Source organism: Serratia sp. TSA_105.2, assembly GCF_052692115.1.
This window is the reverse complement of the sequence record NZ_JBQZFT010000001.1, coordinates 912,565-1,022,908: the sequence shown is the minus strand read 5'-3', so window position 1 is coordinate 1,022,908 and position 110,344 is coordinate 912,565. Positions and strand designations below refer to the sequence as shown.

Annotated in this window: 114 protein-coding genes and 1 pseudogene (2 of these 115 running past the window's edge); 50 read left to right on the top strand and 65 right to left on the bottom strand. The window is 60.6% G+C overall.

From position 1 onward, the window contains the following. The 3 genes from pdxR to ACUTSC_RS04690 form a co-directional block, all read left to right on the top strand. A protein-coding gene (gene pdxR / locus ACUTSC_RS04700) for a MocR-like pyridoxine biosynthesis transcription factor PdxR (protein ID WP_197767658.1) crosses the window boundary here: on the top strand, positions 1-1,070 show its 3' portion. Its footprint begins 445 nt before the window's first position; only the last 1,070 of its 1,515 coding nucleotides appear in the window; its start codon lies beyond the left edge, outside the window; it ends in the stop codon at positions 1,068-1,070. A gap of 115 nt (positions 1,071-1,185) precedes the next feature. Further along, positions 1,186-1,638, top strand: coding sequence for a GNAT family N-acetyltransferase (locus ACUTSC_RS04695; protein ID WP_049202749.1), 453 nt, complete (start codon positions 1,186-1,188; stop codon positions 1,636-1,638). A gap of 16 nt (positions 1,639-1,654) precedes the next feature. Further along, entirely contained in the window at positions 1,655-2,359 is a 705-nt protein-coding gene (locus tag ACUTSC_RS04690) for a GNAT family N-acetyltransferase (protein ID WP_197767659.1), read from the top strand. A 51-nt stretch (positions 2,360-2,410) separates the two neighbouring features. Here ACUTSC_RS04690 and purB read toward each other — a convergent pair whose 3' ends face one another. Further along, positions 2,411-3,781, bottom strand: a complete 1,371-nt coding sequence (purB, locus tag ACUTSC_RS04685; RefSeq protein WP_197767660.1) for an adenylosuccinate lyase — start codon at positions 3,779-3,781, stop codon at positions 2,411-2,413. A gap of 22 nt (positions 3,782-3,803) precedes the next feature. Then, positions 3,804-4,430, bottom strand: coding sequence for a high frequency lysogenization protein HflD (hflD, locus tag ACUTSC_RS04680; RefSeq protein ID WP_197767661.1), 627 nt, complete (start codon positions 4,428-4,430; stop codon positions 3,804-3,806). 331 nt (positions 4,431-4,761) lie between these two features. On the opposite strand from hflD, the gene kup reads away from it, so the two are divergent. Next, positions 4,762-6,630 (top strand): low affinity potassium transporter Kup, encoded by a 1,869-nt coding sequence (kup, locus tag ACUTSC_RS04675; protein WP_197767662.1) that lies wholly within the window; start codon positions 4,762-4,764, stop codon positions 6,628-6,630. Positions 6,631-6,681: 51 nt separating this feature from the next. On the opposite strand, the gene mnmA is transcribed toward kup, so the two are convergent. From mnmA to rluE, 4 genes are all read right to left on the bottom strand, one after another. Further along, the gene (gene mnmA / locus ACUTSC_RS04670; RefSeq protein WP_197767663.1) at positions 6,682-7,782 is read right to left on the bottom strand and encodes a tRNA 2-thiouridine(34) synthase MnmA; all 1,101 of its coding nucleotides are present in this window, start codon (positions 7,780-7,782) and stop codon (positions 6,682-6,684) included. A gap of 106 nt (positions 7,783-7,888) precedes the next feature. Beyond that, positions 7,889-8,335, bottom strand: a complete 447-nt coding sequence (locus ACUTSC_RS04665) for an NUDIX domain-containing protein (protein WP_197767664.1) — start codon at positions 8,333-8,335, stop codon at positions 7,889-7,891. A 9-nt stretch (positions 8,336-8,344) separates the two neighbouring features. Continuing rightward, entirely contained in the window at positions 8,345-8,683 is a 339-nt protein-coding gene (locus tag ACUTSC_RS04660) for a lysozyme inhibitor LprI family protein (RefSeq protein WP_197767665.1), read from the bottom strand. A gap of 22 nt (positions 8,684-8,705) precedes the next feature. Continuing rightward, the gene (gene rluE / locus ACUTSC_RS04655) at positions 8,706-9,332 is read right to left on the bottom strand and encodes a 23S rRNA pseudouridine(2457) synthase RluE (protein WP_445653114.1); all 627 of its coding nucleotides are present in this window, start codon (positions 9,330-9,332) and stop codon (positions 8,706-8,708) included. Between the two features lie 131 nt (positions 9,333-9,463). Between rluE and icd the strand changes: the two genes are divergently transcribed. After that, the gene (icd, locus tag ACUTSC_RS04650) at positions 9,464-10,717 is read left to right on the top strand and encodes an NADP-dependent isocitrate dehydrogenase (protein WP_015377612.1); all 1,254 of its coding nucleotides are present in this window, start codon (positions 9,464-9,466) and stop codon (positions 10,715-10,717) included. Positions 10,718-10,801: 84 nt separating this feature from the next. Here icd and uspF read toward each other — a convergent pair whose 3' ends face one another. The 3 genes from uspF to ACUTSC_RS04635 form a co-directional block, all read right to left on the bottom strand. Further along, positions 10,802-11,257: a universal stress protein UspF gene (gene uspF / locus ACUTSC_RS04645; RefSeq protein ID WP_049202743.1), complete on the bottom strand. Its 456-nt coding sequence runs from the start codon at positions 11,255-11,257 to the stop codon at positions 10,802-10,804. A gap of 218 nt (positions 11,258-11,475) precedes the next feature. Next, positions 11,476-11,703, bottom strand: a complete 228-nt coding sequence (locus ACUTSC_RS04640; protein ID WP_038877767.1) for a YgdI/YgdR family lipoprotein — start codon at positions 11,701-11,703, stop codon at positions 11,476-11,478. A 12-nt stretch (positions 11,704-11,715) separates the two neighbouring features. Beyond that, positions 11,716-11,949, bottom strand: a complete 234-nt coding sequence (locus tag ACUTSC_RS04635) for a YgdI/YgdR family lipoprotein (protein ID WP_038877765.1) — start codon at positions 11,947-11,949, stop codon at positions 11,716-11,718. A gap of 237 nt (positions 11,950-12,186) precedes the next feature. Here ACUTSC_RS04635 and tolA point away from each other — a divergent pair, with 237 nt between their 5' ends. Next, on the top strand, positions 12,187-12,753 hold the full coding sequence (gene tolA / locus ACUTSC_RS04630; RefSeq protein ID WP_443006739.1) for a cell envelope integrity protein TolA: 567 nt from the start codon (positions 12,187-12,189) through the stop codon (positions 12,751-12,753). Positions 12,754-12,901: 148 nt separating this feature from the next. Further along, positions 12,902-13,804 (top strand): HNH endonuclease, encoded by a 903-nt coding sequence (locus ACUTSC_RS04625; RefSeq protein ID WP_197767666.1) that lies wholly within the window; start codon positions 12,902-12,904, stop codon positions 13,802-13,804. Between the two features lie 29 nt (positions 13,805-13,833). Here ACUTSC_RS04625 and ACUTSC_RS04620 read toward each other — a convergent pair whose 3' ends face one another. After that, on the bottom strand, positions 13,834-14,124 hold the full coding sequence (locus ACUTSC_RS04620; RefSeq protein ID WP_060440112.1) for a hypothetical protein: 291 nt from the start codon (positions 14,122-14,124) through the stop codon (positions 13,834-13,836). 146 nt (positions 14,125-14,270) lie between these two features. On the opposite strand from ACUTSC_RS04620, the gene ACUTSC_RS04615 reads away from it, so the two are divergent. Further along, complete coding sequence (locus ACUTSC_RS04615; protein WP_197767667.1) at positions 14,271-14,690, top strand: GNAT family N-acetyltransferase; 420 nt, start codon at positions 14,271-14,273, stop codon at positions 14,688-14,690. On the opposite strand, the gene ACUTSC_RS04610 is transcribed toward ACUTSC_RS04615, so the two are convergent. Both ACUTSC_RS04610 and ACUTSC_RS04605 read right to left on the bottom strand, forming a co-directional pair. Continuing rightward, complete coding sequence (locus ACUTSC_RS04610; protein WP_070914886.1) at positions 14,687-14,899, bottom strand: hypothetical protein; 213 nt, start codon at positions 14,897-14,899, stop codon at positions 14,687-14,689. The genes ACUTSC_RS04615 and ACUTSC_RS04610 overlap by 4 nt on opposite strands. Positions 14,900-14,992: 93 nt before the next feature. Then, on the bottom strand, positions 14,993-16,108 hold the full coding sequence (locus ACUTSC_RS04605; RefSeq protein WP_060440110.1) for an AI-2E family transporter: 1,116 nt from the start codon (positions 16,106-16,108) through the stop codon (positions 14,993-14,995). A 294-nt stretch (positions 16,109-16,402) separates the two neighbouring features. On the opposite strand from ACUTSC_RS04605, the gene ACUTSC_RS04600 reads away from it, so the two are divergent. Further along, positions 16,403-16,540 (top strand): hypothetical protein, encoded by a 138-nt coding sequence (locus ACUTSC_RS04600; protein ID WP_162837928.1) that lies wholly within the window; start codon positions 16,403-16,405, stop codon positions 16,538-16,540. Positions 16,541-16,604: 64 nt separating this feature from the next. On the opposite strand, the gene ACUTSC_RS04595 is transcribed toward ACUTSC_RS04600, so the two are convergent. Further along, on the bottom strand, positions 16,605-17,816 hold the full coding sequence (locus ACUTSC_RS04595) for an MFS transporter (RefSeq protein ID WP_197772948.1): 1,212 nt from the start codon (positions 17,814-17,816) through the stop codon (positions 16,605-16,607). A gap of 231 nt (positions 17,817-18,047) precedes the next feature. Here ACUTSC_RS04595 and ACUTSC_RS04590 point away from each other — a divergent pair, with 231 nt between their 5' ends. Together ACUTSC_RS04590 and ACUTSC_RS04585 are read left to right on the top strand one after the other, a co-directional pair. Beyond that, positions 18,048-18,506 (top strand): hypothetical protein, encoded by a 459-nt coding sequence (locus ACUTSC_RS04590; protein ID WP_100396298.1) that lies wholly within the window; start codon positions 18,048-18,050, stop codon positions 18,504-18,506. A gap of 99 nt (positions 18,507-18,605) precedes the next feature. Next, on the top strand, positions 18,606-19,022 hold the full coding sequence (locus ACUTSC_RS04585; RefSeq protein WP_033638236.1) for a DUF2000 domain-containing protein: 417 nt from the start codon (positions 18,606-18,608) through the stop codon (positions 19,020-19,022). A gap of 12 nt (positions 19,023-19,034) precedes the next feature. Here ACUTSC_RS04585 and ACUTSC_RS04580 read toward each other — a convergent pair whose 3' ends face one another. After that, positions 19,035-19,385, bottom strand: a complete 351-nt coding sequence (locus tag ACUTSC_RS04580) for a GFA family protein (RefSeq protein ID WP_197767669.1) — start codon at positions 19,383-19,385, stop codon at positions 19,035-19,037. Positions 19,386-19,526: 141 nt separating this feature from the next. On the opposite strand from ACUTSC_RS04580, the gene ACUTSC_RS04575 reads away from it, so the two are divergent. The 3 genes from ACUTSC_RS04575 (at position 19,527) to ACUTSC_RS04565 (ending at position 21,673) form a co-directional block, all read left to right on the top strand. Then, complete coding sequence (locus ACUTSC_RS04575; protein ID WP_004941260.1) at positions 19,527-19,736, top strand: hypothetical protein; 210 nt, start codon at positions 19,527-19,529, stop codon at positions 19,734-19,736. Positions 19,737-19,889: 153 nt separating this feature from the next. Next, the gene (locus tag ACUTSC_RS04570; protein WP_443003451.1) at positions 19,890-20,960 is read left to right on the top strand and encodes an SMP-30/gluconolactonase/LRE family protein; all 1,071 of its coding nucleotides are present in this window, start codon (positions 19,890-19,892) and stop codon (positions 20,958-20,960) included. 68 nt (positions 20,961-21,028) lie between these two features. Further along, complete coding sequence (locus ACUTSC_RS04565) at positions 21,029-21,673, top strand: Qnr family pentapeptide repeat protein (RefSeq protein ID WP_197767671.1); 645 nt, start codon at positions 21,029-21,031, stop codon at positions 21,671-21,673. Positions 21,674-21,682: 9 nt separating this feature from the next. Here the strand turns inward: ACUTSC_RS04565 and ACUTSC_RS04560 are convergent, their stop codons facing one another. After that, the gene (locus tag ACUTSC_RS04560) at positions 21,683-22,084 is read right to left on the bottom strand and encodes a hypothetical protein (protein ID WP_197767672.1); all 402 of its coding nucleotides are present in this window, start codon (positions 22,082-22,084) and stop codon (positions 21,683-21,685) included. Positions 22,085-22,644: 560 nt separating this feature from the next. On the opposite strand from ACUTSC_RS04560, the gene cspE reads away from it, so the two are divergent. Further along, positions 22,645-22,857, top strand: coding sequence for a transcription antiterminator/RNA stability regulator CspE (gene cspE / locus ACUTSC_RS04555; protein WP_033638238.1), 213 nt, complete (start codon positions 22,645-22,647; stop codon positions 22,855-22,857). Positions 22,858-22,971: 114 nt separating this feature from the next. Beyond that, positions 22,972-23,050 (top strand): annotated as a pseudogene (locus tag ACUTSC_RS04550). 213 nt (positions 23,051-23,263) lie between these two features. Here ACUTSC_RS04550 and ACUTSC_RS04545 read toward each other — a convergent pair. Continuing rightward, positions 23,264-23,941, bottom strand: coding sequence for an isochorismatase family protein (locus ACUTSC_RS04545; protein WP_038877740.1), 678 nt, complete (start codon positions 23,939-23,941; stop codon positions 23,264-23,266). 253 nt (positions 23,942-24,194) lie between these two features. Between ACUTSC_RS04545 and ACUTSC_RS04540 the strand changes: the two genes are divergently transcribed. Then, positions 24,195-24,623 carry a universal stress protein gene (locus tag ACUTSC_RS04540; protein ID WP_033633267.1) on the top strand — a complete coding sequence of 143 codons (429 nt, stop codon included), beginning with the start codon at positions 24,195-24,197 and terminating at the stop codon, positions 24,621-24,623. A gap of 315 nt (positions 24,624-24,938) precedes the next feature. Next, positions 24,939-25,694, top strand: coding sequence for an SDR family NAD(P)-dependent oxidoreductase (locus tag ACUTSC_RS04535; RefSeq protein ID WP_025302549.1), 756 nt, complete (start codon positions 24,939-24,941; stop codon positions 25,692-25,694). A gap of 43 nt (positions 25,695-25,737) precedes the next feature. Here ACUTSC_RS04535 and ACUTSC_RS04530 read toward each other — a convergent pair whose 3' ends face one another. Genes ACUTSC_RS04530 through puuD form a run of 4 tightly spaced genes read right to left on the bottom strand, consistent with a single transcriptional unit; the run spans position 25,738 to position 29,857 of the window. Further along, positions 25,738-27,018, bottom strand: coding sequence for an NAD(P)/FAD-dependent oxidoreductase (locus ACUTSC_RS04530; protein WP_025302550.1), 1,281 nt, complete (start codon positions 27,016-27,018; stop codon positions 25,738-25,740). A gap of 11 nt (positions 27,019-27,029) precedes the next feature. Further along, complete coding sequence (gene puuC / locus ACUTSC_RS04525) at positions 27,030-28,526, bottom strand: aldehyde dehydrogenase PuuC (protein ID WP_197767673.1); 1,497 nt, start codon at positions 28,524-28,526, stop codon at positions 27,030-27,032. Between the two features lie 15 nt (positions 28,527-28,541). After that, on the bottom strand, positions 28,542-29,099 hold the full coding sequence (puuR, locus tag ACUTSC_RS04520; RefSeq protein WP_049288046.1) for an HTH-type transcriptional regulator PuuR: 558 nt from the start codon (positions 29,097-29,099) through the stop codon (positions 28,542-28,544). Then, positions 29,096-29,857 (bottom strand): gamma-glutamyl-gamma-aminobutyrate hydrolase, encoded by a 762-nt coding sequence (gene puuD / locus ACUTSC_RS04515; protein ID WP_197767674.1) that lies wholly within the window; start codon positions 29,855-29,857, stop codon positions 29,096-29,098. The genes puuR and puuD overlap by 4 nt, the downstream gene beginning before the upstream one ends. 219 nt (positions 29,858-30,076) lie before the next feature. On the opposite strand from puuD, the gene ACUTSC_RS04510 reads away from it, so the two are divergent. From ACUTSC_RS04510 to ACUTSC_RS04490, 5 genes are all read left to right on the top strand, one after another. After that, positions 30,077-31,495, top strand: coding sequence for a glutamine synthetase (locus tag ACUTSC_RS04510; RefSeq protein WP_197767675.1), 1,419 nt, complete (start codon positions 30,077-30,079; stop codon positions 31,493-31,495). A gap of 308 nt (positions 31,496-31,803) precedes the next feature. Continuing rightward, positions 31,804-33,174: an APC family permease gene (locus tag ACUTSC_RS04505; RefSeq protein WP_126192369.1), complete on the top strand. Its 1,371-nt coding sequence runs from the start codon at positions 31,804-31,806 to the stop codon at positions 33,172-33,174. A gap of 91 nt (positions 33,175-33,265) precedes the next feature. Beyond that, positions 33,266-34,159 carry an aromatic amino acid DMT transporter YddG gene (yddG, locus tag ACUTSC_RS04500; RefSeq protein WP_126179741.1) on the top strand — a complete coding sequence of 298 codons (894 nt, stop codon included), beginning with the start codon at positions 33,266-33,268 and terminating at the stop codon, positions 34,157-34,159. 73 nt (positions 34,160-34,232) lie between these two features. After that, the gene (locus ACUTSC_RS04495; RefSeq protein ID WP_046898558.1) at positions 34,233-34,505 is read left to right on the top strand and encodes a hypothetical protein; all 273 of its coding nucleotides are present in this window, start codon (positions 34,233-34,235) and stop codon (positions 34,503-34,505) included. A gap of 373 nt (positions 34,506-34,878) precedes the next feature. Next, positions 34,879-35,760 (top strand): nucleoside-specific channel-forming protein Tsx, encoded by an 882-nt coding sequence (locus ACUTSC_RS04490; RefSeq protein ID WP_049272741.1) that lies wholly within the window; start codon positions 34,879-34,881, stop codon positions 35,758-35,760. A 54-nt stretch (positions 35,761-35,814) separates the two neighbouring features. Here ACUTSC_RS04490 and ACUTSC_RS04485 read toward each other — a convergent pair whose 3' ends face one another. Then, on the bottom strand, positions 35,815-35,994 hold the full coding sequence (locus tag ACUTSC_RS04485; RefSeq protein ID WP_025160261.1) for a hypothetical protein: 180 nt from the start codon (positions 35,992-35,994) through the stop codon (positions 35,815-35,817). Between the two features lie 442 nt (positions 35,995-36,436). Between ACUTSC_RS04485 and ACUTSC_RS04480 the strand changes: the two genes are divergently transcribed. Then, positions 36,437-36,910, top strand: coding sequence for an anti-virulence regulator CigR family protein (locus ACUTSC_RS04480; protein ID WP_445653113.1), 474 nt, complete (start codon positions 36,437-36,439; stop codon positions 36,908-36,910). A 114-nt stretch (positions 36,911-37,024) separates the two neighbouring features. After that, positions 37,025-37,555 carry a chorismate mutase gene (locus tag ACUTSC_RS04475; protein WP_197767677.1) on the top strand — a complete coding sequence of 177 codons (531 nt, stop codon included), beginning with the start codon at positions 37,025-37,027 and terminating at the stop codon, positions 37,553-37,555. A gap of 3 nt (positions 37,556-37,558) precedes the next feature. Here the strand turns inward: ACUTSC_RS04475 and ACUTSC_RS04470 are convergent, their stop codons facing one another. The 4 genes from ACUTSC_RS04470 to hutC all read right to left on the bottom strand — a co-directional run bounded on the left by ACUTSC_RS04470 (position 37,559) and on the right by hutC (position 42,276). Next, positions 37,559-39,094 (bottom strand): serine hydrolase, encoded by a 1,536-nt coding sequence (locus tag ACUTSC_RS04470; protein ID WP_197767678.1) that lies wholly within the window; start codon positions 39,092-39,094, stop codon positions 37,559-37,561. Positions 39,095-39,339: 245 nt separating this feature from the next. Beyond that, the gene (gene hutG, locus ACUTSC_RS04465; protein WP_197767679.1) at positions 39,340-40,143 is read right to left on the bottom strand and encodes an N-formylglutamate deformylase; all 804 of its coding nucleotides are present in this window, start codon (positions 40,141-40,143) and stop codon (positions 39,340-39,342) included. Further along, positions 40,140-41,363, bottom strand: a complete 1,224-nt coding sequence (hutI, locus tag ACUTSC_RS04460; RefSeq protein WP_197767680.1) for an imidazolonepropionase — start codon at positions 41,361-41,363, stop codon at positions 40,140-40,142. Before hutI ends, hutG begins: the two co-directional genes overlap by 4 nt. A gap of 157 nt (positions 41,364-41,520) precedes the next feature. Next, positions 41,521-42,276, bottom strand: a complete 756-nt coding sequence (gene hutC, locus ACUTSC_RS04455) for a histidine utilization repressor (protein ID WP_033638258.1) — start codon at positions 42,274-42,276, stop codon at positions 41,521-41,523. Between the two features lie 180 nt (positions 42,277-42,456). Between hutC and ACUTSC_RS04450 the strand changes: the two genes are divergently transcribed. The 3 genes from ACUTSC_RS04450 (at position 42,457) to ACUTSC_RS04440 (ending at position 45,464) form a co-directional block, all read left to right on the top strand. Then, positions 42,457-43,827, top strand: coding sequence for a formimidoylglutamate deiminase (locus ACUTSC_RS04450; protein ID WP_197767681.1), 1,371 nt, complete (start codon positions 42,457-42,459; stop codon positions 43,825-43,827). Beyond that, positions 43,827-44,390 carry a HutD family protein gene (locus ACUTSC_RS04445; protein WP_197767682.1) on the top strand — a complete coding sequence of 188 codons (564 nt, stop codon included), beginning with the start codon at positions 43,827-43,829 and terminating at the stop codon, positions 44,388-44,390. The genes ACUTSC_RS04450 and ACUTSC_RS04445 overlap by 1 nt, the downstream gene beginning before the upstream one ends. Before the next feature lie 72 nt (positions 44,391-44,462). Further along, complete coding sequence (locus tag ACUTSC_RS04440) at positions 44,463-45,464, top strand: substrate-binding domain-containing protein (protein ID WP_197767683.1); 1,002 nt, start codon at positions 44,463-44,465, stop codon at positions 45,462-45,464. Positions 45,465-45,505: 41 nt separating this feature from the next. Here ACUTSC_RS04440 and ACUTSC_RS04435 read toward each other — a convergent pair whose 3' ends face one another. The 5 genes from ACUTSC_RS04435 to ACUTSC_RS04415 form a co-directional block, all read right to left on the bottom strand. Beyond that, positions 45,506-46,948, bottom strand: a complete 1,443-nt coding sequence (locus ACUTSC_RS04435) for a sucrose-6-phosphate hydrolase (RefSeq protein WP_197767684.1) — start codon at positions 46,946-46,948, stop codon at positions 45,506-45,508. Beyond that, a complete protein-coding gene (locus ACUTSC_RS04430) occupies positions 46,945-48,204 on the bottom strand; it encodes an oligosaccharide MFS transporter (RefSeq protein ID WP_197767685.1) in 1,260 nt (419 codons plus the stop codon). Before ACUTSC_RS04430 ends, ACUTSC_RS04435 begins: the two co-directional genes overlap by 4 nt. A gap of 168 nt (positions 48,205-48,372) precedes the next feature. Continuing rightward, positions 48,373-49,677, bottom strand: coding sequence for an MFS transporter (locus ACUTSC_RS04425; protein ID WP_445653112.1), 1,305 nt, complete (start codon positions 49,675-49,677; stop codon positions 48,373-48,375). A gap of 90 nt (positions 49,678-49,767) precedes the next feature. Continuing rightward, positions 49,768-50,154: a GFA family protein gene (locus ACUTSC_RS04420; protein ID WP_197767687.1), complete on the bottom strand. Its 387-nt coding sequence runs from the start codon at positions 50,152-50,154 to the stop codon at positions 49,768-49,770. Positions 50,155-50,237: 83 nt separating this feature from the next. Next, the gene (locus tag ACUTSC_RS04415) at positions 50,238-50,936 is read right to left on the bottom strand and encodes a DAPG hydrolase family protein (protein WP_197750420.1); all 699 of its coding nucleotides are present in this window, start codon (positions 50,934-50,936) and stop codon (positions 50,238-50,240) included. Positions 50,937-51,029: 93 nt separating this feature from the next. Between ACUTSC_RS04415 and ACUTSC_RS04410 the strand changes: the two genes are divergently transcribed. From ACUTSC_RS04410 to ACUTSC_RS04400, 3 genes are all read left to right on the top strand, one after another. Then, positions 51,030-51,695 carry a TetR family transcriptional regulator gene (locus tag ACUTSC_RS04410; protein WP_197767688.1) on the top strand — a complete coding sequence of 222 codons (666 nt, stop codon included), beginning with the start codon at positions 51,030-51,032 and terminating at the stop codon, positions 51,693-51,695. Between the two features lie 60 nt (positions 51,696-51,755). Beyond that, on the top strand, positions 51,756-52,667 hold the full coding sequence (locus ACUTSC_RS04405; RefSeq protein WP_033638269.1) for a LysR family transcriptional regulator: 912 nt from the start codon (positions 51,756-51,758) through the stop codon (positions 52,665-52,667). Between the two features lie 167 nt (positions 52,668-52,834). Beyond that, positions 52,835-53,857: an alcohol dehydrogenase catalytic domain-containing protein gene (locus ACUTSC_RS04400; protein ID WP_033638757.1), complete on the top strand. Its 1,023-nt coding sequence runs from the start codon at positions 52,835-52,837 to the stop codon at positions 53,855-53,857. A gap of 64 nt (positions 53,858-53,921) precedes the next feature. On the opposite strand, the gene pckA is transcribed toward ACUTSC_RS04400, so the two are convergent. Next, positions 53,922-55,541, bottom strand: a complete 1,620-nt coding sequence (gene pckA / locus ACUTSC_RS04395; RefSeq protein ID WP_174137079.1) for a phosphoenolpyruvate carboxykinase (ATP) — start codon at positions 55,539-55,541, stop codon at positions 53,922-53,924. A 432-nt stretch (positions 55,542-55,973) separates the two neighbouring features. Between pckA and ACUTSC_RS04390 the strand changes: the two genes are divergently transcribed. After that, positions 55,974-57,317 carry a 2-hydroxycarboxylate transporter family protein gene (locus ACUTSC_RS04390; protein ID WP_197767689.1) on the top strand — a complete coding sequence of 448 codons (1,344 nt, stop codon included), beginning with the start codon at positions 55,974-55,976 and terminating at the stop codon, positions 57,315-57,317. 332 nt (positions 57,318-57,649) lie between these two features. Then, complete coding sequence (locus ACUTSC_RS04385; RefSeq protein ID WP_197772965.1) at positions 57,650-59,068, top strand: serralysin family metalloprotease; 1,419 nt, start codon at positions 57,650-57,652, stop codon at positions 59,066-59,068. A 146-nt stretch (positions 59,069-59,214) separates the two neighbouring features. Here the strand turns inward: ACUTSC_RS04385 and ACUTSC_RS04380 are convergent, their stop codons facing one another. Next, the gene (locus ACUTSC_RS04380) at positions 59,215-59,424 is read right to left on the bottom strand and encodes a hypothetical protein (protein WP_004931526.1); all 210 of its coding nucleotides are present in this window, start codon (positions 59,422-59,424) and stop codon (positions 59,215-59,217) included. 157 nt (positions 59,425-59,581) lie between these two features. Between ACUTSC_RS04380 and ACUTSC_RS04375 the strand changes: the two genes are divergently transcribed. Next, positions 59,582-59,734, top strand: a complete 153-nt coding sequence (locus ACUTSC_RS04375) for a hypothetical protein (RefSeq protein WP_197767691.1) — start codon at positions 59,582-59,584, stop codon at positions 59,732-59,734. 38 nt (positions 59,735-59,772) lie between these two features. On the opposite strand, the gene yniD is transcribed toward ACUTSC_RS04375, so the two are convergent. After that, on the bottom strand, positions 59,773-59,865 hold the full coding sequence (gene yniD / locus ACUTSC_RS04370) for a small membrane protein YniD (RefSeq protein ID WP_016928013.1): 93 nt from the start codon (positions 59,863-59,865) through the stop codon (positions 59,773-59,775). 335 nt (positions 59,866-60,200) lie between these two features. On the opposite strand from yniD, the gene ACUTSC_RS04365 reads away from it, so the two are divergent. Further along, complete coding sequence (locus tag ACUTSC_RS04365; RefSeq protein ID WP_049295454.1) at positions 60,201-60,593, top strand: ASCH domain-containing protein; 393 nt, start codon at positions 60,201-60,203, stop codon at positions 60,591-60,593. A 4-nt stretch (positions 60,594-60,597) separates the two neighbouring features. Continuing rightward, the gene (locus tag ACUTSC_RS04360) at positions 60,598-61,197 is read left to right on the top strand and encodes a hypothetical protein (RefSeq protein ID WP_197767692.1); all 600 of its coding nucleotides are present in this window, start codon (positions 60,598-60,600) and stop codon (positions 61,195-61,197) included. Positions 61,198-61,252: 55 nt separating this feature from the next. Here the strand turns inward: ACUTSC_RS04360 and ACUTSC_RS04355 are convergent, their stop codons facing one another. From ACUTSC_RS04355 to yebS, 10 genes are all read right to left on the bottom strand, one after another. After that, positions 61,253-61,492 (bottom strand): DUF1480 family protein, encoded by a 240-nt coding sequence (locus ACUTSC_RS04355; protein WP_063989654.1) that lies wholly within the window; start codon positions 61,490-61,492, stop codon positions 61,253-61,255. A 135-nt stretch (positions 61,493-61,627) separates the two neighbouring features. Next, a complete protein-coding gene (locus ACUTSC_RS04350) occupies positions 61,628-62,560 on the bottom strand; it encodes a Csu type fimbrial protein (RefSeq protein WP_063989655.1) in 933 nt (310 codons plus the stop codon). A gap of 20 nt (positions 62,561-62,580) precedes the next feature. Further along, a complete protein-coding gene (locus ACUTSC_RS04345) occupies positions 62,581-65,001 on the bottom strand; it encodes a fimbria/pilus outer membrane usher protein (RefSeq protein ID WP_197767693.1) in 2,421 nt (806 codons plus the stop codon). Positions 65,002-65,068: 67 nt separating this feature from the next. After that, positions 65,069-65,833, bottom strand: coding sequence for a fimbria/pilus periplasmic chaperone (locus tag ACUTSC_RS04340; protein WP_197767694.1), 765 nt, complete (start codon positions 65,831-65,833; stop codon positions 65,069-65,071). Between the two features lie 24 nt (positions 65,834-65,857). Then, positions 65,858-66,406, bottom strand: coding sequence for a spore coat protein U domain-containing protein (locus tag ACUTSC_RS04335; RefSeq protein WP_197767695.1), 549 nt, complete (start codon positions 66,404-66,406; stop codon positions 65,858-65,860). 5 nt (positions 66,407-66,411) lie between these two features. Beyond that, positions 66,412-66,915, bottom strand: coding sequence for a Csu type fimbrial protein (locus ACUTSC_RS04330; RefSeq protein ID WP_025302583.1), 504 nt, complete (start codon positions 66,913-66,915; stop codon positions 66,412-66,414). Between the two features lie 2 nt (positions 66,916-66,917). Then, positions 66,918-67,457, bottom strand: a complete 540-nt coding sequence (locus ACUTSC_RS04325) for a Csu type fimbrial protein (protein ID WP_063989658.1) — start codon at positions 67,455-67,457, stop codon at positions 66,918-66,920. Positions 67,458-67,731: 274 nt separating this feature from the next. Next, positions 67,732-69,168, bottom strand: coding sequence for a 16S rRNA (cytosine(1407)-C(5))-methyltransferase RsmF (gene rsmF, locus ACUTSC_RS04320; RefSeq protein ID WP_197767696.1), 1,437 nt, complete (start codon positions 69,166-69,168; stop codon positions 67,732-67,734). 102 nt (positions 69,169-69,270) lie between these two features. Beyond that, the gene (locus ACUTSC_RS04315; RefSeq protein ID WP_197767697.1) at positions 69,271-71,901 is read right to left on the bottom strand and encodes an MlaD family protein; all 2,631 of its coding nucleotides are present in this window, start codon (positions 71,899-71,901) and stop codon (positions 69,271-69,273) included. Further along, positions 71,870-73,117: a membrane integrity lipid transport subunit YebS gene (gene yebS / locus ACUTSC_RS04310; RefSeq protein WP_063990337.1), complete on the bottom strand. Its 1,248-nt coding sequence runs from the start codon at positions 73,115-73,117 to the stop codon at positions 71,870-71,872. Before yebS ends, ACUTSC_RS04315 begins: the two co-directional genes overlap by 32 nt. 255 nt (positions 73,118-73,372) lie before the next feature. On the opposite strand from yebS, the gene ACUTSC_RS04305 reads away from it, so the two are divergent. The 3 genes from ACUTSC_RS04305 (at position 73,373) to prc (ending at position 76,745) form a co-directional block, all read left to right on the top strand. Continuing rightward, positions 73,373-73,870, top strand: coding sequence for a GAF domain-containing protein (locus tag ACUTSC_RS04305; RefSeq protein WP_019454877.1), 498 nt, complete (start codon positions 73,373-73,375; stop codon positions 73,868-73,870). Between the two features lie 96 nt (positions 73,871-73,966). Next, positions 73,967-74,677 carry an RNA chaperone ProQ gene (gene proQ, locus ACUTSC_RS04300; protein WP_033638287.1) on the top strand — a complete coding sequence of 237 codons (711 nt, stop codon included), beginning with the start codon at positions 73,967-73,969 and terminating at the stop codon, positions 74,675-74,677. 19 nt (positions 74,678-74,696) lie between these two features. Continuing rightward, positions 74,697-76,745: a carboxy terminal-processing peptidase gene (gene prc / locus ACUTSC_RS04295; protein WP_126180030.1), complete on the top strand. Its 2,049-nt coding sequence runs from the start codon at positions 74,697-74,699 to the stop codon at positions 76,743-76,745. A 67-nt stretch (positions 76,746-76,812) separates the two neighbouring features. Here the strand turns inward: prc and ACUTSC_RS04290 are convergent, their stop codons facing one another. From ACUTSC_RS04290 to ACUTSC_RS04265, 6 genes are read right to left on the bottom strand one after another with little or no spacing between them, the layout of a single operon-like run. Beyond that, positions 76,813-77,658, bottom strand: coding sequence for an EamA family transporter (locus ACUTSC_RS04290; protein ID WP_197772967.1), 846 nt, complete (start codon positions 77,656-77,658; stop codon positions 76,813-76,815). Beyond that, positions 77,655-78,962, bottom strand: coding sequence for an opine metallophore biosynthesis dehydrogenase (locus ACUTSC_RS04285; RefSeq protein WP_197772968.1), 1,308 nt, complete (start codon positions 78,960-78,962; stop codon positions 77,655-77,657). Before ACUTSC_RS04285 ends, ACUTSC_RS04290 begins: the two co-directional genes overlap by 4 nt. Further along, a complete protein-coding gene (locus ACUTSC_RS04280; protein ID WP_197767700.1) occupies positions 78,955-79,752 on the bottom strand; it encodes a nicotianamine synthase family protein in 798 nt (265 codons plus the stop codon). Before ACUTSC_RS04280 ends, ACUTSC_RS04285 begins: the two co-directional genes overlap by 8 nt. Continuing rightward, positions 79,740-80,525: an ABC transporter ATP-binding protein gene (locus ACUTSC_RS04275; protein ID WP_087763515.1), complete on the bottom strand. Its 786-nt coding sequence runs from the start codon at positions 80,523-80,525 to the stop codon at positions 79,740-79,742. The genes ACUTSC_RS04280 and ACUTSC_RS04275 overlap by 13 nt, the downstream gene beginning before the upstream one ends. Then, a complete protein-coding gene (locus ACUTSC_RS04270; RefSeq protein ID WP_443003434.1) occupies positions 80,522-81,562 on the bottom strand; it encodes a FecCD family ABC transporter permease in 1,041 nt (346 codons plus the stop codon). Before ACUTSC_RS04270 ends, ACUTSC_RS04275 begins: the two co-directional genes overlap by 4 nt. 2 nt (positions 81,563-81,564) lie before the next feature. Continuing rightward, positions 81,565-82,656 (bottom strand): ABC transporter substrate-binding protein, encoded by a 1,092-nt coding sequence (locus tag ACUTSC_RS04265; protein WP_197767701.1) that lies wholly within the window; start codon positions 82,654-82,656, stop codon positions 81,565-81,567. 370 nt (positions 82,657-83,026) lie between these two features. Between ACUTSC_RS04265 and htpX the strand changes: the two genes are divergently transcribed. After that, the gene (gene htpX / locus ACUTSC_RS04260) at positions 83,027-83,905 is read left to right on the top strand and encodes a protease HtpX (RefSeq protein ID WP_033638291.1); all 879 of its coding nucleotides are present in this window, start codon (positions 83,027-83,029) and stop codon (positions 83,903-83,905) included. Between the two features lie 51 nt (positions 83,906-83,956). Here the strand turns inward: htpX and ACUTSC_RS04255 are convergent, their stop codons facing one another. Next, on the bottom strand, positions 83,957-85,351 hold the full coding sequence (locus tag ACUTSC_RS04255) for an MFS transporter (RefSeq protein WP_197767702.1): 1,395 nt from the start codon (positions 85,349-85,351) through the stop codon (positions 83,957-83,959). 230 nt (positions 85,352-85,581) lie between these two features. Here ACUTSC_RS04255 and kdgR point away from each other — a divergent pair, with 230 nt between their 5' ends. Then, complete coding sequence (gene kdgR / locus ACUTSC_RS04250; RefSeq protein ID WP_197767703.1) at positions 85,582-86,373, top strand: DNA-binding transcriptional regulator KdgR; 792 nt, start codon at positions 85,582-85,584, stop codon at positions 86,371-86,373. Between the two features lie 46 nt (positions 86,374-86,419). On the opposite strand, the gene ACUTSC_RS04245 is transcribed toward kdgR, so the two are convergent. The 5 genes from ACUTSC_RS04245 to phnR form a co-directional block, all read right to left on the bottom strand. Continuing rightward, positions 86,420-87,223, bottom strand: a complete 804-nt coding sequence (locus ACUTSC_RS04245) for an ABC transporter permease subunit (RefSeq protein WP_197767704.1) — start codon at positions 87,221-87,223, stop codon at positions 86,420-86,422. 2 nt (positions 87,224-87,225) lie between these two features. Continuing rightward, positions 87,226-88,089 carry a 2-aminoethylphosphonate ABC transporter permease subunit gene (gene phnU, locus ACUTSC_RS04240; protein ID WP_197772972.1) on the bottom strand — a complete coding sequence of 288 codons (864 nt, stop codon included), beginning with the start codon at positions 88,087-88,089 and terminating at the stop codon, positions 87,226-87,228. Between the two features lies 1 nt (position 88,090). Further along, the gene (phnT, locus tag ACUTSC_RS04235) at positions 88,091-89,215 is read right to left on the bottom strand and encodes a 2-aminoethylphosphonate ABC transport system ATP-binding subunit PhnT (protein WP_443003455.1); all 1,125 of its coding nucleotides are present in this window, start codon (positions 89,213-89,215) and stop codon (positions 88,091-88,093) included. An 8-nt stretch (positions 89,216-89,223) separates the two neighbouring features. Next, positions 89,224-90,234, bottom strand: a complete 1,011-nt coding sequence (locus ACUTSC_RS04230; RefSeq protein WP_197767707.1) for a 2-aminoethylphosphonate ABC transporter substrate-binding protein — start codon at positions 90,232-90,234, stop codon at positions 89,224-89,226. Positions 90,235-90,408: 174 nt separating this feature from the next. Then, positions 90,409-91,128: a phosphonate utilization transcriptional regulator PhnR gene (gene phnR / locus ACUTSC_RS04225; protein ID WP_049198574.1), complete on the bottom strand. Its 720-nt coding sequence runs from the start codon at positions 91,126-91,128 to the stop codon at positions 90,409-90,411. Between the two features lie 155 nt (positions 91,129-91,283). Here phnR and phnW point away from each other — a divergent pair, with 155 nt between their 5' ends. Together phnW and phnX are read left to right on the top strand one after the other, a co-directional pair. Beyond that, complete coding sequence (phnW, locus tag ACUTSC_RS04220) at positions 91,284-92,387, top strand: 2-aminoethylphosphonate--pyruvate transaminase (protein ID WP_197767708.1); 1,104 nt, start codon at positions 91,284-91,286, stop codon at positions 92,385-92,387. 9 nt (positions 92,388-92,396) lie between these two features. After that, on the top strand, positions 92,397-93,206 hold the full coding sequence (gene phnX / locus ACUTSC_RS04215; RefSeq protein ID WP_197767709.1) for a phosphonoacetaldehyde hydrolase: 810 nt from the start codon (positions 92,397-92,399) through the stop codon (positions 93,204-93,206). Between the two features lie 62 nt (positions 93,207-93,268). Here phnX and ACUTSC_RS04210 read toward each other — a convergent pair whose 3' ends face one another. The 4 genes from ACUTSC_RS04210 to ACUTSC_RS04195 all read right to left on the bottom strand — a co-directional run bounded on the left by ACUTSC_RS04210 (position 93,269) and on the right by ACUTSC_RS04195 (position 97,826). Further along, complete coding sequence (locus ACUTSC_RS04210) at positions 93,269-94,660, bottom strand: L-cystine transporter (protein WP_063989670.1); 1,392 nt, start codon at positions 94,658-94,660, stop codon at positions 93,269-93,271. A 181-nt stretch (positions 94,661-94,841) separates the two neighbouring features. After that, the gene (locus ACUTSC_RS04205) at positions 94,842-95,390 is read right to left on the bottom strand and encodes a metal-dependent hydrolase (RefSeq protein WP_004931456.1); all 549 of its coding nucleotides are present in this window, start codon (positions 95,388-95,390) and stop codon (positions 94,842-94,844) included. Between the two features lie 425 nt (positions 95,391-95,815). Beyond that, positions 95,816-96,481 (bottom strand): hexitol phosphatase HxpB, encoded by a 666-nt coding sequence (gene hxpB, locus ACUTSC_RS04200; RefSeq protein ID WP_445653111.1) that lies wholly within the window; start codon positions 96,479-96,481, stop codon positions 95,816-95,818. 64 nt (positions 96,482-96,545) lie between these two features. Continuing rightward, positions 96,546-97,826 (bottom strand): HdeD family acid-resistance protein, encoded by a 1,281-nt coding sequence (locus ACUTSC_RS04195; protein ID WP_445653110.1) that lies wholly within the window; start codon positions 97,824-97,826, stop codon positions 96,546-96,548. Between the two features lie 185 nt (positions 97,827-98,011). Here ACUTSC_RS04195 and ACUTSC_RS04190 point away from each other — a divergent pair, with 185 nt between their 5' ends. After that, positions 98,012-98,572 (top strand): YniB family protein, encoded by a 561-nt coding sequence (locus ACUTSC_RS04190; protein WP_063989672.1) that lies wholly within the window; start codon positions 98,012-98,014, stop codon positions 98,570-98,572. Between the two features lie 35 nt (positions 98,573-98,607). Here the strand turns inward: ACUTSC_RS04190 and ACUTSC_RS04185 are convergent, their stop codons facing one another. The 6 genes from ACUTSC_RS04185 to ghoS all read right to left on the bottom strand — a co-directional run bounded on the left by ACUTSC_RS04185 (position 98,608) and on the right by ghoS (position 103,691). Further along, a complete protein-coding gene (locus ACUTSC_RS04185) occupies positions 98,608-99,477 on the bottom strand; it encodes a fructosamine kinase family protein (protein ID WP_445653109.1) in 870 nt (289 codons plus the stop codon). Between the two features lie 237 nt (positions 99,478-99,714). After that, on the bottom strand, positions 99,715-100,569 hold the full coding sequence (locus ACUTSC_RS04180; RefSeq protein ID WP_197767713.1) for an iron chelate uptake ABC transporter family permease subunit: 855 nt from the start codon (positions 100,567-100,569) through the stop codon (positions 99,715-99,717). Then, positions 100,569-101,429: an iron/manganese ABC transporter permease subunit YfeC gene (gene yfeC / locus ACUTSC_RS04175; protein WP_049198580.1), complete on the bottom strand. Its 861-nt coding sequence runs from the start codon at positions 101,427-101,429 to the stop codon at positions 100,569-100,571. The genes ACUTSC_RS04180 and yfeC overlap by 1 nt, the downstream gene beginning before the upstream one ends. Then, on the bottom strand, positions 101,429-102,319 hold the full coding sequence (locus ACUTSC_RS04170) for a manganese/iron ABC transporter ATP-binding protein (protein ID WP_197767714.1): 891 nt from the start codon (positions 102,317-102,319) through the stop codon (positions 101,429-101,431). Before ACUTSC_RS04170 ends, yfeC begins: the two co-directional genes overlap by 1 nt. Further along, the gene (locus ACUTSC_RS04165; RefSeq protein ID WP_443006742.1) at positions 102,316-103,260 is read right to left on the bottom strand and encodes a metal ABC transporter substrate-binding protein; all 945 of its coding nucleotides are present in this window, start codon (positions 103,258-103,260) and stop codon (positions 102,316-102,318) included. The genes ACUTSC_RS04170 and ACUTSC_RS04165 overlap by 4 nt, the downstream gene beginning before the upstream one ends. Positions 103,261-103,391: 131 nt before the next feature. Further along, positions 103,392-103,691, bottom strand: coding sequence for a type V toxin-antitoxin system endoribonuclease antitoxin GhoS (ghoS, locus tag ACUTSC_RS04160; protein WP_063989677.1), 300 nt, complete (start codon positions 103,689-103,691; stop codon positions 103,392-103,394). Positions 103,692-103,800: 109 nt separating this feature from the next. Between ghoS and ACUTSC_RS04155 the strand changes: the two genes are divergently transcribed. The 6 genes from ACUTSC_RS04155 to ACUTSC_RS04130 all read left to right on the top strand — a co-directional run. Then, the gene (locus ACUTSC_RS04155) at positions 103,801-104,466 is read left to right on the top strand and encodes a transglycosylase SLT domain-containing protein (protein ID WP_197767831.1); all 666 of its coding nucleotides are present in this window, start codon (positions 103,801-103,803) and stop codon (positions 104,464-104,466) included. Positions 104,467-104,779: 313 nt separating this feature from the next. Continuing rightward, positions 104,780-105,505: a gluconate 2-dehydrogenase subunit 3 family protein gene (locus ACUTSC_RS04150; protein ID WP_197767715.1), complete on the top strand. Its 726-nt coding sequence runs from the start codon at positions 104,780-104,782 to the stop codon at positions 105,503-105,505. A gap of 2 nt (positions 105,506-105,507) precedes the next feature. Continuing rightward, entirely contained in the window at positions 105,508-107,289 is a 1,782-nt protein-coding gene (locus ACUTSC_RS04145) for a GMC family oxidoreductase (RefSeq protein ID WP_025302609.1), read from the top strand. A gap of 12 nt (positions 107,290-107,301) precedes the next feature. Next, on the top strand, positions 107,302-108,639 hold the full coding sequence (locus ACUTSC_RS04140) for a c-type cytochrome (RefSeq protein ID WP_043143369.1): 1,338 nt from the start codon (positions 107,302-107,304) through the stop codon (positions 108,637-108,639). A 257-nt stretch (positions 108,640-108,896) separates the two neighbouring features. Next, complete coding sequence (locus tag ACUTSC_RS04135; protein WP_197767716.1) at positions 108,897-110,180, top strand: HAAAP family serine/threonine permease; 1,284 nt, start codon at positions 108,897-108,899, stop codon at positions 110,178-110,180. Between the two features lie 150 nt (positions 110,181-110,330). Beyond that, a protein-coding gene (locus ACUTSC_RS04130) for an ABC transporter substrate-binding protein (RefSeq protein WP_197772977.1) crosses the window boundary here: on the top strand, positions 110,331-110,344 show its 5' portion. The gene runs 1,120 nt beyond the window's last position; the window shows 14 of its 1,134 coding nt (coding positions 1-14); the start codon lies at positions 110,331-110,333; the stop codon falls past the right edge of the window.

Genomic DNA, 110,344 nt, shown 5'->3' with positions numbered 1-110,344 from the left:
CGTTTCCCATCGAGCAATGGCTGCAGCGGGAGAAACAGGCGCTGCGGCGGCACGGCGAGCGGCTGTTGGGGTATGCCGATCCGCAAGGGTTGCCGGAGCTGCGCGCGGAGATCGCGCACTATCTGCAGCGGGAGCGGGGCGTCAAGGCGACGGCGGAGCAGGTGATCGTGGTGACCAGCTCTCAGCAGGCGCTGGCGCTGTGTACCCAGGTGCTGTTCGATCCCGGCGATGCGGTGTTCGTCGAAGAGCCGGGTTACCAGGGGGCGAAAAAGCTGGTGCAGTCGGCGGGGCTGCAGGCGCGGCCGATCGGCATCGACGAGCAGGGGTTGGATGTCGGGCAGCTGATGCAGGCCTCGGGCGGCGGGCGGGGCGTTTATATCACGCCGTCCCATCACTATCCGCTGGGGTATTCGCTGAGCCTCGATCGGCGGCTGGCGCTGTTGCAGTGGGCGCAGCGGCAGCGAGCCTGGATCATCGAAGACGACTACGACGCCGAGTTCAACTACGACCGGCAAACCAAGGCGGCGCTGCAGGGGTTGGACGGCGGCGGGCGCACGCTGTACCTCGGCTCCTTCAGCAAGACGCTGTTTCCGGGGCTGCGCATCGGCTTCATGATCGCGCCGCCGCAGTTGGTGCGGCCATTGGTCGCCGCCAGGCAGCTTCAGGACGGCTACACGTCGGCGCTGGCGCAGATGACGCTGTTCCATTTCCTGCACGAGGGCGGCTACGCCGAGCATCTGCGCAATATGCGCACGCTGTACAAGGCGCGGCTGGACGCGCTGTACGACGCGGTACATCGTCACCTGGCAGCCTGGACGCGCCCGGCGCTGCCGCAGGGCGGGCTGCAGCTGGTTTGCCCGTTGGCGGATGCGGCGATGGAGCGGCGGCTGGTGGCGGCGGCCGCCGAACGGGGGATTCGGCTGTACGGCCTGGCGGACTTCTACACCGGCACGCCGCGGCGCGGGGCGTTGGTGCTCGGCTTCTCGGCCTATACGCCGGATGAGATCGTGCGCTTTATCGCGACGCTGGCGCAGGTGTTCAGCGCGCTGCCGGTGGCAAGCGACGGTTAAAATTGGTCTGCTCTGCGTTTTGAATTGGTCCGTATTGCGCCGCCGCCGCGCGGTGTATTCTGCCGCTATCCGATTATTTCCCTAATGGAAATAATATCTTACTCCGTGAGGCGCTATGAACCTATCCAACCCTGAAGTGACTATCCGCAGAATCAATGGCGACGACAAAGCGCAATGGCTGGCGCTGTGGCAGGGCTATCTCGATTTTTACCGCGCCGACGTGGCGCCGCAGGTGACCGATCGCACCTTCGAACGCCTGGGGCAGGATGAACAGGTGTACGGGCTGGTGGCGGAGGATGCCGAGGGCCGGCTGCTCGGGCTGATGAACCTGGTGTTCCACCCGTCCACCTGGAGCGCGGTCGGCTATTGTTATATCGAAGATCTCTATGTGTCGCCGCAGGCGCGCGGCCACAAGGTGTCGGAAAAGCTGTTCGAACAGGCGTACCGATTGGCAGAGACGCGCGGCAGCGATCGGGTCTACTGGATGACCCAGGAGTACAACGCGCCGGCGCGCTCGCTGTACGACAAAATCGGCAGAAGAAGCTCGTTTATCGTTTATTCCCGTTAATCGCAGGAGGGCGTTTATGGCAATGAATCGTTATGGTCAGCCGATCGGGGAACCGATGCCGGATTGGCAGCCGGCTCGCCGCCCGGGCGGCGCGACGCTCGGCGGGCGTTTCTGTTCGCTGGCGCCGCTCGAGCCGCAGCGGGATTACGCCGCGCTGTTCGAGGCGTTTCAACTGGCGCCGGACGGCCGCGACTGGACCTATCTGTCTATCGAACGGCCCGATACGCCGGCGGCGATGCTGCAACATCTGGAGACGCTGCAGGCCAACCCGGCGCTGGTTAATCTGACGGTGTTCGACGCCGCCAGCGACGCGCCGGTGGGCACGGTGGCGCTGATGCGCATCGACGAGGCCAACGGCGTGCTGGAGATCGGCCACGTCAGCTGGTCGCCGTTGATGAAACAGCGCTCCAGCGCCACCGAAGCCATCGCGCTGCTGCTGCGCTATGCCTTCGACTCGCTGGGTTACCGCCGCTGCGAGTGGAAGTGCGACAGCCATAACGCGCCGTCCCGCCAGGCCGCGCTGCGCTTCGGTTTTCGCTACGAGGGCAATTTCCGCTTTGCGGTGATCGTCAAGGGGCGCAGCCGGGATACCGACTGGTTCGCCATCACCGCCGATCGCTGGCCGGCGGTGCGGCAGGCGCTGGCGCGCTGGCTGAGCGCGGACAACTTTGATGCGCAGGGGCGGCAGATAGCCCGACTGCAGGTGTTGCGCGGCGAATAGCAAAGAAAAAGGCGGCCCGAGGGCCGCCTTGTCGTTGTCAGGCAAAAGCGCTTACTTCAGCTCGTCGACCATGGTGGTGGCACGGCCGATGTAGTTGGCCGGGGTCATCGCCTTCAGACGGATTTTCTCTTCTTCCGGCAGCGCCAGGCCATCGATGAATGCCTGCATGCCGGCGGCGTCCACGCGCTTGCCGCGGGTCAGCTCTTTCAGCTTCTCGTAAGGCTTCTCGATGCCGTAGCGGCGCATCACGGTCTGGATCGGCTCTGCCAGCACTTCCCAGTTGTGATCCAGTTCGTCCAGCAGGTGCGCCTGGTTCACTTCCAGCTTGCTGATGCCTTTCAGGGTGGCCTGATAGGCGATCAGCGCATAACCCAGGCCTACGCCCAGGTTACGCAGCACGGTGGAATCGGTCAGGTCGCGCTGCCAGCGGGACACCGGCAGTTTGCCCGCCAGGTGGCCCAGCACGGCGTTGGCCAGGCCCAGATTGCCTTCGGAGTTTTCGAAGTCGATCGGGTTGACCTTGTGCGGCATGGTGGAAGAACCGATTTCGCCGGCGATGGTCTTCTGCTTGAAGTGGTTCAGGGCGATGTAGCCCCAGATATCGCGGTCGAAGTCGATCAGGATGGTGTTGAAACGCGCAACGCAGTCGAACAGCTCGGCGATGTAGTCATGCGGTTCGATCTGGGTGGTGTACGGGTTCCAGGTGATGCCGAGCGAGGTCACGAATGCCTCGCTGAACGGGTGCCAGTCCACTTCCGGGTAAGCGACGATGTGGGCGTTGTAGTTGCCTACCGCGCCGTTGATTTTACCCATGATCTCCACGCGCTCCAGCTGGCGGTACTGGCGCTCCATGCGGTAAGCCACGTTGGCGAACTCTTTGCCGACGGTCGACGGGGTCGCCGGCTGGCCGTGGGTGCGTGACAGCAGTGGAATATCGCGGTATTCCAGCGCCAGCCCTTTCAGCGCGTCGATGATCTTGCGCCAGTAAGGCAATACCACGTCCTGACGGGCGCTTTGCAGCATCAGCGCGTGCGACAGGTTGTTGATGTCTTCGGAGGTGCAGGCGAAGTGGATGAACTCGGATACCGCGTGCAGCGCAGGCACCGCCGCCACTTTTTCCTTCAGGAAATACTCGACCGCTTTCACGTCGTGGTTGGTGGTGCGCTCGATGGTTTTGATGCGCTGAGCGTCTTCTTCATTGAATTCCGCGACGATTTTGTCGAGGAAAGCGTTTGCGTCGGCGTCAAAAGCGGGAACTTCCTTGATTTCTGCGCAGGCCGCCAGTTTTTGCAGCCAACGTACTTCAACCTGTACGCGGAATTTCAGCAGACCGTATTCGCTGAAAATGGGGCGCAGTGCGCTGACTTTATCACCGTAGCGTCCATCAACGGGGGAAACGGCGGTCAGTGAGGATAATTCCATCGGTAGCAACTCCTGGGATCGGTTAACAATGAGCAACGATATTTTGCGCCTGTTTGAACAGACGATTACGGGAAAACATTAACTGCAGGCGGCTGCCGCCGACCTGTTGCCACAGCACGGCGGCGCGAATGCCGGCCAACAGCGTGGCGCGAACCTTGGCCTGCACCTGCGGGTTCTGCAAGATAGCCGGCGAGCCGGTCACCTGAATGCGCGGCCCGAGCGGGCTGACCACGTCGACGTAAATGCCGGCCAGCGCGCTGATGATGGTGTCCGACTCAAGATCGAAGTGCGCCAGCTGGCGTTCTAGCTGGCTGAGGCGTTCACCGAGCGTGTTCATCGCCTGTTTGTTGGCGTTGAGCTTGCGCTCCAGCACCATCAGGCTGATGGTGTAGCGGGTCAGTTCCGCGCCCGGCCCTTTGTTGTTGGCGTTAAGCACGCCCATCAGGGTTTCGAGGCCGACCATTAAGTTGCGTTCTTCACCGCCGAACACCGCCAGCGTGGAGGGTGGGTCCATCTGCAGCAGGCTTTTCAGCGAGGTCTGAAAGGCTTCGCGGTTGCATTGCCCTTCATGGGCCAGCTGCTGAACCAAACGCGCCGCCTGGCTGATACCCGCCATGGCCAGCGTGATGTCATAATAATTCTTCGCCACGATTACTCCTGTAAACGCTGTGAACGGTACATGGCTTACTGCATAAGGTTGTGTGTATCGCAGGGGTAACGGCGGCGGCCGCGAACGTTAACGAACGGGCGTGGCTGTAACAACGATGACAACGAATGCCGCGGATCATGCCACAAAATCGAGGGTAAACCCAGCGTCTAATACGCCCGTGACGAGGCGGAGGCGCCGTGCGGTGCAGAACTGCGCAAATAGGCGGCGAAAATCGCCGGCGTGGCGACGCGAACTTATTGTTGCGGCGGCAAATAAAGTGCGGCAGCTGCATCTATACTGCCAACGTGAGCCCTCAAATAAAGACCTTAATATGCACGTAAAAAACAAGCAGCCACTGCCGGCGGTGACGCTGGCGGCCATCGGCGTAGTGTACGGCGATATTGGCACCAGCCCGCTGTACACCCTGCGCGAATGCCTGACGGCGGAGGAAGGTATCACCCTGACGCCGGCCTCGATTTACGGCTTTTTGTCGCTGATTTTCTGGCTGCTGACGCTGGTGGTGTCCATTAAATACATTTGTTTCGTGATGCGCGCCGACAACGACGGCGAGGGAGGGATCCTGACGCTGATGTCGCTGGCGATCCGCAAGCTGGATGCGCGCTGGGTGCCGGCGGCGGTACTGATCGGGCTGGTGGGCGGCAGCTTCTTTTACGGCGACGGGGTGATCACCCCGGCCATTTCGGTGCTCTCGGCCATCGAGGGGCTGCAGATTATCGCCCCAGAGCTGGACAGCTTTATCGTACCGCTGTCGCTGTTGGTGCTGACCGCGCTGTTTGCGATCCAAAAACGCGGCACCGGCAGCGTCGGTAAACTGTTCGCCCCGGCGATGGTTATCTGGTTTCTGACGCTCGCGCTGCTGGGTATCGGCGGGATTCTGCATCATCCCGGCGTGCTGCGGGCGCTGAACCCTTACTGGGCGGTGAATTTCTTCTTCGAATACAAGGCAGTGTCGTTTTTTGCGCTGGGCATGGTGGTACTGTCGGTCACCGGCGCCGAAGCGTTGTACGCCGATATGGGCCACTTCGGTAAAAAACCGATCCGTCTGGCGTGGTTTACGCTGGTGGCGCCGGCGCTGGTGCTGAACTATTTCGGCCAGGGGGCGCTGCTGCTGGCCAATCCGGCGGCGATCAACAACCCGTTCTTCCTGCTGGCGCCGACCTGGGCGCTGATCCCGCTGCTGGTGATCGCCACGCTGGCGACGGTGATCGCCTCGCAGGCGGTGATCTCGGGCGTGTTCTCGTTGACGCGGCAGGCGGTGCGGCTGGGCTACCTGCCGCCGATGCGCATCATCTATACCTCCGATCAGGAGTCTGGGCAGATCTACATTCCGGTAGTGAACTGGCTGCTGTTCGCGGCGGTGCTAATCGTGATTATCAGTTTCAAACACTCCAGCAACCTGGCCTCGGCTTACGGCATCGTGGTGACCGGCACCATGCTGCTGTCGTCGATTTTGCTGAGCATCGTGGCGGTCAAAAACTGGGGCTGGCCGCGCGCGCTGGGCGGACTGATGCTGGTTGTCATGCTGTGCATCGACGTACCGCTGTTCGGCGCCAACCTGATCAAGCTGGCGACCGGCGGCTGGCTGCCGGTGGCGCTCGGGCTGACCATTCTGCTGATCATGTTGACCTGGAAGACCGAGCGTTCGCGCCTGATCCGCCGGTTGCGCGATAATCAGGAAGGGCTGAGCGCGCTGATCGAGTCGCTGGAGAAGGCGCCGCCGAAGCGGGTGCCGGGCACCGCGGTGTTTATGGAACGCACGCCGCACGCGGTGCCGCTGGTGTTGTTGCACAACCTGAAGCACAACAAGGTGCTGCATGAACGCGTGGTGCTGCTGACCATCGTCACCACCGACATGCCGTACGTGCACAACGTGCAGCGGGTGGCGATCGAACAGCTGTCGGCGAGCTTTTGGCGGGTGGTGGCGAGCTACGGCTGGCGCGAGACGCCCAACGTGACGGACATCCTTTACCGCTGCGGCCTGGAGGGGATGAGCTTCACCATGAACGAGACCTCGTTCTTCATGTCGCGCGATACGCTGGTGCTGGGCAAGCGGCCCTGGTATCTGCGCGTACGCGGCAAGGTGTTCCAACTGTTGCAGCGCAACGCGCTGCGCGCGCCCGATCTGTTCGAAATCCCGCCAAACCGAGTCATTGAACTGGGTGCGCAGGTGGAATTTTGAATAAAAAAAACGCTGCGATAAACGCAGCGTTTTTCTTGGGCGGCAGGCGAATTACGCCAGGCGCTGTTCGATGATGCCGCCGCCGAGGCAGATTTCGCCCTGGTAGAACACCGCCGACTGGCCTGGGGTGACGGCGGAGACCGGCTCGTCGAAACGCACTTCGATGCGTTCATCGTCGAGCGGGGTCACGGTGCAAGGGATGTCCTGCTGGCGATAGCGGGTCTTCACCGTGCAGTGGAGCGGGCCGCTCAGCGGCAGGCGATCCACCCAGTGCAGCTGCTGCGCGATAAGGCCGACGGACATCAGGCGCGGGTGATCGTGCCCCTGCGCAACCACCAGCACGTTGTTGGCCACGTCTTTATCCACCACGTACCACGGATCTTCGCTGCTGTCTTTCATGCCGCCGATGCCCAGCCCTTTACGCTGGCCCAGGGTGTGATACATCAGGCCCTGGTGTTCGCCGACGGTCTGGCCGTCGACGCTGACGATCGGGCCCGGCTGCGCCGGCAGGTAACGGCCGAGGAAGTCGCGGAACTTGCGCTCGCCGATAAAGCAGATGCCGGTAGAATCTTTCTTCTTGGCGGTGACCAGCTCCAGCTGCTCGGCGATGCGGCGCACCTCCGGTTTTTCAAGCTCGCCGACCGGGAACAGGCTCTGCGCCACCTGCTCGTGGCTCAGGGTGTAGAGGAAGTAGCTCTGATCTTTGTTGCCGTCGACGCCGCGCAGCAGGCGGCTCTTGCCGTCCACGTCCTGGCGGCGCACGTAGTGGCCGGTGGCGATAAAATCGGCCCCCAGATCCTCGGCAGCGAACTCCAGGAAGGCTTTGAATTTGATTTCTTTATTGCACAGGATGTCCGGGTTCGGCGTGCGGCCGGCCTTGTACTCTTCCAGGAACAGCTCAAACACGTTGTCCCAGTATTCTGCCGCAAAGTTCACCGTGTGCAGTTCGATGCCCAGCTTGTCGCAGACCGCTTGCGCGTCGGCCAGATCGGTCGCGGCGGAGCAGTACTCTTCGTCGTCGTCTTCTTCCCAGTTCTTCATGAACAGCCCAGCGACCTGATAGCCCTGTTGCTGTAACAGATAGGCGGTAACGGAAGAGTCGACGCCGCCGGACATACCGACGATTACTTTTTTCTGGCTGTTGTCTGACATGGGGATCTCACGAACTTGAACACGAACCGTGCTGATAAAAACAAGCGCAGGATTTTACCACGTTGGCCGCGCCGGCGCACTGTTCATCTTGTGCTGCCCGGCGCCCTTAAAACGGCCAGGCGAAGCTGCCGACCAGCGACAGCGGGTAGCGCTCCGGCTGCTGGTAGCTGCGAATGCTCTCCGCCACCAGCGCGGAACGCAGGTTGGGCGCCTGCAAAATCTCGTCGGCGCTCAGCCACAGGCAGCGATCGATGTCGTTGTCGTGCGGCTCGGTCGGCAGCGGCTGTTCCAGCTCGATAACGAAGCAAAAACGCAGGAACGGCGTGCGGTCCGGCGCGATCCACTGGTGCAGGCGCAGGAACGCCTGCGGCGTGGCGCGGATGCCGGTCTCTTCCCACAGCTCGCGCTCGGCGGCCTGCACCAGCGTCTCGTCGGCCTCCAGGTGGCCGGCCGGCTGGTTCCACAGCGCTTTGCCGTTGATGGTCTCTTCGACAATTAAAAATTTGTCGGCGGCGTGCACCACGCAGGCCACGGTGACGTGCGGTTTGAACATGCGCTCTCCTTACAGCGGTTTGTCGATGCGCCGGTAGATGTCGTCCAGCTCGGCGATGCGGGTGCGGTAGCTTTGCAGCAGGCAGGTGGTATCGGTGCCGCACTGCTGGCGTTTTGTCAGCCAGTCCTGCTGGCTGTCCTGCATCGCGCCGCGCGCGCCCATGGCGAACAGGCCGCGCAGGAATTGGTACTTGGTGGCCATTTGCACGTCCAGATCGTTCAGCGTGCGGTTGGCGCAGATGGCGCGCTCATCGCGGCTTGCCGCCTTGGTGCAGTCGAAGCTGGCGGCCTGGGCGGCGAGCGGGGCCGCCAGTGCGGTGAACAGCAGCGCGGTCAGTGTGTTCTTCATGGCGCCTCCATCAGTTATCGGTCTACAGGGAATCGATGATTTTCCATTCACCGGGTTGCAGTGAACCCAGCGAAAGATTACCCATACTGTAGCGAATCAGGCGCAGGGTAGGGAACCCGATATGCGCCGTCATGCGACGCACCTGGCGGTTTCGCCCTTCATACAGGGTGATTTTCAGCCAGCGGGTGGGGATGGATTTACGTTCGCGGATCGGCGGGTTGCGCGGCCACAGCCACTGCGGTTCGGCCACCAACTCCACTCCGGCGGGCAGCGTGGGGCCGTCTTTCAGCGTGACGCCGCTGCGCAATGGCGCCAGATCGCTCTCCTGCGGCGCGCCTTCGACCTGCACATAATAGATTTTGCCGGTGCGCTTGCCCGGCTGGGTGAGCTGCGCCTGCAGCCGGCCGTCGTTGGTCAGCACCAGCAGCCCTTCGCTGTCGCGATCCAGGCGCCCAGCGGCGTAAACGTCGGGGAAGGGGATGTACTCTTTCAGCGTGGCGCGGCCGGCTTCGTCGGTGAACTGCGGCAACACGTCGAAGGGCTTGTTGAATAACACAATGCGGCGCGGCCCTTTCGGCGCGGCGGGTTTGGCGGCATTCGGCTTGCTGAATCGTTTAACTTTGTTATTTCTAACAGAGAATTTTTTCATAACAGTTGAGATTACGGATGATAAGCGCATTATAACCGAATCCGTTTCGGATTGGCGCGGACCGAATATTCAAGTAGTATCTACACGCATCTTACAAAGCATTAACAAAATTGCGCTTGAAGGAGAGGTTGATGGAAAGCAAAGTAGTTGTTCCGGCAGAAGGTAAAAAAATCACGGTTGACGCCCAGGGTAAACTGGTTGTTCCTCATAACCCGATCATCCCGTTCATCGAAGGCGACGGCATCGGCGTTGACGTGACTCCTGCCATGATCCACGTGGTTGATGCGGCCGTTAAAAAGGCTTACCACGGCGAACGTAAAATCTCCTGGATGGAAATCTACACCGGCGAAAAATCCACCCACGTTTACGGTAAAGACGTGTGGCTGCCGGACGAAACGCTGGACCTGATCCGCGACTACCGCGTCGCCATCAAAGGCCCCCTGACCACCCCGGTCGGCGGCGGCATTCGTTCTCTGAACGTGGCCCTGCGCCAGCAGCTGGACCTGTACGTGTGCCTGCGCCCGGTGCGTTACTACCAGGGCACCCCAAGCCCGGTGAAACAGCCTGAGCTGACCGACATGGTGATCTTCCGCGAAAACGCCGAAGACATCTACGCCGGCATCGAGTGGAAAGCCGGCTCCGCCGAAGCGGACAAAGTGATCAAATTCCTGCGCGACGAAATGGGCGTGAAGAAAATCCGCTTCCCAGAGCAGTGCGGTATCGGCGTGAAGCCATGCTCCGAAGAAGGGACCAAGCGTCTGGTGCGTGCGGCGATCGAATACGCCATCACCAACGACCGTGACTCTGTGACCCTGGTTCACAAAGGCAACATCATGAAGTTCACCGAAGGTGCCTTCAAGGATTGGGGCTATGAGCTGGCGCGCGAAGAGTTCGGCGGCGAGCTGATCGACGGCGGCCCATGGCTGAAGATCAAAAACCCGAACACCGGCAAAGAGATCGTGGTTAAAGACGTGATCGCCGACGCCTTCCTTCAGCAGATCCTGCTGCGCCCGGCGGAATACGACGTGATCGCCTGTATGAACCTGAACGGCGACTACATCTCTGACGCCCTGGCGGCTCAGGTCGGCGGTATCGGCATCGCACCGGGCGCCAACATCGGCTCCGACTGCGCGCTGTTCGAAGCGACTCACGGCACCGCGCCGAAGTACGCCGGCCAGGACAAGGTGAATCCAGGCTCCATCATCCTGTCCGCAGAGATGATGCTGCGCCACATGGGCTGGTTCGAAGCGGCTGACCTGATTGTTAAGGGCATGGAAGGCGCCATCGCTGCCAAGACCGTGACCTATGACTTCGAACGCCTGATGGAAGGCGCTAAGTTGCTGAAATGTTCAGAGTTTGGCGACGCTATCGTTAAACACATGTAAGGGTGTTTAGCGCTTGAATGAGAACGGGAGCCTTAGGGCTCCCGTTTTTTTATTGTTCAAATGCGAGTGAGATATCGGACAGGCTCAGCGAGCGGCGTTAGCCGATTCACGCACGACCAGCACCGGGCAATTGGCGTGGCGGACGACGGCGGTGGCATTGGAGCCGAGGAGGTAAGTGATCGCAGAAGGGCGGTTGGAACCCATCACGATAATCTCCGCGTTAAGCGCATCAGCGAGTTCCAGGATCTGATCTTTAGGATCGCCGACGGCAACGTGCGTGGTCACTCTATCTTCAGGCACGCTGAATTCTTTTGCCGCTTTTGCCAGCCCCTCGGTCGCTAGCGCAATGGTTTCGTCTTTAGTTTCTATCGCCGCTGTGGCGGCAAAGCCGAAAGCGGCGTAGGTGGCGCGCGACGGGATCACCGCCAGGAAATGGACGTGGGAGTCTTCGAGCCTGGCGAGCGCGTTGACATGCGGGATGACCTGCTGTGTTAATTCCGGCTCGGTAATATCCACGGGAACCAAAATAGTTTTATACATACTCCCTCCTTATCGTTATCAAAAAACTCCACTTTTTGGATTATAGCTGTTTGATGCAGGGAAAGGAGAGATCCGTATGGCAAACCTGAGAGCGTTGTCTGCTGAAATGTCAGGTGTTTATCGGCATTATCGTTAAATGCAGGCAAGTACGCCGGTTTTTTGAGTAGAAAGGGAGCCATTGGCTCCCTTGGTTTTAGCTGGCTAAGGCTATCGGAACCTTAATGAGGGATCTCTGAAACCTCTTTGACTTCCGTTTTGTTGATTTGCTGTTTAACGCCATTGGCGTCGGTATAACCGATCAACCCGGCAGCGGTTTCTTTCGGCTTGCCGTCACTGATGAGCGTTCGACCGTCGTGGGTATGGATGGCGTAGCTGGTGCGTGTGCAGCCTGACAGTGCGGCGATGGCAACCAGGGCGATCGCGGGAAGAACAAGCGTTTTTTTCATTTGTAGCTCCTTTTAGTTATCCAACTCACTCATATTTGCAATCTGGTCTCGATTGATCTGTTCCGTTTTGCCCGTTTCTGCATTTCGATAGGAGACTAACCCGGTATCTTTATCGACCTGAGGCTTGCCGTCGGTGACAATGGTCTTGCCATCCGTTGTTTTGATCGCCTGATTGGAAGCGCAGCCCGCTATGAACATCACCGTAGTCGCAGTAAGAAGCGCGGCAAAGAGTCGTTTACTTTTCATACTTACCATCCTGGTTACTTAAATGAATTTAATAGCAGGAAAGTAAGTATAGGCAGAATCTCCAGGTTGTTAGCGTTGAAACGCTTTTAATGCGATAAAAAATTAAGAATTTCTTAATTTATTGATGGGGTGATTGATCGTTCGGATAACAAAGTTATCAATAGGTCAGGGTTCGCAGACGTACTGCCCGGTGAGTGCGCTATGGCTTCATGTCACCATCGGCCCAAGATACTCCGCATGCCGATGCTTGATACTAACAATGTCTCTGGTGGTTTGGCGTTAATTCTGTATAAGTATTCACCGGGGATTTTTTCGAATACAACGTTGATTCGGCTGATAATCATCCAAAAGGACAAGGATATGAAAATAACGCATTCAGGCTACAAAACCGGCATCGCGATACTATTGGCGGCGATGACCGCGCTGACGTTAACGGGGTGTGCCAAGAGTACTGCCCCCAGCCAAAACGATACGACGAATAAAGAGGTCGATGATCTTTTCGCCAACCTTGGCGACCCAAAGACACCGGCGCCGGGAAAAGAGAAAGAACGCTATATCGCCCAGTTGCAGGCCGCGATTCAAAGCCATTTGAAAGATGCTGAAGCCTACTCAGGCAGAAGTTGTACATTGAGCATCAAGCTGGCGCCGGATGGTCTGCTGATCAGCGTTCGGGTTGATCAAGGGGAACCTGAACTTTGCCAGGCCGCGATCAATGCAATCGTCAATGCGCGTCTGCCTAAACCGCCAACAGCTGCGGTTTACGAAGCGGTCAAAAGCAGCACGTTGGAATTTCGCCCTCAGTAAATAAGCAACGCTGTTTCTGTGCAACGCTATCCCGGTCAAGGCCGGGATTTTTTATTGCCGTCACCCTGCGTTAATGGGTGAAAATCACTAAAGCCATTGATGAATGGTGACGATAACCCTTAAAACCCCTGATTATAAAAGAGTGGCAATGCGTTTTTTCTGGGTCAACATCGGTGGCAGCGTCGCAGAAGTTTTGAAGGGCGAATTCCTGTGGGCGCCGCAATATGGAATAAATAAGACTGGGAACATGTTTAAGCCTGCCGGGTGGGAAACGGTCAAAAAAGTCAAAGAGGGTGACCTGATTTTTTGCCACAAGGGTAGGAAGATTATCGGCGTGGCGACAGCGGTACGCGATGCTTACTCCGCACCGCGGCCTGAGCATCGGGTCGCGGGACCGCGGCATATTGCGGGTACCCAAGTCGATTTGGAACTGACGCGTCTTGAACTACCTATTGATGTTTCCCTTTTTAATCAAGCGTTCATACGCATACACAACCCGACTTGCCTTCCGCGCGTTTTTAATAAGACAGGCGGATGCACCGAAAACTATATGTGCGAGATCCCCGCACCGGCAGCCGCGTTGATCGCCAGTTTTATCTCGGAAAATCTCTCTATCAACTTCCATGCGGATACCGTCGAAATCACCAAAGAGATCGGTGGTGAGCAAGCCACGGTGATTCAGGCGCGGATTGGGCATGGCCCCTATCGCGATAAAATGTTTAAGCGGTGGGGAAACCGGTGCGCCGTCACGGGGATTGCGGAGCCGTCTATTCTCATTGCCTCTCACATCGTTGCCTGGTCGATTGCGACCTCAGAAGAAAAAGTGGATCCGCACAATGGTCTGCCGTTAATCCCCAATCTGGACAAGCTGTTCGATCGCGGCATGATCAGTTTTGCCGATGACGGACGTTTGCTGTATTCACGGACGATGAGCGGTTTGTTAGGCGAGCTAAGGATCGCGTTGGACGCCAACATTAGTGGGTTGTCTGAAAAGAACAGAGCTTACCTGCGGCGGCATCGAACGAGATGGGGTTTTGAAGTAGAGCCCTGATGCAGGTTTGCAAATCAGGGCCGGCGCTCCTACCGATACATCATCGCGCTCACGCGCTCGGCTCGATCTTTAAAACCGTTGCTGCGCATCGTTACCACGTAATAGCGGTAGTGATGTTTCTGTGCGTATTCGCGCACCAGGTCTTCGGCGAACAGACCGCTGAAGGTGACGGTGGTGACGAACGTCAGCCCTTTCACTTCGTAGGTGCTGATCTCTTGCGGGGTGCCGATATACGGCGGCGGGAACACGGTTTTGTGGAACTGGCAGCCCGTCAGCAGCAGGGTACACAGCAGGGCGGCGGAGATTTGCGGTATTCTCATCGGGAAATGCTTTCCTTCCTTGGCGTGTGTTTTAGTAACTCTATAATAGGATTACAAAATTCGGCGGGGATGTAAAAATTATCCCGCTTCGGTTGCCGTTTCGTTGAAGCGGTGTCGCCGCCACCCATAAGCATGAGGGGGTAAACATGCCTGTTCGTCTTGCCACTGAAACCGATGCCGCAGCCCTGATCGCCCTCGACAGCGTTGCCGAATACGAGCCACAGCGCGCGGCGCAGATCCGCGCCTGGTGCGGGCAGGATATCTGTTATCTTGCCGAGGAACAGGGCATGGCGATGGGCTACGGCGTGCTGCACTATCACTTTTTCGGCTGCGGCTTTATCGAGATGCTGATGGTCGGCGAACGCTATCGCCGCCGGGGCGTCGGGATGGCGCTGATTGCGGCGTTGAAATCCCACTGTCGGCACCCGAAGCTGTTCACCTCCACCAATCGCTCCAACCTGGCGATGCAGCGGCTGCTGCTGAACGCCGGGTTTGTCGCCAGCGGTCAGATTGACAATCTCGATGACGGCGACCCGGAGCAGGTCTTTTTCATCCCGCTGCGCTAATACAATCGGACATCGACCGCCTGCTGTTGCAGCCAGGTGCTGACGTAACCATAAGCGGCATAGAAGGCCAGCAGCGCGAAGACCAGCACCGAAAGCGAGGCCAAAAACTTGACGTCGCCGTGCTTCGACAGCTGGTAAGCGCAATAGATAAAGGCTAGCAGGCACAGCAGAGTGAAAGCGATAGCCAGCGTGGCGTAAAAAATAAGCATAACGAAACCCGTTCTTCCTTGTGAGCCGGGCAAGGATACCACAGACAAAAAAAGGGCCCAATTGGGGCCCCTGCGTGATTTGCTGCGGGAGGGTTACTCCGCCGCGTCGGGATGGTTTTTGCCTTCCTCGATAAACGCTTCGTCGATCTCTTCGATGTTTTCCTCGCTGTCGCGGCCGGACAGGATGTTCCAGCAGGCGATGAACAGCGCGGCGATCAAGGGGCCGATGACGAAGCCGTTGATGCCGTAGATCTCCATGCCGCCCAGGGTGGAGATCAGGATCAGGTAGTCCGGCATTTTGGTGTCTTTGCCCACCAGCAGCGGGCGCAGGATGTTGTCCACCAGGCCGATCACCACCACGAAGAACACCACCAGGAAAATGGCTTTCCACAGCATGCCGGTGGCGAAGAAGTAGATCACCGCCGGCACCCAGATGATGGCGGAGCCCACGGCCGGGATGATCGACAGGAACGCCATCAGCGCGCCCCACAGCAGGCTGCCGTCGATGCCGGTAAAGTAAAACGCCAGCCCGCCGAGCGCGCCTTGCACCACGGCGACCACCACCGTGCCCTTGACGGTGGCGCGGGAGACTGCGGCGAACTTCACGAACAGGTGGTGCTTCACGTGCTGGGAGAGCGGCAGCGCTTCGAGCGCCAGGTTCACCAGGTAGGGGCCGTCTTTCAGCAGGAAGAACAGCAGGTAGAGCATCACGCCGAAGCCGACGACGAAGTTGAAAGTGCCCTTGCCGATCAGGAAGACGCTGCCCGCCAGGTATTGCCCGCCCTTGAGCGCCACGTCAGAAAGCTGCTTCTGTATCTCGGCGGCGCTGTTGAGGTTATGCTCCGCCAGGAAGCGCTGCGCCCAACCGGGCAGGTGGCGCATAAAGTCCGCCAGCATGGTCGGCAATTGGCTGTTGTTGGTCTGCAGTTTGGTGTAGATCACGTTGAATTCCATCGCCAGCGACGAGGCGATGATCGCCAACGGCGTGAACACGATCAGGCAGATCAGCGCCACCGTCAGCAGCGACACCACGCCGTTGCGTTCGCCGACGTACTGCTTCAGCTTCTTTTTCACCGGATGGAAAATCACCGCCAGAATAATCGCCCATAGCACCGAGGAGTAGTAAGGCCCCAGCACGTCAAGAAAGGCAGCGGTAACGATAAACAGGATCAGAATAAAGAATCCCTTGGAAATGCCTTTAGACATCATAGTCGTCCCTCAAAAGATGAATTTTCAGCATAGATGAACTGAATGAAAACAACACTATCATCACCTTTGCTTAACCGGTAGGGGATTTTTAGTGGCGTATTCCATAGGGTTATTAAGGGCAAGGCGTGCGCCGCACGGTGAACAGGCGGCGGCGTGAGAAAAGAAAGAGGGCTAAATAATTAACAAAATTTATCGATTGTGTTTCATTTTGTGAGCCGCGCTTGCCGCCTGCGCCAGGCTTTCCTAGTGTTGATGAGGGCGGCCGTTCGCCCGATATCACGAAGGAGTATGCAAATGACTGAACACAAACGACTCGGCGTCATCGAGAAAACGCTACTGATCGCCTTTGCCGGCCTGCTGGTGTATTTCGCGGCCACCGGCGCCTTGTCATTATCGGGCCTTGATCATCACTGGCCATATCCTTCGCGATAGGCAGGCACCTGCACCAGGGAAAATTCAGCACCGCTTATAACAAACAGAACGACCTTTCTGCTTATCACCCCGCATTATGCCGCCGGCTGAGAAAAGCCAGCGCCAACAGCGCCCCCAACAGGGCCGCCGCCAGCACCAGCCAGGCCGGAGCAGCCCAACCGGCCGCGGCCACGATGGCGCTCAGCGCGACCGGGCCGATCACCTGGCCGAGATAGTTCCCCTGCATCACCAGCCCCAGGCTCAGCGGCAGCAGCGTCGGTTCCGGCGTCGCCGCCGGCGTGGCGGCCAGAATGGTGGCGGGCAGCATGCCGGCAATGGCGCAGAACAGGAAACACAAGGGGATCAGCAGGTCGTTGGGCGTCATCGGCAGGAAAATGCCGATGCCGAAGATGCCGATAACCAGGCTGGTGGCCGCGAGCAGGCTCCCGGCCCGCAGACCGCGCGACAGCAAGAGCCCGGCGGCGAGGTTACCGATGATGTTCGCCGCCACCGCCGCCGCGCTGATGCCGCCGGCGGCCGCCAGCGACAGGCCGATGCGTTGCATCAGGAAGATCGGCAGGAAGGTCATCACCGAGAAAAACTGCAGGTTGTAAGTGGTGAACATCAACGCCAGCAACAGCGGCCGGCGCGCCCGCAGCATCGCGCCCAGCGCTTGCCGCAGCTGTAACGGCGGAACGTGCGCCTCGGTGGCACGGCGGGACGTGGTCAGCGGCAGCAGCACGGCGGCCAATAGCGTCAACGCCGCACCGGCCTGCCAACTTTGTTGCCAGTCGGCGAGATGGGGGCCGAAAAACAGTGAAATGGCGATGCCCGCCGGCATGAAGGTGCTCCAGATGCCGAACACCAGGCTGCGCTGCGCCGGGGCGACGATGCGGTTCAGCACCGCCGGCGAGGCGACCACCACGATCACGAAGCCGAGGCCTTCGATAAAGCGGCTGACGATCAATCCGCTGAAGTCGTGCAGCGTGGCGCCGGTGAAGCTGGCGGCGCTGATGATCAGTAACCCTACTGCCAGCAGGCGCCGGTCGCCCCAGCGGCGCACCAACAGCCCGGCGGCGATACCGCCGAACACCCCGACGAAAGGAAAAGCCGAGATGACCCAGCTCAGCACCTCAAGCGAACGGCCGAACTCGGCCTGCAGCGCAGGCAGCGCGATGGTGGCCTTACCCACGTGCAGCGCCGCGGCGATGCCGGCGAACAGCACGTTGACGACGGCTAACCAGGGCGTAGCGGCAGGAAAGACGCGGTCGATGGCGTCCGGTTTAATCGTGGTCATAACACTCTCCAGTGGCGGTAACGCCATCACTATGTGCTCTTGCAATGGCTGAGGTCGTTCAAATGCTGCGCTATCACGCGGAGAAATTATTCATTTCGAGCTTTATTGATTGCGCGCCTTCGTTGTTTGGTTCGCCAGCGTGCCGCCCGGCGTGGACGCGGGTCCCCCCGCAGCGGTTTACTGTTCCGGCACGCAGCAGGCGTGTTGTATTCATTTTATAAGGAGCAGTGTATGTCAGAGATGATGAACGAGAGTGGAGCGCCGGCCATTGAATGGAGCTATGGCGGCCGGGGTGATGATATCAGCAGCAGCCTGAGCCTCGACACGGTTGAGGAGCAGCCGCAGGGCTTCCTGATGACGGTCGATCGGCCGGTGCAGATCTTTAAAGACGCGCTGTCGCCGATGATGGCCTTTGTTACGCTGCTGCGCCCGCTGTACGCCAAGACGAGCGAAGGCTTTCAGTACGTGCCGGTTTCCAACCCCTGGACCGACGTGCAGCGCCTGCCGGCCAGCGCAGGCTATCTGGGCGTGCAGGTCAACGCCGGGCTGTTCTTCCACGGCGCCAAGCCGACGCACTATAAAGATCGCGACGGTCAGATGAAACCGATCGACGGCGGCACGCTTTTGCAGAACATCACCGTGCTGCATCAGGTGGCGCAGCCGCTCGGTCCGGGTGAAGGCGCCGTCTGAGTCGGCAGCGTGATTACGGGGGCCGGACGCGGCCCCTTATCGCGCCTTGAAACCGTGCGCCGGTTGGGTAAAACTGGCTGCCTATTCAAGGAGAAGAGCATGTACAGCGACAACGAGAAAAAATTTTATATCATCCTCAACCGTAATCACGAACCGGCCACGCTGTTTAACGCTTCCTGCCATCTGACGGCGGGCATCACCGATCTGATCGAGCAGCGCGAGTTTCACCACTATCCGAGCAGCCTCGACGGCGTCAGCGCCAATATGAGCCACTATCCGATCGTTATCCTGCAGGCCAAGAACAGCAGCCAGCTCAGCAACCTGATTCTGAAGTGCAAGGAAGAGGGCGTGTTGTCCAACTTCTTCACCACCACCATGCTGTCGCACTCCGCCGAACAGCAGATCGCCGACACCGCCAACACCCCTTACGAACAGCTGGATTTCGTGGCGGTGGCGCTCTACGGCGACGCCGAACAGCTTAAGCCGCTGACCAAGAAATTCTCCGTCTACCGCTGAAAACGCGGGATCTCAGACGCTGGCGCCGTCGTAACTGTGGATCTGCAACGCATCCAGCGCAATGTCAGGCACGCAGCGCAGGTTGACGGCGCACATCGCGCCGCCGTCCGGCGCAGTGCCGTAGGCGAAGGGCTGGGCACCGCAGACTCGGCAGAACTGATGGCGGATCTTGTGGTGATTGAAGGTGTAGGTGCTGAGCTGGTCCTGGCCGCTGTTGAGCGTGAATGCGCTGATGGGGAAGAAAGACAGCAGCAGCCCTTTGCGGCGGCAGATCGAACAGTTGCAGCTGAGGGCTTCGGTGGGCAGTTCGGCGTCCACGGTAAAGGTGACGGCACCGCAGTGGCAGCTTCCCTGGAATGACATGGCGATGATCCTGTTACAGGGGAAAGTGTTTGCCCAGTATAGTGCAATTTATCGCCACTCGGCCGCGCAGGGCCTGGTTTCCTTAGTAAATGCGCGGTTTTCTGGTAGGTTAGAGGTTAACGTCATCAAAAGGAGATCGCGATGTTAGAACATTACTATCCGGCCAATATGGGCGCCGAACCGGTCACGGACGAACAGCACAAACGGCTGGTGGCGGTGCAGGCGGCGCTGGAATTGATCAAGGCCACGCTGTCGGATACCAACGACGGCAACGGCGTAGACTTCCAGTTGAAGGCGGCGGAAAAGCACATCGGCCCGATGGCCGACGCCATTCAGGAAGCCCTGAAGTAACGGTTCGCCGTCACCTCAACCGCCCGCACCGGGCGGTTTTTTTTTGCGCTGATTACTGCGATTTTTTTAGTGGCGCATTGCCTTTTTCCCGGCTGGTGCCGTGAGCGGCGCGATCCTACTCTAGCGATCCGAGTCCTCATCAGGGTCATGCACATGTTCCGTTTCAGCCTCTTTTCTTTCTTATTGCCGTGGCGCCGACGCGTCACCCCGTTGGCCGGCGTCGCGCTGTTTCTCAGCGGCGTCATGCAAGCGCAGGCCACGCAGCGCATCGAATTCTCGCCGGATGCCGCCGGCGCTTACCCTGAGGGCATCGCCTGGAATGCACGCGCCGGTGCGTTCCTGGTCTCCTCCCTGCGCGGTGGGCAGCTTGGCCTGGTCTACCCGGATGGCCGCTATCGGCGGTTTTCCACCGGTAAGGGGCTCATCACTACCTCCGGCATGCTGGTGGACGCCGATCGCAACCGGGTGCTGGTGTGCAACGAAGACGTGGGCGTCTCCCTCAGCTCTGCGCCCGGCACGCGCAATCGCGTGGCGCAGGTGCTGGAGTTCAATCTCGATACCGGCGCGCTGCAGCAGACGTACGATCTCTCATCATTAAGCCGGGGTCCGACGCTGGCCAACGATCTGGCGCTCGACGCGCAGGGCAATATCTATGTGACCGACAGCTTCCAGCCGCAGATTTACAAGATCGATCGGGCAACGCGCCAGGTGTCGATTTTGGTGCGCTCAGCGCGTTTGATGCCGGCCGACGCCCCCGCCGCTGCGCAGGGCACACGGCCTTATCTCAACGGCATCGTGTATCACCCGGATGGCTATCTGATTGCGGCGGACTACACCCGCGGGCTGCTGTGGAAGGTAACGCTGGATAACGCGCCAGCGATAAGTGAAATCAGGCTGCCGCAGCGGCTGAAAGGGCCGGACGGGCTGCGGCTCAAAAATGGCCATGAATTGGTGATCGTACAGTCTTTTCCGGGTGCAAAGGGGAGCATGTCCGGCGACGTGACGCTGCTCTCCTCGACCGATGGTTGGGCCAGCGCGCGTATTGCGGCGGTCGCCACGCCGCCGGAATTGGATGGGCCAACCGGCGCTGCGCTGCGCGATGGCGAAGTGTGGGTCGTCAACTCCCGTTACCCCCACTTGTTTGCCGACGTCGCTCAGGCGGAGAGCGTCAGGACATTCAGCATCGTCAAGGTGGCGTTAGAGCGGAGGCCCGCCGATCGGTGACGGTTGCCAACCCTGCCGGAATAGGATTAAATGCCGCACTGACTGTATAAATAAACAGGTGCGCTGCGATGAGTCTGATGTTGAAGGGTGAAAAGATTGACCGTAACCGCTTTACCGGCGAGAAGATTGAAAACGGCAGCTTTATGCTGTGTGATTTTTCGGGCGCCGATCTGACCGGCACCGAGTTTATCGGCTGCCAGTTTTACGATCGCGACAGCCGACAGGGCGGCAATTTCAGCCGCGCGATACTCAAAGACGCCAGCTTCAGAAGCTGCGATTTGTCGATGGCCGACTTCCGTCATGCCAGCGCTCTGGGGCTGGAGATCCGCGAATGCCGCGCGCAGGGCGCCGATTTTCGCGGCGCCAGTTTTATGAACATGATCACCAGCCGCACCTGGTTTTGCAGCGCCTATATCACCAAAAGCAACCTGAGCTACGCCAACTTCGCCAAGGTGGTGCTGGAGAAATGCGAGCTGTGGGAAAACCGCTGGCACGGCGCACAGGTGCTCGGCGCCAGCTTCAGCGGCTCCGATCTGTCCGGCGGCGAGTTCTCCGGATTCGACTGGCGCTCCGCCGACGTCACCCAGTGCGATTTGAGCAACGCGGAACTGGGCGAATTGGATTTACGCACCACCGATCTGCAGGGCGTCAAAATGGACAGCCACCAGGCCGCGCAGTTGCTGGAGCGGCTGGGGATCGCAATCGTTGGCTGAGGGGGGGGCTTAAGGCGATGGTTGGGCAAATAAGCGATTGAAGGTTTTATCCGCGTCTACGGGAATACGGCGTTGCATTACCGGGATAGTGAAGCGCGGATCCTGTGAGAGGAAGCGAGCTTGTTCGTTGAGCGGCACGACGGCGATTGCCAGGTTGTCGTTGGCCTGCATGACGCCTTCCTGTTCGAGCAGGGCGAACACGGGCGCGTTGTGCGCAGTACCCAACGAGCAAGCCGAAATCCAATAGTGCCCGTCTTGGGCAAATTTGCACTGTGCAGTTTGCAGGCTAATTGCGCTGATCTGTTTGGCGATCAAGGCATTCGCGTTTTCCACATAGTTTGGCGGTACCGGCTGGCAGCCTGCCAAAGTGAGTGTCAGCGCAGCTAGCGTCAGTGTTCTTTTGCCAATCATAGCCTTCCTTGAGGTCATTTCCTGCAAATGTAAATAATTATCGTAGCAACGATAATGTACCCGTGTCGAGAACAGATTGATTTATTAAGTTTTTATGTTTTTTTCATGACGATTAGGCGGTTTTCTCCGTTTTTATAGCAGAGAACGGTTTTGCGTGAAGGGAAGAACATAACGCGGAAGCGGCGGCTGTTTGCGCTTTCATAGTCAGCCCCGGTGCTGTGAGCTTTGGCGATCAGCGCTGCGAGTCCAGCTGTTCGCTGTGTCTCACCCCGCCCGTAGCGACAGGCATCAGCGGCCTTTTGCGATAATAAATTTATGAGCCATATGAATATAATTTAAAATATATCTTGCTTAAATAACTCGGCCGTGTGTAAATAGAGTCATCGGTTTGTAGTACAGACCTTATGAAAGCAGTTTTAGTAAAGCAGTTCTCAGTATTAGCGATATCCCTCAGATACCTCTTCTTCCGTGAATTTTCTTCTCTAGTGCCCCATAAGTTTCCAATAAAAACAGACCTCTATCGCCATATGGCGTCGCAAAAATATAAAGGAAATATCTCTATGTCTACTAAAATGACAGGTTTGGTAAAATGGTTTGATGCAGGTAAAGGCTTTGGCTTTATCACCCCGGCAGACGGCAGCAAAGACGTGTTCGTACATTTCTCTGCTATCCAGAGCAACGATTTCAAAACGCTGGACGAAGGCCAACAGGTTGAATTCACTATCGAAAATGGCATGAAGGGCCCTTCTGCCGGCAACGTGGTCGCGTTATAATTTTCGGCCGAGGTACGATTTCTTACGACAGCGATGAGGGTTTAAGCCGGAGCAGTTAAGAAATAATGTCCTCAGCCTGAATAAACTCCGGGTTCGCCCGGAGTCTTTACCAATACGTCATTAGCTCAGCAGGAAGAGCGGCAGCGAAATTATCCGTTGGCGGACTGGGGTTCGATTCCTCGATGACGTTCCAATAATTAACTATTATTGGCAACAGAAAAACAGATTGCCGCAGAATTAATAACGCCGCGTTTCAGTCTATTTTTCTGTTGTGAAAAAGTCGCGCTTAGGCTGCGTAATGTTGGAGTGTTGGATGGACGCTTACGCCATAACATGACAGCCGGGAAAGTCACCGGCACGCGATTCATAGCCCCGGCCTTGGCCGGGGTTTTTTATGCCCGCGATCTTAACGCTGCGAGTCCAGCCGTTCGTTGTTTTTCACCACGTCCTGCGCCTTGAGGTAGCTCTCGATCAGCAACTGATAGGCCGGGAAGATCTTGGTGTAGACCTCGGCCCACTGCTGAGCGTCGGCGCGATTCCAGCTGCCCTGCAGCTCCGAGGCCACGCCGGCGGTGTCGATCGGCACCACGCCGGCTTGTACCACGCGCGCCAGGGTGATTTCCTGCGCCATTTTCGAGTAGGTGCCGGAGGCGTCGATCACCGCGAACACTTTATAGCCTTCGGCCACCGCGCTGATGGAGGGGAAGGCCATGCAGACGCTGGTGATGGTGCCGGCGATGATCAGGGTCTTGCGGCCGGTGGCTTTGACCGCCGCCACGAAGTCTGGGTTGTCCCAGGCGTTGATTTCCCCTTTGCGGGCGACGTATTGCGCGTGCGGCGCATTCTGATGGATTTCCGGGATCAGCGGGCCGTTCGGGCCCTGCGGCACTGAAGCGGTGGTGATCACCGGCAGTTTGCTGAGGGTGGCGATGCTGGCCAGGGCGGCGGCGCGGGCGCGCAGTTCAGTCATCGGCATATCGGCGACGGTCTGGAACAGGCCGCTCTGGTGGTCGATCAGGAGCATGACCGCGTCATTGGCATCAATAACAGGACGCTGGCCGTTGAAGTTGGCAGGAGTGCTCATGGTTTTTTCCTTTTCTCGTCGTGAGGTCAGTGGGTATCTTCTTTGATTGATAAGGCTGAAACTCAGCACTTGCCCACAGTGTAGGGAGGGGAGAAAAATTCGGTAGACCGCAAAGGCGGGATGCATCGTTCCATAGATGGAACGACGGCGCCACAGGCGAGCGAACCCGCGCTGGGCTAAACTAAAGATGCATAAGAAACATGCGGCAAGGAGCGCCATCCTGTTTACGGATCTGACGAGGAGGGCCGCCATCATGGCTTACCGGCATATCGTTGTCGCCACGGATCTCAGCGAAGACGCCGAGTTCCTGCTGGGCAAGGGCGCCAGACTGGCCGCTGCGCTCAATGCCAAACTTTCCCTGATCTATATCGACATTCATCGCGCCGGTTATTACGTCGATCTGGGCGTGGGCGATTACAACTACACCGATCGCACCTTTTCGGAGCGGGTGAAGAATATGCTCAATGCGATCAAAGGGCAGTCGTCGTATCCGGTCGAAGAGGTGATCGTCAGCCGCGGCGCGTTGACGGAAGAACTGAACCGGGTGGCGAAGGAAAAAGGGTTCGACCTGGTGATCTTCGGCCACCATCATGATGTCTGGAGCCGGCTGGTCTCTTCGGCACGTCAGGCGATCAACGAACTGAACGTCGACCTGCTGGTTGTCCCCATCGAGAAAAAATAGTCGCGGCCGCCTGCGGGCGGCTGCCGTTTTTCATTCACATCGTTTATCTCTGTACGGCCATAACCGCACACCTGCAATAGTCTCGCCCGCTGACAATCCGCCTGGCGAATAGTGACTCACCGTAATTTTATTTTATCCATCAATATGTTGGCCAAAATCCGATAAAGGTTAATCCAGCGCATTGAAATCACTGACATACCTCCTTTTGGTTAATAAACCGCACGTTTTGACTGGCTCTCAGAGGGGGAGCGTCTTATCCTCGGGGTAATGAGATTTGTATGACTTATATAAATACGTTCACATGGAGGAGGTCTCATGCGTTTTGACAATAAAGTCGTGGTTATCACCGGTGCGGGCAACGGCATGGGGGAAGCGGCGGCGCGGCGGTTCTCCGCCGAGGGCGCCATCGTGGTGCTGGCCGACTGGGCCAAAGAGGCGGTAGATAAGGTTGCCGCTTCGCTGCCGAAGGGCCGGGCGATGGCGGTACATATCGACGTGTCCGATCACGTCGCGGTTGAAAAAATGATGAACGAGGTGGCGGAAAAACTGGGCCGCATCGACGTTCTGCTGAACAACGCCGGCGTACACGTGGCGGGCAGCGTGCTGGAAACCAGCGTCGACGATTGGCGCCGCATCGCCGGGGTCGATATCGACGGCGTGGTGTTCTGCTCCAAATTCGCCTTGCCGCACCTGCTGAAGACCAAGGGCTGCATCGTCAATACCGCGTCGGTGTCCGGCCTGGGCGGCGACTGGGGCGCGGCCTACTACTGCGCGGCGAAAGGCGCGGTGGTCAACCTGACGCGCGCCATGGCGTTGGACCACGGCGGTGACGGCGTGCGCATCAACTCGGTCTGCCCGAGCCTGGTGAAAACCAACATGACCAATGGTTGGCCGCAGGAGATCCGCGACAAGTTCAATGAGCGCATCGCGCTGGGCCGCGCGGCAGAGCCGGAAGAAGTGGCGGCGGTGATGGCGTTCCTGGCCAGCGACGACGCCAGCTTTATCAATGGCGCCAACATCCCGGTCGATGGCGGGGCGACCGCCTCGGACGGCCAACCGAAGATCGTTTAAACGTTAACGCACAGGCCCGGTCAGGATGACCGGGCCTGCTGTTTTAGACGCCGATGCGGTCGCGCAGCGTGTAGTAGGCCGCGCCGATGGCGGTGAACGGGATCTGCAGATTGCGCCCGCCGAAGAACGGCAGGTGCGGCAGCTTGGCGAAGGCGTCGAAGCGTTCGGCGTCGCCGCGCATCAGCTCGGCGATCAGCTTGCCCGCCAGATGGGTACAGGTCACGCCGTGGCCGCTGTAGCCCTGCATGTAGTACACGTTATTCTCCAGCCGGCCGAACTGTGGCATGCGCGACAGCGTCAACAGGAAGTTGCCGGTCCAGCGATAGTCGATACGCACCCCTTTCAGCTGCGGGAAGGTCTTCAGCAATTTTGGCCGGATCAGGTTGTCGATGTCGTCCGGATCGCGCGCGCCGTACACCACACCGCCGCCGTACAGCAGGCGATGATCGGCGGTGATGCGGTAGTAATCCAGCAGGTAGTTACAGTCTTCCACGCAGTAGTTCTGCGGGATCAGCGCCTGCGCGATCTCCGGCGCCAGCGGCTCGGTGGTCACCACCTGGGTGCCGCACGGCATGCTGCGCTTGGCCAGCCGCGGCTCCAGCTTGTCGCCCAGATAGGCGTTGCCGGCGACGATGACGAAACGCGCCTTCACCTGGCCGTTGGCGGTGCTGATGAGCGCCGGTTCGCCGTGGCGGATGTTCGTCACCGCCGATTGTTCGAAGATGCGCCCGCCCTGCAGGCGAATCGCCTCGGCCTCGCCCAGTGCCAGGTTGAGCGGATGGATGTGGCCGCCGCTGTGATCGAGCAGCGCGCCGACGTAGCGATCGCTGGCAACTTCCTGGCGTACCCGATCCGCATCGAGCAGCTCGAGCTGGGTATTGCCGTAGCGTTCCCAGTTGCGCTTTTGCTCGATCAGCGCATGGAACTGCTTGTTGTTCAGCGCGGCGAAGATGCCGCCGGGGCGGTAGTCGCAGTCGATGGCGTAGCGGCTGATGCGGCTGCGGATGATCTCCGCGCCTTCAAACATCATGCTGCCGAGCAGGCGGGCGCTTTCCGCGCCGTAACGCTCTTCAATCACATCGATGTCGCGGCTGTAAGAGTTGACCAACTGGCCGCCGTTGCGGCCGCTGGCGCCGAAACCGATACGCGCCGCTTCCAGCACCACCACGTTATAGCCGGCTTCCACCAGAAACAGCGCGGAGGAGAGGCCGGTATAGCCGCCGCCGATCACGCAGACGTCGCACTCGATAGATTCATTCAGTTGCGGATAGGGCTGATGTGCGTTGGCCGTGGCCGCATAGTAGCTTTTTACGTGTTCAGTCATGAGATAAGCCCTTATTCCAGCGAGATCCAGGTGGTTTTCAATTCGGTGAACTTGTCCAGCGCGTGCAGCGATTTGTCGCGGCCGTTGCCGCTCTGCTTGTAGCCGCCGAAGGGTACGGTCATGTCGCCGTCGTTGTAGTTGTTGACGAACACCGTGCCGGCTTTCAGCTGGCGCGCCATGCGGTGCGCACGGGCCAGATCGCGAGTCCAGACCGCGGCACCGAGGCCGTAGTCGCTGTCGTTGGCCAGCTGCAGCGCCTGTTGCTCGTCGTCGAAGGTGGTCACCACCAGCACCGGGCCGAAGATTTCATCGCGCGCCACGCTCATGGCGTTGTTCACCTGGGTGAGGATGGTTGGTCCCAGGTAGCCGGCGTGCTCGCCCTGCGGATGGTCGCGCCCGTCGAGGAACAGCGCGGCGCCCTGGCTCAGCCCCCGATCGATATAGCCGGCCACTTTTTCGCAGTGGCCGCTGTCGATCAGCGTGCCCATCACCGTGTCGGGATCGAGCGGATCGCCGGGAACGAAGGCCGCCGCGTGTTTGCGCAGCGCCTGCAGGAATTCTTGCTCAATACTCGCTTCGACCAGCAGGCGAGTGCCGGCGATGCACACCTGCCCCTGATTATAGAAGATACCGGCGGCGGCGCTGCGGGCGGCCTGATCCAGATCCGGGCAATCGGCGAAGACGATATTGGCGCTCTTGCCGCCGGCCTCCAGCCAGACGCGTTTCATGTTCGATTCGCCGGCGTAAATCATCAGCTGCTTCGCCACCAGCGTGGAGCCGGTGAAGGTGAGGGCGTCGACGTCGCGGTGCAGCGCCAGCGCCTTGCCGGCGTCGTGGCCATAGCCGGGCACCACGTTCAGCACGCCGTCCGGCAGCCCGGCCTGCTGCGCCAGTTTGCCGAGCAGGATGGCGCTCAGCGGCGATTTTTCGGAGGGTTTGAGCACCACGCTGTTGCCGGCGGCCAGCGCCGGGCCGAGCTTCCAGCAGGCCAGCAGCAGCGGGAAGTTCCAGGGCACGATGGCGCCGACCACGCCGATCGGTTCGCGCTCGATCAGCGCCAGCGCCTCGCGGCCGGTGGGGGCGATTTCGCCGTAGACCTTATCGATCGCTTCGGCGTACCAGCGGATGCAGCGGATGGCGCCCGGCACGTCGTCGCGCAGGCTGTGGCGAATCGGTTTGCCGGTGTCCAGCGTTTCCAGCAGCGCCAGCTCTTCGTGATGCTGTTCCATCAGCTCAGCGAAGCGCAGCAGCGTGGCCTTGCGCTGCGTCGGGGCGGTTTGCGCCCAGTCGCCACGCTCAAAGGCGGCGCGCGCCGCGCTGACCGCCCGATCGATGTCGGTGGCGTCGCCGCGTGCGACCTGCGCCAGCTCACGGCGCCCGGCGGGATCTTCCACGGCGAAACGTTTCCCCGCGGCGGCCGGCTGGTAGCGGCCGTCGATAAACAGCTGGTGCTCAATCTTCAGGGCCTGCGCCCGTTGTTGCCAATACTGCAAATGGTGAAAGTTCATGCCTGGCTCCGTTGATCAGAATGTCGTCGGCGTATGGGCGCTGATAATCCGGCAAATGCGCGCCGACGTGTTGCTGAAACTGTGGGGGATGCCGGTATTGATAGCGTAGCTTTGCCCGGCCAGCAGGTGATAGCTCTGGCCGTTGACCTGCAGCACCACCTCACCCTCCAGCAGCGTGCCGATCTCTTCCCCCTGATGCTTGATGCGCTCGCCGGTGGTGGTGCCCGGTTCGTAAGTCTCGATCATCATCGCCAGCGTGCGGTTCGGGTCGCCGTTATGAATAAGCTTCATTGAAACGCCCTGGCTGCCGATTTCGATCAGATCGTCACTGCCGATCACGATCTGCGGCTCCGTCGGTTTTTCCGGCTCGGCGAAAAACGCCGACAGCGACAGACCGTACACCGTCAGCAACTTTTGCAGCGTGCTGATGGCCGGGCTGACCTTGTCCTGCTCGATAGTGCTGATGGCGCTGTGGGTTAACCCAGACAGTTCGGCGACCCGGCGCTGCGACAACCCTAATTGTTGACGGATCTGCGACAGACGTTTTCCCGGTGCCAAGCTGACGTCGCTCATGGGCGTTTTTCCTTTTGATAGTTCCGACAGGCGGTGATGAAACCATCAAACAACAGGCGTGACAGGGCGTACTCGTCGCTGTTCCACTCCGGGTGCCACTGCACGCCGAGCGCGAAGGGCTGATCGCGCACGCTGATCGCCTCCACCAGCCCGTCGGCGGCGTGCGCCTCGATGCGAACGCTCGCGCCCAGGGTTTTGGCGCCCTGGCCGTGCAGCGAGTTCACCCAGAATCTGTTGCAATCCGGTATCAGTTGCGAAAGCAGCCCCCCTTCCTGAACGATGACTTCGTGGGCGGGGGCGTATTGCTGTTCCAGCGGCAGATCGTGATCTTCACGATGCTCCAGCAGCTCGGGCAGTTCGTACAGGCGGCGATGCAGGGTACCTTGGGTGGCGACCACCATCTCCTGCATGCCGCGGCAAATGGCGAAAAGGGGAATGCGCCTGTCGAACGCCTGGCGGATCAGCGCCAGGCTCAACGCGTCTCGGCCAGGATCGGCGTCAGGCTCATCGCCGTTTTCACCATAAAGGTGCGGCTGCACATTACTGGGGCTGCCCGGCAGCAAAACGCCGTCGAGGCGCGGCAGCAGTTCCGCCAGCACTTCCGGCTCCGCCAGCGCGTGCGGCAGGGCGATCGGCAAGCCGCCGGCGGTGATAACGGCATTCAGGTACTTTTCTTGCAAGGTCTGTGTGAGGTGCCCGTTTAACCTATACCTGCACATGACGACGCCGATGACTGGTCTGTTAAATATATTGTCCATGCTGTCCCCTTGGTACGTTCGAAATTATGAACGATAAGCTTCTCCACCGCCGATTTCGTTCAATATTCTATAAATCTAGCAGTCGATTGGGCAATATTCAAACCAAAAGTAACACTTGCAAAACAAATTTGTTTCATCTACGTTTCATTTGTGGGCATTATATTGAACAAGACGATCAATAAACATCGACGACAGCAAAACACAAACGGCGGGTGAACCATGCAGACCAACATCGTAGAAGTGGAAAACTTTGTTCAGCACAGTGAAGAGAGACGAAGTAGCGCGTTCCAGCGCGAAGTGAAGAAGTACCTGGAACGTTATCCGTTAACCCAACATGTCGACGTACTGTTGACCGATCTGAACGGCAGCTTCCGCGGCAAACGCATCCCGGTCGGCGGCCTGAATAAGCTGGAGAAGGGGTGTTACTTCCCGGCGTCGGTATTTGCGATGGATATTCTCGGCAACGTCGTCGAAGAGGCCGGGTTGGGGCAGGAGCTGGGTGAGCCGGATCACGTATGCGTGCCGGTGCCGGGCACGCTGACGCCGTCGGCGGCGGACCCGCAATATATTGCGCAGGTGCTGCTCACCATGCTGGATGAAGATGGCACTCCCTTTGACGTTGAACCGCGCAATGTGCTGAACCGAGTGTGGCAGCGTTTGCGTCAGCGCGGGCTTTCCCCCGTGGTAGCGGTAGAGTTGGAGTTCTATCTCATCGATCGTCAACGCGACGCGGAGGGCTATCTGCAGCCGCCGTGCGCGCCGGGCACGCAAGAGCGCAACACCCAAAGCCAGGTGTATTCCGTCGATAACCTGAACCATTTCGCCGATGTGCTGAGCGAGATCGACGAACTGGCGCGTTTGCAGGGCATTCCGGCGGACGGCGCGGTGGCGGAGGCGTCGCCGGGGCAGTTCGAGGTCAACCTGCACCATACCGACGACGTGCTGCAGGCCTGCGATCACGCGCTGGCGCTGAAGCGGCTGGTGCGCATGGTGGCCGAGAACCACAACATGCAGGCGACCTTTATGGCCAAGCCGTATGAGGAGCATGCCGGCAGCGGCATGCACGTGCACATCAGCATGCTGAACGCGCAGGGCAACAACGTGTTCGCCGACGACGACGGCGAAGACTCGGCGCTGCTGAAACAGGCGCTGGCGGGCATGATCGCCCTGATGCCGTCTTCGATGGCGCTGCTGGCGCCGAACGTCAACGCCTATCGCCGCTTCCAGCCCGGCATGTATGTGCCGATCCAGGCCTCCTGGGGGCATAACAACCGCACCGTGGCGCTGCGCATTCCCTGCGGCGATCGCGATAACCACCGCGTGGAGTACCGCGTGGCGGGCGCCGACGCCAACCCTTATCTGGTGATGGCGACCATTCTGGCCGGCATCGTCTACGGCCTGGAAACCGCGCTGCCGCTGCCTGAGCCGGTGACCGGCAACGGGCTGGAGCAGGACGGGCTGCCGTTCCCGATCCGCCAGAGCGACGCGCTGTACGAATTCGAACATCAGCCGGTGCTCAATGCACTGCTGGGCGAACGCTTCAGCCACGTCTATCTGGCCTGCAAAACCGATGAACTGGTGCAGTTCGAGCGCCTGATCACCGAAACCGAAATCGAGTGGATGCTGAAAAACGCCTGATCCCGCTCACCCTGCGACTACCGCGCGCGCCCGGCGCATTTCATCGGCTCTCCTGTGGCCGGTGAGGCTGCGCGCTGCGGTACTGAATTTCTTCTATCACGGCGTACAGGACGCCGACGAGGAAATAACCATGACTCAGTCATTCCCATGCACAGACGTTTGCCTGTGCCGCAGTGCCTACGGGCCGGTCGCCGGCCGCCCGACAGTGACCTCAACCCGTTTTCCCCGCCGCCTGAGCAGCAGTTTCCCCGCGGCCTCTCTGAATGACGTTGCACGGTTGACAGCAGAGGACCAAGAGGGGAAATGCCATGACGATTAAAGCCACCGACGGCGGCCCGGCGGGCAAACCGCAGCTGCGCAAATCCCTCAAGCTGTGGCAGGTGGTGATGATGGGCCTGGCCTATCTGACGCCGATGACGGTGTTCGATACCTTCGGCATCGTCTCCGGCCTCACCGACGGCCATGTGCCGACCTCCTATCTGCTGGCACTGGCCGGCGTGCTGTTCACCGCCATCAGCTATGGCAAACTGGTGCGCCAGTTTCCCACCGCCGGCTCCGCCTATACCTATGCGCAGAAGGCGATCAACCCGCACGTCGGTTTTCTGGTGGGGTGGTCATCGCTGCTCGATTATCTGTTCCTGCCGATGATCAATACGCTGCTGGCGAAGATTTACCTGACCGCGCTGTTCCCGGAAGTGCCGCCCTGGGTATGGGTGGTGGGCTTCGTTATCCTGATTACCGCCATCAACCTGAAAAGCGTCAATCTGGTGGCCAACTTCAATACCCTGTTCGTACTGGCGCAGGTGGCGATCATTCTGGTGTTCATCTACCTGGTGGTGCGCGGCCTGCACAACGGCGAGGGGATGGGTACGGTGTGGAGCCTGCGGCCGTTCCTCAGCGAGAATGCGCACCTGCTGCCTATCATTACCGGTGCGACTATCCTGTGCTTTTCGTTCCTCGGTTTTGACGCGGTGACTACGCTGTGCGAAGAGACGCCCGACGCCGCCAAGGTGATCCCGCGCGCCATCTTCCTGACCGCGCTGTACGGCGGGGTGATCTTTATCAGCGTGTCGTTCTTCATTCAGCTGTTTTTCCCGTCGATTCAACGCTTCCACCAGCCCGACGCCGCGCTGCCGGAGATCGCGCTGTACGTCGGCGGTAAGCTGTTCCAGTCGATCTTCCTGTGCGTGACCTTCATCAACACGCTGGCCTCCGGCCTGGCGTCGCACGCCAGCGTGTCGCGCCTGCTGTACGTAATGGGGCGCGACAACGTGTTCCCGGAGAAATTCTTCGGCTACATCCACCCTAAATGGCGCACGCCGGCGCTCAACGTGCTGATGGTCGGGCTGGTGGCGCTGTCTGCGCTGTCGTTCGATCTGGTGACCGCCACTGCGCTGATCAACTTCGGCGCGCTGGTGGCCTTTACCTTCGTCAACCTGTCGGTGATCAGCCACTTCTTCATTCGCGAAGGGCGCAACAAAAGCTGGAAGGATCGCTTCAACTTCCTGTTCCTGCCGCTGGTGGGGGCGCTGACGGTGGGGGTGCTGTGGCTGAACCTGGAGAAGAGCTCGTTGACCATGGGGCTTATCTGGGCGACGCTGGGCTTTGGCTATTTGGCCTGGCTGACCCGGCGTTTTCGCCAGCCGCCGCCGCAGCTCGAGCGGCAGCCGCAGCAATAAATTCACAGGCGGGAGTTTCCCGCCTTTCTTTTTGGCGCGTGCGGCAGTAGAGTGAAAAACCTGATAAAAAATAACCCATTGGACCCGCCTTATGCCCGCTTTGCCCTCGCGTACCCGCGCCACGCTGTTCGGTTTGTTGGCCATTGTGCTGTGGAGCAGCGTCGTCGGCCTGATCCGCAGCGTCAGCGAAGGGCTGGGGCCAATCGGCGGTGCGGCGATGATCTACAGCGTCAGCGCGGTGTTTTTGCTGGTGGCGCTCGGCGTGCCGAAATGGCGCAGTTTTCCGCGGCCTTATCTCATCGTCGGCAGCCTGCTGTTCGTCAGCTACGAGATCTGCCTGTCGCTGTCGCTCGGCTACGCCAATACCCGCCTGCAGGCGATAGAAGTGGGCATGATCAACTACCTGTGGCCCTGTTTCACCGTGCTGATGGCGCTGGCGCTCAACGGCCAAAAGGCGAAATGGTGGTTGCTGCCGGGGCTGCTGCTGTCTCTGTTCGGCATCGGCTGGATCATGAGCGGTGAGGGCGGCTGGTCACCGGCGCAGATGCTGGCCAACGTGCGTAGCAATCCGCTCAGCTACGGGCTGGCCTTCAGCGGCGCGGTGATCTGGGCACTGTACTGCAACCTGACCAAGAAGATCGCCCAGGGCAGCAACGGTGTGGTGCTGTTCATCGTGCTGACCGCGCTGGCGCTGTGGCTTAAATATGCCTTCAGCGCGGAAAGCGGCATGCAATTCAGCGCCGGCGTGACCGTGACGCTGCTGTGCGCCGGGGTGGCGATGGGGGCGGGGTATGCCGCCTGGAACGTCGGCATTCTGCACGGCAACATGACGCTGCTGGCCACCGTCTCTTATTTCACTCCGGTGTTGTCGGCGGTGTTCGCCGCGCTGGTGTTGCACACCTCGCTGACCGCCAATTTCTGGCAGGGCGTAGCGATGGTTACCCTCGGCTCGTTGATCTGCTGGCGGGCAACTCGCGGAAATTAACGGAAATTATCCGCCGTCGGCGCAATGTTGAACTAGAATTTAACTAGCCATGTTGCCTGAAGGAACGACGACGATGAGAAGCGACATTCAATTTATTCAACAACCCGAAATCGACGTGCATCACTATGAGCGCGGCGATACCGTGCGCCTGACCACGGCGAATCTACGGCATGAATATCAGCTCGACGTTTATATTTTGCGCCGCGACGACAAGCTGATTTATGGTTCGGTCGTTGCGGCGGCGCCCAAGACCGATATTCCGGTCGCCAGCTGGGAGGTCAAAAACGGCGAAGAGGTGGTGTTCCGCCAGGAAAACATCGCCAAGGCGGTGCCGGCGGTGAACTGATTTCGCTTTGCGTATTTTCTGTTGATTTTGATGAAGGCCGACGTTCATGCGTCGGCTTTTTCTTTTCCACAACACGATGGCGAGCCGGTGACACCTTGATGACAGTTGGCTTAAAAATTGCGCTAAAAATCGATGTGCATGACAAAAATCACAGCGAATGTGAATTTGAATGAAACATAATTTGACAAATGTGAACGCAATCGATTACCTATTCGCGAAATGCGTAACTGGATCACAGATTCTTACAGTCAGTGGTTTCTATAATGCGCGCGTCATCCGAGTTTCTGTGTGAAGGCAACGCCAGGTGTCGGCAGACTCATTGTCATCTTTTCTAAACGGGCAGGAAATGGCCCTTTAAGCATGTGGTAATAAAATGAAAAAAATAGCTCTCGCAGCAGGTGTACTGCTCGCAGCGTCTTACAGTGCATCATCAATGGCTGATAGCAAAGACAGTCAATATGTCTCCGACTGGTGGCACCAGAGCGTCAACGTGGTGGGCAGCTACCACACTCGCTTCGGGCCGCAGCTGAATAACGACGTGTATCTCGAATACGAAGCCTTCGCCAAGAAAGACTGGTTCGATTTCTATGGTTACGTTGACGTGCCGAAGTTCTTCGGCGTGGGCAACACCCCGGATCGCGGCATCTGGGACAAAGGCTCCCCGCTGTTTATGGAGATTGAACCGCGCTTCTCCATCGACAAGCTGACCGGCACCGATCTCAGCTTCGGGCCGTTCAAAGAGTGGTACTTCGCCAACAACTACATCTATGATCTGGGCCACAACGCCGACGGCCGTCAAAACACCTGGTACATGGGTCTGGGCACCGATATCGACACCGGCCTGCCGATGAGCCTGTCGATGAACATCTATGCCAAATACCAGTGGGAAAACTACCAGGCTGCCAACGAGAACAGCTGGGACGGTTACCGCTTCAAGGTGAAATACTTCGTGCCGCTGACCCAGGTGTGGGGCGGCAACCTGAGCTACATCGGCTTCACCAACTTCGACTTCGGTTCCGATCTGGGCAAGGACAGCCATTGGGTTGACGGCACCGGCAAACAGGTGCGTACCGGCAACTCGATCGCCTCCAGCCATATTTTGGCGCTGAACTACGATCACTGGCACTATTCTTTCGTGGCGCGTTATTTCCATAACGGCGGCCAGTGGCAGGACGGCGCGGATATCGGCACCCCGCAGGGCCCGATCAAGTCTACCGGTTGGGGTTATTACCTCGTGGTCGGCTATAACTTCTGATTTTCCGTGCTATCAGAAACAGAAAACCCCGCCAGGCGGGGTTTTTTTTCGTCATCACTGGGCTTGTTCGACCGGGAGATGTTTCACCGGCATAAACAGCCTGCCTTTGATCACGTGACATTCATTATTTATCCAACTAATGATTTGTTCACGGCTAACGCCTTCCGACTGCGCGTAACGATGAAGATCGCCATTAAAGTGCCGAGTGATGTATTCCATGAGGGTCATTTGCACGTCTTTTGCTCCTGAACGCCCACCCGTTGCCAGCCTGGCCACCGCGGGAGGTTGAGGTTTCTCAGACAGCGAATGTAAATTATCGGCAACTAAATCTCAACATAAAGCCCCCTATTAGGGCGACGGCGGCGGGAAAAAGAATCCCGCACGGAGAGGCGGGAAGTATTCGCTATTATCATTATGGATGATAAGAATAAGATTTGAGGTGCGACGAAAAAGAGCATGCTAACTCTTTTTTGTTACCCTCCCACGCTAGCGTAAGGCTTATTTTTCTTCAAGAAAAATCTGAGGTAAGTTTCGGCATTCTCGAGGCGTGTTGCGTTAAAACAAGCTATTGGCGCGACTGCCGTCAAACCACACTGTTATCTCGGAGTTTTCCTTATACTTCTTCCGGGAAAGGCCCGCTATAGTCAACAGAGTCCCCCACGCTGGAATACACAACATGAACAAACGTCGTACGACCCTCACGGTGTTGGCGCTGATCGCGTCGCTGGGGTTGTCATCCGCCCCGGCCCTGGCTGACAAAGGCGGCAACGGTAATGGCCATGGCAACAGCGGCAATCACGGCAATAGCGGTAACCATGGCAACAACGGCAACAAAGGCAATAAAGATAAAGGCGGCTATAGAAACGACGATAATCTGGTTTCCGTCAGCCTCTCGCGCGACCGCGCCCGTTCGCTGGCGCGCAACTCCGGTCTGACCGGCTACAGCTCGCTGCCACCGGGCATCGCCAAGAATCTGGCGCGCGGTAAGCCGTTGCCACCGGGCATCGCCAAAAAAGTGGTGCCTTACTCGATGCTGCGTGATCTGCCGCAGTACCCGGGTTATGAGTGGCGTATCGCCGGCGACGATCTGGTGCTGGTCGCGCTCAGCACCGCAATTGTTGCCTCCGTCATCAACGGCGTTTTCGACTAAGGTTTGTCGAGCGTTATCGGGCCTCGCTGCGGCGGGGCCTTTTTATTTGCCAGCGCGGGGCGGACGTGGTGAACTTTGGGCCTTACGTTTTCACTGCATCATAAGGGAGGCGCCATGTTCAGGGCGTTATTGATAGCCTGCTGTTTGACCAGTTTTCCCGCGTTGGCGGGCGGCGCCGCCGCCATCGGCGAACTGGTGAACCAACGGCTGTCGTTGATGAAAGACGTTGCCGGTTACAAGGCGCAGCAGCATTTGCCGATCGAAGACCTGGCGCAGGAGGTGAAGGTGTTGGCCAGCGCGCAGGCGGAGGCGGGGCGTTTGGGGTTGGAGCCGGCGTCGGTGCGGCCTTTTATCGCCGCGCAGATGAACGCCGCCAAGGCGATTCAGTACCGCTATCGCGCCGACTGGCTGGCGAGCCCGGAACCCGGCTGGCAGCCGCGGCCGTTGGCGCAGGTGCGCCCGCAGATTGCGCGGTTGAGCAGCCAGATATTGCAACGGCTGGCGGAGCGACTGCGCGCCGGTCCGCTTGGCGAGGCGGATCGGGCGGCGTTTATGGCGTCCGTGGATCAGGTGAATCTCAGCGCCGCCGACAAACGGCGGCTGGCGGATGCGCTGCTGGCGGTCAAAACCGGCAGCGCACGCTGAGCGTCAGTCGCGGCCGACGGTGCTGCGGCGGAAGGTCAGCATCCGGCTACGGTTGGCGATGAGATCCACGTTGTAACCGCGGAAATAGAGGCAAAAGCGTTTTAACCACGGGCCGTCCTGGCACTCCACCAGCATGCGGCCCTGGCCGAGCGGGCTGAGCCTGCCGGTCTGCGCCGCCGGGCCGACGCCGATATGCACCCGATCGCCACGAATTTCAAAGGCGGTGCGATAGTGCGGGTGATACCACAGCCCCTGCACATGCTTCAGGCAGTCGCCGTTGGCCGTGACCGGCACAAAACGGCGCGCCACATGCCCGACTTCGCCCTCGACCGCTTCGCCGGTCCACTTCAATTTGATTGGCATATGGGCGGACAGCGACACTGCGTAGCCGTCCTCGCCCTGATACAGCGGTTCACCGCTGCCCAAATAGGCCAGGTTGCCGTCTTTGACCTCCAACCAGTGTGGTTCGGCCAGCGCGGCGTAAAGGCCGTCTGGGATCGCCGTGCTGCGCTGCGGCAGGGGTTCGCCCAGCAGCGCCGCTATCACCTGCAAAGCTATACCGAAACTGTCGCAGTCTTCGCGGTTGGCCACCAGCGCGACGCCGACCTGGCGATCGGGCGCCAGCAGGAAATAGGTTTTGTAACCGGCGTGGGAACCGCCGTGGCCGAGCAAGCGGCGGCGGCCCAGCGGGGTTTGCGCCAGCCCCAGGCCATAGGCGCTGAGCTGGCCCTGATTGAGGCGGCGCGGGGCGCCGAGTTGCGCCAGCACGCCCTGGCCGGGGCCCTCGTCGGCCAGCAGCGTTTGCAGCCAGCGGGTGAGGGCGTGGAGGCTGCCGGTCAGGCTGCCGGAGGCGGAAAGATGCAGGCCGGCGCTGGCGTGTTGCCAGCCCTGCGGCGCACGCCAGTAACCCGGCACCAACCCCGGCACCACGTCGAACCAGCTTTCCGGCGCTTGCATCTGTACCTGCAGCGGCCGGGCAATGTGCCGTTGTACCAGTTGATCGAAATCATACCCTTTGCTGCGCAGCGCGGCCTCCAGCAGCCGATAGCCGGTATTGCTGTAGGCGACTTCGCTGCCGGCTTCGTAGTTCAACTTCTCCAGCCCTTCGACAAACTGCATGACCGGCTGTGCCTCGCTGACGGCGTGCAGCGGGATGCCGAGCAAGCCGAGCGTTTCGCGCACGTCGGGCAGGCCGCCGGTCATGTCCAGCGCCTGGCCGACGGTGACGTCCGCCAGCGCAGGCTGCAGGGCGGGCAGCAGTTCGCCCAGGCGCTGATCGAGCCGAATGGCGCGGCCGGTGGTGTTCAGCGCCAGCGCGGCGAAGATATGTTTGGTTACGGAGGCGTAGCGCACCACGCTGTCGACGGTGAAGGGGGTATTCTGCGCCAGATCGGCCAGGCCGGCGCAGGCGGTGGCGCGGAGTTGTTCGGCGTCAAACAGGGTGATGGCGCCGCCGGGTTCGCCACGCTGTTGCCAGCCGGCCAGCAATTGTTCGGCGAGGGCGCCGGCAGCGCGCCAGTTTAACGGTGTTACAGACATAGGGCCTCCAGAGTGATGGTTCGAAACGGGCCAGCTCGGCCACACGCCGCCCGGCGCTGACGATGAACGCGGGCTTTTCGGCTGATTGTGGCGCAGTGCGTTTTTCGTCGGCCGCTGTTTTGTGCGCTGTTTAGACCAGTCAGTGGGGAATCACGCGAAACTTTGATATAGCGCGCAGATTGCGGCTGACGTTGCGGTTAAAGGCAGGGAGAGAAACAGGCGCCGGGCGGCGCCTGCAGAGGGGATCAGTTGAGTTTGGCCGCGCTGTCCAACAGGCCTTCAATCATCTGCTTGAGCAGTCGCTGCAGCGAGGCGGCGCGCTGCGGTTCGAACGCGTAAGGATACTGTTCGGACATGTAGTTCACCTGCGCCAGCTCAAGCTGGATCGCATGCTGTTGCTGCTGTGGTTGCCCGTAGGCGCGGGTGATGTAACCGCCCTTGAAGCGGCCGTTCAGCACGTGGGTGTACTGCTGTTGTTGCTCGCAACAGGCGACCAGCCGATCGCTCAGCGCCTGGGCGCAGCTTTCGCCGCCGTTGGTGCCGAGATTGAGATCCGGCAGCTGGCCGTCGAACAGCCGCGGGATCACCGAGGCGATGGAGTGCGCGTCGAACAGCAGCGCATAGCCGTGCCGCGCTTTGAGGCGTGCCAGTTCGTCCTGCAGCTGCTGATGATAAGGTTGCCAAATTTGCTGCAGATAGCCGGCGCGTTCTGCGTCCGTCGGCGCTTTGCCCGGCAGGAAGCTTGGACGGCCGTCGAACAGCACGTCGGGATACAGGCCGGTGGTGGCGGTGGTGTACAGCGGCTTGTCGTCCGCCGGGCGGTTCAGATCGATGACGAAGCGCGAATAGTTGCCGACCAGCACGCTGGCACCCATCGCCCGTGCGAAGTCGTACAGCTGCGGAATGTGCCAGTCGGTATCGGGTAGCGGGCGGGCGTCGTCGGTCAGCCCGGCCTCGACCGCCGGCGTCAGTTGCGTGCCGGCGTGTGGGATGCTGATCAGCAGCGGCAGGCTGCCGGTCTGGAAGCTAAAAGGATCGCGAATGGTCATTGACGTACTTCTCCTCGGAAAATCACCGTACAGGGCAGCTGGCCGCCCAACCAATAAGCCAGTTCCGCCGGCAGCGACAGCGGCCAGTGAACGAAGTCCGCCACCTTGCCGGTTTCCAGCGTGCCGTGGCTGTGTTGCAGCCCCAGCGCTTTGGCGGCGTGGGTGGTAACGCCCGCCAGCGCTTCTTCCGGCGTCAGGCGGAACAGCGTGCAGGCCATGTTGATCATCAGGCGCAGCGACAGCGCCGGCGAGGTGCCGGGGTTGGCGTCGCTGGCGATCGCCATCGCCACGCGGTGCTTGCGGAACAGCTCTACCGGCGGGCACTGGGTTTCGCGCAGCAGGTAATAGGCGCCGGGCAGCAGCACCGCCACGGTGCCGGCATTGCCCATGGCGCGGGCATCTTGTTCGGTGGCGTATTCGAGATGGTCGGCGGAGAGCGCGTGATGGCGCGCCGCCAGCGTGCTGCCGCCGAGGGCTGAGAGCTGCTCGGCGTGCAGCTTAACCGGCAGCCCGGCGGCCTCGGCGGCGGCGAAGACCCGTTCCACCTGCGCCGGCGAGAACGCCAGATGTTCGCAGAAGGCGTCAACCGCATCCGCCAGCCCGGCGGCGGCGGCCTGCGGAATGATGGTATCGCAGACCAGATTGATGTAGTCGTCGGCGCGGTTGGCGTATTCCGGCGGCAGCGCATGGGCCGCCAGACAGGTGGTTTTCACCTCGACTGGCAGCAGCTCGCCCAACTTGCGCGCCACCCGCAGCATCTTCAGTTCGCTCTCCGGGCTGAGGCCATAACCGGATTTGATCTCCACGCAGGTGACGCCTTCCGCCAGCAGCGGCCGCAGGCGGAACAGCGCCTGCTCCAGCAGCAGCGCTTCGTCGGCCTCGCGGGTGGCTTTCACGGTGGAAATGATGCCGCCGCCCTGCGCGGCGATGTCGGCGTAGCTCACGCCGTTCAGCCGCTGTTCGAACTCGCCGCTGCGGTTGCCGCCGAACACCAGGTGCGTGTGGCAGTCAACAAAGCCGGGGGTGATGATGCCGCCGTCGAATTTCACCGTTTCGTCCGCGATCAGGCCGGGCGGCAGCGCCGCATGCTCGCCAATCCAGACGATCTTGCCGTCGCGCACGGCGATCGCGCCGTCGGTCAGGGTGTGATAGTTGCCGTCGCGCATGGTGACGATATCGGCGCCGTGCCACAGGCTGTCACAGTGAATCTCAGACGTCATTGCTTTCCTCCGCCGGAGCCGCAGCTCCCACATGGTTGTATATACAATTAAAAACAACCTAACGCATTCACCGGGATGTCACAAGAGGCGGGAGAGATTTTGTTATCAGGATGTGATCGACAGCGGAGATGCGGGCGCAGGGCGCGCCCGCCGGGGATCAGACTTCGCTGGTGAAGCGGCCGAACAGTTGATAACGGCTGCCGGGGTACAGCAACCGGGCCGAGGTCACCACGGTTTTGCCGGACCAGGTGCGGCGATGGATCAGCAGACCGGGTTCGTGGTCTTCCAGCTGCAGCAGCTCGCGCTCACGCCGGGTGGGGATCACCGCTTCGACGATGTGTTCGCCGGCGGTCAGCGGCGCAGCCTGCGTCAGGTAGGTGTAAGGCGTGACGCGGTCGAAATCCTGCTTCAGGTAATCCGGCGCCACCAGCGGGTTGACGCAGCGGTCTTCCACCTGCACCGGCACATCGTTTTCGTAATGCACGATCTGCGAATAGAACAGCCGTTGGCCGGGGTGAATGCCCAGCGCCGTCGCTTCTTCCTCGCTGGCCGCACGGGCCTTCAGCTCGAGGATCTTGCTGCTGTGACGATGGCCGCGCGCGGCGATCTCATCGGCGATGTTGTGCACTTCCAGCAGCGCGGTATGCGCTTTGGCTTCGGCGACGAAGGTGCCGACGCCCTGCATGCGAATCAAAAAACCTTCGCTGGTCAGCTCGCGCAGCGCGCGGTTGATGGTCATGCGGCTGACGCCCAGTTCCGCCACCAGTTCACTTTCGGAGGGCACGCGCTGATGCGGTTGCCAATGCCCCGCACGAATTTGATTCACGATCGCCTGTTTGACCCGTTGGTAGATCGGGGCGGGGGCATCGCTCATTGCAGCCGCCAGTTGTAACACGGTCTGTTGTTCAGCCACGACGTTAACCTCGTCAAATAAAAAAATAATAACACCAGTTTACTGTTGATGTCGGCGTATGTATATGTATATACAACTAGTGGCCGTCGCGCCAGAAACTTGCCGGCGACCGCCAAAAATTCCTGAATGCGCGCCATCGCCGCGCCTCATTCGCCGTTACACCAACAGTGGAATACTGCCATGCCTGCTTATTTTGCCCCACGCGCTTTGCTCCCTGAGGGCTGGGCGCATAACGTCCGGCTGGACGTCGATGCGCAAGGTTATCTGACTCAAGTTACCGCCGACGCTGAACCGCAAGGCTGCATCCGGCTGCACGGCGACGCGGTGCCGGGCATGCCGAACCTGCATTCCCACGCTTTCCAGCGCGCGATGGCCGGGCTGGCGGAAGTGGCGGGCAACCCGCAGGACAGCTTCTGGACCTGGCGCGATCTGATGTACCGCCTGGTGCAGCGTCTGACGCCGGAGCAGGTGGAGGTGGTCGCCCGTCAACTGTATATCGAAATGCTCAAGGGCGGATACACCCAGGTGGCCGAATTCCACTACCTGCATCACGACGCCGACGGCAAACCTTACGCCGATCGCGGTGAAATGACCGGCCGCCTCAGCGAGGCCGCGCATCAGGCCGGCATCGGCATGACGATGCTGCCGGTGCTGTACAGCTACGCCGGTTTCGGCGCGCAGCCGGCGCAGCCGGGGCAGAAGCGTTTTATCCAGGATACCGAAAGCTATCTGCACCAGCAGCAGGTGATTGCCCGCCAGCTGGCGGATCGTCCGTTGCAGAATCAGGGGCTGTGCTTCCATTCGCTGCGTGCGGTGGAGCTGGGCCAGATGCAGCAGATTTTGGCCGCGTCGGATCGCACCTTGCCGGTGCATATTCACATCGCCGAGCAGCAAAAAGAGGTGAACGACTGCCTGGCGTGGAGCGGGCAGCGCCCGGTAGCCTGGCTGTATGACCATCTGCCGGTCGATCAGCGCTGGTGTCTGGTGCATGCCACCCACCTGGATCGCGATGAGTTGGAAGCGCTGGCGCGCAGCCGCGCGGTGGCCGGTCTGTGCCTGACCACCGAAGCTAACCTCGGCGACGGCATTTTCCCCGGCGATGCCTACCTGCAGCAGCTGGGGCGCTGGGGCATCGGTTCCGACAGCCACGTTTCGCTCAACGTGGTGGAAGAGCTGCGCTGGTTCGAATACGGCCAGCGGCTGCGCGATCAGCGCCGCAACCGTCTGACGACGCCGGAACAGTCAGCGGTGGGTGATGTGCTGTACCTGCAGGCGCTGCAGGGCGGCGCGCAGGCGTGCGGCGCGCCGATCGGCCGGTTGCAGAGCGGCTATCGCGCCGACTGGCTGGTGCTGGACGGCGACGATCCGTATCTGGCGGCGGCGCCGAACGCCTCGATCCTCAACCGCTGGCTGTTCGCCGGCGGCAAAGAGCAAATTCGCGACGTGTTCGTCGGCGGCCGGCAGGTGATCGAGCAGGGGCGGCACGCGCAGCAGCAGCAGAGCAGCGCCGAGTTCCTGCAGGTGCTGAAAACCTTTCAGCAGGAGGCGTAATGAGCCTGACCCGTTTTAGCTTCGCCGCGCTGCCGGTCAGCCCGTGGCGCAACGGCGGTGGGGAAACCCGTGAAATCGTCAGCTGGCCGCCGGGTGCGCAGGATTTTGACTGGCGCGCCAGCATCGCTACCATCGCGCAGGACGGGCCGTTTTCTGCCTTTACGGGCATCGACCGCTCGATCACTTTGCTGGAAGGCGACGGCGTGAGGCTGTTCAGCGCCGGGCATATCGACCATCAATTGGCTCGCGTCGGGGAACCGTTCGCCTTTTCCGGCGACGTGGCGCTGGAAGCGACGCTGCTGGGCGGCGCCAGTCAGGATTTCAACATCATGACGCGCCGTGGCCGGCAGGCGGCCGAGGTGCGGCGCAGCACGTCGCCCGTCACCCTGCCACCCCACCAGGCGGGCGTGCTGTATGTGCTGAGCGGGGTCTGGTCGCTGCCGGGGGGTGGCGAACTGCGGGCGCGCGAGGGCGTCTGGTGGGCGGGGCAGACGGCGGGCGGTGAAGTGGCGCCGCTGACGGCCGACGGCGCTCTCCTGTGGGCGAACATCACAGCCTGCTAACGTAGAGTAGAGTCCTGCGCCCGGTTATGGGATTATTCACTTTTTCCCATTAATCATCATAAAGAAGGGCGCATGGCTTCGCTGAAAGACGTCGCAAAACTTGCCGGAGTCTCGTTGATGACGGTGTCCCGCGCCATCAATGAACCCGGCAAGCTGCGGCCGGAAACCTACCGCCGCGTCAAACAGGCTATCGACCAGTTGGACTACGTGCCGGATCTGTCGGCGCGGCGTATTCGCGGTGACGGAAATCGCGTGCAGACGCTCGGCGTGCTGGCGCTGGACACCGCCACGACGCCGTTCTCGGTGGAAATGATCCTGTCGATTGAGAAAACCGCGCGCGAGCGAGGCTGGAACAGCTTCGTCGTCAACCTGTTCGCCGACGACAACGCCGAACAGACCGTCGATCTGCTGCTGGCGCATCGACCGGATGGGGTGATATTCACCACGATGGGGCTGCGCGAGGTGACATTACCGGCCAAACTGCTGGACAAAAAGCTGGTGCTGGCTAACTGCGTCAGCCCGGCACATTCGATCGCCAGCTACATTCCTGATGACGAGCAAGGGCAGTATGACGCCACGCGCACGCTGATCGCCAAAGGCTATCGCGCGCCACTGTGCATTCATTTACCGGCGGATACGCTGGCGGCAGGCCTGCGCCGTCGCGGTCTGGAACGCGCCTGGCGCGAAGCGGGGCGCGATGTTGAACAGCTGCGGCAGTATCATCTCGATCTGAGCGGCGGCGATCAAAGCTATCGCGACTGCGTCACGTTGCTGGAGCGGCATTTCTCTGCAGGACGGCGCGATTGCGATGTCGTGGTGTGCGGGAACGATCGGATAGCCTTTCTGGTGTATCAGGTATTGCTGGCGCAAGGATGGCGGATACCGCAACAGGTGGCGGTACTGGGTTACGACAATATGGTCGGCACCGGTGAGCTGTTCCTGCCGGCATTGACGACGGTGCAGCTGCCGCATTACGAGCTGGGCCGCCTTGCGGCGCTGCATGTGATTGAGCAGCGGGAGCAGCGTGAGACGGTGAAAGTGCCTTGCCCGCTGTTGGAGCGTGGCTCGCTGTAAGCGCACCGGGTGCGTTGCTGCGCGCCCGGTGCTCATGCCCATTATCCCCAGAGGCTTGCCAACCGCCATCCCGTGATGGGTTCGAACTTTGCCCGGCCGCCTTCGGCGAACAGGCTGAGGTGGCGCTCGCCCGCCGTCGGATAGATGCGGCTGGTCAGGCAGGCCTGCCCCTGATTGACGAAGATCTCCAGCGATGAGCGGTCAATGAAGATCCGTAGTGACAGGGTGTCACCTTCTGGCAGCGGCACGCTGCGGCAGGTGCACAGGGCGGGGTTGTCATGAAAACGTTCCAGCACCAGTCGGTGTGCCTGATTGTCGACGAACAGCCGCGCCGCACTCCCGATGGCCAGCCCGTAGCGCTCGGCGTCGTTGTCGGCCGGTCTCAACGTCAGGGTGAGTTCCTGCACGTCGTCCGCCAGCGGCAGATGTTGATTGGTCAGCGTCTGTGCCAAAAACGTGTGCGATTCTCGGCGCAGCGCCGCCAGTTCACGCGCCGGGTTCATGCGGACGCTGCCGTCGGCGGCCAGCGTCAGCTCACGCGGCAGGGTGAGGGCGCCCGCCCAACGGTGCGCTTTGCTGGGCATTGGGGATTCCCACATATCCATCCAGGCAAACAGCAGCCGACGGCCGTCGGCGGCGGTGAAGGTCTGCGGCGCATAGAAATCGTGGCCGGCATCCAGCTCGCAGAAGGGTTGGGTCACCCTGAAGTCGCTGTCAGGCCGCCAGTGGCCGAGCAGATAGCCGCTCTGGAAGCGATTGCGGTAGCGGTAGCCCTGTGCCGCCAGCCCCTGCGGCGAAAACAGCAACAGGTGTTGTTCCCCCAGCGGGAAGAAATCCGGGCATTCCCACATATACCCTTGATGCGCCGCCTGCGCACCGGCCAGCACCCGATCGAAGCGCCAGGCGCGCAGGTCTGCAGAACGGTACAGGCGCACCTGGCCCAGGCCGTTTTCTTTGGCACCGACCACCAGCCACCATTCGCCGTTCTCGCGCCAGACTTTCGGATCGCGGAAATGCTGAATGCCGTCCGGCGCGGCCAGCACCGGCCCGTGCTTGACGAAGCGTATGCCGTCTTCGCTGGTGGCGAGACATTGCACTTCCCGCACCTGGCTGTCGTCGCCGGGCTCGCCCAGCCACACGTGACCGGTGTAAATCAGTGTCAGCACGCCGTTGTCGTCCACGGCGCAGCCGGAAAAGCAACCGTCTTTGTCATAGGGCGCATCGGGCGCCAGGGCGATGGGCTGGTGCTGCCAGCGGATCAGATCGCGGCTGGTCGCGTGTCCCCAGTGCATGGGCCCCCAGTGTTCGCTGTAGGGGTGATGCTGGAAGAAGGCATGATAGACGCCGTCAATACAGATCAGGCCGTTAGGATCGTTGATCCAGCCGGCGGGCGGCGCGAGATGGAACTGTGGGTAGTATGCGTCTCGGCGCTCTGCGCGCAGGGCTTCGACCGCATGGTCGGCTTGAGCTAAGGCAGTGTTCATTGGACAGACTCACTTGATTTAATGGCGGATTGAAGGGGGGCTGCTCTGGCGGAACGTTCGCCGCGCAGCAGGAAACAGGAGACAAGCGTCGTGGCGGCGACCGCGCACCCCATCAGCAGATAGGTGTCGGCAAAGCCGATGCGGTCATAACCGTAGCCCGCCAGCGGCGACAGGAAGCTGGCCATCACCTGGGTGATGAACTGAAAGCCCACCAGATAAAGCGTTGAGGAGAGGCGACTGTCGAAGCGGCTGGCGATGTATTTGAAGATAGCGATCAGCAGGATCGGCAACTCTACGGCGTGCAGCAGTTTCATGGCGGAGATCATCAATGCGCCGCTGACCAAACCTGAGCCGAACATGCGCAGCGCCATCACCCCACCGGCCAGCAGCAACCCCTGTTTGGCGCCGATGCGGTTCACCAGCAGCGGCGCCAGGAACATGCCGCCGGCTTCGAGGAAGACCTGCAGCGAGTTGAGGAAGCCGTACATCTCGTTACCCTGTTCGCGAGAAGCGAACTGCGAGGCGAAGTAGACCGAAAATTGCTGATCGAAAACGTTGTACACGCTGATACCGAGCACAAACACCACCAGCGCCCAGAAGCCCGGCATACGCAGCAGCGCCAGCGCGTCCTGCAGCCGCAGATTTTCCGGTTTGCCGAACGCCAGACCGGCCATGGCATTCGGCTTCAGCTCGCGCACCTGGCTGAGCAGCAACAGGAATACCACGGCGGCGGCGGAGGCCAGCCAGAAATTGATGTTCGGATCGATATTGAAGATAAAACCGGCCAAAAAGGTGGCGCTGGCCCAGCCGAGCGATCCCCACATGCGGGCGCGGCCGAATTCGAAACCGCTAATGCGGCTGACTCGCTCGGTATAAGATTCCAGCGCGCCGATGCCGGCGAAGAAGGTGGCGCCGATAAATACGCCGCCGACCAGCGCGCCGAGCGGCAGGCTGCTGGCCAGCAGCGGGGCGTAAACGTAGATAAAGAACGGGCCGGTCAGCAGCAGCATCACGCCGAGAAACTGCAGCAGGTGCTTGCGCAGCCCAAGTTTGTCCTGAATAAACCCGTACAGCGGCTGGGCGCACAGCGCCACCAACGAGATAGCGGAGAAGATCAGGCCGGTCTCCGCGCCTTTCAGGCCGATCTTCTGATTCAGCCACAGCGAGATCAGCGAAAAGCTGGAAGACCAGGTGAAGAAAAAGAAGAACAGCAGGCCGCTGAGCAGCACGTAATATTTTTTAGTTTCGCGGTTCATGGGTAGGGCCCCGGTGAGTGAAGTTAGCTCTATTGTTAACGTTAACTTGAAAGGGGAGGAAGCTGGCAGATATCACGCGTGCGATGTTAATCACAAAAGTTAACGTTAACATTTGTATCTTGTGATCAAAATCACGCGTTGGCAAGGGGGCGATGCGCCCCCCGAGGATTAACGTTCGTTCAGCGAGCGCAGATGGTCGTCGCGGCGCAGCGTCATCAGCGCAAACAGGCTGACCACCGAGGTGGCGACCACGTAGTAGGCGGGAATGTCGATATTACCGGTCTGTTTGATGAGGCCGGTGATAATCAGCCCGGCCGAGCCGGAAAACACCGCATTGGACAGCGAGTAAGCCAGCCCCAAGCCGGTATAGCGCACCCGGGTCGGGAACATCTCCGCCAGCATCGCCGGGCCGGGGCCGGCCAGCAGGCCGACTACGGCGCCGGCGATCATGACCGCCAGCCCTTTGGCCCACAGTGAACTCTGCGCATCCTGCAACAGGTGCAGCAGCGGGAAGGTGAACAGGATCACCGCCGCCACTGCCGTCAGCATCACCGTTTTACGCCCCAGTTTGTCGCTGATGATGCCCGCCGGCAGAATGGTCAGGGCGAAGCCGACGTTGGCCAGCACCGTCGCCACCAGCGCCTGCTGGAAGGTGGCGTGCAATGAAGTTTGCAAATAGGAAGGCATCACCACCAGGAAGGTATAGCCGGCGGCCGACCAGCCCATCATGCGGCCGATGCCGATCAGAATGGTTTTCACCACGCCGCCCAGCTTCGCTTCCGGCGGCGGGGCGGCGTGTTCCGCATGTTGCTGCGCCTGGGTGAACGTGGGCGTTTCTTCGAGTTTGAGCCGCAGCCACAGCGCCACGGCGCCCATCGGCAGCGCCAGCAGGAAAGGAATGCGCCAGCCCCAGTCATGCAGCTGCTGCGCGCTGAGCAGCGCGGCCAGCAGCGCCACCAGCCCAGCGCCGGCCAGCAGGCCGAGCGCGACGGTCAGCGACTGCCAGGCGCCGAACAGCCCACGCTTGCCCTTCGGGGCGAACTCGGTCATCAGCGACACGGCGCCGCCGAATTCGCCGCCGGCGAACAGCCCCTGAAACATGCGCAGCAGCGTCAGCAGCAGCGGGGCGGCGACGCCGATCGAGGCATAGGTTGGCATGACGCCGATCAGCGCGGTGGCCAGCGTCATCAACAGTAGAACCGCAATCAGCGTCGGGCGACGGCCGATGCGAACGCCGATGCGGCCGAAGATCACCGCGCCGATCGGCCGACAGAAAAACGCCAGCGCGAAGGCGGCGTAGGTGAGGAGCAGGCTGGTGATTTCGTTTTCACCCTGCAGCGTGAAAAAATTGGCGGCGATAACGGTGGCCAGGAACCCGTACACCCCGAACTCATACCATTCGATAAAGTTGCCGACCGAGCCGGCCAGCAACGCCTGACGCGAGCGGCGCGCGTCGAGAGTCTGTTGATTCATCCCCGTTCCCATACTTTTGAATTATTGTTCGTCAGTTCTAAATTTATACGACAAAACAATCAATTGATTTCAGCGGGAACTGTGAGGCGTTCAGCGCATGCCGTCGATACGCCACCATTCGGGGCAAACATCGGCGAACGCATGTGAGGTCGGGCACAGCTCCGGCAGATCGGCCCGATCGAAGCTGCCGGTGGCCAGCGCCACCGTCGGCTCGTCGTCGATCGCCCCCAGCGTGCTGCCGCAGCGCGGGCAAAAGGCGCGGCTGGAATAGGGTGAAGAACGGTAGAGTGTGGGTATGCCGCCCGGGCCGTTCCACTCGATGGCCTGACGCGGAAATTCGACCCAACAGAGCGTCGGCGCGCCGGAGTGGCGGCGGCAAAAATCGCAGGAACAGCTGTGCGGATTGCCAGGCAGGCCGTGCGCCTGAAAGCGAATATGCCCGCACAGGCAGCCGCCGCTATAGCAGGGGGTTTCCATGAGTTCTCCGTCATAAACGCGGGAATGGCGATGAAAATCACTATAGCGGCATCGCGAAAAATTAACAGGTCCCCGCTGACGTATTACCAGAGCAACGGCGCCGGTTCGCGGCCGTTTTCGGCGTAGTACAGCGACGGCAGGAACTGCGCCAGATAGCTGAACTCGTTGTAGCAGTGGCGCATCAGGTTAAAGCCGATGTCGTCCGGCAGCTCGTCGTGGGCGTTGGCGCAGGCTTTGCCCAGCAGGAAGCGGCTGCGCAGCACGCAGCCATAGGGCGTGTCGCGCACCAGGTGCAGCATCTCGCCGTCGCAGGGATCGCCGTTGTCATCCAGCGCCACCTGGTCACCGAAGCCGATGCGCGCGCAAACGGCGGCGGAAAGCGCCTGCGCGTCGCGTGCCTGGCGCAGCGGCTGCGGTGAGAAGAAGTCCTCGGCGGCGTGAAACTTGAGGCGCGCCGCGACCGGCGGCAGCTCCGCCAGCCATTCGACCGCCTCGATGCTGGCGCCGATGTAGCTTTCCCCCTTTTTCCAGTGGCGATCCCAGCCGCGGTGTTCGACGTGATCGTGCGGGTGCCACCAGTTGATATGCTGAGTCGTTTCGAAGAAGGTGAACCACCAGTCCAGCATGCGCCCTTTGCAGCCGTGCAGGTCGGTACGAACCGCCACGGTCAGCAGGCCGTCGGCGCTGCGGCTCAGCCCCATCTCCAGCCGCAGCGGTTCGGGCCTGAGCAACTCGTTGATATCGTTAACGCCCCACGGCGCCAGCAGGGAAGGATGTGTCATAATGGGTTCCTTTTTTATTTTGGAAACGAATTGTGTTTCCTAAATAAAGCTATGCCGCTATGCTGTGTCTGTCAACGCTTGTGAGGAATAAATATGGCGAACCCGAATGAAGAACCGCTGCGCGCTCGCGGCCGGCCGGCCACGCCGGAAACGGCGCTGCGCGCGGCGCTGGTTCAGGCGACGTTGGCGCTGTTGCTCGACGGCGGCTATGCCGCAGCAACGGTGGATGCGGTGGCGAAACGCGCCGGGGTGGCTAAAAAAACCCTGTATCGCTTTGCCGCCAACCGCGACGAGCTGGTGGCGCAGGCGGTAAGCGGTTGGACCGAGGCGTTTCAGCCGGCCTTCGCCCAGAATGCCGGGCAGCAGGCGGCGGTGGCGCCGCTGTTGGAAAAGGGGCTGCAGGCCATCGCGCAGCAGGTGCTGAGCGCCGAAGCTGTGGGCATGTTCCGGCTGCTGCAAAGTGAGTTTCCGGGGCGTGAGGCGCTGTTGGACAGCTACCAGCGCAACGGCATTCAGCGCGGCCGGGCGACGGTGGCGGACTGGCTATGGCGCCAGCAGCAGTGCGGGTGGCTGCGTGAGTGCGACTGGCCGCAAACCAGCGACCTGCTGTTGGCGATGGCCATCGCCGAACCGCTGCGGCAGATGACGCTGGGGATGTTGCCGCCGGGCAGCGCGATCGACGAGCGCATCGCGGCGGCGGTGGCGCTGGTCATGCCGGGTTTGCTGCGCGGGGAAAACGCGGATTGCGCCGCATTGTGAGCCGCATTCATCTGTGGCATGTTAATTGTTCAATTTATGTCACTGTTTTGCGATGCCCCCATGAATGCTGCTTACCCGTTCAAACAGGGCGATCTGTTCGCCTTGACCGTTTTTCTGGCCGTCGCCACCCATCGCAGCTTTCACGCGGCGGCGGTGGAACTGGAAGTGACGCCGTCGGCGGTCAGCCACTCGATAAAGGCTCTGGAGCGACGGCTCGGCGTCAGGCTGCTCAACCGCACCACGCGGAGCGTGGCGCCGACCGAAGCGGGTGAGCGCCTGGCGGAACAGCTGCGTCCGGCGCTGTCGTCCATTTCGCAAGCGTTGCACGAAGTGGATGAATGGCGCGCCACGCCCAGCGGCACGGTGCGCATCAATGCCAGCGAAGGCGCGGTCAGGCTGGTGTTGCGTCCGTTGCTGGCCGGTTTCCTGCGCGAACACCCCCATATCCATCTGGACATCGTCTGCGACGGGAAGCTGAGTGATATCGTCGCCGAGGGGTTTGATGCCGGCATCCGGCTGGCGGAAGCCGTGCCGCAGGACATGATCGCGATGCGCGTCAGCCCGCCAGTGCGTTTCGTCGTCATTGCCGCGCCCGGCTATTTCGCCGCCCGCGGCCGCCCGGCAACGCCACAGGATCTGCTGCACCATAACTGCATCCGCTTTCGCTTCGACAGCGGCACGATTTACCGCTGGGAATTCGAACGCGATGGCGTGAGCGAGTCGATCGGCGTGACCGGTTCGCTGACGCTGACCGATCAGCCGCTGATGGTGGACGCCGCCATTGACGGTATCGGTATCGCTTTCGTGCCTGAGCATTTGGCGCTTGAAGCGCTGCACGACGGGCGTCTGGAGCGTGCGCTGGACGCATGGTGTCCGGCTTATCCGGGATTGTGCCTCTACTACTCCGGCCATCGCCACGTTTCAGGCGCGCTGAAGGCGTTGATCGGGTATTTGCGCGCGGCGCAGTCCTGATGCGTGCGAGTTCTGCTTTTGACTGCGCCAATTAGTGAGCCGCATTCATCTCTACAGTGAGCTTTGCCTGCATTGTTGTGGCGTAGAGCCTGCCTTACGCTCATGAGGAGACGCCGGGCAATCGCCGGGCGCCACAATGCAGCGAGGCGTTGATGATGGAAAAGAAGATGAAAGCGGTGGTTATGACCGGCGCCAACCGGCCCTGGGAAGTTAAGCTGGTGCCGATGCCCCGTGCAGAGCCGGGTCAGGTTCTGGTCAAAGTGCACGCCTCGGGCATGTGCTATACCGACGTATGGGCGACGCAAGGATATGGCGGCGATATTTACCCGCAAACGCCCGGTCATGAAGTGGTGGGGGAAGTCATTGAGGTGGGCGCCGGCGTGCATACGCGGCAGATTGGCGATCGCGTCGGCACCACTTGGGTACAATCGTCCTGCGGCCGTTGCCCGTATTGCCGCGAGAGCCGGCCGCTGACCGGGCAAACGGCGATGAACTGCCCGGCGCCGCGCACCACCGGTTTTTCTGCCCAGGGCGGTCACGCCGAATATATCGCCATCGCCGCCGAAGGTACGGTGTTATTGCCGGATGGGTTGTCCTACACCGATGCCGCACCGATGATGTGCGCAGGCTACACCACCTGGAGCGGGCTGCGTGATGCTGCGCCGCAACCGCATGAAACTGTCGCGGTGTTGGGCATCGGCGGGCTGGGGCACGTCGCGTTGCAGCTCTCCAAAGCCTGTGGTTTCGACACGGTGGCGATCACCCACTCACCGGACAAACATGCGCTGGCGAAGCAACTGGGCGCCGATCGCATCTTCGTTTCCGGCCAGGCGCTGCGGGAGAGCGGCGGCGCGGACATTCTGTTGGTGACCACCAATGACTTCGACTCCGCACAGGAGGCGATGAGTGGCTTGCGGGTCGATGGCCGCGTCGTGCTGTGTGGGCTGGACTTCAGCAAACCGTTCGCGATCTCTTCCGAAGGTGTGCCGTTCCATATGATGCGTCAGCGGGTGATCGGTTCCACCCATGGCGGGCAGCAATACCTGAGTGAAGTGCTGAACCTGGCGGCGAGAGGCAAAGTGAAGCCGATGATCGAGACTTTCACGCTGGATCAAGCCACGGAGGCTTATGAGCGGCTCGCCTCTGGCAACATGCGTTTTCGCGGCGTTTTCGTGCCGTCGGCGGCGTGAGACAAGGGCCGAGGGTTCAGCCCTTGCAGACAGGTATGAAGGGCGCCGCGGCGCCCTGGTTGTTTTACAGTTTAGGCCCGGCGTTCACCAGTTTTTCGCCCGCCGGGGTGACGGTATATTTGGCGAAGTTATCGATAAAGCGCTGTGCCAGATCCTGCGCCTTCTCCTGCCACAGCGATTCGTCGGCGTAGGTTTTGCGCGGATCGAGAATCGACGGATCGACCCCCGGCAGCGCGGTCGGCACGTCCAGCCCGAAGATTGGCAGCGTGAAGGTCTCGGCCTGCTCAATGTCGCCATTCAGAATGGCATCGATAATGCCGCGCGTATCCTTGATCGAAATACGTTTGCCGCTGCCGTTCCAGCCGGTGTTGACCAGATAAGCCTGGGCGCCGGCGGCCTCCATGCGTTTCACCAGCACTTCGGCGTACTGCGTCGGGTGCAGCGTCAGGAACGCGGCGCCGAAGCAGGCGGAGAAGGTCGGCGTCGGCGCGGTGATGCCGCGCTCGGTGCCGGCCAGCTTGGCGGTGAAACCGGACAGGAAGTGGTACTGGGTCTGCTCAGGCGTCAGGCGCGATACCGGTGGCAGTACGCCGAAGGCGTCGGCGGTCAGGAAGATGATCTTGCGCGCATGGCCGGCTTTGGACACCGGTTTGACGATGTTCTCGATGTGATAAATCGGGTAAGAGACGCGGGTGTTCTCGGTCTTGCTGGCGTCGTCGAAGTCGATGCTGCCGTCGGCCAGCACGGTGACGTTTTCCAGCAGCGCATCGCGGCGGATCGCCTGATAGATTTCCGGCTCCGCCTGCGGCGACAGCTTGATGGTCTTGGCGTAGCAGCCGCCTTCGAAGTTGAACACGCCGTCGTCGTCCCAGCCGTGCTCGTCATCGCCGATCAGCTGGCGCTTCGGATCGGTGGAGAGGGTGGTTTTGCCGGTGCCGGACAGGCCGAAGAACACCGCCACGTCGCCTTGCTCACCGACGTTGGCCGAGCAGTGCATCGAGGCGATGCCCTTCAGCGGCAGCAGGTAGTTCATGATCGAGAACAGGCCTTTCTTCATCTCGCCGCCGTACCAGGTGCCGCCGATCAGCTGCATGCGTTCCGTCAGGTTGAAGGCAACGAAGTTCTCCGAATGCAGCCCTTGCTGCTGCCAGTCAGGGTTGGTGCATTTGGCGCCGTTCATCACCACGAAGTCCGGCTCGAAGTCCGCCAGTTCGGCGTCGCTTGGGCGGATAAACATGTTTTTCACGAAGTGCGCCTGCCAGGCCACCTCGGTGATGAAGCGCACTTTCAGGCGCGTGTCGGCGTTGGCGCCGCAGAACGCGTCCACTACGAACAAACGCTTGCCGGAGAGCTGGTTGCCCACCAACGTCTTCAGATGCTGCCAGACTTCCGGGGAGAGCGGCTGGTTGTCATTTTTGCCGGTGCCGTTGTCCGACCACCAGACGGTATCGCGCGTGGTGTCGTCGCGCACGATGTATTTGTCCTTCGGCGAACGGCCGGTGAATTCACCGGTCGCGACGTTGACCGCACCCAACTGGGTGAGGGTGCCGCGTTCCAGCGGCGGCAGGTCGGCGCGGGTCTCTTCGGCGAACAGTAATTCATAGCTGGGGTTATAGACGACGTCGGCGGCCTGATGAATGCCGTAGCGAGCGAGGGTTTGTGGGGTAACAGCGCGTGAAGACATATTCTACTTCCTTATGAGTCATATTATGCCTCTTTCCCGTGCGGTGCCGCGCGCAGGATTAAGGTTCGGATCAAGCTGACCGGATTCAGCTAATGCGTTTCCGGTTCTTTATTAATAAAGCAGGGGGCTTTTTCGCCCTCCTATAGCATAGCAGCGAATTTAAACCCGATTACTTTAATTACAAAATGCTGACGATAATTAATTAAAACTAACCTTGGCGGAGGGTCACAATATTAAATTCCGCCGGCGTAATTTAGTTTTGCATTTTTATTTTTTATCATATCGTCAGAGCTGTCTACTGTTTTATTTCTTATTAGAAAAAGCGAAATCCACAATAGGGTTTTTCGTAATCATTTGTTTTTGCTTGGCTATGGCAGGATCGTTGCGCCAGGTGAATCTAACCGTACTGTACGCTTGTCAGCAGGGTGAATAATGAAACAGATAAATGCAGAACTGGCCTGTGATAAAAATACGGCATCGTCCGAATCCTCAGGATTAATTAATCAACTTCGTCAAATAGATATCGGTGCGGTACCGATCGCGTTGTTTATCACGATTTGCGCGATCGTGGCGATTTCCGCCTATGCCAACTTCCTGCCGAAGAATATGATCGGCGGCCTGGCGGTGATAATGACGCTGGGCTTTGCGCTGGCGCAGTTGGGAAAAAGCATTCCCGTGCTGCGCGATATCGGCGGGCCGGCCATTCTGTGCTTGATGGTGCCGTCGGTGCTGGTCTATTTCAATGTCTTCCAGCCTAACGTCATGGGCACCGTCCATTTGCTGATGAAAGACGCCAACCTGCTGTATTTCGTCATCGCCAGTCTGGTGGTCGGCAGCATTCTCGGCATGAACCGGGTGATCCTGATCCAGGGGATGATTCGCATGTTCGTGCCCTTGGTGGTCGGTACGGTGACGGCGGTGATCACCGGGCTGCTGGTGGGCAAGCTGTTCGGTTTTACCTTCTATCACACCTTCTTCTTCATCATCGTGCCAATCATCGGCGGCGGCATCGGCGAGGGGATTTTACCGCTGTCGCTGGCCTATTCGGCGATCCTGGGAGCAACGCCGGACGTCTACGTTGCGCAGCTGGCGCCGGCGGCGGTGCTGGGCAATATCTTCGCCATCGTGACCGCAGGGGTGCTGGCTCGCATCGGCATGCAGCGCAAGGCACTGAGCGGCGACGGCATGCTGATCCGCTCGGCGCAGGAGAACGCGATGTTCGCCATCAAGGAGCAAAGTGGCAACGTCGATTTCCAACTGATGGGCGGCGGGCTGCTGGTGATCTGCGCCTTCTTTATCGTCGGCGGCCTGTTCGAACACATCGTGCATATTCCCGGCCCGGTGCTGATGATCCTGTTTGCGGTGCTGTGCAAGTACTGCCGGGTGATCCCGGCTTCGATGGAAACCGGCGCGCACAGTTTCTACAAGTTCGTCTCCACCGCGCTGGTGTGGCCGTTGATGATCGGTCTGGGCATGCTGTACGTGCCGCTGGAAAGCGTGGTGGCGGTGTTTTCGGTCGGTTATGTGGTGGTCTGCGGCGCGGTGGTGCTGTCGATGGGGCTGGTCAGTTTCCTGATTGCGCCTTACCTGAAGATGTTCCCGGTGGAAGCGGCGATCGTCACCTGTTGTCACAGCGGCCTGGGCGGCACCGGTGACGTGGCGATCCTGTCGGCGTCGAACCGCATGGGGCTGATGCCGTTCGCCCAAATCGCCACGCGCATCGGCGGCGCATCCACGGTCATCGGCGCGACGCTGCTGCTCGGTTGGTTAGTCTGAGTCCAGAATTTCTTATGGATAGCCGGGGTTGGATTGCCCCGGTTTTTTTATGCGTTTTTTCCGCTTATCGTGATAATGCTGATGATTACCTTGAAAATCATTCGTATGGTGCAAATGCATAGCCGTACTTTATCTAAGAAAATTCTGTACTCGGCGAAAATGTGTCTATTCTTTTCTCTTAAGGGATTATCGTTCTCATTCAGAGTGCCGAGGGAAGGCGCCACCGCATTACCGATATCCCCGTATTGATTCAACACCGGGCCGCTGCCGTTCAGGCAATCCGCCAGTTGGGGCATCCCCCCGATTGAATTGACGAATATGGAGATAAGGTTATGTCATCAAGCAATGCTTCCGTTAAGGCCGAAGGCGTATTAGCCTTGTTGGGCGCTTATAAACCCGATGAAGACGACACCATTACCGTGCTTCACCCGTCGAAAACGTTCGAAAACGCCGGCCTGGAGCTGGTGCGCGGCGATCGCAGTTGGCACGACAAGGGCGTGACCGACACGCCGGTCTCCCTGACCTTCAGCTTCTGGGAAAAGGCGCCGAGCAACATGTCGAGCATGGGCATCAGCGGCTTCAGCAGCTTCAATGCCGAACAGCGTGAGCAGGCCAAACTGTCGTTGCAGTCATGGTCCGACGTGGCCAATATCACCTTTACCGAAACCAGCAACACCGCCGCCGCCAATATTAAATTCGGCCTGTTCGACTACAGCTCGCGCGGCTCCTATGCCTTTGCGTATAACCCGGACACCTCGCCTTCGGTTGCCGGGCAAACCTGGTATAACGCCAAGAACCACACCTTCGTCAACAACCAGATCCATGAGAACGAGTACGGCCGCCAGACCTTCACCCATGAAATCGGCCATGCGCTGGGGCTGCAGCATCCGGGCGACTATAACGCCGCGCCGGGCGTCAGCATCACCTACGGCAAGGACGCAACCTATTTCGAGGACAGCCGCGCCCACAGCGTGATGAGCTATTTCAGTGAAAGCAACACCGGGCAGGACTTTAAAGGCGCTTACTCTTCCGGGCCGCTGCTCAACGACATCACGGCGATCCAGCACTTCTACGGCGCCAACATGAACACCCGCACCGGCGATACGATCTACGGTTTCAATTCCAATACCGATCGCGACTTCCTCACCGCCACCGGCGCGCAGGACAAGATTGTCTTCACCGCCTGGGATGCCGGCGGTAACGACACCTTCGACTTCTCCGGCTTCGGCCAGAATCAGCGCATCAACCTGAATGAAAAAGCGTTTTCGGACGTTGGCGGCCTGAAAGGCAACGTGTCTATCGCCGCGGGCGTGACGATTGAAAACGCCATCGGCGGATCGGGCAACGATGTGCTGGTGGGCAACGCCGCCGATAACGTGCTCAAGGGCGGCGCGGGCGATGATGTGCTGTACGGCGGTAAAGGGGCGGATCAGCTGTGGGGCGGCGCCGGCAAGGACACCTTCGTCTATTTCGCGGCGGATGAATCGACGGCGGCGGCGCCGGATTGGATCCGCGACTTCGTGCGCGGTGAAGACAAGATTGATCTGACGCTGTTCAACACCGGAAGCGCCGACGGCATTCGCTTCGTCGATCAGTTCAGCGGCAAGGCGGGTGAAGCGATGCTGAGCTATGACGCGCAAAATCACGTCAGCGACGTGGCGATCAACCTGGGCGGCGCCTTTGGCGGCAGCGATTTCCTGGTGAAAGTGGTGGGGCAGCCGCTGGATGCCGGCGATTTCGTGCTGGCGTAATGCAGGCAACAAAAATAGGGCGTTTGGGGTAAAAACCCGACAATTCCTATTAATTACGTCATATTAGCGTGACATAGTAGCGCGCAGAAGGCCGGGCTTGCATACCTCGGGCTTCTGTCGGATCGCCAACCTTTTCGGTTGGCGATTCATTTACCGCCTTTCAGCATGTTGATGGCGGCGCCGAGCAGGATGCGCCGTTCGATATCGTTGCTGTCCGCCAATTGCCGCGCCAGATGTTTTTCCAGCGTTTCCACCGACAGCGCTTCGCCACGATGGCGCAGCTGCATCACGCCGTCGCCGATCAGGCGTGCGACCTCATCCCATACCGGTTTAATCTCCTGTTCCGAGAACGTCATGGCCTACCTCGGTTGGTTGATTTTTGCCCAATGTAGCAGCTGAACTGCGGCTTCGCTACCGGCTGCCTAAAACAGGAAGCATAAAAAACAAGCCATCAGTATTTCTTCTGGTTTTTACGCTCAATACTTGCGGTGTCGAAAAGCAGGAGAAAACATCATGAACTGGGTCGAAACCTTGGCGGAGTACTACCGCCTGAGCCGCACGGGTGAAGCGCAGCATTGGCTGTGCCGCCGGTGGTTACCGCAGGGAGAGGCGCGTTTGGCCTATTTGCGGGAGCTACTGGAGCCGACCGCGCCGCGGCGGCGGTGAACAGGGCGCCGGCGCTTGGCCGGCGTCGTTTCGCGAGATTAACCGAAGGCGATCGCCGCCCAACGCAACAGCAGCAACGCCAGGCAGATCAGCAGCAACACCACCACCATTTTACTGAGTTTGTTGCCCATGCGTTTTGTTGCCACGTTGCCCCCTTAACTGAAGTACCACCCGCCGACGAGAGCGATGAGGAAAAGCGTCACCAGGGCGACGCCGTTGAGTAAATCGCTGAAGGTATCGTCAGCATCGATGTCGTTTTGCCGCATGTTGCCGCCTGGCGGTTGCCATTGGGTGAATAATGTCCACAGTATGCGCCCGGCAGCGCGGCAGGCACAGCGAAGAACGGTAAAAACGCGTAAAGGCGGCGGTGGCGGAACGCGCAGTCGCGCTTGCGACGGATGCAGACGGCCGGCAATACGTTGTACTATCCTGTCTGCATTGATGCATTTTTTCTAAAGGTATAATCATGGCGACGGCAATTCCACAGAAATACGAGCACCTTGAGCGCTGGGCGTTCGGCGATACCGAGCAGCAGGCCGATGAAGTGGTGCAATTGATCCTCAATGGCACCAAAACGGCCACCTGTTCCAACCTGGACGGCGAAGGGATCCCGCAGGCCGGCGATCTGTTCCTGGTGGTGGACGGCAAGGGTGAACCGGTCTGCGCGGTTGAACTGACCGCGGTGGAAATGAAAACGTACGATCAGGTCGATGAAGCGCACGCCTTTGCCGAAGGCGAGGGCGATCGTTCGCTGGCGCATTGGCGCAAAGAGCTGCAGCGCTTCTTCGAAGAGTACGATCTGTTCTCGCCGGACATGACGCTGGTGCTGATGAATTTCAACGTCGTCGACAAGTTCTAAACGGATGCGCGCCGTTCCCTACGAATGCCAGTGGGCAAGCCCGGAGCTGGCCGCCGAACTGATCGCCGGCCGCATGACGCTGGCGCAAGACGAGCATTGGGCGCGCAGCGGCGCCCGCGATCGGGCGGAGTACGTCGAGTGGGCCAACCACGTGTGCGGCATGGCCTGCCTGAAAATGGTGCTGGGCCACCGCGACGGCGAAGCGCCGCCGCTGCTTGAGCTGGCGCGGCGCAGCCTGCCTTACGGCGCCTATGTGCGCGAGGGGGAACGGATCAAAGGGCTGATTTACGCGCCGTTCGTCGAGTACGTGCGCGAACAGTTTGCGCTGCAAGCGGAGGTGAAGGTGGGGCTGGAGGCCGCTGACGTGCCGGCGCTGCTTAGCGAATACCGCTACTTTATCGCCTCGGTGCATCCCTCCATTCGCCGGCCCGAGAGCCTGCCGCCGCAGCGGGGTGGGCATCTGGTGCTGATCACCGCCGCCGATACGCAAAGCGTGACCTTTCACAACCCTTCGGGCGACAGCCCGGCGACGCGCGAACGGGTACAGCTGCCGCTCAACCGCTTCGCCCCTTTCTTTGCCGGCCGCGGCATCGCCATCGCATAAAAAAACGCGCTGTTTCCGATGAAAACAGCGCGTCGTCAGCAGTTCTGATGCATTTTCATGCCAGCCGCATCACCCAGGCGTCCGACTGCCGGTCGTAGTGCTGCTTGTACAGCAGCGACTGTTTGCCGTCGAGGATCGCCGGAATGCTGGTGTGTTCATCCCAGCCGTCCAGTTGCATGCACAGATCCGGATCGGACTTGCAGGGAATGCTCAGGGTGCCGGCACGATCGGCGCCGGCGTGAAGATGCGCGTCATCGACCTCGAAGCTGCCAATTTTTACGACGGTTTTGCTCATGGGAACTCCTTGCTCAATGGTGTGGTAGGAGGTTGGACCAGTAAGGCCATCGGTATGAGCATAGCCAAGTGAGCAAAAAATGCCACATAAAAATTACATTTTGGAAACAATTTCCACGACGGCGAAGCACCGTGTCTAGTACTCCACCACAAAACTGAGGTTGTCTTGATAGCTGCCGACCGCCACTTCCGTCTGCGCCGCATTGACCGCCGCCTTATACGGGATGCTTTGCGCCAGCCCGGTGCCGGCGCCGCTCTGTTTGTTGGTGCTATCCCAAACGGTCGTCGTATTAGGCAAGTAAATCTGGTACTGCATGAAATTGCTGGTGCCGCTTTTCATCCGCCGCCAACCGGTGACCGGGTTATTGCCGTTGGTGAAATAGGTGTTGTATCCCTCGGTTTTGGTGCAGGTCAGGGTGATGCTCTGATTGACAGGATTGAACTGCCCGACCAACGCCATGCTGCCAAAGTTGACGTTGGGGGCGGTGCCGATCAGGCAGTCTTTGGTGATCGCCACGGTGACGGTGACGGTGCTGGCCTGGTTCACACCGTCCCACCAGATGCACAGCCCGATCAGGCCCAGGCCACAGATATGGTAGTTCCAGATCAGGTTGATGCTGTCGGTATAGGTGCCTGCGCGCACGTTGGCGCCGGCGGTGGTTTTGATATACAGCGGAAAGTTGACGTTGGAGGAAATCAGGATCAGCGACAGCAGGTTCAGCGAGCTGTAGTCGATGGTTTGGCCGATGCTGTAGGGATATTGGTAGTTGGCGTCGGGATAGATCAGGTAAGCGATTTTATCGCCGGAACCGTCGGTGTTGGCGACCGCCATATTATTGGTGGTGGAGGCGATCTTGACCGTAACGGTGTTTTGCGTGAGCAAACTGAGCCCGAGCCCGGTGCAATTGAGGCCGGCAGTGCCCTGGGCGTTAATCTGCCCGTTGTAGACCACGAAAGAGCTGCTCCCCGGTAAGGTGACGGTGCCGTTGGTGGTGGCGCAGTCGGCGAATGCGCGCTGACAGATCAGCAGCAAGAGGGTTAACAATAAGGCTTTCAATCCCCGAAACATAGTGACTCTCCGTCGTTGAATTAGCGGCAGACAACCGGGCCGACGCGCTGGATGCCCTGAGGCTTAGCCAGGCTGAATTCCGCCTGGCACGGCGGGCCGCCGTCGGCCGGGATCACGCTCAGGCGATTGTGTTGTTGCACCGGGTCGATATAGGTCATGCCATCCCAACCCACATAGCTCTGTTGATTGCCGCCAACCACCGCCACCTGGCTGCCGTTGGCCAACGGTTTGCCTTGCTTGTCAACCAGTTCGACGTCGGCGGCAGAGATGGGTTGAATAGGGAACTCAACCAGAAAACCGCTGTGATCGCGAATGGCGACGGTTTTCTCCACCGTCGGCAGCGCGACGTCGGCGGGTAGGCTGAGCGGATCAATCTGGAATTTCGCATGGTAGTAAGAGGTGACGGTCGGCACCAGTAAATAGCCCTGGGCATCGGTCCTGCCGATCGGCTGGTTCTCATAGCTTACCGGAATGTCGGCGTATCCTTGCGTGGACACCAGCGCAAAGGCGTCGTTGATGGTGTTGGTGGCGTACACGCCGCCGTTCATCGCCACCAGCGAACCGCTGATTTCTCCCCAGTGGTTGGTCTCATCGCGGGTGCCGTATACGCCCGCTCGGGCTTCGAGCCTGCGGGTGCGCCAGGTCAGATCCGCCTGGCGGTAATCGCCGCCGCTCGGGTTGTTGGCGTAGGCCAGATTCCAGCCGAAACCGCCATCGGTCGGCGCGGCGCGGCTGTAGCTGACGCGTTCGCTCCAGCGGTTGTTGCTGTCGCGCGCGGCGCTGAGGCTGGCGGTGCCCCAACTGTCGAACGGAATGGTGAGCTGCAGTTGGGCGCTGTAACCGCAGCTGCCGATTTCCCGGTTCAGCGAGGCGTACAGGCTGCTGTTGCGCCAAAGCGACACACTGTAGGACAGGTTCACCAGGCGGGTTCGTTGGGCAATGGCGTCGCGAACGTCAAAATAACCGGCGCCGAGGCTGCCGAGCCGGCCCAGGCTGACGCTGCCGGTTAACTGATCGGTGCGACGGCTCAGACGGTAGTCGCTTTTATACACGGAAATGTCGCCAAAATCGGCGCTGCGCAGAATGCGTTGCGCGTTGAGGCTGAAACGTTGGTTGCTGTAGGTGTAGCCAAAACTGCTCTGATCGCCGTGATTGCCGGTGTAGCGATAGACGGGCTGGGGATCCGGCTGTTGCAACGGTCTGCCGGTCAGCGGGTCGTAATAGGTGGGGGATTGTATCGGCCGGCCGCCGTTAAACGCCTCGTCGCCCGCCTGGCTGACGCTGTAGGACGCGTTGAGAACCCCCCATTGCCCGACGCGAATGTCGGCGCCGCCGCCGCCGACTGCCAATTCGGCGGCGCCTTCGGCGCGTCCTTCCAGGGTTAACCAATCAGTGACGCCGTAACGTAAGCTGGCGCTGCCTACCCATTGCCCGTAATCGGCAGAATTCAACCCGTAGTTGCGCCGCAGCAAGCCGGTGGAAATGCTGAAATCGCTCATGCCGGTCTGCAGCAGGTTACTGGCCACGTAGAACGGTACCGTGGTACTGACCTGGCGGCCGAGGGCGTCGGTGGTGACGACGGTGGCCTGACCCGCGCCGTTAATGTAGGGCACGCTGTTGAGGGTGAATGGCCCGGGATTGATGTTGGTGGTGCTGTTTTTATAGCTGTTGATGTATAAATCGACGCTGCTGGGCAATGCCGCCTGGCCGGAAAACTGTGGCAGCGGGTAGGTGATAAGATCCGGGCGCACCGCGAAATTGCGCGCCAATTGCAAGCCGCCGATGCGCACGGCGCTGCTCCAGGGGAGCGAGCCGGTGGTAAGGTCTCCGGCGATCACACTCAGCATCCGCTGGTCATCGTTGAAACGCCAGTAGCTGTCGTACCGAATATAGCGGCCGCCATCGTCGTTTGGCCCGCCGTTAAACCCGCTGCGGTAGATGCCAGTGTTGGCGATGACGCCGAACCCGTCGAACAACCGCTGCTCGCTCCACGCCGATAGGTAGCCCGGCCGGCCATTGCCGTTGCTTTGGCTGGCATAGATGTCGTAGTTGAACAGCAAACCCAGGCTGCTTTGCGCCGGCAAGCGCTGCAACGGTGAATGGGCGCCGATGGTTTGCTGCGGCAACCAGTCGTTGGGCACGTTGATCAGCAACTGCTGGTTCTCGCCGCTGTAGCTGACATCCACCTTCTCCAGCCGATCGACGGCGATTTCTTTCGCCTGTTTATCCGCTACCGGCAGCCCGGCATCGAGCAGTTGCCGGGGCGTCATGTAGTAATGGCCGCCGCGGTAGTTGACGGGCACGACGTTGCCGGTTTGGCGCCCGTTGACGACCGGCTCCAGATACAGCGTGGTGTCCGGCATGCTGACGGCGCGGGGCGGCGGCGGCAGATCGTCACCGAGCGCAAACGGCAGCCAGCCGCCGGCCGCCATGCTCAGCATGGCAAACGCCAGCGGCCTAAGGCTGAAGCGCCGCGTCGATAGCCTCCCTGTCGGCTGCACCTGGGCCTCAATAAGACGGAATGGCTACGGGCTGTTTGTTGTCATTGACCGTGGCCATCAGCTTGCCGCTGCTGAAACCGCCGGCGGGCGGCAAGGCGAAGCGCATCTGCGAACCGGGCAGCACGTATCCCATCAGGCCGAGATTCAGGCTGCGGCCTTGCAGCGTCACTTTCGAAATACGGGCATGCACAGCGCCTTGATTTCGCACCTCCAGCCAGCGTTCGCTGCTTTGCTGCTGTAGACGATAGCTGAGTCGGGGTTGGCTGGCGGTCGCGTAATCGCGCGGTTTTTCGCTGTCCTGCTTGGTCCAAATGCCCTTGCCGCTGACGAACAGCGGCACCGAGTAGCGCATCTGGAATTTCAGCCCCATCTCCGCACCGCCGGGGGCGGCATCCGATGATTGTTCTTTCACCGGCACTTCATCGACCAAAATGCGGTAGGCGCGCTCCTGTCCCGCCGCCGGGGCCGACTGTTTGATCAGGCGTATCAGCTGGCGTTTGCCTGGCGCGATCGACGCCACCGGCGGGCTGGCGATCACGTCGCTTTGGTTGCTGTAATCGTCTTTGCCGGCGGTTTGCTGCCAACCCAACACGCGAATTTGCATATAGACCGGTTTGCTGTCGCGATTTTCCAGCCACAGCGCGGTGGCCTGCTGTTGATCTTCAATCACCGGATCGATCGGCCAGATGAGAATGGAAGCCGCGGCCAGGGCGTGCTGCTGGCTTGCCAGAAGCAAGGCTGCCGTTAACGGCAGACGGAAGGGTATGCGCATAACTCAATCCTTATTGCAAAAAACTTAATAAGTGACCGTCAACAAGACCGTATCGCTGTAAACGCCACTGGTGGGCAGGGTACTGGTCGAAAACAGACGGGCGTAAACCTTGATTTCTTGCGTGCTGCCGGTGGCTGCGACGGTCTGCGCCGCGCCGCCGTTGGCGCCATCTCCCCAAAGGGTGGCGTAGTTGCTGTCTTGATAAAGTTGATACAGCAGCGTTTCCGACGTGACGGCGTTTTGTAATTTTCTGCCGCCGGCGATGGATCCGGTCACATGATTGCCGACGCCGAGGGCCAGCGTAACGCTCAGCCCCGGGTTGCAGCGAAACAGCACCGAGCCGGCGCCGCTGCTGGAGACGACGCTGACTGCGTTGCTCAGCGAGGACAGTTGGCCGAAGTTCAGGGTACCGAAGGTGGTCACGTCACTGACGCCGCTGCCTAATACGCAGCCTTTTACCACGGTTGCATTGACGGTGAACGGCTGGCTTTTGGTCAAGTCGTTGACGCCGGTATCGCTTTGGGCCGGCGAAAGCGACAGGCAAAACAGCAAACCGCAAATTGGAGCGCGCATCGTCATTACCAATTGATCGTGACCTGTACCGTATCGGTGTAGCTGCCTGTCGGGGGCGTGGACTGCGCCGGAATCATGCCATAGACCGGCAGCCAGTTGTCCGAACCGTTGGCGGTTTGTGACACGCCCGTCAGATTATCCCAAATGGTGCTGTGGGCGGCGTTGGTGTACAGGTTGTAATTCACCCGTTGGCCGGCCGCGCTTTGCAGGTAGCGGGCAGCGGTATTGCCGCTTTGCCCGCCGCCCAGCAGAACGCTGTAGCTGGTGCCGTTGGTGCATTTCACCCGAATGGCGCCGGCGTTTTGCTGCCCGGCGACGCTGGTTGCGGTGCTGAGAAAATACAGCGTGCCGAAATTCAGTGTGCCGAAGCTGACGTTGCCGCCTGAGCTGCTGCCGGCTTCACAAGCGCTGAGCAAGGTCGCGCTGACGCCAAGGGTCGCCGTTTTGCTGTCGGCCTGCGCCAACAGGCTGCACGCCCATAATCCGCAGCAGCAAAGCGCGCGCCGCACCGTTACCAGGTGACCGTCATCGTGACGGTATCGTTATAGGTGTCCGCCGCCGGGGTGGAACCGGCCGCCGGTACGCGGCCATACACGATCAGCGGAACGGCGGCGCCGGTACCGGTGCCGGTCAGCGCGTTGGCGCCGCTGCCCCAGGAGGTGGTGCGTGCGGCATCCTGGTAAAGGTTATAGCTGATGAATGCGCCTGCGGTGCTGGCCATGCGGCGTTGGGTGCCTGAAGTAACGTGGAGCCCGTTGTCCAGCGCCACCGTGTAGTCTGTGCCGGTGGTGCAGGTCAATGACAGCGTACCGGCCCCCCCTGCGCCGGTGGCGCTGGCGTCGATAATGTTGGCCAGTGAAGAGTAAGTGCCGAAGCTGATGGAGCCGAAGTCGTTGACGGAACCGCTGCTGTTGCCGCCCCCCACGACGCAACCGGCGCCGATGGTCAGCGTCACGCCTAACGTGCCTTGAATGGTGCCTGCTGCGTTAGCCGCGCCGTTGGCGCACAGCAGGGTTGCTACCGAGGTCAATGCCATCAGAGTTTTTTTCATCTTATATTCCTTGCCGTATGAGAGAAAGCCCGCAAAGACGCCACCCAGAGGTGGGTTGAACGTATTCATTTAGCTGCACTTTAATTAATAGAATAAGAATCGGGAATTGTCTTGATGAAAGCGAGAAACTTTTTATTCTCACCCCACGGCTGACGGGGCTTGTGGGCGAGGTATACCGATAAAGTGAAATGATTAGAATAATAACGAACGGCGATGGGAATATTATTAGCGTTATTTTATCGCCGGGGAGCTTCATTCCCCGGCGCGATATTGTTTACAGGTGGAAGTCCAGCGCGCCATCGCGCACCAGCTCGCGCGGCAGGTTGTTCTTGATGCGGCTGCCGATGCGCTTGGCGATGCCCAGCGGCTGGCCCTGGTAGGTGACGATGCATTCATCGCCGGCCGGCGGCTGCTCCGGGTAGAGATCGCGGCCGTGATACCACTCCTGCGCCAGCGCGGCGTCCAACTCGAAATGCGTTTTGCCGCCGGTGCCCGCGAGGGCGATCGCCGCTTCGTGTTGCCAGCGGAAACCTTTCGGGAAACGTTCCGCCAGCTTGAGGCCGATACGTGAGAAGCGCACCTTGCCGAACAGCGGTTCCAGCTCGGCCGGGAACAGCCAGAGTTCCTTGTCGCGCTCCCACAGCCGGCTGTCATCGCCCCAGGTTAAGCCGGATGCGGCGGCGGCTTGGGCGACCAGCGCCGCCTCTTTGCCGGACAGCGGGCTGAACGGGAATTTACCCACCTTGTAAGTCGGCTTCGCCAACGGTGCCACGGCGCGCTGTTTGCGCAGGCGGGCGACGAAAAATCCTTCGCTGTCGTAAATCTGCGGGAAGACGTGCAGAAAGCCTTCGGCGGTCAGCGCCTTGTCGGCGCCGGGGAACAGCGCACCCAGCGGCTCGACGCTGACCGCGTCGCCATAGGTATCCAGCAGCCAGTGCACCACCTGCTGGTTTTCCTGCGCATTGAGCGTGCAGGTGGAGTACACCATCACGCCGCCCGGCGCCAGCGCATGAAACGCGCTGTCGATCAGCTCGCGCTGGGTGGCGGCGATCTCGGCGACGCTGTCCGGCGACCAGTTGCTCATGGCGTCCGGATCTTTGCGTACCACGCCTTCGCCGGAGCAGGGGGCGTCGAGCAGAATGGCGTCGAAGCTCTCTGGCAGCGCGGCGCCGAACACCCGGCCGTCAAAGTGGGTCAGCGCGGTGTTCTTCACGCCACAGCGGCTGATATTGGCGTGCAGCACTTTCACCCGGCTGGCGGAGTATTCGTTGGCGACGATGCCGCCCTGGTTGCCCATCAACGCGGCGATCTGGGTGGTTTTGGAGCCCGGCGCCGCCGCCACGTCCAGCACCCGATTCGGTGCCGCGCCGCCCGCGAACAGCGCACTGACCGGCAGCATAGAACTGGCCTCCTGAATGTAGAACAGGCCGCTCAGGTGTTCGGCGGCGCTGCCCAGGCGCAGTTCTTCATCGTCGCGCTCGATCCAGAACCCTTCCGCGCACCAGGGAATGGGCTCCAGTCGCCAGTCGTAATCCTGCACTAGCGCCAGGAAGTCGGCGACGCTGATTTTCAGCGTGTTGACGCGCAGGCTGCGGCGCAGCGGGCGCTGGCAGGCGGCGATAAAATCGTCCATCGCCAGCTCGGCGGGCATGATGGCGCGGGTGGCGTCAAGGAAAGCGGGGGGCAGAAAAACGGCGGTGGATTTGGCCACGGGGCGAACTCTCAGGGTGCAATAAAGACAAGGGCGAGAGTTTATCACAAAGCGGAAAAAAACAGGGCCCGGCATGGCCAGGCCCTGAGGAAAACGCGAAATTTAATCGCGCGGAATGGCGGTGCCCCAGGTTTTCCAGTCCTTCGGCTCTTCCGGATTCAGCAGGAAGTGTTTGTTCGGCGTGGCTTTCGGTGCCAGCGGAATGGTCGGCGGCGTGGCGAAGGCGATACCGCCGCGGATGAACTGCTGGAAGGTGCCGCTCTTGATCACGCCGCCGGTCAGGCCGAACTGCAGGTTGTACCCCGAAGCCAGCCAGAACACGCTGTTGTTGCGTACCAGGTGTTGATACTTCTTGCTGATGCGCAGCGCGACGTGCACCCGGTCGGACATGGCGCCAAGGTAGAAGCCGGTGATGGTGCCGACCTCTACGCCGCGGAACAACACCGGCGTGCCGATCTGCAGCGAGCCGGTTTCGGCGGCGTCGAGCACCACGCTCAGGCCGTCGAGATAGCGCGAGTCGGTGATGCTGGCCTGCTGCAGTTCGAAGGTGCGCAGCTCGCGGCCGCGCCCCGGCTCCACGTTGATATAAGGCTGGAGCAGGGTATCGAGGTTGCTGACGCCGGCGGCGGAGATCTCCGGCGAAACGATCGAGAAGCGGCTACCCAGGCGCGCGAAGGTCTGCACGTATTCCGGATACAGCACCGCTTTGGCCAACACTTCGTTGCGTTCCGGCGCCAGCTGCAGCGACTCCACCTGGCCGACGTCGATGCCGAGGTAGCGCAGCGGCATGCCCGCCGACAGCTTGCTGGCGTCGTAGGTTTTCAACGTGATTTGGCTGCCCACCGCGCGGGCGGCGGTTTCGCTGGCGTACAGCACGCGGTTGGCGCCCTTGTTAAGCGTTACGCCCTGCAGGTTGTCGAAGCTGATGGCGCCTTTCAGCGCGCGGTTAAGCGGCGAAGCCTGCACCGTCAGGCCGCTGCCGTTGAGCTGCACCTTGGCGCCGCCTTCGGCCCAGAAGATGCTTTCGCGCGTCAGCAACTTGCGGTATTCCGGGCTGATGTAAACGTCCACCTCAAACTCGTTGGCCTTCGGCCGAACGTTGACGATCTCGCCTACCTGGAATTTGCGGTATAGCACTACCGAGCCGGCCTGCACGTCCGGCAGGCTGGTGGCGCTGAGGGTCAGGGTGGTGGCCGGCGCGTTGCCGACGATGCCTTCCTCGGCTTTTTCGCTGTTGGCGTACAGCGGGTATTGGCCGCCCGGCTCCCCCTTGCTGCCGGGAATAATGCGCACGCCGCCGTCTACCCACTCCTGGGCGCTGGCGCCGAGCACTTCCATACCGTCGATGCCCAGCTTGACATCGAGGCGGCTGTTGACCACGAATTTGCTGTCTTTGTGCAGCAGGCCGCGATATTGGGCGTCGATGGCGGCGGTGAACACCACGCCGCCGGCGGTCAGGGTGCGGCTCAGGATCTGGCCGACTTTCACGCCGTGCACCACCAGCGGTTGCCCTACGTCGATGCCGTAGCTTTGCGGCGCATTCAGCGTGACGGTCAACACGCCAGGCTGTTGCAACAGCGTTTCACTGCTGTCCAGCACGTTGAAGCGCTGCTGCGGCTCGCCTTCGCCCGGTATCAGCTCCAGCGTGGTGCCGGTCAGCAGCTGGCTGAGTTTGGCGTCGTTGAGGCTGATGCGCGGGCTGCGCATCACGATGCGGGTGCCGCTGCGCATCAGATCGACTACCGAAGGATCGATGGTCAGTTCACCGACCACTTTGCTGTCCTGCTGCAACGTCAGCTTGGTCAGGGTGCCGACCTGCAGCCCCTGGTACATCAACGGCGTACGGTTTTCACTCAGGCTGTTGCCGCTCGGCAGATCCAGCAGGATATTGACGCCGCGCTGGCTGTGGGCCAGATCGGGGTACAGGGCATAGCTCTGGTCACCCTTGGCCTGCTGGCCATCGGCCGGCGAATCGAAGGCGATGGCGCCGTTGACCAGCGCCGCCAGGCTCTCCATCTGTACCGTTGCGCCGGACAGGCTGAAGTCGCCCTTGAAGCCGGAGACGTTCCAGAAGCGGCTGTTATTTTTCACCAGGTTGGCGAAGCGGCGATCGATCAGCACGTCGATGGTCACGCCCTTGTTGCCTTCGCTGATGGTGTAGTCGTACACCTTGCCGACCGGGATTTTACGGTAGTAGACCAGTGAGCCGCTGTTGAGCGAGCCCAGGTCGTCGGCGTGCAGGTGAATCATCAGCTCGCCGGTGTTCAGGCGGTATTTCGGCTGGGTATCGAGCGCGGCGAAGTGGGTTTGCGCCTTGCCGCTGCCGGGCATCATGCCGATATAGTTGCCGCCGACCAGCGCATCGAGCCCGGAGACCCCGGCCAGCGAGGCTTTGGGCGTCACCAGCCAGAACTGAGTGCCTTCGCGCAGCGAGTCTTCCAGATCGCTTTTGATGCTGGCTTCCACCACGATGCTGCGCAGATCTTTGCTCAGGCTGATCTTCTGCACCGTGCCGACGTCAACGCCCTGGTAGCGCACCGGCGTGCGGCCGGCGACGATGCCCGCCGCCGATTGGAAATCGATGGTGACGGTGGTGCCGCGCTCCTGGAAATTGTTATAGACCAGCCACCCGGCGATCAGCAGGGCGATGAACGGCAGTAACCAGAACGGTGAAATGCGGCGCTTGTTCTTGACCCGCGCTTCAGTCGGTGTAGTCGGCGTTTCCTGTTGCATGTGCATCCCAAATCAATCGGCTATCCAGCCACTCAACGGCAAGAATAGTCAAAATGACCGCCGAGCCAAAGTAAAACGCGGCCGGTCCCATAGTAAAAGATAACAGTTGGTCGCGGTTTACCAGCGACATCATCAAGGCGATAACGAACAGATCCAGCATCGACCAGCGGCCGATCCAGGTGACCAGGCGCAGCAGACGAATGCGCGTCTTCAGGCTGTGCGAGGTTTTGAAGTGAATGCTGAACAGCAGCGTGATCAGCACGATTACCTTGGTAAAGGGCACCAGCACGCTGGCGATGAACACGATGGCGGCGATCGGCACGTTGCCGGAGGTGGCCAGCGAGACCACGCCGGAGAAGATGGTGTCTTCGAGGCGCACGCCGTTGGCGTAAATGATGGAAATCGGCAGCAGGTTGGCCGGTATCAGCAGGATCATCGCCGCGATCAGCGCCGCCCAGGTTTTCTGCAGGCTGTAAGGCTGGCGGTGGCACATCGGCACGTGGCAGCGCGGGCAGCGGCCGCGCGCGTCGGGGTAGCCGGTATAGTGACAGGACAGGCAAATATGCAGCGCCGCCGGCGGGCCTTCCGGCTGCTCCTGCGGGTAGTAACGCTCCCACAGCTGCTCCAGATTGACGTGGATCAGCGTCAGGATGCTGAGCAGGGTGAGCGACAGGTAAGCGATCAGCGCGCTGCCCGCCTGGATATCGGCGTAATCCTGCACCTTGATCGCCGCCACCGCCATGCCGATCAGATAGATGTCCAGCATCACCCACTCTTTCAGCCGTTCCAGCATCAGCAGCACCGGGCGCAGGTTCATGCCGAGCGCGTGGCCGAAGCGCAGGTACAGCAGCGACAGCGCCAGCGTCAGCGGGGCGCCGAGGGTGCAGAACGCCACCATGCTGGCGGTGAGCGGGTCGCCCTGACGGCTCATCTGCCAGATGCCTTCCAGCAAACTGGCGTCGATGCGCGTGCCGAGCAGGCGGATGCTGATCAGCGGTTCGGTGAAAGCGAACGGCATCAGCAGCAGCATGGCGATCGCCATGGCGGTCAGGCGCGTCATCGACCAGTCGCGGCCGTTCACCACCTTGGCGTTGCAACGCGGGCAATAGGCAGCCTGGTTGCCGCTGAGCGGCGGCAGCACGAACAGCAGGTCGCATTCGCAGCAGCGCTGGTGGCGCGCTTTGGAAAGGGGGGCGGTGATCGCGTGTATTTTCATCTTTGACAAGTCGCTGCCCTTGAGCCCGCCGGAACTGTCAGCGTAGCTGAAAAATAAACCGGCCGCGTCACTGGCGATCGGGCGCCGGACGGTAAAACGAGGTAAACCGGGATTCTGAGCGGCAAACATACCCCGAGCGACAGGGTTTTGTGAAGCAACAGATGATTAACCTTGTGGCTATACGCATTTAATGCTTATTTTATAGGGCCTAAGCTTTGGGCTTCTGGCCATCTTCACTGTTTCAATGGTTATCACATGACAAAAGAACAATTCTACGCGGAATTAAAACGTGACCTGAGCGCGTTGCTCGGCGGAGAGACCAACTTTATCGCGGCGCTGTCCAACGCCAGCGCGTTGATCAACGAGCGTCTGGATGACGTGAACTGGGTCGGTTTCTATCTGATGGAGGGCGACCAGCTGGTGCTGGGGCCGTTCCAGGGCAAGATCGCCTGCGTGCGCATCCCGGTGGGCAAGGGCGTGTGCGGCACGGCGGTGGCGGAAAATCGCGTGCAGCGCGTCGGCGACGTGCATGCGTTCCCGGGTCACATCGCCTGCGATGCGGCCAGCAACGCGGAAATCGTGCTGCCGCTGGCGGTTGGCGGCCGAGCGATCGGCGTTTTGGATATCGACAGCACGGTTTATCAACGCTTCGACGAACAGGACGAAGCGGGCCTGAAAGCAGTGGTGGCGGGGCTTTGTGAGCAACTGGAACAGTGCGACAGTGCGAAATATGTGACTGTGGCGGCAAGTTGATCGACGGTTAACGTGGCAATTACCGATGGCGTCATTATAATGACGCCTGTTCATGCCTGTGGCTTGTTGGCAATACCGTTGTAATCAGGAAATTTCATGGAAAATCAACCTAAGTTGAACTCTAGTAAAGAAGTCATTGCTTTTCTTGCCGAGCGTTTTCCGCTCTGCTTTAGCGCCGAAGGCGAAGCTCGTCCGCTGAAAATCGGTATTTTTCAGGATTTGGTAGAGCGCGTGCAGGGGGAAGAGAATCTCAGCAAAACGCAATTGCGTTCTGCCCTGCGCCTGTACACCTCAAGCTGGCGTTACCTGTACGGCGTCAAGGTTGGCGCGCAGCGCGTCGATCTGGACGGCAATCCGTGCGGTGAACTGGAACAGCAGCATGTCGATCATGCTCGCCAGCAGCTTGAAGAAGCCAAAGCGCGCGTTCAGGCACAGCGTGCCGAACAAAACGCCAAAAAACGTGAAGCCGCCGGTGAGTCCGCCGATGCCGCTCCGCGCCGTCCGCGCCCAGCCGGTAAAAAGCCTGCTGCACGCCGTGAAGGCGGAGCCGCGCCGGAAAACCGCAAGCCACGCCCACAAACTCGCCCACAGCCCGCTCGTCAACCTCGTGCAGCAAAAGAGGAAAACCAGCCGCGTTATGCGCCAGTCACGGATATCTCTAAACTGCAAATTGGCCAGGAAATCAAAGTCAGAGCAGGCAAGAGCGCGATGGATGCTACCGTACTCGAAATCGCTAAAGATGGCGTACGTGTGCAGCTCTCTTCCGGTCTGGCGATGATTGTGCGCGCAGAACACTTGCAGTTCTGATACGGAGGCCAACCCAGGCATGAACAAATTCGTCAGATTAACAGCGATTGCAGGGCTGCTGTGGGCGGGTGTCAGTTACGGTGCGGAAACAGCCAACATCCGCATTAGTCAACTGCCCCAACTGCAACAGGAACCCCAGCACGCTACGGTGAGTGAGCGCGTCACCTCGCGCTTCACTCGCTCTCATTACCGCCAGTTCGCCCTCGACGCGGAGTTCTCAGGCAAGATCTTCGATCGCTACCTGAACATGCTGGACTACAACCATAACGTGTTGCTGGCCTCCGACGTGGCGCAGTTCGCCGGCAAACGCAATCAGGTTGGCGAAGAGCTGAAAACCGGCAAGCTGGACACCTTCTACGCGCTGTTCAATCTGGCGCAGAAACGCCGCTTTGAGCGTTACACCTATGCGTTGTCGTTGCTGGACAAGCCGATGAACTTCACCGGCAACGGTACTATCGATCTCGACCGCAGCAAAGCGCCGTGGCCGAAAGACAAGGCCGAGCTGGATAGCCTGTGGGATGCGAAAGTCACCTATGACGAGCTGAACCTCAAGCTGACCGGCAAGACCGACAAAGAAATCCGCGACACGCTGACCAAGCGCTATCAGTTCGCCATCAAGCGCCTGACGCAAAGCAACAGCGAAGACGTCTTCCAGCTGGCGATGAATGCCTTTGCGCATGAAATCGACCCGCACACCAACTACCTGTCTCCGCGCAACACCGAGCAGTTCAACACCGAGATGAGCCTGTCGCTGGAAGGTATCGGCGCGGTGCTGCAGATGGATGACGACTACACCCTGATCAACTCGATGGTGCCGGGCGGCCCGGCGGCGAAGAGCAAGGCGATCACCGTGGGCGATCGCATCGTCGGCGTCGGCCAGGCCGGCAAACCGATGGTGGACGTGATCGGCTGGCGCCTGGACGACGTGGTGTCGTTGATTAAAGGGCCGAAAGGCAGCAAGGTGCGCCTGGAGATCCTGCCGGCCGGCAAGGGCACCAAAACCCGCGTGGTCACCTTGACTCGCGAGCGCATCCGCCTGGAAGACCGCGCGGTGAAAATGACCATCAAGACCGTCGGCAAAGAGAAGGTGGCGGTGTTCGACATCCCCGGATTCTACGTCGGTCTGACCGATGACGTGAAAGTGCAGCTGCAGAAGATGGCCAAGCAAAACGTCAAGAGCGTGATCATCGATCTGCGCACCAACGGCGGCGGCGCGCTGACCGAAGCGGTGTCGCTGTCCGGCCTGTTCATTCCGAGCGGCCCGGTGGTGCAGGTGCGCGACAACAACGGCAAAGTGCGTGAAGACGCCGACACCGACGGCGTGACCTACTACAAAGGCCCGCTGGTGGTGCTGGTCGATCGCTTCAGCGCCTCCGCCTCCGAGATCTTCGCGGCGGCGATGCAGGATTACGGCCGCGCGCTGATCGTCGGCGAGCCGACCTTCGGTAAAGGCACCGTGCAGCAGTACCGTTCGCTGAACCGCATCTACGATCAGATGCTGCGCCCTGAGTGGCCGGCGCTGGGGTCGGTGCAGTACACCATTCAGAAGTTCTACCGCGTCAACGGCGGCAGCACCCAGCGTAAAGGGGTGACCCCGGACATTCTGATGCCGACCGGCGTCGATCCGGCGGAAACCGGCGAAGCGTTTGAAGACAACGCCATGCCGTGGGACAGCATCAATGCGGCGACCTACAGCAAGACCGGTGATATGGCGCCGTTCGAGCCGGAGCTGCTGAAAGATCACCAGCAGCGCATCGCGCAGAATCCGGAGTTCCAGTACATCGCGCAGGATATCGCGCATTACAAGGCGCTAAAGGATAAACGCAACATCGTGTCCCTCAATCTGGCCGTGCGTGAGAAAGAGAACCACGATGATGATGCGACCCGTCTGAAACGCATCAACGAGCGCCTGGAACGCGCGGGCAAGAAGCCGCTGAAATCGCTCGACGATCTGCCGAAGGATTACCAGGAACCGGATCCGTACCTGGATGAAACCGTGCATATCGCGCTGGACCTGGCTCATCTGGAAAAAGATCAGCCCGCTCAGCAGCCAACGCCGGCCAAATAAGGCCGCGTCCGGCAGGATGAAAAACGCACCCTCGGGTGCGTTTTTTTATGGCCGCGTTACGCATTGATCAGACGGCTTTCTTGCGGTGGCGCAGCCCGAGCCGGATGCAGGAAACCACCACCAGCAGGCAGCCGATCAGCGACAGCAACAGCGGGACTTCGTGCCAGAACAGCCAGCCCCAGGCAATATTGAAAACGATGCCGATATAGCGCACCACCGAGATTACGATCAGGTTATCGGAGGAAAAGGCCTGGGTTAAGACAACCTGTCCCAACAGCGATACCAGGGCGATGGCGAGCAGGATGGCAAACTGGTAGACGTTGGGCCAGACGAAGGCGTTCCACATCAGCGGCAGCGAGATCAGCGTCGCGATAAACAGGAAATAGAACACGATCTCGTAGTTGTGGTGGCGCTTGCTGAGCTTGTTGACCGACAGATAGGCGATAGCGGCGAACACCGCGCTCATCACGCCGACCAGCGACGCCAGGGTATACGTTGAGAAATGCCACGGCCGCACCAGCAGCACGGCGCCGATGATGACCAGCGCCAGCCAAAATGCCGTGTTGGCGCTGATCCGTTCACGCAGCACCAGCAAGGAAAGCAGAATGGAGAAAAACGGCGACAGGTAGGCCAGCATGCTGGCGTCGGCCAGCGTGAGGTGGGCGATGCTGTAAAAATAACAGATGAGATACAGCCCACCCATAGTGCCTCGCAGTACCAGCAGCGGCCGGTCCTCGCGGCTGAAGGCGACGCCGTGGCGATACATCAGCAGCAGAACCAGCAGGCAGCCGATGCAGCTGCGAAAGAACACGATTTCCCCGGTGGGGATGTCGTCGGCGATGGTTTTAACCAGCGCATTCATGACGCTGAAAATCAGCGAGGCGAAAATGGCCAGCAGCGCACCCTGATTCATGCTTGCCCCCGCCACTGACGGTAGGTGATGGCCGCCTGTTCGTCGCAGGTATCGTCCAGCAACGAATGATGGCAATGCTCGGCGCCGATCAGGGTGACGAAGCTCTGCAGCGCCTGCTGAAAGCGCGCCAACAGGCGCCGGGCGGTGGGCATCTCGACGCCAAGCCGCTCCGCCAGTAATACCAGCGTGCGGAGTTTTCGCACGTCTTCCAGCGGCACGCGCGGCAGGCACCACAGCCCTTGAGCATCCTGAAAGACGCGGGCGACCCTGACGGCGGAAAAATCATAGTAGCGACCCAGCGCGTCCGGTTCGGAATAGGGATCGACCAGCAGCGCGGTATAGCGCGTAAACAGCGCATAGCGTTGTTCGGCCGGCGCGAGCTGCGGGAAATGGTCAATCCAGCGGCGGCTGACCATGCAGGAGGGAACCGGGTAGCTGTCGTCGTTCAAAAAGCGCAGCAGGTTGATCTCTTCGACGCCGAGATGGTTGAGCAGCCTTTTGTAATCCTCCGACAGTTCGAGCATATCGGCGATAACCTCGGGACAGAGGGGCCCTTCGGGATAGGTTTTATACAGGTATTGCACCGGCGCCTGCGGCTGGAATATCGCCTGCAACGTGGTGTCGGCCAGCGCCAGCGGCGGATGAACATAGTTGGTGATGCTGAAGCGCTCGGCGGCCAGCAGGCTGTCGCAGCGCCGGGCGTCGATAGCGTGACGCGCCAGCACCGAGCCGATCCAGTCGAGTTCGGCGGAGTTTGGCGTCGGGCTTTGGGCCGCGAGATAGATCCGCTGTTTGAAGGCCTTGGTATAGGCGCGGTAGGGCTGCGCCGCATCCTGATATTTGGTGTCGGCGTAATAACTGGACAGACTGATGATCCCGACGTGGGATTGGCCAGCCGCCTGCAGCAGGTTTTGCACCATCAGGCCGGAGCCGATGGACGGGGAAAGCAGGATCAACGAACGCAGGTGGGGTAAGGTAGCCCACGGCACCTGCCGCAGCACCTCGTAATAGCGATCGGCGGGCACGGCGAGGATCAGCCGCTGCCAGTCGCCGCCGATGAGCGACAGATCGTCGCAATAACTGTCTACTGCCACCTGCGCATCGCGCTGGGTCTGCCGCGCCTTGCCGACGCCTTCCAGATGCAGACTGGGCGTGTGCGCCAGATACGCCTTCAGGCGTTGTCCTTTCTCGCTGGGGCGATTGTACAGGCCGATGCGCGTGTCGGCCGCGGCCTGGATATCCGCAGCCAATTGGATCGCCGCCGGACCGGCGCCGAGGATCAGGGTAGGAAATGCGTTATTCATGGCGATGAGACTCCAAAATCAAGAGATCGTACAGCGGGGTGGCAACCGGTTTACCGCTGACGCGCCAGGGTGAACGGGCAGCCAGATGGTGATAAGGGCAGTTGAAGATCGACTTAAGGCCGTTTCCGTAGCGCAGCAGCAGTTTGCCGCGCGGAGGCAGTAAAGGCCGCAGCTGCGTCAGCAAGGTCTGCTTGTCCGCCACCAGAGAGGCGATGATGATGTGATCGATGTCGCGGTCGGTCAGGCCGTTCAATTTATCGATGCAGGGGATTTGCCGTGACAGCCCCAGATGGCGCGTGAGGCGGCGGGCAAAACGCTGGGCCGCCGGGTCGCAATCGTAGCAAATGACGGTGGCGGAGAGCCTGGCGACCAGCGCCAGCGCGGTGGTGGGCAAGGCGCCGCTGCCTACCAGCAACACTCGTTCGCCGGGCTTGATGTCGGCGGCGGCGATCTCCAGCTGCAGGGCGCTATCGAAACTGTTCAGGTAGGCGTTGGTCTGCGCCGGCTCCCGGCAGAGCGTGGCGACGCGATGCTTCTCGTAATCGCACAAGGCGGCATTGGCCACCGCTCGCAGCTGGGTGATTTGCGCCGTTATCGAGCGATCGTTTTCCAGCTTGCGGCGATAGGCCTGCAGCTGCGGCAGATCGTTAAACGCCTGCAGGCGGCTGAAGCGCCGTTCCAGCAGGGAAAAATGGCGCCGATCTTGCCGGGCGGAACGGTGAAGCTGGTGTATTTCCTGTTGCAAGCCGGCGAGTTGCGCCAGCATGTCCGCCTTGGTCAGAGTGTACATGGGGTTTCTCCGTGTGCGTGTAACAGCTGTGTCGGCAGCAGAAAGGGGTAGCCTTGGGGGCTGATGCCGCTTTCGATACCGACGCCAAATACGCGGGACATCATCGGGTGCCCCATCATCTGATGGGTGTCGCCGTGGCAAATGACGCGTCCGTGCTCGAGCAAGGTGAGAGAATGGCAGTAGCGCAGTGCCAGCCCCAGATCGTGGATCACCAGCAGCGTGATGCAGCGATGACGCCGGCTGTAGTCGGCGATCTGATTGAGCACGCGCAGCTGATGGTGGATGTCCAGCGCGCTGGTGGGCTCGTCGAGTAAAATGAGCTGCGGCTGAGAGACGAAGGCCTGCGCCAACATCACCAACTGCCGCTGCCCGCCGCTGAGGCGGTTGAAAGGGCGATCGGCAAGCGCGGAAATGCCGCATTCAGCCAGCGCCTGTTCGACCGCGTCGGCCTGTGCGGCGCTGACGCGCCACCCCAACTGCCGTACCTTGCCCAGCAGCACCATGTCAAACGCGGTCAACGCCGACTCGCTGCGATTGAGCTGCGGCACATAGGCGATGCGGCTGGTTTTCGGATCGAGCGGGCGCTCGCGGTAGGCGATAGCGCCGCTGTGCGGCAGCATGCGATTGATCGCTTTGAGCAGCGTCGATTTGCCGGCGCCGTTGGGCCCGATGATGCCGCCGAGCTTTGCCTCCGGCCAGGCCAATGAAACGTCGGCTAACAGCTGACGTCGATGCAGCGTGACGCCGACGCCGGTGAGGGTCAGTTGAGTCATGGGCGTTTAACCTGTCGGGTGACGAAGTAGAACAGCACCGGCACGCCGATTAAGGCGATAACGATGCCGATGGGCACTACGCCGTTCGGCAGCACCAGTTTGGCGACGATCGACGCGCACAGCAGCAGCAGGCTGCCGCAAAGGGCGGAAATGCAGATCAGATAGCGTTGATCCTCGCCCACCAGAAAACGGGCGAAATGCGGGGCAATCAGCCCGACGAACCCGATGGTGCCGACAAACGAGACCGAGGCGGCCGTCAGTAAGGTCGCCAGCAGAAAGGCCAGCTTGCGCAGCGTGCTGACGTTGATGCCCAGCCCCTGGGCCTGTTCTTCGCCGGCGGACAGTGCGGTCAGGCGCCAGGCCAGCCGCAGGCTGACGACCAGCGCGCAGAACAGGACGCCGCCGGTGATCGCCACGCCGTGCATATTGGCTTTGAGCAGGCTGCCGAACAGCCAGAAGACGATTTGCTGCATGGCTTCCGGCGAGGCCAGAAACAGCAGCAGGGATTGCAGCGACTGAAAGAAGAACAGCACCACGATGCCGCTCAGCACCAAAATTTGCGGCGTCATGCCGCGGCGCTGTCCCAGCAGATAGATAGGCACGCAGGCCAACAGCGCCATCAGCGAAGCCAGCAGCGGCGTGCCCAGTGCCAGCGCGCCACCCAGGCTGAATCCGGTGATGATCGACAGCGCCGCGCCAAATCCCGCTGCGGCCGAGATCCCCAGCGTATACGGGCTGGCGAGGGGGTTGGCCAGCACGGTCTGCATCAACAGACCGGCCAGCGCCAGGCTGGCGCCGACGACCAACGCGGTGAGCGTCATCGGCAAGCGAATCGACCAGAAAACCACCTGATGCAGCTCGTTGCCTGGCGCGGAGCCGGGCCAGAGCATGGGCAGGATATCCGAGAGGCTAAGGTGCGCGGCGCCGACGGTCAGATCGACGACGGCGGCCGCCAGCAGCGCGCCGAGCAGCGCCAGCGTCAATAGCCCGCGGCGCAGCCTGCGCCGTTGTAAAAACGCACGTCCTGTGTGGGCCACGGCTACTCTCCTTGCCAGCGTTGCAGGAAGACGCCGTCAGCCTCTATCGGTAAGTATTGGCGGTAGAACTGCGCCAGGTTGCGTGGGGGATCAACGTCGGCAAACGCGGCCGGATAGAGGGCTTTTGCCAGATACTGAACAAAAATAAAATCGTAAATCGTGCGCGCGCCGCCATGGTAGAGCGCATAGAGGCGCTGGTTTTTTATCGCCGGCAGCTGCGGCCAACCGGCACGCCGGGCGTACTGAGCAAGGCGTGTCTGAAGGGGGGCAGCCTGTGCGCCGTAGCCCATCGGTACGGCGTTTGGCATGTTTTCCCAGTCGCCGCCGGCGAGGAAAATGACGTCCGGCTTTTGGGTCAGTACATAGTCGGCGCGTAAAGGCGCGGGGCTACCGACGACGCCGGCGGCGATATTGCGGGCGCCGGCCAGCTGTAACAGCGGCCCCCAGACGGAGGCGCCATAGCTGCTGCTGTATTCGCCGGGCCCCTTGTCGCCGAGTTCGATATAAGCGGTCGGTGGCGGCAGCTGCGCCTCGCGAATACGCCGCTGAGTCTCTTCAAGGCTCTGCCGATACTCGCTGGCCAGCCGTTCTGCCCGCTCGGGGTGGCCCATCGCCTGACCCATGGCCCGAATGCTGGCAAGTTTGACTTCCGCACCCTGGTTGAAGTCGACGACGATGTAAGGAATGTTGAGCTGTTGCAGCACCGGCAGGTAGTTGGCGAAGCCGTCGAGCTGCCATTTCGCCAGGATCAGCAGGTCTGGCCGCGTGGTCAGCAGGCGTTCGAAGTCAAAGCTCTGATTGTAGAGCGAACCGACATCGACCAGCTGAGCGAGCCGTGGCAGAGCCGCCTGATAACGCGGCCATTGGCTGGTGCGCAAGGCCCAGTCGCTTTTAGAGAAGGCGGCCACCTGTTGAAAACTGTCCGGGCCGTTCACCGCCAGAAAATCTTCGTAGTAAAAGCCGATATAGGCGCGTTGTGCGGGGGCGGCCAGGGTGACCTGGCGTCCTTCTGCGTCGGTGAGGTGGATTTCAGCTTGCGCGACGTGGCAAAAGAGCAGCCACGCAGTCAGCATACAGACGAGGCGAGGTAACATGATTGACATCCCTTTACGATTAATTGTTATGTTATAATGTAACAATTAATCGCGGGATTCAAACTTTCCTGTCAGGCGAGGCGAGCGCTGCGTGAGCGAAGGCGGTGAGAGCCTGGCGGCCATAAAAAGTGTGCGGGCAATTTTTCTCGACGTCATTTTGCGTGGGCCAGGAATTTTTTCTGAGAAATCCCTCCGCCTTGCGCAACAATCGTTTACAATTTGCCAAATCCCGGTCGCATGTCGTTTTTGTAAAGTTTCGTATTTTTAGTAGGTTAATGACGCGCGACTCTTGAAACTGTGACGAATGCCCATACGATCTAGGGTATCTTAGACAGCGTTTTGTTAACATTTATGAGGAAGTAAACATTTTATGATGCGTATAGCTCTGTTCCTGCTCACCAACCTGGCGGTGATGTTGGTTTTCGGGCTGGTGCTCAGCCTGACAGGAATCCAATCCAGTAGCGTTCAGGGCCTGATGATCATGGCCGGTCTGTTCGGCTTCGGCGGCGCTTTCGTGTCGTTGCTGATGTCCAAGTGGATGGCGCTGCGCTCCGTCGGCGGGGAAGTGATTGAACAACCGCGTAACGAAACCGAAAACTGGCTGCTGGAAACGGTACGCCGTCAGTCGCAGCAGGCGGGCATCGCCATGCCGCAGGTCGCTATCTACCACGCGCCGGACATCAACGCCTTTGCCACCGGCGCGCGCCGCGACGCCTCGCTGGTCGCCGTCAGCACCGGCCTGCTGCAGAGCATGAGCCGCGACGAAGCGGAAGCGGTCATCGCGCATGAAATCAGCCACGTCGCCAACGGCGATATGGTGACCATGACCCTGATTCAGGGCATCGTGAACACCTTCGTCATCTTCATTTCGCGCCTGATAGCGCAGGTCGCCGCCGGCTTCCTGGGCAACCGTGATGGCGAAGGGGAAGGCAACGGCAACCCGATGATTTACTTCGCGGTGTCGATGGTGCTGGAACTGGTGTTCGGCATCCTGGCAAGCATCATCACCATGTGGTTCTCGCGTCACCGCGAGTTCTACGCCGACGCCGGCTCTGCCAAACTGGTGGGCCGCGAGAAGATGATCGCCGCCTTGCAGCGCCTGAAAACCAGCTACGAACCGCAGGAAGCGGGCAGCATGATGGCGTTCTGCATCAACGGTAAATCCAAGTCTTTCAGCGAGCTGTTCATGTCGCATCCGCCGCTCGACAAGCGTATCGAAGCGTTGCGTTCCGGCCAGTACCTGAAGTAATCGGCTGAATGAAAGGAAAAACCCCGGCTCGCCGGGGTTTTTTTATGTCCGCTATTTCACCTCGCGGCTTGGCTGCGCCGTTGGCGCCGTCGATTGGGTGATGCGCAGGCTGCTGACCGCCGCCGCCAGAGTGGCGAACACGCCGGCCAGGATCAGCGATGCGTGGGTGCCAGAGGTGGGGAACAGGTTGAACATCAGCGCCACCAGCGCGGCCCCCGAGGTTTGCCCCAGCAGGCGAGCGGTGCCCAGCATGCCGCTGGCGCCGCCGCTGCGGTTACGCGGCGCGGCGGAGATGATGGTGTGATTGTTGGGCGACTGGAACAGGCCGAAGCCGGCGCCGCACAGCACCATGCGCCAGATGATGTCCCCATTCGACGGATCCGCGGGCAGCAGCGCCAGCGAGAACAGCCCGAGCGCGAACACCGCCAGCCCAATGCAGCCCAGCAGGCCGGCGTGCACACGCTCTACCAGCCGGCCGGCGATCGGCGCCATCACCACGATCGCCAGCGGCCACGGCGTCAGCAGCAGCCCGGTCGCCACTTCGTCGCGGCCTAATGCGCTTTGCAGGAAGAACGGTAGCGACACCATCGCCAGCATTTGCGCGGCGAACGAGCAGATTGAGGTGCCCATCGACAGGGCGAAAATGGGGATACGCAGCAGGTCGACCGGCAGCAGCGGAAATTCCTGACGCAGCTGGCGGCGCACGAACACCGCGCCAATCGCCAGCAGCGCGGCGATCTCGCTGAAGATCAGCGCCAGGCTCTGGCCCTGGGCGAAGCCGCTGATGGCGGTGATCAGCAGGCCGAAAGTCAACGCGTTCAGCACGGCGCTGGTGGGATCGAAACGGCGGTTATCGCTTTTTTGGCCGCTGGCCGGCAGGAATTTCATCCCCAGCAGCAGCGCGACGAGGCCGATCGGCAGGTTGATGGCGAACAGCCACTGCCAGGAAGCGACCGACAGGATCGCCGCCGCCACCGTTGGCCCGGCCGCCGAGGAGCAGGCGACGATCAGCGAGTTGATGCCCATGCCGCGGCCGAGAAAACGCTGCGGATAGATGATGCGGATCAGCGCGGTGTTGACGCTCATGATGGCGGCGGCGCCAAAGCCTTGCAGCACGCGGGCGATGGTCAGCGTAAGCAGCGAGTCGGACAGGGCGCAGAACAGCGAGGTAATGCTGAACACCAGCAACCCGGCCTGATAGATGCGGCGATAGCCGATCAGATCGCCGAGCGACGCCAGCGACAGCAGAGACACGGTGATCGCCAGCTGATAGGCGTTAACCACCCAAATGGAGCTGGCCGGGCTGGCGTTGAGATCGCGCGCGATGGTGGGCAGCGCCACGTTGGCTATCGCGCCGTCGAGCACGGATACGGTAATGCCGAGGGCGATGGCGAGGATCGCCCCATAGCGTTGCGGGACGGGGAGGCCGTCGGAACAAGGACGCATGTGGGTCTCAGCGGTATTTATTCAGGGGAGTATTATCATGCTAATCATATTCGCCCGTGATTGCATGCCTCTTGTCCGCTTAATTGTAAACGGCGGTGAGCGGGCCGGGGTTATCCATTTGGCTTCAAACGCTTAGCGTTCAGCCGCGTTGCGCGCCGCGATCTGTTCCGATTATACTGAAACCCTTGTTTAAATTTCCTGAAACAAAACCGTTAAGTAGGGTATTCACCATGGCTAACGCAGATTCAGACAAGCAACCGGATGCCGTCTCATCCGTGATGAAAGTGTTCGGCATTTTGCAGGCGCTCGGCGATGAGCGCGAAATTGGCATTACCGAACTGTCCCAGCGGGTGATGATGTCCAAAAGCACCGTCTACCGTTTTCTGCAGACCATGAAAGCGCTGGGCTACGTCTCGCAGGAAGGCGAGACGGAAAAATACGCGCTGACGCTCAAGCTGTTCGAACTGGGCGCCAAATCGCTGCAGAATGTCGATCTGATCCGCAGCGCCGACGTGCAGATGCGCGAGCTGTCGAATCGCACCCGCGAAACCATCCACCTCGGCGCACTGGACGAGGACGGTATCGTCTATATCCACAAGATTGACGCAATGTACAACCTGCGCATGTATTCGCGTATCGGCCGCCGTAATCCGCTGCACAGCACCGCCATCGGTAAAGTGCTGCTGGCCTGGCGCGAACGGGATGAGGTGGCGCAGATCCTGTCGCAGATTGAATTTACCCGCAGCACCGAGCATACCCTGACCAGCGCCGCCGAACTGTTGCCGGTGCTGGCGCGGGTGCGTGAGCAGGGATACGGCGAAGATGCCGAGGAACAGGAGACGGGGATCCGCTGCATCGCGGTGCCGGTCTTCGATCGGTTCGGGGTGGCGATCGCCGGGCTGAGTATTTCTTTCCCGACGCTGCGCTTTTCCGAAGCGGCGCGGGAGGAGTATGTGGCGCTGCTGCACGTCGCCGCCCGGCGCATCAGTGAACAGCAGGGCTACTACGACTACCCGTTCTAACCCTTCGCTTCGATGAACAAGGCGCTGCCATGGCAGCGCCTTGTTGTTATTTTGCGCCCGGCGTCAGCCGCTGCGCAATCCGCTCCAGTATCAGCATCAGCAGCAACGTGGCCGCCACCAGGATCATGGTCAGCGTCGCGCCGTTGGCGATGCTGCCGCGATCGGTCAGGCTGAAGATAGTGACCGGCAGCGTCGCCCAGCTCGGTGGGTAGATCATCATGGTCGCGCCCAGCTCACCCATCGACAGCGACAGGCTGAGGGCGAAGGCGGAGATCATATAGGGAGCGATCATCGGCAGGGTGACGTGACGCAGGCGAAACAACGGCGAAGCGCCCAGGCTGGCGGCGACGTTTTCGTAGTCGCTCGAAAGCCGGGTCAGCCCGGCCATCACGTTGCCGAAGGTGAAGGCGGAAATCAGCACGAAGTGGGTGACGGGCACGATCAGGAAGGTGCCGTTCATCTGCAGCGGCCCCTGGCTGAATGCCACCAGCATCCCTAAACCGATCGACACCGAAGGCACCGCGCTGGGTATGAAGAACAGCGTACTCAGCAGGCGCTGGCCGCGCCCCTGATGGTGGCGCAGCGCCAACGCCGCCCAGGTGCCACACAGCAGCGCGAACAGGCTGGCGCTGAAACCGATAGCCAGGCTGGCGACCAGCGCGTCCCAGGAGGCGCCGCTGAAGGCCTGGCGGAAATGGCCGAGGGTGAAGCCGCTCGGCAGCACGCCGTTCCACTGTTCGCTCAGGCTGGACATCAGGATCACCGCCAGCGGCAGGCAGAAGAACAGGGCGAACAGCGTGACCGCCAGCGTGCAGGTCAGGGTGCGGCCGGTGCGAGACCAAATCAACATCGTCAGTTCCTCAGCCCGGCGCGCGCCGCGGCGTAGCGGTAAAGGGAGAACAGCCCGAGCGACAGCGCGATATTCACGACGGCGATCGTGCAGGCGACGGCGTAATCCGACTCCAGAATCGCTTTGGCGTAGACCATCATCGGCAGCGTGGTGACGCCCTTGGCACCGATAAACAGCACGATGCCGAATTCATTGGTGGTCAACAGCAAACACAGGCTGCCGCCGGCCAGCAAGGCCGGCAGCGCGGCGGGCAAAATCACCTGGCGCACCACGCGCCCCGGCCGGGCACCGAGGATGCTGGCGGCCTCGAGCTGGCTGCGATCGATCTGCGCCAGCGCCGCCATCAGCGGGCGCATCACCAGCGGCGTAAACACGGTGATTTCCGCCAGGATCACGCCCCAAATGGAGTAAAGAAAGTCCACCGGCGGCAGGGTAAAACCGAAGGCCGCCATCAGCGTGCCGTTCAGCAGGCCGGCGGAGCCGTAGATAAAGGTGAAGGCCAGCGTGATCAGGAAGGTCGGCATGGCGATAAAGGTATCGATCACCCGGGCGATCAGGCGGCTGCCGGGGAACGGCGTAAACACCAGCAGCAGGGACAGCAGGGTGCCGAGTACCAGGCAGCCCAGCGTCGCCAGCAGCGCAATCTGCAGCGTGTTGAGCAGGGCGCCGACAAAGCGTCGGGATTCGAACACCTGTTGCAGCGCGGCGGCGCTGAACAGCCCCTGATCGTCGGTAAACGCCTGTTTGACGATCAGTGCCAGCGGATAGAAAAACAGCGTCGCCAGCACCAGAAGCGGCAGCAGGATCCACAGGCGGCGCGGCAAGCGCAGCCGCAGAGCCGGACGAATAAGCGTAGAGTCGGTCATGTCAGTCCTCGATCAGTACCGCGTCGTCGGGGGCGAAATAGAGCGGCACGCGCTCGCCGATCTGGGGCATCCGGTTGCGATGGGTGGTGACCACGCGCAGCGGATGGCCTTGCGCGTCGAACTGCAGGTGCGTCAATTCCCCCTGCCAGTGAATATCGCGCAGCGTACCGATAAGGCAGTTGCTGCGCTGGGCGTCGGCATCGAGCGCAATATGCTGCGGCCGAATACACAGCAGTTTGTCGAAACCGCGTTGCGCACCATAGGTAAAGCAGCCGATCACTTTGCCGGCGCAGCTGACGGTGGTCATGCCTTGCCCGGTAGTGGTCTCCAGCGCGGTGGCCGGCAGCAGGTTGGCGCGGCCGAGGAACTCGGCGGCGAAACGGTTCGTTGGATGATGGTACAGCGCGCGGGTCTCGCCGTGGGCGATCAGGTGGCCGTCGCGCATGATGCCAATCTTGTCCGCCAGCGTCAGCGCTTCGCCCTGATCGTGGGTGACGTACAGGATGGTCAGATCCGGCAGTTCGCGGTGCAGGCGGGCGATCTCTTCCACCATGCTGTGGCGAATTTGCGCGTCCAGCGCCGACAGCGGTTCATCCAGCAGCAAGACTTTGGGGCGCACCGCGATGGCGCGGGCGATCGCCACGCGCTGCTGTTGGCCACCGGAGAGCTGGCTGGGATAGCGCTTGGCGTAGGCGGACATGCCGACGATGGCCAACGCCTCTTCGACGCGCTCGGCGGTGAGGCCGCGCGGCTTGCCCTGCGCGCGCAGGCCGAACGCCACATTGTCTTCGACGCGCATATGCGGAAACAGCGCGTAGTTCTGTACCACCATGCCCAGGCCGCGCTCATAAGGTGGCACGTCGGTGACATCGACGTCACCGATGGCAATACGCCCGGCGGAGGGCTGCACGAAGCCGGCGATCGCCCGCAGCACGGTGGTTTTGCCCGAACCGGAGGGGCCGATCAGCGCCAGCACTTCGCCGGGGGCGATGGTGAGCGTCAGGGGTTTCAGCACCTCGGTGCCGCGATACGACACGCTGACGCGGTCGAGCTGAATGCCCGACGGCCCGGCGATGTCCTGGCTGCTATCCCGCGCCTCGGCGCGGGAAGAGAGGGTAGAAGGCATCGTCAGCGTCATTCGGTCACCTTGTGCCAGCGGGAGATATCGGCGGACAGGCTGCTCACCACCTGATTCCAGTCCGGCGCCCAGATGTCCACGCCTTTCAGCGCCGCCTGCGACTGCTTGAAGTTATCGTCGGTCGGGGTGACGTCCTTACGCACCGGCATGCCGTAGGAAATGGCGCTGACGCTGCTCTGGGCTTCTTTGCTCAGCAGGAAGTCGATCAGCTTTTTGCCGTTGGCGCTTTGCGGCGCGCCTTGCACCAGGCCGACATAGTAAGGCAGCACCAGCGTGCTGCGCTTGCCGTCCGGCCCGGCCGGCCAGAACACCTTCACGTTCGGGTTGCTGCGCATCTGCGCCAGGTTCATCTGCAGATCGCCGTTGGCCACCAGCAGCTCGCCTTTATTGACCAGCGCGGTCAGCTTGCCGGTGGAAGCGGAAGGGCCGACGTTGTTGTTTTGCAGTTTGCCGAGGTAGTCGAAACCGGCGTCTTTGCTGCCGAAGCTGTGAAACGCCTGCAGCATCACCGCGGTGCCGTCACCCGCCTGGCCCGGCGTGGAGTACTGCAGCTTGTTGCGGAACTGCGCGTCCAGCAGCTGTTGATAGCTGGCGGGCGCCTGCGGCAACAGCTTGGCGTTATAGATGAAGCTCAGGTAGTTGTTCACCAGCGGCACGAACTGCGGCTGGGCGTCGGCGATCTGCGCCGCATCCTGCGGGGTGAAATCCTGCAGCAGTTTTTCCGCGGCGGCGCGCTGGATGAACGGCGGCAGCGTCACCAGCACGTCGGCCTGCGGGTTGCTGCGCTCTTTCGACAGCCGCTCGACGATGGCGCCGGAACCGCCTTCGACGTACTGCACCTTGATGCCGGTTGCCTGAGTGAAGGCGTCGAACTGGGTTTGATACCAGCTGTGATCGCCGTCGTGCAACCCATCGGCGGAGTAGACGGTCACCACTGCGTCGGCGGCCCAGGCCGGCGCGGCGCCGAGTGCGATGGCGGTCATCACGACCAGACGAGAAAGTTTCATAGCTTCAGCCTCACTGTTGCGGGTTAATGCGAAACTGGTATACACCAGATATGTGGCCAAGCTAATCGGCGAATATGACAAACAAATGAAAGCGGCAAAATATATTTACCGGCAACGGGGATTGGGCGTGGGAGAGAAAAGGGGGCGGTAGGCGCAGCCCCGTCATGCAGAGGGTTAAAGCGTATCGACTTCGATGCGCAGGCTGTCGTGGCGCCAGTATTCGATATCGAAATCGAGAATGCGGCCGTGCTGATCGTAATTCAACCGGCGCAGCAACAAGGCAGGCAGGCCAACCATGGCGCCGAGCGCGTTGGCGGCGCGGTAAGGCAGGGCCGTCGGATAGAACGACAGATGCATGTTGCTGTAAATCAACGCGTAATGCTGTTGATAGACCTCGGTCAGGCTGCCGTTGAGATCGTGGCTGAGCAGTTCCGGCACCCGCTGCGGCAGGCAGTGGTTTTCGCAATAGCAGATGGCGCGGCCGTCGGCGTAGCGCACGCGGCGTAGCAGATACACCTGATCGAACGGTTCGAGCGCCAGCGGCTGCATGACGTCGAGCGGCACCGTGGTTTTTTCGCCGGACAGCAGCGCGGTACGCGGTGTGCGGCCCTGCTCCTGGCAGAGGCGGTGGAAGTTGGTGTTCTGCGTCGGATCCAGCCACAGCCGTTCCGGCGTGACGAACCAGCCGCGACGATCGGCGCGGTAGATGGCGCCGGTGGCCTCCAGCTGCGCCAGGCTCTCGCGAATGGTAACGCGGGTGGTGGAGAAGATGGCGCACAGCTCGCGCTCCGAAGGCAGCTTGTCGCCCGCCTGCAGCGCGCCGCGGGTGATGCGCGCCTGAAGCTGATCCTTGATCTGCAGGTAGTGGGGCATATCGCCCTGATGTTCTTTCATTTCATCTCGCTATGGCATCGGCCCGACATTCCGGCACGCGCTTATTATACATAGCCAGATGAATTTTTTGTTTCACCGCGCTTTGTCGTTTGACCGGGGAAGGAATTTGCCGCCACAATGCCTGCAATCTGGTATAGACCAAATAGGTGAATAACATGTCCGATCGTAACTACCTGCTGTTGACCCCTGGCCCGTTAACCACGTCGAAAACGGTAAAAGAGGCGATGCTGTTCGACAGCTGCACCTGGGATGAAGATTACAACCTGGGCGTGGTGCAGAGCATCCGCCAGCAGTTGGTGGCGCTGGCGACGCCGTCCGCCGGTTACACCTCGGTGTTGCTGCAGGGCAGCGGCAGTTTTGCGGTGGAAGGCGTGCTGGGCACGGTCATCGGCCCGCAGGACAAGCTGCTGATCGTCAACAACGGCGCCTACGGGGCGCGAATGATCGAAATGGCGCGGCTGATGGACATCGACCACCACGCTTTCGACTGCGGCGAGGTCAATGAGCCGGACGTGGCGGCGATGGAGGCGGTGCTGAAAAGCGATGCGCGCATCAGCCATATCGCCATGGTGCACTGTGAAACCACCACCGGCATGCTCAACCCGCTGCAGAAGGTCGCCGGCCTGGCGGCGCGCAACGGCAAGACCTTTATCGTCGACGCCATGAGCAGCTTCGGCGGCATCTCGCTGGATGTGGACGCGCTGGGCATCGATTTTCTGATCAGCTCCGCCAACAAATGCATTCAGGGCGTGCCGGGTTTCGCTTTCGTCATCGCCCGCCGCAGCGAGCTGGAGAAATGTGCCGGCCGTTCGCGCTCGCTGTCGCTGGATCTGTATGCCCAGTGGCGCTGTATGGAGGATCAGGCCGGCAAATGGCGCTTTACGTCGCCGACCCACACCGTGCTGGCCTTCGCGCAGGCGCTGAAAGAGCTGGAAAAAGAGGGCGGCATTGCCGCGCGCCACCGCCGCTATCAGACCAATCAGCGGCGGCTGGTGGCGGGCATGCGCGAACTGGGCTTTGAGACTCTGCTGGACGATGCGTTGCATTCGCCGATCATCACCGCGTTCTATTCGCCAAAGGCCGACACTTACCGCTTCGCCGAGTTTTATCAGCGCCTGAAGCAGCAAGGGTTTGTGATCTATCCCGGCAAAGTGTCGCAGAGCGACTGCTTCCGCATCGGCAACATCGGGGAAATTTATCCGCAAGATATCGAACGTTTGCTGGCGGCCGTCGGGCAGGCGATGTACTGGAATCAATAAGGATTGACCATGAAACAGATCAACGCAGTGATCCTCGACTGGGCCGGCACCACGGTGGACTTCGGTTCCTTTGCGCCGACGCAGATTTTTGTCGAGGCGTTCAAGCAAACCTTCGATATCGACATCAGCCTGGCGGAGGCGCGCATTCCGATGGGGCTGGGTAAATGGCAGCACATCGAGGCGCTGGGCAAGCTGCCGGCGGTCGACGCGCGCTGGCGGCAGAAGCTGGGTCGTTCGATGAGCCATCAGGACATCGACGCGCTGTATCAGGCGTTTATGCCGCTGCAAATAGCCAAAGTGATCGACTTCGCCGATCCCATCGAGGGCGTGCCGCAGGTGATTGCCGGGCTGCGCGAGCAGGGTATTAAAATCGGCTCCTGCTCCGGTTATCCGCGTGCGGTGATGGAGGTGCTGGTGCCTGCCGCCGCGCAGCGCGGCTACGCGCCAGATTACTGGGTCGCCACTGACGATCTCGCAGCCGGTGGCCGGCCGGGGCCGTGGATGGCGTTGCAGAACGCGATCGCGCTGGGCATCGATGCGGTGGCGCACTGCGTGAAGGTGGACGACGCGGTGCCGGGCATTCATGAAGGGCTGAACGCCGGGATGTGGAGCGTTGGATTGGCGCTGTCCGGCAACGAGTTTGGCGCGACCTGGCAGGAGTACCGCCAAATGGCGGAAAGTGAGATAGCGCAGCGCCGTACGGCGGCCGCCGATAAGCTGTACGCGGCGGGCGCGCACTATGTGATAGACACGCTGGCGCACTTGCCGGGCGTGATTGCCGACATCAACCGGCGGCTGGCGAACGGCGAGCGGCCGTAACGACCAAGCGGGGGCATAAAAAAACCGGGGATAATCCCCGGTTTTTTCGTTTTGAGACGGCGTTAACGGTGAGCCAACTCGACTTCGTCTTCGCTGTCCATCACGGCTTTGTCGGTTTGCTTCATCAACTGGCTGGTGATGGTGCCTGCCGCCATGGAGCCGTTGACGTTCAGCGCGGTACGGCCCATGTCGATCAGCGGTTCGACCGAGATCAGCAGCGCGACCAGCGTCACCGGCAGGCCCATCGCCGGCAGCACGATCAGCGCGGCGAAGGTGGCGCCGCCGCCCACGCCCGCCACGCCGGCGGAGCTGATGGTGACGATGCCGACCAGAGTGGCGATCCACACCGGATCCAGCGGGTTGATGCCGACGGTCGGCGCAACCATTACTGCCAGCATCGCCGGGTAGAGGCCCGCACAGCCGTTCTGGCCGATGGTGGCGCCGAACGACGCCGAGAAGCTGGCGATGGATTCCGGCACGCCCAGGCGGCGGGTCTGCGCTTCCACGTTCAATGGAATGCTGGCGGCGCTCGAGCGGCTGGTGAAGGCGAAGGTGATCACCGGCCACACCTTGCGGAAGAACTTCATCGGGTTAACGCCGGTGAAGGCCAGCAACACAGCGTGCACCACGAACATGATGGCCAGGCCGATGTACGAGGCCACCACAAAGCTGCCGAGCTTGACGATGTCGTGAATGTTGGAACCGGCGACCACTTTGGTCATCAGCGCCAGCACGCCATACGGCGTCAGCTTCATGACCAGACGCACCAGCTTCATCACCCAGGCCTGCAGGGTGTCGATAGCCACCAGTACGCGCTCGCCTTTCGGCTTGTCGTCTTTCAGCAGCTGCAGCGATGCCACGCCGAGGAAGGTGGCGAAAATCACCACGCTAATGATCGACGTCGGGCTGGCCCCGGTCAGATCGGCGAACGGGTTTTTCGGGATGAACGACAGCACCATCTGCGGCACGGTCAGGTCGGCCAGTTTACCCACGTAGTTGGTCTGGATCGCCGTCAGGCGCGCGCTTTCCTGCGCACCCTGCACCAGGCCTTCGGCGGTCAGGCCGAACAGATTGGTGACCAGCACGCCCACCAGCGCCGAGATCAGCGTGGTGAACAGCAGCGTACCGATAGTCAGGACGCTGATTTTGCCCAGAGAAGAGGCGTTGTGCAGCTTGGCCACCGCGCTCAGGATCGAGGCGAACACCAGCGGCATGACGATCATTTGCAGCAGCTGCACATAGCCGTTGCCGACGATGTTGAACCAACTGATGGATTCTTTCAGTACCGGGTTGTCGGCGCCGTACACCAGCTGCAGGCCCAGGCCGAACACCACGCCGACCACCAGGCCGACCAGCACTTTTTTCGCCAGGCTCCATTGCTTGTGGCGGGTTTGCGCCAACAGCAACAGGAGCGCGACAAACACCAGCACGTTAATCACGAGCGGAAGATTCATCCCCAATGTCTCCAATAATCTTTCTTATAAAAACGACTACGCATCACGTATGTCGCGATGTAAATATCGTAACAGTTTGCCGAGTGGCCTACTTATATCCAAATGGAATTTGATATAGCTTTTTGTGTGTTTTTGTTCGTTTTATATACATGAAGGTGATGGGTTGAGCGGGTTTTTGTGATCAGAGTCTGATATTTCTGATTTGCTCGACATAGGATTGCACCGGCAGGGTGAAATCACCTTGCCAGCAGATGGCAAACGCCACCAGGCACAGACACAGCACGCGCTCGAGCTGATTGCCTTTTTGCGAGTTGAGCAGCGGCAGGCGAAAACGCCAGCGGCATGGCCACAGCAGCGGAACGCCGGCGGGAGTGAGCATATCGGCCAGCAGATGGCTGAAGTAACCGATGATCATGGCGTGCAGCGCGTCGGCCGGGATCGGCCAGCTGCGCGGCACGTCCAGCTGGAACAGCGCCATGCCGCCGGCGATCGCCAGCAGGCTGTGGGTGAAACCGCGGTGGCCGAAGGCGCGGGCGATGGGCAGGGCAATCCAGCGCAGACGCTGACCCAACACCGACTTGGGGTGATCGATGTCCGGCAGCAGCGAGGTCAGCAGCGCGGCGGGTATGATGTGCCACCAGTCGCCGGTAGCCAGCTCTGGCGTCACTTCCGCCTTCTTGGCGAAGATCGCGCAAGCGACAGAGAATATAAGGTGTCCTTCCGCGGTCATGCTGTTGCGATTCCGGCTGGTAAACTGTTAATTTATCCAGTATATGGGAAAATTCCCAGTAGTGGAAGCAGTTACCCTGTAACCAATTGTTTATTTTTCCCGGTTTTACAACGGCTTGTTACGGCAACGCGTAACAAATCATCGATTTTGACGGGTGAGAATAAAAAGCGGGCGATAGGCGGTGCAGAACGGAGAGAAGCGAAGGCGGTTTTCAGTGTGCGGCGGCGGGAGGAAGCGGCGGCCGCGAACAGCGCTGCGTGGCAGTGACAACGCTACGCGGGCCGTCGCTTTCCCTGTCGCCCAGCATAATAACAACAGCATGCCAATTCAATAATAATGAAACACTGTTTCGTTTATTTTGCGGCACGGATCCCTTTTATGCCGTAGAGCCGCAAAGCCAGGGCGCCGGTGGTCGACGCCGCAGGTCAGGCAAAGTGGGCGGGGGTGAGTTGTTCCAGGGTCTCCAGCTGGTGGTCCGCCAGCGCCCAGCGCGGATCGTGGCGGTATTCGGCGGCCGGGATCACGATGGAACGCATGCGCGCGGCCTTGGTGGCGATCATGCCGTTAAAGGAGTCTTCCAGCGTGATGCAGCGCAGCGGATCGCTGCCCAGACGTTCGGCGGCGATCAGATAGACCTCTGGGTGCGGTTTGCTGTACGGCAGGTATTCGGCGGAAACCAGCTGATCGAAGTAACCTTCAAGAGCGAACATCTTCAGCACCTGCTGTTGCATGTGCAGCGGCGAGGCGGAGGCGAGGCCGATGTTCAGCCCCTGCTCGCGGCACAGCTCCAGCGCCTGGCGGACGCCCGGCAGCAGCGGGCGCGTCTCGTGCACCAGCTCGATGGCGCGTTCGATAATCCGCGCCGACACCTCATCGAGCGAAACCCCTTGCCACGGCATTGCCTGGTACCACATCTTCACCACCAGATCGATGCGCAGCCCCAGGGTGTCCGGCAGTTTGTGGCGATCGGACAGATCCAGACCCAGCGCGCCGAAGATATCCAGCTCGGCCTGCAGCCACAGCGGTTCCGAATCGATCAACAAGCCGTCCATATCAAAAATTGCGGTTTCAATGCGTTGCGAATAAGCCATTAACGGTTAACTCCTGCCGGCGCGGGTGAATGTGCCCGATACTCTATCATCGCCGGTGGCGAGACTAAAATCTTTGCCTGCGCGTTTGGCTTTTGCCAAAGCGAAGGATATTCCACATCTCGCGCAACTTTAGCCACCAGCGTTGGTGTTGGCGCTCGGTGACCTGTTGCAACATGCGCGCATAGTCCAGCACCAACCCCGGCGTCCAGGTCATGCTTTCGCCACGGCTGCGCAGTACCGCCAGCATCCACAGGTTGGGATCCAGCACCAGTAACAGAAAACGGCGCCACAGATGTTTATCGCCCAGCACGCCCTCCAGCGCACTGTCGAGCGCGCCGATGACCGTGGTGGAGCAGTTGCGCCGGGTCAGGTTGTAAGTCGCATCCTGGCGGTAGCGTAACCAGAATGCGCGCAGCGCCGCCGGGTTATAGCGATAGAACTGAATTTTCTTGTCCGGGGGGCACCAGGCGGCGATCTCGCCCGACAGGTCGGGCAGGAAACGTCCGTCGACGTTGTTCTGTTCGCCGGCATGCAACAACTGGCGGAAATCCTGAACGGAATGGCTGATGTCGTTGAGCGGGTAGTGACTGATATACACATCCGGCGCGAGCGCCAGGGCGGCATGACCGGTGGAGATATTGCCGCCGTTGTCGACCGCCGCGATGTATCGGTCGACGATGTAACGCCGGCGCGGATCTTTAGCCGCACCAATCGGTGTCCAGACATACACCGTGAGCGGCGCAGCCTCATCCGCCGGGTGCGGTGGCTGCCGGGTTGGGTGCTGATTCAGAGAAAAGCTTGTCAGTCTCCGGGCGATGCGCAATAAAGCCCAGCCGGAAAGCACCATCATCACGCCGAGGCAAAAGGGCACCGTCATCCGATGCGGCGCCGGCCAGCCGACAAAAATCATCAACGAAAGCAGGATTTCGCCGCCGCCCGCCAGCGCCACGGCTTTCCATCGGCTGTGTTGAATCACCGTGGAGGAGGCGATGCGCACGGCGCCGTCGAGCAGCAGCGCGCTGCCAAACACCACGGTGGCGACGATGTTATCGTCTGCGGGCACGTCCAACATTAAAAAGGCCATAAACACGAAGCCCAGCCCCTTAAGCAGCACCGGCCGGCTGGCCGAAGAACCGATCACCAGCGCGGCGGATATCGCCACCAGCCCCTCCAGCGCCAGGATGATCGCCAGCGCATCCAGCGCCAGTACGGACCGGCCATCCTGCAGGATGTCGAACAGCATCAGCGCCCCTGCGGCTATCCACAGCCAACCGAACAGCACCAGCAGGCGGCGCTGGCCGTGCAGCGCCTGCGCGCCCAGCAATAAGATAATCAGTCGAATCATGACGGCCTCTGACTTAACGGATAACGTTATCTCTTCAATGATAGTGCGCGAACGTCGTTAAGCAGTTGATTTCGGCGAATTCGGCTAAGCTTGTAGCACAGCGGGAATGAAGAAAACGGTGGGCGAGTTTCGCCAACTGCAGGTAGACTTAGCCGATTCGGTTACGTCGCTAACAAGGGGAACACATGACGTATCAACAGGCCGGGCGTATCGCCATTTTGAAACGCATTCTCGGATGGGTGGTTTTTATTCCGGCGTTGCTGTCGACGCTGATTTCCGTGCTGGGCTTTGTCTATCAACACAGTGAAAAAACCAAGGGCATCAACGCGGTGATGCTGGATTTCGTCCATGTGATGGTGGACATGGTGCGTTTCAATACGCCGTTCCTGAATCTTTTCTGGTACAACTCGCCGGTGCCTGACGTGGATAAAAGCCTGTTCAGCGGCGCCAATCTGATGTTCATCATCATCTACATACTGATCTTCGTCGGGCTGGCGCTGCAGGCTTCCGGCGCGCGCATGTCGCGGCAGGTCAAGTTCATCCGCGAAGGGTTGGAAGACCAGATGATCCTGGAGCAGGCCAAGGGCAGCGAAGGACACACGCGCCAGCAGCTGGAGGCGCGCATCACGCTGCCGCACCACACCATCTTCCTGCAGTATTTCCCGCTGTATATCCTGCCGATCGTGATTGCGGTGATCGCCTGGTTCGTGATCCGCCTGTTGGGGCAATTGGCCGGCGCGGCCTGAGCCATGAACGGGGCGCCGAGGGGCGCCCCGGAACGTTACGACGCCTCGGGTTGCAACAGCGCTTCCACCGCGCGTTGCGCAGCCACCAGATGCTGGCCGCCGAACAGGTTGCTGCGGTTGAGCAGGTAGTACAGCTGATACAGCGGCTGGCGCTCGATAAACCCGGCACCCAGCGGCCACACGCTCTGATAGCCGTCGTAGATCTGCGGCGGCAGTTCCGGATACAGCGTCAGCATTGCCAAATCGCACTCTCGGTCGCCCCAGTAGCTGGCCGGGTCGAACAGAATCGGCCCGTGGGCGGTCATCGCGCAGTTGCCCGGCCACAGGTTGCCGTGCAGCAGGGAAGGCTGTGGCTGGTGGTGCTGCAAGCGCAGATATACCCGATCGACGATATCGTCGATGTCACCGAAGGTCATGCCTTTCTCGGCCGCCAGCTGCAGCTGCCAGCCGATGCGCTGCTCGGCGAAGAATTCCGACCAGCGGCGCTGCCAGGCATTGGGTTGCGGGGTGGTGGTCAGATCGCTGTCGAAGTCGAGGCCGAACTGCGGTTGCTCGCTCCACTGGTGCAGGTGCGCCAGCTGCTGGCCCAGACAGTAGGCGCCGTGGGCGTCGAGGGGTTTCAACTGCTGATACTCCAGCAGCAGGAAGCTGTAGTCGCGATCGCTGCCGACGCCGTACACTTCCGGCACCCGCACGCTTTTGCTGCGTGCCAGCAACGCCAGCTGATCGGCCTCGGCGGTGAATATCGGCAGTTGTTCACGGGCGTCGCATTTCACGAACACCTCGTTGTCACCGTAACTCACGCGCCACGCCGGGTGAATGTCGCCCCCGGGCAGTTCAATCCTTTCGCGTATCTCTGCGCTGCCAAGATGTTCACTTAACAGACGGCTAACGGCTTGCCACATGGTATTTCCCCCTCTGTGCTGCCTGATAATTCATTAGGTTAGCGTCTTTCCCGTGGTGAAAACACGACGCGGCGCACAGCCGGCGTCAAAGGCGGCGATTTTTTCAGCGCCTCGCCAGCTCAAAGTATATACCCTATTGATTAATTTAAGCGCAATACCGGTTGCAACTTGATGACAACGACGCGATGAGCGGGGGAAGGTGATGCGGCGAGCAGAGGGCATCGCCGCATCGGTAAGTTAACCACCGGTGAGGGCGCTTTGGTTACGCTGTAACGGACGCAGCTTGCTGTACAACAAGGCGATAACGAACAGCACGGCCTGCACGATGACGATGCAGGGCCCGGTGGCGCCGTCGATGTGGAAGCTGATCAGGGTGCCGAGCACACAGGAGAACACCGATACTATCGTCGCCACCATCAGCATGCGGTCGAAGCGGCGGCACAGCATAAAGGCGATGATGCCGGGGGCGATCAGCATGGCGATCACCAGGATCACCCCCACGGCCTGCAACGAGGCGACGATGGTCATCGCCAGCAGGCACAGCAGCCCGTAGTGCAGCAGCTTGACCGGCAGGCCAATCACCCGCGCATGATGCGGATCGAAGCAGTACAGCATGAAGTCTTTACGCTTGAGCAGCACCACCGCCAGGGTGATGCCGGCGATCAGCAGGGTTTGCTTCAGCTCGCCGTCGGTAATGCCCAGCATGTTGCCGAACAGAATGTGGCTCAGGTGCTGGTCGGTATCGATGCGCGAGAACAGCACCAGGCCGAAGGCGAACATGCCGGAAAAGACGATGCCCATCACCGTGTCTTCTTTCACCCGGCTGTTCTCTTTCAGGTAGCCGGTGGCTACCGCGCAAAAGATGCCGGAGAGGAACGCGCCGATCGCCAGCGGGATGCCGACCACGAACGCTACCACGATGCCGGGCAGCACCGCGTGCGAGATGGCGTCGCCCATCAGCGACCAGCCTTTGAGCACCAGATAGCAGGAGAGCACGGCGCACACTACGCCGGTGACGATGGCGGCGACGATCGCCCGCTGCATGAACGGGTAGGCGAAGGGGTCGCTGAGCAATTGATACAGGGTGTCCATCAGCGGCCTCCGGTTTGCGAATGCGCCACGCGGCGCCGGGACGCCAGCAGGCCGTGTTTCGGCGCGAAGAAGAACGCCGCCAGGAACACCAGCGTTTGCAGGGTGACAATCACGCCCCCGGTGGCACCGTCGAGGAAGAAACTCAGGTAGGCGCCGACGCCGCTGGTCAGCGAACCGATGATGATGGCGATGATCACCAGCCGGCTGAAGCGATCGGTCAGCAGGTAGGCGGTGGCGCCCGGCGTGATCACCATGGCGATCACCAAAATGGCGCCGACGGTTTGCAGCGCGGCGACGGTGCAGGCGCTAAGCAGGGTGAAGAACAGGATCTTCAGCTTTAGCGGCGACAGGCCGATCGACACCGCGTGGCTTTCGTCGAAGAACACCGCCAGCAGGTCTTTCCACACCAGGCACAGGATCAGCAGCGAAACGCCGATGATGATTTCCACCTGCAGCACGTCTTCGTCGGCGATGCCGAGGATATTGCCGAAGATGATCGACTGTACGTTGACCGAGGTGGGGTTGAGCGACACGATCAGCAGGCCGACGGCGAAGAAGGTGGAGAAAATAAAGCCGATGATGGCGTCTTCACGCAGCCGGGTGATGTGGCGCACCAGCGTCATCGCCAGCGCCGCCAACATGCCGGTGAAGAAGGCGCCGGCGGCGTAGGGCAGGCCGAGGGCATAGGCGCCGGCCACGCCGGGCACCACCGAGTGCGACAGCGCATCGCCCATCAACGACCATCCCTTCAGCATCAGATAGGCGGACAGGAACGCGCAGGCGGCGCCGACGATGGCGCTGACCCAGATGGCCTTCACCATGTAGTTGTAACTGAAAGGTTGCAGCAGAAGGTCCAGCATCAGGATTGTTTCTCCCTGGCCTGGCTGTTGGCCGGCGGATCGCTCTTGGTATGGCCGTAAAACACCGCCGGGCGCTCATCGTCGGTCAACACCGTAACGGTGCGCGGATCGTTGTCGTCGTGCAGATCCGGACCGGAGAGGTTGATATGGCGCAGCACGCCGCCGAATGCCTGCTCCAGGTTGCTCTGGGTGAAGGTGGTCTCGGTCGGGCCGGCGGCCAGCACCGTGCGGTTGATGAGGATCACCCGATCGCAAAACTCCGGCACGCTGCCGAGGTTGTGGGTGGAGACCAGAATCAAATGCCCCTCGTCGCGCAATGCGCGCAGCAGCTCGATAATGGCATTCTCGGTTTTCACATCCACGCCGGTGAACGGTTCATCCAGCAGCAGCACGGTGCCCTGTTGCGCCAGCGCACGCGCCAGGAACACGCGCTTCTTCTGGCCGCCGGACAGCTCGCCGATCTGCCGACCGCGCAGCTCGCTCAGGCCGACGCGCTCCAGCGCCTTGTCGACCCGCAACCGATCCTCGCGCGATGGAATGCGCAGGAAATTCATCTTGCCGTAGCGGCCCATCATCACCACGTCTTCCACCAGCACCGGGAAGTTCCAGTCGACGTCTTCGGTCTGTGGCACGTAGGCGATCAGATTCTTTTTCAGCGCGTCCGCCACCGGTTTGTCGCTGAGCGACACCCGGCCGGCGGTGGGCCTGACCAGGCCCATGATGCTTTTGAACAACGTTGATTTACCGCTGCCGTTGACGCCGACCAGCGCGCAGATCGAACCGCCGCCCAGGGTAAAGCTGGCGTTGTGAATGGCGGTGTGTCCGTTGTTGTAGGTTACGGTGACGTCGTCCACGTTCAATTCAGGGCGGACAAACGGTTCATGGGTCATTGATCGAATCCTTTGGCGATGGTTTGCACGGTGGTGTTAAGCAGGTCGATATAGGTCGGCACCGGGCCGTTGCGGGTGGACAGCGAATCCACGTACAGCACGCCGCCGTATTTGGCGCCGGTTTCTTTCGCCACCTGCTTGGCCGGCTTGTCGGAAATGGTGCTCTCGCTGAACACCACCGGAATATGGTGGGCGCGCACCGCGTCGATCACCCGGCGCACCTGCTGCGGCGAACCTTGCTCATCGGCGTTGATCGGCCACAGATAAACCTCTTTCAACTGATAATCCTGCGCCAGGTAGCTGAAAGCGCCTTCGCTGGTCACCAGCCAACGCTGTGCGGCCGGAATGCGCGCCAGGCGTTCGCGCAGCGGGGCGTCCAGCGCGCCGATTTTCTCTGCGTAGGCTTTGGCGTTGCGGTTATAGGTTTCCGCATGGGCCGGATCGTGCTCCACCAGCGCTTTGCGAATGTTCTCGATGTACACCAGCGCGTTGCTTGGCGACATCCAGGCATGTGGGTTCGGGTTGCCGTTATACGGCCCTTCGCGGATCGGCAGCGGGGTGATGCCTTCGGTCACGACCGTCGCCGGCACCTGTTTGATGTTCTCGAAGAAGCGCTGGAACCAACGTTCCAGGTTCATGCCGTTCCACAGGATCAGGTCGGCGTGCTGTGCTTTGACGATGTCGCGCGGGGTCGGTTGATAGTCGTGGATCTCGGCGCCCGGCTTGGTGATGGATTCCACCACGGCGGCATCACCCGCCACGTTCTGGGCAATGTCCTGAATGATGGTAAAGGTCGTCACCACGCGCAGCTTTTTTTCCGCCAGCGCGTTTTGGCTGACCAAGGCGGCGCCGAGCAGCAGGCAGGCGAGCGTGAAAGGGCGTAACAGTGTGGCAGCGCGGGAAGGGCGACTGCGACGAAAAGCGCAACTTATCAATGGCATGATGACGTCTCCTGGTTCAAATGAAAATGATTATCAATATCAATTGAAGCGAAGTCAAGCGTCACTTGCCCACCGCCGGCGGGGTATTTCTCCAACTGAAAAAATAATACCGTCCGGGGAGTTATAGCATTTTATGTATCAGTATGTAACCGCTGAAGGTAGTCCTCACAGGCGCATATCGTCACCTCCGGCTGTTTTCCCAATGCCAACTGCCCGAATCCCTGCGCCAGGCGCTGTACATCCTCTTGATCCAGAACGGTTATGAACGCAAAACTGTTGCTGCCGAGCTCATGGTGAACGCCATTTTCGTCTGTCACCGACGTGACAAAACCTTCGCGCGTCAATTGCCCGGTCAGCTTCGCCAGGTCGGTTAATCCTTCTTCCTGATAGCGAAAAGTCACCACAAAGCAGTTTGTTGCAGATTGACTCATAAATCACCTCTTGGTATATGGATACCTTGAGATTAGCCCAAAAAATTACTGCAGGTGTCCTTACAAGTTGTATATGCTACGCAACTCATTGAAAGGAGTGAGGGATTCTGTGAAAACAAAAATAAGTTGCCTTACGGCAATTTTGCTTTTGTCGGGGTGCGCCAAAGACCCGCAAACGGCAAGCAATATTTCAGGCAGTGGCACAACGCGCGGCGGTTGGTTAAAACCCCCTCCGCAGGCACCGGTAAACCGCACAGGCACCCCGGTTGCTTATAACGATTATATTCGTCAGGCCGCCAGTAACTACGGCGTTGACGAAACGCTGATTAAAGCGATTATTCAGGTGGAGTCCGGGTTTAACCCGAACGTGGTCAGCACCTCGAACGCAGTGGGATTGATGCAGCTTAAGGCTTCTACCGCCGGCCGCGACGCCTATCGCATGAAAGGACGAAACGGGCAACCCAGCTCGCGTGAGCTGAAGGATCCGGCGGTCAATATTGATCTGGGAACGGCCTATATCAATATTCTTCAAAGCCAGCAGCTAGCCGGGATCAACAACCCACAGACTCTGCGTTACGCCACCATCGTTTCGTACGTGAACGGGGCGGGCGCCATGTTGCGCACCTTCTCCTCGGACAAGCGCGTGGCGGTGAATCGCATCAATCAGATGAGCCCGGACGAGTTTTATCAGCACATCCAGAAAAAGCACCCGGCGCCGCAGGCGCCGCGCTATTTGTGGAAGGTGACCACCGCCTACCAGGCGATGTCGCAGTAACCCTCTTCCTTTTCCTTGTCGAATCGGCCGCTGAACGCGGCCGATTTTGTTTCCGACGCCGTTCCAGCGCGCGACCTACTTCTCATTTTTCGTTATTTCCTCACCGCTTATCGGAAAAACCGCACGAAAAGTTAAATTTACGTTAGCGGATAAATCTTTACGTTCATTCAATAAGTTACCGGTAACATTTTTGCGTTTGGACGCATTCTGACCTTCAATAAATATACAAATAAGTAACAAATTATTTTAAAAACCCGTATCGATCGCAAGGTTGCGGTTAAATAGTTGTGACTATCTTTGGATGGAATGTGACATGTCGAATCATAAAACCAACAATTCGCGGCGCGATTTCTTGTTGAAATCGATGACCTTAATTCCTGCGGCGGTAATTGGTGGCAGCGGCGTTGGCGCGCTGACGGCGCCGACACCGGCGGTCGCGGCCTCGAACACCACAACGCAGAACGATTACCAACCGACCTTTTTCACCCCGGAAGAGTGGGCCTTCGTTAGGGCCGCCGTCGCGCGCCTGATCCCGGCCGACGAACGCGGCCCCGGCGCACTGGAAGCCGGCGTGCCGGAGTTTATCGATCGCCAGATGAATACCCCGTACGCCACCGGCTCCATCTGGTACATGCAGGGGCCGTTCAACCCCGATGTGCCGAAGGAGATGGGCTATCAGCTGCCGCTGGTGCCCAAGCAAATCTACAACCTCGGCATCAGTGACGCCGACGCCTACAGCAAGAAAACCGCCGGCAAGCCTTTCGCCGAACTGGATGGCGCGCAGCAAGACGCCATGCTGCAAAAGTTCGAGTCCGGCGAGGCGGAGTTCCAGCAGCTGCCGTCGAAACTGTTCTTCTCCTATCTGCTGCAAAACACCCGCGAAGGTTTCTTCAGCGATCCTATCCATGGCGGCAACAAAGACATGGTGGGCTGGAAGCTGATTAATTTTCCGGGCGCGCGCGCCGATTTTATGGACTGGGTTGAGCGAGGGGAGCGTTATCCCTTCCCGCCGGTCTCGATTCGTGGGGAGAGGGGCTAATCATGGCAACGGTAATGAAAAAAGTAGACGCGGTGATCGTCGGCTTCGGCTGGGTGGGCGCGATCATGGCCAAAGAGCTGACCGAGGCCGGCCTCAACGTGGTGGCGCTGGAGCGCGGCCCGATGCGCGACACCTATCCGGACGGGTCTTATCCGCAGGTGATCGACGAGCTGACCTATAACATCCGCCGCAAGCTGTTCCAGGATCTGTCGAAAAGCACCGTCACCATACGTCACAACAGCAGCCAGACCGCGGTGCCTTACCGCCAGCTGGCGGCGTTCCTGCCGGGCACCGGCGTCGGCGGCGCCGGCCTGCACTGGTCGGGCGTGCATTTCCGCGTCGATCCGATCGAACTGCGCATGCGCAGCCACTATGAAGAGCGCTACGGCAAAAACTTCATTCCGAAGGACATGACCATCCAGGACTTCGGCGTGACCTACGACGAGCTGGAACCGTTCTTCGATAAAGCGGAGAAAGTGTTCGGCACCTCCGGCACCGCCTGGACCATCAAGGGGCAGAAAGTGGCGCAGAAGGGCGGCAACCGCTTTGCGGCGGATCGCTCCAGCGACTTCCCGCTGCCGGCGCAGAAAAATACCTACTCCGCCCAGCTGTTCGAGAAAGCGGCGCTGGAAGTGGGTTATCACCCTTACAACCTGCCGTCCGCCAACACCTCGGACTCTTACACCAACCCGTACGGCGCGCAGATGGGCCCGTGCAACTTCTGCGGTTTCTGCAGCGGCTACGCCTGCTACATGTATTCCAAAGCTTCGCCGAACGTCAACATCTTGCCGGCGCTGCGCATGGAGAAACGCTTCGAGCTGCGCACCAACGCCAACGTGCTGAAGGTCAATCTGACCGACGACAAGTCCCGCGCTACCGGCGTGAACTACGTCGATGCGCAGGGCCGCGAGATTGAACAGCCGGCCGATCTGGTGATCCTGGGCGCGTTCCAGTTCCACAACGTGCACCTGATGCTGCTGTCCGGCATCGGCAAGCCTTACGATCCGGTGACCGGCGAAGGCGTGGTCGGGCGCAACTTCGCCTACCAGAACATGACCACCATCAAGGCGTTCTTCGATAAAGACGTGTTCACCAACCCGTTCATCGGCGCCGGCGGCAACGGCGTGGGCGTGGACGACTTCAACGCCGATAACTTCGACCATGCCAAAGAAGGCTTCGTCGGCGGTTCGCCGTTCTGGGTCAACCAGGCGGGCACCAAGCCGATCTCCGGCCTGCCGACCCCCCCGGGCACCCCGGCCTGGGGCAGCAAGTGGAAAGCGGCGGTGGCGGATGCCTACACCCACCACGTTTCGATGGACGCTCACGGCGCGCACCAGTCGTACCGCAACAACTATCTGGATCTCGATCCCAACTACAAGAACGTCTTTGGTCAGCCGCTGCTGCGCATGACGTTCGACTGGCAGGAGAACGACATCAAGATGGCGCAGTTCATGTACGACAAGATGGCGCCGATCGCCAAGGCGATGAACCCGAAACTGATCGCCGGCAGCCCGAAAAACGCCAACAGCCACTTCGACACCACCAGTTACCAGACCACCCACATGAACGGCGGCGCGGTAATGGGGGAAGATCCGAAGACCAGCGCGGTCAACCGCTATCTGCAGAGCTGGGACGTACACAACGTGTTCTCGATCGGCGCATCGGCCTTCCCGCAGGGGCTGGGCTACAACCCGACCGGCACCGTGGCGGCATTGGCTTACTGGTCTGCCCGCGCTATTCGCGAGCAGTATCTGAAAAACCCAGGCCCATTGGTGCAGGCATAAGGACGGCGAACGATGAAAGCATTTGTACCGGCACTGGTTCTCAGTGCAGTGAGTTTTTCCGTTTGGGCGCAGGACGCCACCGTCAGCAGCGAGCTTATCAAGCGCGGTGAATACCTGGCGCGCGCCGGCGACTGCGTGGCCTGCCATACCGACGGCAAGAGCGGCAAAACCTTCGCCGGCGGTCTGGCGATGGAGACGCCGATCGGCACCATCTATTCGACCAACATCACGCCGGACAAGAAAACCGGCATCGGCGATTACAGCTTCGAGGATTTCGACAACGCAGTGCGTAAGGGCGTAGCCAAAAACGGCAGCACCCTGTACCCGGCGATGCCGTACCCGTCGTTCGCGCTGGTGAAAGAGGACGACATGCGCGCCATGTATGCCTATTTCATGCACGGCGTGCAGCCGGTGGAGCAGGCCAACAAGGATTCCGACATCCCGTGGCCGCTGTCGATGCGTTGGCCGCTGAGCATCTGGCGCGGCATGTTTGCGCCGTCGCCGGCGGACTTCGTGGCTGACGCCAAGGCCGATCCGGTGATTGAGCGCGGCCGTTATCTGGTGGAAGGCCTGGGCCACTGCGGCGCTTGCCATACCCCGCGCAGCATCACCATGCAGGAAAAAGCGCTGAGCAACAGCGAAAGCGACGATTACCTGTCCGGCAGCAACGCGCCGATCGACGGCTGGGTGGCTTCCAGCCTGCGCAGCGACCGCAAGGATGGCCTGGGCAGCTGGAGCGAAGCCGAGCTGACCGAGTTCCTGAAAACCGGCCGTAACGATAAGGCGATCGTGTTTGGCGGCATGAGCGACGTGGTGGAGCATAGCCTGCAATACCTGAGCGACGACGATCTGACCGCCATCGCACGCTACCTGAAATCGCTGCCGCCGAAAGACGGCAAGCAGCAGGCGGCGCCGGTCGAAGACAGCGTGGCCAAGGATCTGTGGCGCGGCGACGACAGCAAGCCCGGCGCGGCGCTGTATGTCGATAACTGCGCGGCCTGCCACCGCACCGACGGCGTGGGCTACAAGCGCGCCTTCCCGTCGCTGAAGGGCAACCCGGTAGTGCAGACCGAGGACGCGACCTCGCTGATCCACATCGTGCTGACCGGCAACACTACGCCGGCGGTGCAGGGGGCAGTGTCCAACATCACCATGCCGCCGTTCGGCTGGCGTCTGAACGATCAGCAGGTGGCTGACGTGGTGAACTTCATCCGCACCAGCTGGGGCAACAGCGCCAAACCGGTGAGCGCCTCCGACGTGGCCGACGTGCGTAAAGACCGCTCGATGATCAGAGACGAGAAGGAGATGGGCAGCGCCGAGGTGCCGGACCATCCGGACGCGAAGAAGTAAACCGCTTAAGGGCTCCGCAAGGGGCCCTTAGTTTTTCCTGCCTGCGCCGGTTTTTTCAGCATTTTCTGTTCGCAAATTGTCCGTTCGGCCGATAAAACATAGACCCGCAGGGTATTTTTCATTATCCTTTGCCGTCCTTCCATCAGGCGTAAGTATGAAATATCGCTTTAATTCACTGATTACTATTAAAAAGTTCGCGGAGAAGGATATCCCGTTAGGCGCAATCGTTGGCGCCGCAGATTAAGGTAGACTGTCTCATGAGTACGATTTCTCCCGATTCAGGCACGCTGACGACCGCTCAGCCAGCCAAATGGAACAAAACCGACACCGTCTGGATGTTCGGCCTTTATGCCACCGCGGTGGGCGCCGGTACGCTTTTCTTGCCGATCAACGCCGGTTTGAACGGCCCGCTGGTGCTGCTGTTGATGGCGCTGTTCGCTTTCCCGTTGACCTATTTGCCGCACCGCGCGCTCAGCCGCTTTGTGCTTTCCGGCTCCAGCCGCGACGGCAATATTCACGATGTGGTGGTGGAACACTTCGGCGTGCTGGCCGGCAAAATCATCATGATGCTGTATCTGATGGCGTTCTTCCCGATCGTGCTGGTGTACAGCATTTCGATTACCAACGCGCTGGACAGCTTCCTGATCCACCAGTTCCACGTGGCGCCGCTGCCGCGCATCTGGCTGAGCCTGGCGGTGGTGGTGGTGCTCAATCTGGTGCTGCTGCGCGGCAAAGACAGCATCGTGGCGGCGATGGGCATGCTGGTGTTCCCGCTGCTGGTGTTCCTGATGGGCATTTCGCTGTACCTGATGCCGAGCTGGAATACTGCCAACTTCGTTCATGGCCTGGCCGCCACCCGCTTTGATACGCCGGGGCTGTGGCATTCGCTGTGGCTGGCAGTGCCGGTGATGGTGTTCTCCTTCAGCCATGCGCCGATCATCTCTTCCTTCGCCTCGACCCAGAAGAGCCTGTATGGCGATAAGGCGGAACGCCGCTGCGCGCGCATCATGCGCTACAGCTATGTGCTGATCTGCGTGACCGTGCTGTTTTTCGTGTTCAGCTGCGTGCTGAGCCTGTCCCATGAAGACATGCAGCAGGCGAAAGATCAGAACATCACGGTGCTGACCACCCTGGCCAACAAGTTTTCCAACCCGCTGATCGCCTATCTCGGCCCGGTGATGGCGATGCTGGCAATGGCTAAATCCTATCTCGGCACCTCGCTGGGGGTAACGGAAGGGGCGACCAGCCTGATCGACGGCGTCACGCGCGCGGTCGGCAAACCGCTCAGCTCGCGTATGACGCACCGCATTTCGGCGGTGGCGCTGTTCCTGCTCACCTGGGCGGCGACGGTGTGGAACCCCAGCGCGCTGCACATCATCGAAACCATCAGCGGCCCGCTGATTGCCGCCATCCTGTTCATTCTGCCGATGTACGCGGTGCGTGCGGTACCGGCGATGCGTCAATACCGCGCGGCGAGCAACGTCTTCGTGCTGGTGATGGGCCTGATTGCGCTGTCGGCGCTGATCTACGGCCTGGTGTGATCCCTTGGGCGCGCCGCCTCCGGCGCGCCTCTCAACCTCTCTCTACACATCCCTTTGCAATTAATCGCCGGGTTGCCGGGCATTATCTTTGATAATGCAAGCCATTCTCATTAGTATTTCCTGATTGTGTTCATGACTAAGGAGTCTTTCGTGCACCGTCGAAT

Coding starts and splice junctions, on each gene's coding strand:
- ACUTSC_RS04195 (WP_445653110.1), bottom strand. CDS start 97,826: ATGATTCGACTGATTATCTTATTGCTGGGCGCGCAGGCGCTGCACGGC.
- ghoS (WP_063989677.1), bottom strand. CDS start 103,691: ATGAGTCAATCTGCAACAAACTGCTTTGTGGTGACTTTTCGCTATCAG.
- ACUTSC_RS04165 (WP_443006742.1), bottom strand. CDS start 103,260: ATGCCATTGATAAGTTGCGCTTTTCGTCGCAGTCGCCCTTCCCGCGCT.
- ACUTSC_RS04170 (WP_197767714.1), bottom strand. CDS start 102,319: ATGACCCATGAACCGTTTGTCCGCCCTGAATTGAACGTGGACGACGTC.
- ACUTSC_RS04420 (WP_197767687.1), bottom strand. CDS start 50,154: ATGGAAACCCCCTGCTATAGCGGCGGCTGCCTGTGCGGGCATATTCGC.
- ACUTSC_RS04425 (WP_445653112.1), bottom strand. CDS start 49,677: ATGAATCAACAGACTCTCGACGCGCGCCGCTCGCGTCAGGCGTTGCTG.
- hutG (WP_197767679.1), bottom strand. CDS start 40,143: ATGACCATTCGCGATCCTTTTAGCTTCCAGACCGGCAGCCTGCCGCTG.
- phnW (WP_197767708.1), top strand. CDS start 91,284: ATGTCCGATCGTAACTACCTGCTGTTGACCCCTGGCCCGTTAACCACG.
- ACUTSC_RS04665 (WP_197767664.1), bottom strand. CDS start 8,335: ATGTTCAAACCGCACGTCACCGTGGCCTGCGTGGTGCACGCCGCCGAC.
- ACUTSC_RS04135 (WP_197767716.1), top strand. CDS start 108,897: ATGAGTACGATTTCTCCCGATTCAGGCACGCTGACGACCGCTCAGCCA.
- phnT (WP_443003455.1), bottom strand. CDS start 89,215: ATGCCTTCTACCCTCTCTTCCCGCGCCGAGGCGCGGGATAGCAGCCAG.
- ACUTSC_RS04435 (WP_197767684.1), bottom strand. CDS start 46,948: ATGAACACTGCCTTAGCTCAAGCCGACCATGCGGTCGAAGCCCTGCGC.
- yddG (WP_126179741.1), top strand. CDS start 33,266: ATGCCCGCTTTGCCCTCGCGTACCCGCGCCACGCTGTTCGGTTTGTTG.
- ACUTSC_RS04275 (WP_087763515.1), bottom strand. CDS start 80,525: ATGACTCAACTGACCCTCACCGGCGTCGGCGTCACGCTGCATCGACGT.
- ACUTSC_RS04560 (WP_197767672.1), bottom strand. CDS start 22,084: ATGATTGGCAAAAGAACACTGACGCTAGCTGCGCTGACACTCACTTTG.
- ACUTSC_RS04255 (WP_197767702.1), bottom strand. CDS start 85,351: ATGCGTCCTTGTTCCGACGGCCTCCCCGTCCCGCAACGCTATGGGGCG.
- ACUTSC_RS04360 (WP_197767692.1), top strand. CDS start 60,598: ATGCGCGCCGTTCCCTACGAATGCCAGTGGGCAAGCCCGGAGCTGGCC.
- ACUTSC_RS04415 (WP_197750420.1), bottom strand. CDS start 50,936: ATGACACATCCTTCCCTGCTGGCGCCGTGGGGCGTTAACGATATCAAC.
- yebS (WP_063990337.1), bottom strand. CDS start 73,117: ATGAAAATACACGCGATCACCGCCCCCCTTTCCAAAGCGCGCCACCAG.
- htpX (WP_033638291.1), top strand. CDS start 83,027: ATGATGCGTATAGCTCTGTTCCTGCTCACCAACCTGGCGGTGATGTTG.
- ACUTSC_RS04180 (WP_197767713.1), bottom strand. CDS start 100,569: ATGGACACCCTGTATCAATTGCTCAGCGACCCCTTCGCCTACCCGTTC.
- ACUTSC_RS04150 (WP_197767715.1), top strand. CDS start 104,780: ATGTCGAATCATAAAACCAACAATTCGCGGCGCGATTTCTTGTTGAAA.
- ACUTSC_RS04375 (WP_197767691.1), top strand. CDS start 59,582: ATGAACTGGGTCGAAACCTTGGCGGAGTACTACCGCCTGAGCCGCACG.
- ACUTSC_RS04390 (WP_197767689.1), top strand. CDS start 55,974: ATGAAACAGATAAATGCAGAACTGGCCTGTGATAAAAATACGGCATCG.
- ACUTSC_RS04495 (WP_046898558.1), top strand. CDS start 34,233: ATGAGAAGCGACATTCAATTTATTCAACAACCCGAAATCGACGTGCAT.
- ACUTSC_RS04400 (WP_033638757.1), top strand. CDS start 52,835: ATGAAAGCGGTGGTTATGACCGGCGCCAACCGGCCCTGGGAAGTTAAG.
- ACUTSC_RS04335 (WP_197767695.1), bottom strand. CDS start 66,406: ATGCGCGCTCCAATTTGCGGTTTGCTGTTTTGCCTGTCGCTTTCGCCG.
- ACUTSC_RS04430 (WP_197767685.1), bottom strand. CDS start 48,204: ATGAACCGCGAAACTAAAAAATATTACGTGCTGCTCAGCGGCCTGCTG.
- ACUTSC_RS04230 (WP_197767707.1), bottom strand. CDS start 90,234: ATGAAACTTTCTCGTCTGGTCGTGATGACCGCCATCGCACTCGGCGCC.
- ACUTSC_RS04575 (WP_004941260.1), top strand. CDS start 19,527: ATGTTAGAACATTACTATCCGGCCAATATGGGCGCCGAACCGGTCACG.
- ACUTSC_RS04355 (WP_063989654.1), bottom strand. CDS start 61,492: ATGAGCAAAACCGTCGTAAAAATTGGCAGCTTCGAGGTCGATGACGCG.
- ACUTSC_RS04695 (WP_049202749.1), top strand. CDS start 1,186: ATGAACCTATCCAACCCTGAAGTGACTATCCGCAGAATCAATGGCGAC.
- ACUTSC_RS04510 (WP_197767675.1), top strand. CDS start 30,077: ATGCAGACCAACATCGTAGAAGTGGAAAACTTTGTTCAGCACAGTGAA.
- puuC (WP_197767673.1), bottom strand. CDS start 28,526: ATGAACTTTCACCATTTGCAGTATTGGCAACAACGGGCGCAGGCCCTG.
- ACUTSC_RS04530 (WP_025302550.1), bottom strand. CDS start 27,018: ATGACTGAACACGTAAAAAGCTACTATGCGGCCACGGCCAACGCACAT.
- ACUTSC_RS04450 (WP_197767681.1), top strand. CDS start 42,457: ATGCCTGCTTATTTTGCCCCACGCGCTTTGCTCCCTGAGGGCTGGGCG.
- phnX (WP_197767709.1), top strand. CDS start 92,397: ATGAAACAGATCAACGCAGTGATCCTCGACTGGGCCGGCACCACGGTG.
- ACUTSC_RS04325 (WP_063989658.1), bottom strand. CDS start 67,457: ATGAAAAAAACTCTGATGGCATTGACCTCGGTAGCAACCCTGCTGTGC.
- ACUTSC_RS04635 (WP_038877765.1), bottom strand. CDS start 11,949: ATGAAAAGTAAACGACTCTTTGCCGCGCTTCTTACTGCGACTACGGTG.
- ACUTSC_RS04340 (WP_197767694.1), bottom strand. CDS start 65,833: ATGCGCATACCCTTCCGTCTGCCGTTAACGGCAGCCTTGCTTCTGGCA.
- ACUTSC_RS04440 (WP_197767683.1), top strand. CDS start 44,463: ATGGCTTCGCTGAAAGACGTCGCAAAACTTGCCGGAGTCTCGTTGATG.
- ACUTSC_RS04470 (WP_197767678.1), bottom strand. CDS start 39,094: ATGTCTGTAACACCGTTAAACTGGCGCGCTGCCGGCGCCCTCGCCGAA.
- ACUTSC_RS04405 (WP_033638269.1), top strand. CDS start 51,756: ATGAATGCTGCTTACCCGTTCAAACAGGGCGATCTGTTCGCCTTGACC.
- ACUTSC_RS04145 (WP_025302609.1), top strand. CDS start 105,508: ATGGCAACGGTAATGAAAAAAGTAGACGCGGTGATCGTCGGCTTCGGC.
- ACUTSC_RS04505 (WP_126192369.1), top strand. CDS start 31,804: ATGACGATTAAAGCCACCGACGGCGGCCCGGCGGGCAAACCGCAGCTG.
- kup (WP_197767662.1), top strand. CDS start 4,762: ATGCACGTAAAAAACAAGCAGCCACTGCCGGCGGTGACGCTGGCGGCC.
- ACUTSC_RS04140 (WP_043143369.1), top strand. CDS start 107,302: ATGAAAGCATTTGTACCGGCACTGGTTCTCAGTGCAGTGAGTTTTTCC.
- ACUTSC_RS04690 (WP_197767659.1), top strand. CDS start 1,655: ATGGCAATGAATCGTTATGGTCAGCCGATCGGGGAACCGATGCCGGAT.
- ACUTSC_RS04445 (WP_197767682.1), top strand. CDS start 43,827: ATGAGCCTGACCCGTTTTAGCTTCGCCGCGCTGCCGGTCAGCCCGTGG.
- ACUTSC_RS04480 (WP_445653113.1), top strand. CDS start 36,437: ATGAACAAACGTCGTACGACCCTCACGGTGTTGGCGCTGATCGCGTCG.
- ACUTSC_RS04345 (WP_197767693.1), bottom strand. CDS start 65,001: ATGCTGAGCATGGCGGCCGGCGGCTGGCTGCCGTTTGCGCTCGGTGAC.
- ACUTSC_RS04595 (WP_197772948.1), bottom strand. CDS start 17,816: ATGACCACGATTAAACCGGACGCCATCGACCGCGTCTTTCCTGCCGCT.
- rluE (WP_445653114.1), bottom strand. CDS start 9,332: ATGAAAAAATTCTCTGTTAGAAATAACAAAGTTAAACGATTCAGCAAG.
- ACUTSC_RS04620 (WP_060440112.1), bottom strand. CDS start 14,124: ATGAGAATACCGCAAATCTCCGCCGCCCTGCTGTGTACCCTGCTGCTG.
- ACUTSC_RS04205 (WP_004931456.1), bottom strand. CDS start 95,390: ATGACCGCGGAAGGACACCTTATATTCTCTGTCGCTTGCGCGATCTTC.
- icd (WP_015377612.1), top strand. CDS start 9,464: ATGGAAAGCAAAGTAGTTGTTCCGGCAGAAGGTAAAAAAATCACGGTT.
- ACUTSC_RS04545 (WP_038877740.1), bottom strand. CDS start 23,941: ATGAGCACTCCTGCCAACTTCAACGGCCAGCGTCCTGTTATTGATGCC.
- ACUTSC_RS04535 (WP_025302549.1), top strand. CDS start 24,939: ATGCGTTTTGACAATAAAGTCGTGGTTATCACCGGTGCGGGCAACGGC.
- phnU (WP_197772972.1), bottom strand. CDS start 88,089: ATGACCGACTCTACGCTTATTCGTCCGGCTCTGCGGCTGCGCTTGCCG.
- ACUTSC_RS04265 (WP_197767701.1), bottom strand. CDS start 82,656: ATGTTACCTCGCCTCGTCTGTATGCTGACTGCGTGGCTGCTCTTTTGC.
- phnR (WP_049198574.1), bottom strand. CDS start 91,128: ATGAAAGAACATCAGGGCGATATGCCCCACTACCTGCAGATCAAGGAT.
- ACUTSC_RS04615 (WP_197767667.1), top strand. CDS start 14,271: ATGCCTGTTCGTCTTGCCACTGAAACCGATGCCGCAGCCCTGATCGCC.
- puuR (WP_049288046.1), bottom strand. CDS start 29,099: ATGAGCGACGTCAGCTTGGCACCGGGAAAACGTCTGTCGCAGATCCGT.
- kdgR (WP_197767703.1), top strand. CDS start 85,582: ATGGCTAACGCAGATTCAGACAAGCAACCGGATGCCGTCTCATCCGTG.
- ACUTSC_RS04610 (WP_070914886.1), bottom strand. CDS start 14,899: ATGCTTATTTTTTACGCCACGCTGGCTATCGCTTTCACTCTGCTGTGC.
- ACUTSC_RS04245 (WP_197767704.1), bottom strand. CDS start 87,223: ATGTTGATTTGGTCTCGCACCGGCCGCACCCTGACCTGCACGCTGGCG.
- ACUTSC_RS04280 (WP_197767700.1), bottom strand. CDS start 79,752: ATGTACACTCTGACCAAGGCGGACATGCTGGCGCAACTCGCCGGCTTG.
- ACUTSC_RS04475 (WP_197767677.1), top strand. CDS start 37,025: ATGTTCAGGGCGTTATTGATAGCCTGCTGTTTGACCAGTTTTCCCGCG.
- cspE (WP_033638238.1), top strand. CDS start 22,645: ATGTCTACTAAAATGACAGGTTTGGTAAAATGGTTTGATGCAGGTAAA.
- ACUTSC_RS04190 (WP_063989672.1), top strand. CDS start 98,012: ATGACGTATCAACAGGCCGGGCGTATCGCCATTTTGAAACGCATTCTC.
- ACUTSC_RS04350 (WP_063989655.1), bottom strand. CDS start 62,560: ATGTTTCGGGGATTGAAAGCCTTATTGTTAACCCTCTTGCTGCTGATC.
- hxpB (WP_445653111.1), bottom strand. CDS start 96,481: ATGGCTTATTCGCAACGCATTGAAACCGCAATTTTTGATATGGACGGC.
- ACUTSC_RS04625 (WP_197767666.1), top strand. CDS start 12,902: ATGCGTTTTTTCTGGGTCAACATCGGTGGCAGCGTCGCAGAAGTTTTG.
- ACUTSC_RS04290 (WP_197772967.1), bottom strand. CDS start 77,658: ATGAATCAGGGTGCGCTGCTGGCCATTTTCGCCTCGCTGATTTTCAGC.
- ACUTSC_RS04210 (WP_063989670.1), bottom strand. CDS start 94,660: ATGAATCTTCCGCTCGTGATTAACGTGCTGGTGTTTGTCGCGCTCCTG.
- ACUTSC_RS04305 (WP_019454877.1), top strand. CDS start 73,373: ATGACAAAAGAACAATTCTACGCGGAATTAAAACGTGACCTGAGCGCG.
- puuD (WP_197767674.1), bottom strand. CDS start 29,857: ATGGACAATATATTTAACAGACCAGTCATCGGCGTCGTCATGTGCAGG.
- ACUTSC_RS04490 (WP_049272741.1), top strand. CDS start 34,879: ATGAAAAAAATAGCTCTCGCAGCAGGTGTACTGCTCGCAGCGTCTTAC.
- ACUTSC_RS04185 (WP_445653109.1), bottom strand. CDS start 99,477: ATGTGGCAAGCCGTTAGCCGTCTGTTAAGTGAACATCTTGGCAGCGCA.
- ACUTSC_RS04380 (WP_004931526.1), bottom strand. CDS start 59,424: ATGACGTTCTCGGAACAGGAGATTAAACCGGTATGGGATGAGGTCGCA.
- ACUTSC_RS04410 (WP_197767688.1), top strand. CDS start 51,030: ATGGCGAACCCGAATGAAGAACCGCTGCGCGCTCGCGGCCGGCCGGCC.
- ACUTSC_RS04540 (WP_033633267.1), top strand. CDS start 24,195: ATGGCTTACCGGCATATCGTTGTCGCCACGGATCTCAGCGAAGACGCC.
- pckA (WP_174137079.1), bottom strand. CDS start 55,541: ATGTCTTCACGCGCTGTTACCCCACAAACCCTCGCTCGCTACGGCATT.
- purB (WP_197767660.1), bottom strand. CDS start 3,781: ATGGAATTATCCTCACTGACCGCCGTTTCCCCCGTTGATGGACGCTAC.
- prc (WP_126180030.1), top strand. CDS start 74,697: ATGAACAAATTCGTCAGATTAACAGCGATTGCAGGGCTGCTGTGGGCG.
- yfeC (WP_049198580.1), bottom strand. CDS start 101,429: ATGCTGGACCTTCTGCTGCAACCTTTCAGTTACAACTACATGGTGAAG.
- ACUTSC_RS04315 (WP_197767697.1), bottom strand. CDS start 71,901: ATGCAACAGGAAACGCCGACTACACCGACTGAAGCGCGGGTCAAGAAC.
- ACUTSC_RS04385 (WP_197772965.1), top strand. CDS start 57,650: ATGTCATCAAGCAATGCTTCCGTTAAGGCCGAAGGCGTATTAGCCTTG.
- ACUTSC_RS04640 (WP_038877767.1), bottom strand. CDS start 11,703: ATGAAAAAAACGCTTGTTCTTCCCGCGATCGCCCTGGTTGCCATCGCC.
- tolA (WP_443006739.1), top strand. CDS start 12,187: ATGCCGATGCTTGATACTAACAATGTCTCTGGTGGTTTGGCGTTAATT.
- uspF (WP_049202743.1), bottom strand. CDS start 11,257: ATGTATAAAACTATTTTGGTTCCCGTGGATATTACCGAGCCGGAATTA.
- ACUTSC_RS04365 (WP_049295454.1), top strand. CDS start 60,201: ATGGCGACGGCAATTCCACAGAAATACGAGCACCTTGAGCGCTGGGCG.
- yniD (WP_016928013.1), bottom strand. CDS start 59,865: ATGGGCAACAAACTCAGTAAAATGGTGGTGGTGTTGCTGCTGATCTGC.
- ACUTSC_RS04285 (WP_197772968.1), bottom strand. CDS start 78,962: ATGAATAACGCATTTCCTACCCTGATCCTCGGCGCCGGTCCGGCGGCG.
- ACUTSC_RS04600 (WP_162837928.1), top strand. CDS start 16,403: ATGACTGAACACAAACGACTCGGCGTCATCGAGAAAACGCTACTGATC.
- ACUTSC_RS04570 (WP_443003451.1), top strand. CDS start 19,890: ATGTTCCGTTTCAGCCTCTTTTCTTTCTTATTGCCGTGGCGCCGACGC.
- ACUTSC_RS04565 (WP_197767671.1), top strand. CDS start 21,029: ATGAGTCTGATGTTGAAGGGTGAAAAGATTGACCGTAACCGCTTTACC.
- ACUTSC_RS04605 (WP_060440110.1), bottom strand. CDS start 16,108: ATGATGTCTAAAGGCATTTCCAAGGGATTCTTTATTCTGATCCTGTTT.
- mnmA (WP_197767663.1), bottom strand. CDS start 7,782: ATGTCAGACAACAGCCAGAAAAAAGTAATCGTCGGTATGTCCGGCGGC.
- ACUTSC_RS04660 (WP_197767665.1), bottom strand. CDS start 8,683: ATGAAGAACACACTGACCGCGCTGCTGTTCACCGCACTGGCGGCCCCG.
- ACUTSC_RS04585 (WP_033638236.1), top strand. CDS start 18,606: ATGTACAGCGACAACGAGAAAAAATTTTATATCATCCTCAACCGTAAT.
- ACUTSC_RS04590 (WP_100396298.1), top strand. CDS start 18,048: ATGTCAGAGATGATGAACGAGAGTGGAGCGCCGGCCATTGAATGGAGC.
- ACUTSC_RS04580 (WP_197767669.1), bottom strand. CDS start 19,385: ATGTCATTCCAGGGAAGCTGCCACTGCGGTGCCGTCACCTTTACCGTG.
- hutI (WP_197767680.1), bottom strand. CDS start 41,363: ATGACGTCTGAGATTCACTGTGACAGCCTGTGGCACGGCGCCGATATC.
- proQ (WP_033638287.1), top strand. CDS start 73,967: ATGGAAAATCAACCTAAGTTGAACTCTAGTAAAGAAGTCATTGCTTTT.